This window comes from Bacillus cereus group sp. BfR-BA-01381 (assembly GCF_022663555.1).
Lineage (GTDB): Bacteria > Bacillota > Bacilli > Bacillales > Bacillaceae_G > Bacillus_A > Bacillus_A pacificus.
Genome location: NZ_JAKUFR010000010.1, coordinates 1 through 95,062 on the forward strand (window position 1 = coordinate 1; position 95,062 = coordinate 95,062).

Here is a 95,062-nt window from a genome sequence, read left to right on the forward strand (position 1 = left end):
TGCAGAGATTAAAGATAAGGAAGTTATTCATTCTCTTGAAAACCCTCATAGTGAAGAAGGGGGATTACGTATATTAAAAGGAAACCTTGCGAAAGATGGGGCAGTTATCAAAAGCGGAGCGACCGAAGTAAAACGATTTGAAGGACCTTGCGTTATTTTTAATTCACAAGATGAGGCGCTTGCGGGTATTATGCTTGGGAAAGTGAAGAAAGGAGATGTAGTTGTTATTCGTTATGAAGGACCAAGAGGCGGTCCTGGTATGCCGGAAATGTTAGCACCAACGTCAGCAATTGCTGGCATGGGATTAGGTGCAGATGTTGCGCTATTAACGGATGGTCGTTTCTCTGGTGCTTCACGTGGTATTTCAGTAGGGCATATTTCACCAGAAGCAGCTGCGGGCGGGACGATTGCACTTCTTGAACAAGGGGATATCGTTTGTATCGATGTTGAGGAAAGGTTGTTAGAAGTAAGAGTGAGTGACAAAGAATTAGATAAGCGTAAAAAAGAATGGAGACGACCAGAACCGAAAGTGAAAACGGGCTGGCTTGGGCGTTATGCACAAATGGTAACATCGGCGAATACAGGTGCAGTCTTAAAAGTCCCGAATTTTGATTGAGCTAATTAAAAAGAGATAAGGATGATATGAAATGGTGCAAAAGGTAAAGGAGAGAGTGAAAATTGAAGATATCTTAATGGCTCATAATTGCATGAAAGATATCGTTATTAAAACACCGTTACAACGTGATACAGTTTTATCTGAGAAATATGATTGTGACGTTTATGTAAAAAGAGAAGACTTACAATTGATTCGCTCTTTCAAAATTCGTGGTGCGTATAATTTAATTCAAAGCTTACCGAAAGAAAAGTTACAAAACGGTGTTGTTTGTGCAAGTGCTGGTAATCATGCGCAAGGAGTAGCTTATACGTGTAATTTATTGAAGATTCCGTCAAAAATTTTCATGCCGACGACGACACCTAAACAAAAAGTGTCACAAGTACAATTTTTCGGTGGCGATTTTGCGGAAATTGTATTAGTTGGTGATACATTTGATGGCTCGTTCCAAGAAGCACAGCGCTATTGTGAGGAAAATAGAATGACGTTCGTTCATCCGTTTGATGATCCGTATGTTATTGCTGGTCAAGGAACAGTGGCAGTTGAAATTATGCATGATATGGAGAAATCGGTTGACTTTATTTTTACAGCAATCGGCGGTGGTGGATTAGCATCAGGTGTTGGTACATATGTGAAAGGTGTTAGTCCTGCTACAAAGGTTATTGGGGTAGAGCCAATGGGAGCTGCATCTATGAAAGAGGCTTTTCTTCAAAACGATAATGTGGCATTGGAGAAAATAGATAGTTTTGTTGATGGAGCAGCAGTTAAAAAGGTAGGAAAGTTAACATTTGAAACGTGTAAAGATGTAATTGATGACATCGTTTTAGTACCAGAAGGAAAGGTTTGTACGACGATTTTAGAACTGTATAAGAAAAATGCAATTGTAGCTGAACCGGCTGGTGCGCTATCTATTGCAGCGCTTGATTTATATAGAGATGAAATAAAAGGTAAAACAGTTGTATGTACGCTAAGTGGTGGGAATAATGATATTGATAGAATGCAAGAAATGAAAGAACGTTCTCTCATTTACGAAGGGTTAAAGCATTATTTTATCATTGAATTCCCGCAGCGTTCAGGTGCGCTAAGAGAATTTCTTGATAAAGGATTAGGACCAGAAGATGATATTACGCGCTTTGAGTATATTAAGAAACATAATAAAGAAAATGGTCCAGCATTAGTCGGAGTAGAGTTAAAACATAAAGAAGATTATGAGCAATTAATTACTCGTTTTAAAGAAAATAATATTCAATTTATGGAGCTTAATAAAAATCCTGTTTTGTTTGATTTGCTTATTTAATAGAAGGAAAGGGTTAACATACAGTTGTAATTGAAACAAAAAAGATAGATACAAGCAAGAGAAACGCTGCTTGTTCTATCTTTTTTACAATTAAACTAAATAATTTCCATATTCAAGAAGGATAAAGCTAGCTAACCAAAAAAATATCGCAATACGAATGATTACATACATAGTAAATTCAAAGCTAGTAAGTGCTCGTTCCCGTTTTAGTTTTTTTAGAAGTCTAACAGAGAAAAGTGAACATAAAAGTAGAACGGCTATAGATATTTTATAAATATTTTCTAACAAACTTACATTATCTAATAAGTCTTTCAGCATGTTTATCACCTATCCTGTAAAGTATGTTACAGAGAAATAGATCTTGCGTTGTTTAGTTCCGTTTATTTATTATTTTCCCTGTATCATCAATTTCTACATCAGTTGAAATTGTTTGTAAGTATTGTAGAGATTTTCTCTTTTCTTCCTCATTTACAGGGGAAACTTGATTGTTACGAATGATATAAGGATTGAATGACATTTGGACATCCTTTCCTTTAAAAGTTAAAGTTAATACGCCAGTTTCGGCACTTTTTCCGTTCACATAACTTGGGAATAAAAAGTTTCCTAATGAGTAAGCGACAGGAACGTTATTATAATATTCAAACCCTTGTAACCAATGTGGATGACTGCCGACAATCGCGTCTGCTCCTGCTGTAACCATTTTATTTACATATTGTTTTTGATAATCTACTGGACGATTTGATTTTTCGACACCCCAATGCATATAGACAATTAAATAGTCAGCATCTTTCTTTTGCTCTTTAATTGTTTTTGTTACAAGATTTAAATCATACCCGTTCGCAACGCCAGGTTTATTGTCATCAGCTACCCAAGTAAAATCAGGCATAAATCGGACGAATGAAAGGAATTTGAATTTTTTTCCTTTTACAATCATTTCTCGTGCAGTATATGCATCTTTTGCATTTTTTCCGGCTCCAATGTAAGGGAACTTTAATTTTTCTACGTGAGAGATTGTATCTAGTAATCCCTCTTGCCCGTAATCAAGTGTATGATTATTCCCGATATTTACGATGTCATAACCGGTGTTTTTTATAGCTTGAAGCGTGGATGGATCACTTTTAATCCAAAACAGTTGTCCAGGAGCTTTCTTTTCTCTCGTTGTAAATGCAGACTCTAAATTAACGAAAGAAATATCAGCTTTTGTTATTTCTTCTTTTACATGCTGGAATGGATAATCAGACCCGTTTTTTTCGATTACCGGACGTAATTGCCAATCGAACATTGTATCACCAGAAAAGGTGAGGGTAATTTCCGGGTCTTCTATTTTCTTCTCGCTCGTTGAAGCAGTTTTGCTAGATTTGTTTTGGAAATCGGGTTTGTCTTTCGCTTTTGAAGTAAAAGAGTGGTTAATTAATACAACAATTGGCGTAATGCAAAAGGCTATTAATAAAAATCGTTTTAGTAAAGTTTTCATAAATACCTTCCCTTTTGAGTTTATCCCGCAATTAAATTAGCAATGAGTCTACAAAAAGTAATTGGTTTATGTACAGATATAAAAAATGCGGTTTATGCAGTGGAAAACATTTGTTAATATTCTCAATATTAAGTTAACATATAGATAACCTGTAAATCAATGAATAAACCAAAATATAGAAATGAAGAATTTGAAGGGTGAAGAATGAGAAATGGTTATATTAGGAGCAGTTGTAAATGGGATTTGCATTATATTTGGTACTTTACTAGGTAAATTATTTAGTAGAATTCCAGAAAGTATGAAGGGAACAATTATGCATGCAATCGGTTTAGCGGTTACTGTACTTGGACTTCAAATGGCATTGAAAAGTGAAAATTTTCTTGTTGTCATACTAAGTTTAGTAATTGGTACCGTCATCGGGGAATGGTTACAATTAGAGGAAAAGTTAAAATTGTTAGGGGATTGGCTAGAAAATAAAGTTGGATCGAAGGGGAAAGGAAGCATATCAGAAGGTTTTGTAACAGCTACTTTAATTTTTGCAATTGGTGCGATGGGCATACTTGGTGCACTCGACAGCGGGATTCGCGGAAATCATGATGTTTTATTTACAAAGGCGATTATCGATGGATTTATTTCTATTATATTAACGACAACTCTAGGAATTGGTGTAGTATTTTCGGCGATTCCAGTTATTTTATATGAAGGAGGTATTGCGGTTTTTGCAACACAAATTAATAGTTTTGTCCCGAAAGAATTAATGAATCAATTTATAGTAGAAATGACAGCTACAGGTGGTATTATGATAGCCGCTATCGGATTGAACTTACTTAGTATTATTAAAATTAAAGTGGCAAATTTACTGCCAGGTATATTGATAGTTGGAATCATTGTTTCACTTATTTATGGTTATGGTTTAATAGTAAAGTAGTAGGGGATGGAGATACATATGGAGGGATTTCAATTTACAAAACGTGTTCATAACATATTGCAGATTGCAGCAGAAGAGGCAGAAAATAATATTATTCAACCAGCTCATTTGTTTATAGGGATGTGTAAAGAAGGTACTGGCGTTTGCAGCGAGTTGTATATGTATTTGTTTCGTAACATTGGTGCGGACTTTTTAGAAAAGCTTTCAATACAAAAAGAGTACGATTTAACGGATCAAAGGTATAAAGAAATAGGACAATATAAGTTATCTTATAAGGTGTTAGAAATTTTACAAATAGCGAAGAAACATATGGAACGTTTTCAGCAAGTAATAATGAATGAAGGGCATGTTATGTATGCACTATTTCGCGCGAAGACGTTTATTGAAAATGCACAAATACAAAAAGGTATATTACATATTATAGCTGAACCAAGAGATTTAGCGGTTGATCTAACATGTTTTGTTCCTACTTATAATGATTTAACTTGTACTGTTAGAAAGGCTAACCTTTCTGATTTTAAACAATTAGCAAGTTTTGTTGAAGCAGAATTTGGTGAACGTTGGTTACGCTCAATAGAATATGGATTTCATACATATAAAGAAAATGTACCTATTTATATAGCGGAAAAAGAAGAAGGGATAGTAGGTTTTGCTTGCTATGATGTAGTGAGAGGAAAGAAAGGATTGTTTGGTCCAATGGGTATAGCGAAACAAAATCGTGTGAAAGGTGTAGGGAGGCAATTGTTACATCTTTGTTTACAGAGTATGAAGCAAGAAGGATATGAATATGCAATTATTGGACAAGCAGGTCCGATTGAGTTTTATGAAAGAACTTGTGATGCTCGTTTAATACCGATAGGGAATAAGTAACCAACTCCATATACGGGAGTTGGTTTTATTATGAAAATAATGTAGAGATGTAGTGATTTTTATTAGAAAATAGCGGGTTTTGTAATAAATCTTACATATAAAGCAAATTACTAAACTTTTTACAAGAAAGGGTGTAGAATGGGTATCTAAAGAAAGAAGGTGTGAAAATGGCCAGCTGGAAACGAAATTTAATGATTTGTTGGCTAGGTTGTTTTACCACTGCAGCAGGTATGAGTTTAGTAATTCCTTTTTTATCTTTTTATATTGAGGAATTAGGTGTGACTGGCACTTCTAGTATTGCACAGTGGTCGGGACTTGCATTTGGTGTAACATTTTTAATGGGTGCGATCGTATCACCAATATGGGGAAAGCTTGGTGATATACATGGACGGAAATTGATGCTTATTCGTGCGAGCCTAGGTATGGCGATTATTATGACGCTTATGGGATTTGTAACGGATGTATATCAATTAGTCGCACTAAGATTTTTAATGGGAGCAGTATCCGGTTTCCTTTCAACCGCAATGACATTTATTGCAGCAGAAACTCCGAAAGAACATTCAGGTTGGGCAATTTCTACAATTTCAACTGGTGGCGTGAGCGGTTCTTTACTTGGTCCATTACTTGGAGGATATTTGTCTGAGTTAATTGGAATGCGCCATGTTTTTCTTGTTACAGGAGCTTTTTTATTCCTTTCCTTTCTCATCGTTTTTTTCTTCTTACATGAAGAAAATCACTCTGCTCAAGCAAAAAAAGTACAAACGAAAAAAGTATGGACGATGGTTCCAGCTAAGCATTTAATTGTTAGTTTGTTTGTAACAACATTTATTATTCAACTTGCTAATATGTCTGTTCAGCCAATTGTTACATTATACGTGAAAAATTTAGTAGGTCCTCAAACTGCACATATTGAAACAATAGCGGGTGCTGTTATGTCAGCGACAGGATTAGCCGTTATTTTGGCAGCACCAAGACTCGGACGATTATCAGATCATATCGGTCCCCAAAAAACGTTAGTTGTAGCGTTGTTTGCTGCAGGAATTATTTTTATTCCGCAAGCATTTGTAACCTCAGCTTGGCAACTATTAATTCTTCGATTTTTATTAGGAATCGCACAAGCAGGATTATTACCTTCCGTACAAACTCTACTAAAACAACATACACCAACCCATGTAACGGGAAGAATATTTGGGTATAATCAATCGTTTCAGTTTTTAGGAAATATGATTGGACCAGTACTTGGTGGACAAATTGCAGCACATGCAGGCTTCCAATATGTTTTCTTCTCTACATCATCACTATTATTTATTGCGTGCATTTGGGTTTATTTTCACAATAAGAACGAAGAGGTATCAGAGAAACGACATTTGGAAGTTAGTTAACTAAGTGAATGAAAAAGAAAAAGGATGAAGCAACGATTGCTTCATCCTTTTCTTTAAAATTGAAGACAAAGATAACTTAATGTACCAAGCTCGTAACTGCGATGAATGACTTCACCGCTATTTTCACCACTTCCCATAGCGATAAATAAAGGTACAAAATGCTCTGCTCTTGGTACTGCTAATTGTGCATGAGGGGCATTTTTCTCCCAATTAAATAATGCATCTTTATCAGCAGCCTGCATATGTTTAATAATCCAATCATCAAATTCAATTGCCCATTGTTCGGGCGTAGTTTGATTCCATTTCAGTGCTCGTAAGTTATGAACGGTAACACCACTACCGATTACTAAAATATCTTCCTGTCCAAGTCCTTTTAATGCTTCTCCAATCTTAAATTGTTCTTTTGCAGAAAGGAATGGATTTACTGATATTTGGACGACAGGAATATTTGCTTCTGGATACATGCGATGCAAGAGTGTCCATGAGCCATGATCTAAACCTCTCGTCATATTATGATGGACTGGAATACCTTTGTTTTTAAACTTTGTTTCTAACATGGATGCAATGCTAGAAGAACCTTTTGCACGATATTTAATTTCGTATAACTCTGGAGGAAAACCTCCAAAATCATAAATTGTTTCATATTCATTATCTGATGAGGAAATCGTTAATACTTCACTTTCCCAGTGAGCAGTGAAAATAACAATTGCTTTCGGTTTATACGTTTCTCCAAGTATTTTTAAAAAACTTGTATAATCTGTATCTTGAATAGCGAGCATTGGTGAACCATGTGCTAAAAATAGTGATGGCATCATAGTAGAAACCTCCTAAAAATATAATGATTACTTTATGTAAGTAACTATATAATTTTATGTTGTTTTCGTCAACAGAAATAGTTTGGAAGCTAATCGGAAAAGGAAGGCATTTGTCATAATGAAAGCAATTGCATATAATACATAATAAGAATAATGAATAGATATTCATTTTTGAGATACATAATAGAGTTGGGGGCTGACGAAATGAACGTACAGGAAAGTTTCGTTACGGCAATGGATGAATCAGAAATTTATTTACGCAAGTGGTTACCAGAAGGTGAACCGAAAGGGATTATTCAAATTGCACATGGTATGACAGAACATGCAGGTGTTTATACAGACTTTATTGATGCGTTATTAGAAGCAGGGTATGGTGTTTATGCGCATGATCATAAAGGACATGGGAAAACGGTGAAAAGAGAAGAGGATTATGGTCATTTTGAACCAAATGTAGGTTGGAGTAAGGCTGTATCTGATGTTATCTTTGTATCTGAAACGATAAGAAAAGAGCAGACATGCCCGTTATTTTTACTTGGACATAGTATGGGCTCTTTTTTATCAAGACGTGCTGTACAACTGAAAGGTGAATTATATGATGGATTTCTTATTTCAGGAACTGGTGGGAATCCAGGGTTTTTAGGAGTTATTGGTCATAAAATAGCGACAATTGAGATGAAGTTGCGCGGGGCAAAAACGAAAAGTCCGATGCTAAACTTTTTATCATTCGGAAACTTTAATTCGAACTTTAAGCCTAATCGTACAAATTTTGATTGGCTATCTTCAGATAATGATCAAGTTGATAAATATATTGCGGATCCGTTATGTGGATTCATTTGTACGACTAGTTTTTATCGAGAATTATTTTCTGGTGTGTTAGAAGTAAATAAACTAGACGAGTTTAAGAAAACACCGCAAAACCTTCCAATACATATTTTTTCAGGAGATCGTGATCCTGTTGGAGATATGGGGAAAGGTGTAAAAGAAGTATATGAAAATTATAAAAAATGCGGTGTGAAAGATGTAACACTGCGTTTATATGAAAATGGAAGACATGAAATGTTCCATGAAGTAAATAGAGATGAAGTATTTCAAGATTTGATTTCTTGGTTAGATGGACATATTGTATGAGAAGAAACCTCACTTTTTGAAGTGAGGTTTCTTTAAGGAGATGGAGGAATAGTTATGAGTGAATTTGTAAATAAAGAATATGTAGAAATAGATTTTCAAGATATTTTGATTAAAGAAGAGGAATTGAAGAATTGTACGTTCATAAAATGCCGTTTTAGAGGGATAGATGCATCGGAAATTTCTACTGAAAATTGTAATTTCATAGAATGTGATTTTACCGGTGCTCTTTTTAACGCTTCTATCCATCAAGGAACTACATTTGCAAATTGTAAGCTTGTTGGTGCGAATTTATTTGTATCGAAGTTTGAAGAATGTAAAATGACTGGCTCTGATTTTGAAGAAGCGAATTTAGATGGAATAACTATCATATCGGGTGATTGGTCATACACGAATTTAAGGTTCGCGAACTTAAGTAAACAAATGTTAAAGGGTATACGTTTAGTGGAAGCTGACCTATATGAATGTAATTTAGAAAAAGCAGATTTACGTGAAGCGGATTTAACTGGTGCACAGTTAGGTAAGGCGAAACTTAGCGGTGCAAATTTAAAAGGAGCGATAGTTGATAGAATTGATTTTACAAGTTTCGATTTGAAAAATGTAAAATTAGATATAGCGCAGGCAGTTGCAGTAGCAAGGTGTTATGGGGCTAAGGTGAACTAAATTGTTTGAAAAACCGTTCAAAACGCTGAACGGTTTTTCAAATCATATTAGATTTAAAAATTATTTTCTATATAAGAAGCGATTTCATTAGCAAGAGTCGATGTTAATAGTGTAGATACATTGCTTAAAATGATGATTGTAGCCTCTTTGTCAATTAATCGTAAATAGGAGGACGTAAAGCCGTTAATTCCTCCGTGATGAAATATAAGTTTATTATTTTTTTTAGTTATAGCAATATTCCAACCGTAACCATATCCGTAAGATTCTGCAGTAAGCATACGAGACGTCATCCTACTTGATAAGAAGTGATTTTCTTTTAGCGCCTTATCAAATCTATATAAATCTTCGACTGTAGAAACTAATCCACCGGCTGAATATGAATTAGACATATGAATAAATGATGCTTTCTGCAGGCCGTGCTTTGGATGTAACTCATATCCAGTTGCTTTATGCTTTTGAATAGTGTGATTCAAATCAATACTTGTGTTCATTATGGAGATTGGATAGAAAATTTTCTTTTTAAGAAATTCCTCATAAGACATTCCACTTATAACTTCAATAATTTTTCCTAATATAATATAACCTGAATTCGAATAATTGAATTTTTTACCAGGTCTAGATTCAAAGGGACATGCAATAACCCATTGTATTAGTTCATCTGGTGTTCGAGGTTGACAAGATTGTGATAAAAAATCATGTTGAGCAGTAATATTACCAACTCCAGCAGTATGATTTAGTAAATACTTGATCATAATTTGATTTCCTTTTGGGAAATTAGGAATGAATGTATCTAAGGTATCATGTAGTTGTAATTTTTTCTCTTCTACAAGCATTAAGATTGAAACTGCTGTGAAAATTTTAGTTATTGATCCGATACGAAACTTTGTTGTAGAGGTATTAGGTATATCCCAATTATAATTAGCTTTTCCAAATGATTGCTTATAAAGAGTCTCTTCTTTATGGGCTATTAAAATTGTTCCGTTGAATTTCTCGATATTTTTATATAAAAATGAATTAATGTATGAATTTAGCAAATTTCAGGCACTCCTTTAAATGTTGGATTATTCGTTACCTGAAATGTAATCCAACGGCATAGGCAATTCCCCCTTAAATGAAATGTTTTTTAGAATACTTTTATATTTTATAATGCAAGATATGTAAGAAGCAAGTGGATTTAAAGTCTATGAAAGTAAGAAAATCGATAGTAATTGAAGCAGGTGAACGAAGTAAAGTTCCACTACATTTAAACGCAATTTGGAATTAAAGTGAAGAATCTATCCCAGCATCAACTGTGCATAAAAAATTGATTGGTTTAATTGATAATTAGTTGGGATGGACAAAAACACTGATTAAGGTTTCATTTTATAAAGCAACTGATGCTCGTTCATAATAGTAGTATAATAGTGAATGAGGTGTTCATAGAATGGAAGATAAAACATTAGGTTTACTATTAGATGTTGTTGGGGAATTATTTTCAGATGAAATTTCAATTGCTGTATCGAATACGAAAGAATATATATACTATCGGCCAAGTAAACGAATTGATTTAAAGATTAGCGCCGGGGATCCTATAAAGGAAGGGACGATTGCTCATAAAGCAATGGTGACGAACCAAAAAACCTCTGAGTTTATTAATCGTGATGTTTTTGGTATTCCTTATCATGGTATGGCCGTACCATTCTCAAACAATGGAAAGCTTGAAGGGTGCGTGACAGCCATTTATCCAGCTTTAACGGACGGAAAATCAGTCGTTACTTTAAAAACAACGGACGGCTGGATTCCGGTTCCTTTTTCAAAAGTCATGTATTTAGAGGCGAAAGATAAAAAGACGTATGTAAATGCAGAAGAGTTAACAGGGACACATAAATACTCGTTACAAGAATTCGAATATTTACTTCCGAAAGATTCATTTATTAGATGCCACCGTTCCTTTATTGTAAATGTGAATCATATTAAAGCAATTTATCCTGATACGCATTCAACTTTTTTACTTTCTATGGATAATGGTGAAAGGGTACCAGTGAGTCAGTCATATGCTAGTTATTTTCGTAAGCTTCTAGGATTCTAAATTATTCTGCTTTAGAGGTTAGATTCGCTGTTTTGTCTGAATTTTTGCCATTGTACACTAAAATCCCTATTTAGATACTGTTAAAGTGTAAAATAATTATGAATATTCATAGGGAGAGGGATTACATATGGAGAATAATTTGGATAGAATTAGGGATGAACGTCTGAAAGATCGCGTAGTTACACCTGAAGAAGCAGCTTCATGGATTGAAAGTGGAATGACTTTAGGCTTAAGTGGGTTTACACGTGCAGGTGATGTAAAAGCAGTCCCATTTGCGCTTGTAAACCGAGTTAAGAATGATACATCTTTTAAAGTAAATGTTTATACTGGTGCCTCTTTAGGTTCTGATGTAGATAAATTATTTGCGGAAGCAGGAATTTTAGGAAAAAGATTGCCTTTCCAAGCTGATGCGACTATGCGAAAAGGAATTAATAACGGAGATTTTTTATTTGTAGACCAGCACTTATCTCATACAGCAGAGTTACTTCGCGCTGACGTTATGGATGTAGATTTTGCTATTTTGGAAGCGGTTGCGATTACTGAAGATGGCATGATTATTCCGACAACTTCAATAGGAAATTCTTTAGCGTTTTCTTTAAATGCTAAGTCCATTATTATTGAAATGAATATGGCTCAATCCACGCAGTTAGAAGGACTGCATGATTTATATGAACCAGGTAAGCAAGGAGAAAGACTTCCAATTCCGATTGTGAAAACGGATGATCGAATTGGAACGATTGGCATTCCAATCGATGTTGAAAAGGTGAAAGGGATTGTGTTTACGAACCAATTAGACTCACCATCGACAATTGTTCCTCCGGATGAAGAAACTGTTATTATGGCACAGCATTTAATAGAGTTCCTTCGAAAAGAAGTCGAAGTAGGCCGATTAACAAATCGTTTAGCGCCGCTACAATCGGGAATTGGCTCAGTGGCTAATGCAGTTCTTCATGGAATGTTAGATTCGGAGTTTGAAGATTTAGAAGTGTATTCTGAAGTTTTACAGGATGCGGTCTTTGATCTTATGGATGCTGGAAAAGTCAATTTTGCTTCATGCTGCTCAATTACACTCTCTGAGGAGAAAATGCAAAAAGTATTTTCTAACTTTGAAAAATATCGTGACAAATTAATGATGCGCCCGCAAGAGATTTCTAATCATCCTGAAATCATTCGTCGCCTCGGGTTAATCTCGATTAATACTGCTTTAGAATTAGATATATACGGAAATGTGAACTCTACTCACGTTTTAGGCACAAAAATGATGAATGGTATCGGTGGTTCTGGTGATTTTGCGAGAAATGCTCGCCTAGCTATCTTTGTTACGAAATCGATTGCGAAAGGTGGTAACATTTCAAGTATCGTTCCTTTTGTTTCACATGTGGACCATACGGAACACGATGTAGATGTTATCGTCACTGAACAAGGGTATGTTGATCTAAGAGGACTTGCCCCAAGAGAAAGAGTGGAATTAATTATAGAGAATTGCGCACATCCAATGTATCGTGATCAGCTAAGAGCTTATTACGAAGAAGCTAAAACGAGAGGTGGACAAACTCCTCATGTTTTAGAAAAAGCTTTTTCTTGGCATACGAATTATGCTAAAAGTGGAACAATGCTTGAAGCGGTAGTAGAAACTGTATAGGTGTGTATCGTTAGAAATAGTAAAACGAAAGATTGAGTTTGAAAAAAATTTTAGAAGAAGAAAACGCCAACTTTCAAAGATGGCGTTTTTTTCTTTAAATACATTGTTACAGGCCGTACTGATTATAATAAAGATTTATGAAAATAAGAGGGTTTTTTAATTACTTTTCGAATCATTTTAATAGTTTACATATCGAAGGTGAGGAGAAAGAATCATGAAGATAAGAGAAGCGTTATTAAGTGAAGCAAATGAATTAAGTGAACTCGCACTACAATCAAAAGCGACGTGGGATTATAGTGAAGAATTCATAATTGCCTGTAAGGAAGATTTAACTATTACAGAAGAGTATATAAATAATAATTTTGTATATGTTTTTGAAAACGATAATACGAAGATTGGATTTTTCTCATTTTTACGTAATGATAAAGCTCTCGATTTCCTGTACATTCATCCTCGTTATAAAGGGAAAGGCTACGGGAAAATACTTTGGAAGTATGTAATAGAAAAAGCAAATGAACTAGGCTTAAAAAGTTTTACGATTGATAGTGATCCGAATGCAAAAGGATATTACTTGAAAATGGGCGCACAGTTAATCGGAGAGACACCATCAACGGTCTTTAAGAATCGTTTACTGCCTCTTTTGAAATATGATGTGTAAAACTATTAATAGTAGGGGAAGATTAGAGTGGATGATGTAAAGGAAAAAAGAATATATGAAGCACTAATAAGATCGTGGTCGATTGAAACAAGTTCAAAGTGGACGACTGAGAATCCAGCAAAGGGACAGTGTGGTGTTACAGCTCTAGTCGTTCAAGACATATACGGAGGAGAGATTAAAAAGACAAAAGTAAGAGAGGCGTGGCACTTTTATAACTTTATAGATGGACAGAGGTTTGATTTTACAGAGGCTCAATTTAATGAAAAACTGAATTATATGGATATAGAATCAAATCGAGAAGAAGCATTTGCAGATACAAATGAAAAACAATATAGCATGTTGAAGAAAAAGATAACGAAAGAATTGAAATTATCTTTTGACTCTTAATCTTTAATAAGTTACTATAATGGTGGTAACTTATTAAAGGGAACTTCATAGAGTTGAAAGGGGAAATACTTTTGAAAACAACTTATGTAAACGCTACAATCGTAACGATGAATGAACAAAATGAAGTGATAGAAAATGGATATATCATTGTAGAAAATGATCAAATTATAGATGTGAAGAGCGGAGAATTCGCTAATGATTTTGAAGTAGATGAAGTAATTGACATGAAAGGAAAGTGGGTTTTACCAGGGCTTGTAAATACACATACACACGTTGTAATGAGTCTCTTAAGAGGTATTGGTGATGATATGTTATTACAACCATGGCTTGAGACGAGAATTTGGCCACTTGAAAGTCAGTTTACTCCAGAGCTTGCGGTCGCTAGTACGGAATTAGGATTACTTGAAATGGTGAAAAGTGGTACAACATCATTCTCTGATATGTTTAATCCAATTGGAGTAGATCAAGATGCAATTATGGAAACGGTATCAAAGAGTGGAATGCGAGCTGCTGTTTCAAGAACTTTATTTAGCTTCGGAACGAAAGATGATGAAAAGAAAGCCGTTGAAGAAGCTGAAAAATATGTGAAGCGTTACTATAATGAAAGTGGTATGTTAACTACGATGGTTGCACCGCATAGTCCATATACATGTTCCACAGAACTATTAGAAGAATGCGCACGTATTGCAGTAGAAAATCAAACGATGGTTCATATTCACCTTTCGGAAACAGAGCGTGAAGTACGTGATATTGAAGCACAGTACGGAAAACGTCCAGTAGAATATGCAGCAAGTTGTGGGTTATTTAAACGCCCAACAGTTATTGCACACGGTGTAGTATTAAATGAAAATGAGCGTGCATTTTTAGCAGAACATGATGTTCGAGTAGCACATAACCCGAATAGTAATTTAAAACTAGGTTCTGGTATAGCGAATGTAAAAGCGATGCTAGAAACAGGAGTGAAAGTAGGTATTGCAACAGATAGTGTGGCATCAAACAACAATTTAGATATGTTTGAAGAAATGCGCATCGCAACATTATTACAAAAAGGTATTCATCAAGATGCAACAGCGTTACCGGTTGAAACAGCTCTTACACTTGCAACTAAAGGAGCGGCTGAAGTAATCGGCATGAAACAAACAGGATCACTTGAGGTTGGAAAGTGCGCTGATTTCATTACAATTGATCCGTCTAATAAGCCTCATTTACAACCAGCGGATGAAGTGTTATCACACCTTGTATATGCTGCTAGTGGAAAAGATATAAGCGATGTAATTATTAACGGAAAACTTGTCGTTTGGAATGGCGAATGTAAAACGTTAGATGAAGAGCGTATTATATTTGAAGCGAGTCGATATAAACGAGGTTTGCAAAGATAGGTATTTTCAGGATGTGGAGAAAGACTTCTCCACAGCCTGTTTTTTGTCTGAACTTTTTTTATTAATAAAACAGAAGAGAATGATTTAGATAAAATCACTAGTTTCAAAAATCCTTCACGTAATAATGATTATATGAAGGATTTAAATGTTTCTTATTTTTTTGTCTCGTTGACCCATTTAATAATGTCCTGGATAACGTACTCAGGAACATTAGCAGGGATTTCATATTCACTAGGAAGGCTTAATGCCCCATCACCCTCCGTGAAGAAATGATTCAATTTTGGGTATTCATTGAACTGAACATTCTTGCGGTTTGAAAGCCCTTCCTGCCATTTTGTATATTCATTTTTTACTGTTACTTGATAATCGCGTGTTCCTTGCAGAATCAGTAAAGGCTCTTTTCGTGATTTTGCTTCTTCAACTGGACGCCACCTAGAAACATCATACATAAAATGGGGTGACCCAAAATTGTAGCCAGCTGGAGGGTGGTCAGGATTGAAAGTAGGATCCTGGATAAAAGCGACTTGTCTTTTTAGTTCATCCATTACTTCCTTTGGCGCCCCGAGGTATTGATTCTGATCAATGGCAATGTCAGTTAATGCCCGTGCAGGTGGTGCGAGTAGGATACTGCCTCTAACAAGTGAGGAAGGTGCTTTGCTTAGTATACGTGGCATTGCGCCAGCTCCTAGACTATGTCCAAGAATGAAAATATTATTTGGATCAATGCCTTCCTGCTGCGCTGCTGATTTTGCTGCATATATGGCATCATCTGTAGTATCACGGTCTAACGTAACAGGTTCTGCACTCATCTTTAATGCGTGTTCTAAGGTGCGTTTTTCATAGCGCAACACTGCAATTCCGTTGGACGAAAGGCCTACCGCAAGGTCTCGTAAAATTTTTGTTCCCATATATGTACTATCGCGATCGTGGATGCCAGCACCATGAACAAGAACAACTACGGGTACCTTCTCACCAGCTTTATGTTTCGGAACTGTTAATGTGGCTGGTAACGGATAGGTAGAATTTCCAATGACGATTTCACGTTCTTGATAGAAAGAAGGTTGATCATAGCTAGGATGCGGGATGGTATATGATTCCTTGGGAGGCCTTTCTCCAATTTCATCTACTTTCCCGCCAGGTGTAAATTTAAGGAGTAGCGGTATGGTAGTTCCTTCGATAACTACTGGCATTTCCACCGTCTGATGGACTAAGTTTCGTTCTTTTATCACGGGGGGCCCCATGCTTTTTATCCCGCGCCAGCCACTCTGTGTCCACCAGTTTTGTAATGTGTTTGCTGTAAACTTGGATTGAAAAGCAGCAGACGTCAACTGAAGTGCCTCTACATAATTACCTTGCTGGAGATATTCAAAAAATAATGATGTACGCTCCGTTAAAGAGACTCGTTTTTTTTCTACAGATGGTTCCTCACGTGTATCTGCGTGAATAGCTGTTGTAAGCGGAAAAGATGAAATGCCTAAAGAAAAGAGCAGGGTAAAGGAAAGTACTGATTTTTGTATTTTCTTTTTTTTATTCATGTTTTAACCTCCAATATGTGATGGTAAAAAACAGGTATGATAAATTAAGGTTTTGTTGTAAAAACGTCTAAACCATTGATATGTTCATCTAAAACCAACAGTTCTGGTTTTGTCGTAATCGCTTTGGCAACTTCAACCCTCTCTTTCTTCCTTCACTTTATATTTTGACTATACGAAACAAAGTTCTCGTTTTTCTTACTTGATTCTTACAAAATCCTTAAGTGTATAAGATTTGTAAAATATCATTTTCTACTTAACCTTAATTCCAAAAAACAAAGTGGCATTGCTGAATGGAGATACGAAAATATCCTAACCAAACTGTAACCTATACGTCTATTAAGTTAGTTATGGGAGCATTTACATGAAACAGAGAAAAGTTAAAACAAAAAAGGATGTATGCAATAAGAGTTTTTTATAAACACTTGAGCGAACAGAGCAGATTAAACATTCAATATTTAGCTATCCTTTTTAAAAGAGTAGCTTTTTTTTGAACGAATAAATATTCAAAAGAATGTCGCATCTTTCTGTTCATATTTCTGCTATAATATATAACGCTTTATAATATTTTATACTTAAGGAGAACGATTCATGAAGCGAAAAAAGAGCCATTTAATGGTAATGGCACTTGTTACATCTTTATTATTAACAGCTTGTAATAATAAAGCGAATAAAAGTGACAGAGAGGCAAAAAAACAAGTATTAAATGTAACAGTATCAGAAGAAATTCCTTCACTTGATACAGCGAAAACGATGGATGGTACGTCAGCGCACGTTATGCAGAACATATTTGAAGGGTTGTATGTATTAGATGATCAAGATCAGCCGATTCCAGCAGTAGCAAAATCGTTTAAAAGAAGTGAAGATGGTAAAAAATATACATTTGATTTGCGTAAAGATGCAAAATGGTCAAATGGAGACAGTGTGACAGCAAATGATTTTCTGTTTGCATGGAAACGTGCAATTAACCGTGAAACAGCGTCTCAATATGCGTACATGCTCTTTTACGTGAAAAATGCGAAAGAGATAAATAAGGGAACAATGCCCCTTGATGCACTTGGGGTTAAAGTTATAAATGATTATAAGTTAGAAGTAGAACTAGAACAGCCAATTCCTTACTTTTTACAGCTGTTGGCATTACCTATTTACTTACCACAGCATGAATCATTTTTGAAAGAACAAGGAAAGAATTATGCATTGGAACCTAGTAATCTCATATATAATGGGCCATTTGTATTAGAGAAATGGAAGCATGAACAAGAGTTTCAATTAAAGAAAAATGCTACATATTGGGATGAAAAGAAAGTGAAATTAGACGAGATAAACTTTCAAATTGTAAAGGATACAATGACCGCTGTTAATTTATACGAAGCTGGTAATGTGGACCGGGTGCCTATTAATTCTCAATTTGTAGACAAGTATAAAGGGCATAAGGAGTTACATATGTCGAGCGAACCTGCAATTGCTATGCTACGTTTTAATGAAAAAAATAGTGCGTTAGCAAATAAGAAAGTGCGTCAGGCTATTTCATTCGCATTAAATAAAGAGGATTTCGTTGCTCATTTTATTAATAACGGAGCAAAACCTGCAACTGGGCTAGTACCAGTTGGGCATATCAATGAAGAAACGGGAAAAGATTTTAGGAAAGAAAACGGAAACCTTTCTTTATATGATGTACAAAGTGCGAAAAAGATTTGGGAAGAAGCGAAAAAAGAGCTTGGAGTAGAACAAGTAAACCTCGAGTTTTTAACGTTTGAACAAGATAACGCAAAACGTATGGCAGAATATATAAAAGGTGATTTAGAAAAGAATTTACAAGGATTAACGATACAAATTAAACAACAGCCATTTAAGCAAAAATTACAGTTAGAACAAACAGGTGATTACGATATAACTATGGCAAATTGGGGACCCGACTATAAAGACCCAATTAGTTATTTAGAACTATTTACGACGGGTAATCAAAATAACAAAATGAATTATTCTAACCGTCACTACGATGAATTAATAAAGAAAGCGAAAAGCGATCTAGTATTAGATCAGAAGAAAAGATGGGAAGCATTGCAAGAGGCCGAGCGTATTCTATTAGGGGATGCTGCGGTCGCACCGCTTTATCAAATGGGCTCAGCTTACGTACAAAATGATTATGTAAAAGGAATTGAAAAGCATCAATTTGGTGGTATTTATACTTATAAGAATGCTTATATTGCTAATGAATAAATACAAAAAACCTTACTTTTTAAAAGTAAGGTTTTTTACACATGAATTTTATTAAACCGATTTTAACAAAGAATAAAAATTCGTATCATATGGGATATCGTCTTGATACATATAATTTTTTAGAACTCCTTCTTTTTCAAAACCTAATTTAAATAGCAATTTATTAGAAGCTTCATTTTCAAGAAATACAATTGCCCCGATACGCTTTAAATGAATGGTATGGAAACCGTATGATATAACTTCAGACACAGCTTCAGTTGCATAGCCTTTTCCCCAGTGTTCAGGGAGAAAGGCATAACTTATATTGGCCCGTTTATGCTCAGAAGACCAATCGTGAAAACCAATTGTTCCAATGAGTTCTTTCTTGTTTTTTAATTCGATTCCCCATTTTATACCACTTCTTGCATTGTAACTCAACTTAAAGTTATGAATGATTTGTTTTACTTGATCAATATCCTGTAATGGCTTTTGCCCATAATAGCGCAGTACGTCAGTATTAGAAAAGCATTGTAGTATACCTGGTGCATCTTCTTCAGTAAGTTCTCGTAAAATGAGTCGATCAGTTTTCAATATAGGAAACATGCTTTCACTCCATTTCTTTTGAAACTAGAATGTATTGTTATTATATAATCTAGTCTGAAAATAAAGATTATTCAAGAGGGAAGTATGGTTTTCATTTATGATAAAATGGATTGTGGAATATATTTCAAAAAGAGGTTTGTATATGGAGAAAAATTCAATTTTAATTGTAGATGATGATCAAGATATTATTAGGTTTATGAACGTGAATTTAATGCAAGAAGGCTTTAAAGTTTTTAGTGCTCATAACGGAGAAGAGGCTTTAGAAATAATAAATAAAAATAACATTCAACTTGCTATTTTGGATATTATGATGCCACAAATGGATGGGATAGAATTGTGCAGAAGGATTAGAGAGAAACATAGTTTACCAATTATGTTTTTAAGTGCAAAATCATCGGATGTAGATAAAGTAATTGGATTTAGTACTGGGGCAGATGATTATATTGTGAAGCCGTTCAGTACAATTGAATTTATAGCAAGAGTGAAAGCTCAATTAAGAAGGTATACATATTTCAATCAAAATGCTGTCCAAGTAATAAAAAAGAAAATAAACATTAGAGGTTTAGAAATAGATGAAGTGTCTAGAACAGTAATGTTATATGGAGAAACAATCAATCTTACAAAAACGGAATATGATATTTTGTATTTAATGGCAGCTGCAAAGAATCGTGTATTTACTATTGAAGAAATATATGAGAGCGTTTGGAAAGAAAGAGCCTATGAAAGCAATAATACAGTAATGGTTCATATCGCAAGGTTAAGAAATAAAATTGAAGAGGATCCAAAAGAACCGAAGTTTATTCAAAATGTTTGGGGAGTCGGATATAAAATTGAAGATTAAATCATTACAAGGCATTAGAGCTAAGTTTTTTACCGCATTCATATGTAGCATCTTGTTAGCAACTGTAAGTATAATAGTGTTTCAAATTTTAATTGGAAATATATATAGTCATGTTACTGCATTAGAAGAAAAATATTCATTTTTATATTTTATAGTTTTTTTGATTTTTACTACGACATACTTTGCATGTATGACAAAAACAATGATGAAAAGATTGTCTGAAATTAATAAGAACGTGAAGGAAATAAGTAAGGGTAATTTTGAAGTACATATACCTATTTTAAAAAATGACGAGATTGGTGAATTAGCGACGAATGTAAATAGAATGGCCAAAAGTTTAAAAGAGTCTGTCGAGAATGAAAAAAAATCACAGGAAATGAAAAATGAAATGATTAGCAATATTTCTCATGACTTACGAACACCTGTAACATCTCTAATCGGTTACGCGGACCTGTTAGGAAATCAGCTTCATTCAAATAGAGAAGAATGTGAACAGTATGTAAGTATATTAAAGCGAAAAAGTTATGAATTAAAAAATCAAGTAGATGATTTATTAGATTATTGTCAATTAAATTATAGGGAGATTGAATTACATAAAAGTGTAGTAAATATGAAAGCGTTCATTGAACAAATCATGATTGATTTTGTGCCAAAGCTAGATGAAGCCGATATGAACTTTTGTATTAATAGTGATAAGGAGTTACATGTGGAAATGGATGTAGCGCTTATGGTGAGGTTATTCGAAAATGTAATTAGTAATAGTATTATGTACGGGAAAGACGGAAAGGAGATTTTAATTCAAGTTTCTAAAAGAGACATGAATGTTGAAATAGAAATTAAAAATTTTGGACAATGTATTCCGAATGAGAACCTTCCTTACGTTTTTGAGAAGTTTTATCGTGGTGAAAAATCACGTAGCTCCCATACAGGTGGCAAAGGAATGGGACTTGCAATTGCGAGAAGTATAGCAGAGCTTCATAAAGGGGATATCACTGTGCGCAGTAACGAGAAAGAAACTGTTTTCACTATCGCTTTACCGCAGCATAAAGAATTGTAAGAAAGTCGTAAGTATTTCTTTTATATGTCGTAATTTTCACTTCGTATTATGTAGAACAAAGATATGAGAGTGGGGATACGACATGTGGAAGAAATATGTATTAATAATTTTAGTTGTGTTTTTAATTATAAGTTGGAGTGTAGTTTATTTAGCTAAAGGTGTTATATCAGTCATTGCTTGGTGGAGTATACAAGCCTTTAGCTTCGTATCAAGCTTTATTTTAATAGGGGTAACGTTACTAATTGTGTGGAAAGGAATTTTCAGACAACGAATAGATGGAGCGCTACTCTTCATCGTTATTTTCTCTATCATTGGAGCTTGGCCTTTAGGATGGTTTGCGAACATTGGTAGACTTGCTTACCCGGCAGATGTACATTCTACGAGTCCTAAAGTAGTCGTGCGCTTTCCTTTGAATGAACGAGCATTAATTGGCTGGGGCGGTGATCGTTTAGAAACGAACTATCACGTTATCAAACCGAATGAACGATGGGCATATGATATTCTCATTCCACCTGCTGAAGTGAAAAGTAGTAAGTTAGAGGATTATGGAATATATGGAGCGAAAGTAATGGCACCAGCTACTGGAACAGTTGTATCCATCAATAATGATGAAAAAGATGTAGATCCTGGATCGGATGATTTTCAATCAATGGCGGGTAATCATATTTATTTACGACTAGATGAATCAGGGACATATTTAATTCTTGCCCATTTAAAGCAAGGATCCATTAAAGTTAAAGAAGGACAACATGTAAATGAAGGAGAATTTCTTGCTCAGGTCGGTAACTCAGGAAGTTCAAGTGAGCCACATTTACATATTCATCATCAAAGGCAGGATCCATCCAAGGTAAGCATATTTCTTTCGGAAGGATTACCACTTTACTTTCGAACTGAGAAGGGTGTGATAATGCCGGAAAAAGGAGAATATATAAAAAGACATTAGGGGGAAACGCTGATGTGGGAGAAATATTATATCGAAACTGATAGAGGGAAATTTGAGTATTTTCAAAAGGGAGAAGGAAACCCACTTTGTGTAACACATCTATACAGTGAGTTTAATAGCAATGGTAACTTATTTGCTTCTTCATTTACGAATCATTACACAGTGTCCGCATGAATTTGCAGTGGAAGTAGCGGAGCTTATGCCAAATGCGATAATGTCGACATTTGAATACAGTAATCATTTTCCATTTATTGAGGAGGAAGAAGAGTTTATAAAATTTGTTGAAAGCACGGTCTGTCATGTAAATGGATGATGAAAATCTATAATTTAAAAAGAAGAAGGCTGTCTTCAACACAAATTTGAGACAGCCTTCTTCTTTCATTATCCTACAAACGTTTGATACAGTAAGAAAATATTTAAAATGATAACAAGTATAGCAATGATCCAAGCGATTAAGGTTGTTATACGGTGGTTAACGAGCGCACCCATAATTTTTTTATTGCTTGTAAACATAATAAGTGGTACTAACGCAAAGGCAATACCGAATGATAAGACAACTTGACTCATGACTAGAGCGTAAGTTGGATTTACGCCTAAAGCGATAATAACTAATGGTGGAATCATTGTAATAAATCGGCGTAAGTATAACGGAATATGCATTCGAATGAAACCTTGCATAATAATATCACCTGACATTGTACCGACAGAAGAGCTAGATAGTCCTGCTGATAAGAGACCAATTCCAAATAAAGCAGCTGATACAGGGCCCACTAAAGTACTGAACTGGTTAAAAGCAACATCAAGATCTTCGACATGCAAGCCGTTTTTAAAGAATAGTGCAGCAGCAACAATTAACATACTTGCATTAATTGCTCCAGCGATAACCATTGCAATAATGATATCAATAAACTCGAAGCGGAAAATCTTTTTCTTTTGTTCATCATTTGTTCCGACTACGCGGCGTTGCGTTAAGGCGGAATGTAAATAGATTGCGTGCGGCATAACCGTCGCCCCTAAAATTCCGGCTGCAAGTAATATACTGTCTACACCTTGGAATTTTGGAATAAATAGTCCTGAAAGCAAAGGGCTTAATTCCGGTTTTGCATAAAAGACTTGTACACCGAAAGCGATAACAACGATAAAAATCATTCCTGTTATAATAGCTTCTAATGGACGGAAGCCTCTGCGTTGAAATTCAAGAATAATAAATGATCCAGCAGCTGTAATTAAAGCAGCTGGTAACATTGGAATTCCAAATAATAAATACAATCCGAGTGCTGCCCCGATAAATTCAGCTAAATCAGTAGCCATAATAACGAGTTCACCTTGTATCCATAAGCCGATGGAAACAGGTTTTGGGAAGTTTTCTCGAGCAATTTCAGGAAGGTTTCTACCTGTAGCGATTCCTAATTTAGCTGATAAAGTTTGGATTAATACAGCCATTAAATTAGAAGCGAGAATTACCCAGAGTAATAAATATCCGTATTGTGATCCAGCGGCAATATTTGTCGCGAAATTGCCAGGGTCAATATAAGCGACTGAAGCAATAAAAGCAGGACCTAGGAATGGTAATAGTCTTTTTAATCCTTTCGTTTGTCCGCTTAATGCTAAATGCGCTGATTGAACAGTTGTACTTTGAGAAGGGACATGTTCATCTTTTGATATATCTTTATTCATAGTAGTTTTCCCCTTTAAAATGTTAACATGATGAAATTATTGTAAGTATTCTTATTGTTTATTTCAATACATTTAAATGTATTAGATGATATTTTTATCCCGCTTTAATGGGCAGTAAGACCCCCACCTTAAAATTCAGGGAAAGCAAAGAAGTTAGGAGGGGGATCAACTGCCCATAAAAGTCCGATTGGTTCAACTAATAATCAGTGGGGGATGAAGAAAACCCCCACTGATTAAAGTTTCACTTTATTTGAACACAAATGTTTCCTTAGTGCAAATTATATGCCTTTATACAATGAATGGTGTAGCGTTATTAAAAATTGGGAGTTTATGGTGTGATGACGTGGGGAAACATAATGAATTAAAGGGCTGTTTTTGAAATTTATGTGAACATAAAGCCGATAATACAGCATATTAATTGATGGAATTGCATTTGTATGATATATAATATATTGGGATTACAACATAACCATAGTGTTTTGGTGTGTAATCTTGTTTTTTATTTTTGTTAACTGATAGAAAATAGTATAAAGAGAAGAAAATGGGATTCATTTTCTTATTATATATGTTTTGATATGAACGTTAACTTATACATGATTTTAAAAATTAGATAGGTGGTAGAAATACATTGGCAACTACAAAACCATACAGAGTATTACTATATTACATGTACACAACAATTGAAAACCCAGAAGAATTCGCGGCAGAGCATTTAGAATTTTGTAATTCACTTGAGTTAAAGGGAAGAATCCTTGTAGCTAAAGAAGGTATTAACGGAACTTGTTCTGGTACTGTAGAACAAACAGAGAAATACATGGAAGCAATGAACAACGATCCACGTTTTGACGGTATCGTATTTAAAATAGATGAAGCTGACGGTCATGCATTCAAGAAAATGCACGTACGTCCTCGCCCAGAATTAGTTACACTTCGTCTAGAAGATGACATTAACCCACACGAAATCACTGGTAAGTATTTAGAGCCAAAAGATTTTTATGAAGCAATGAAACAAGAAGATACAGTTATCATTGATGCACGAAATGATTATGAATTTGATTTAGGTCACTTTAAAGGTGCGATTAAACCTGATATCGAATCATTCCGTGAATTACCAGATTGGATTCGTGAAAATAAAGAAGTACTTGAAGGTAAAAAGATTTTAACTTATTGTACAGGTGGAATTCGTTGCGAGAAGTTTTCTGGTTGGTTAGTTCGTGAAGGCTATGAAGATGTAAGTCAGCTTCACGGCGGTATTGTAACGTACGGAAAAGACCCAGAAGTACAAGGTGAGCTTTGGGATGGACAATGTTACGTGTTTGATGAGCGTATTGCTGTACCAGTAAACCAAAAAGAACATGTTATCGTTGGTAAAGACCATTTTACTGGTGAACCTTGTGAGCGCTATGTAAACTGTTCAAATCCAGAATGTAACAAGAAAATTTTATGTTCTGAAGAAAACGAAGCGAAATATTTACGTGCATGTTCTCATGAATGTCGTGTAAGTCCACGTAACCGCTACGTAATACAACATGAATTAACGGAAGAGCAAGTAGCTGCTGCATTAGAGCAAATCGAAGCAGGGAAGTAAGAGGAATTCGTGTAATAAAAAAGGGTACTCCAAACTTTATGTTGGAGTACCCTTTTTATATTGTCCGGTTCAGCCTTTTGTCGGTTTCTGTCGGTAAGTCGATATATCTGGAAAATCGCCGATATATTTTGAGTTGCGCTGATATATCCGAAAAATCGCTGATAAAAATTTCAATTACTGTAGCGTACCACATATTTCAATGTAAAAATAATCTTCTTTATTTCGAATCATCTTTCTCTCTCACAGCAGAAAGTACAGTTTGTTTAACCCATGCTTTTCTTCGTTTATGTTGTAGACCCCATTGGTATAAACTTTGCGCACCTAAAATAAGTGAAATGACGATGCCGCTAATTGCTATTAAAAGCGCGAAAAATTCAAGTGGCGACGATATTTTGTTTGAATCGGTGTTTCTTAACAGGTCAATCATAGTAAACCCTAACATTTGGCCCACAACAGAGTAAAGCGTTAAAATTAATAATAAAAGACTATCCTTTTTAGAAGCGACATTTTCTTGATATTTAAACAAACTATCAAGATTTTGTTTCGCGTTCGAGTATAGAACCTCAATATTAAAAAGTTTTCTTAAACGAAAGAAAATATCTTCACTTTGTGATTGGGATACTAATTCTAAAGAAAAATAATTAGCAGTGAACGAATTGATCGAATAAATTAATTTCTCTATTTCATTAGTATCTTGTTCAATGTTTAGCTCAGCATAGGCGTTAGCCATTTTTAATAAAACAATTTTATGGAATAGGTTTAATAATAAAGCGTAATAAAATTCTCCGTACATTTGACTAGCAAGTTTAGTGATTTCGCGTTCTCCTTCATTTGTTACACATGTAAAAATATGTTCTTCCATAATGAAATAACGATTTGGAGCCCATCTCTGGTAAGCGTGTTTTTTTAAATAGTCATGAATGTAAGGAAGGTTATTTGCACTTACATAAGCCTTACCATCACTTGTTAACCCAGAAAGACTGGAAGTACGATAAACATCCACTTCGGTAAACTCCATATCTGCTTTTATACATAGTAAAGTTTGAACGTACATTCTTTGATCTTCAAAGAAAGGAAAGGTTTGAAAGTAAGAACTTCTTAATCTCTTCTTCTCAAAGAAATCTGTTACGCCATGAAATAAATAACCAAAAATGAATCTTTCCACTTGGGAATATTTTTTTCCATTACATTCAATGCAAATCGTTTCATTTGTATCATTTTTAGTTTCAAGTACACGGAAGCGGGCGGCGAATTCAATTGCTTCTGATAATGTCATGTTTGGAGCGGTCTCTACTTCTGTACGAATTGTTAAGAAACCAAGCTCATAAGGACAAAGTGTTACGTCAATAGAATGAATCTTAAATGGAACGGAAATAAGATTTGTTGTTAAATGTCCAGTTAAATTAAGGTCTTTAGAATAGCGCTGCAACCCTTTTTGATGCTCTGAATGAGGAAATAAAATTTTATTTGTAAATGAAAGATAGTATGCTTCCATATTTTGATGTGAAACTTGAAACTTTCCATAGTATGTATTTTCATTTTCAAGATGATCGAGTCGAAAAGGGCGAAAGTCATTTTTTTGTAAGAAAGGGAACATATTTTGTTCATACCCAGTTTTAAAAGAAAACGGGAATATAAATTGAAATATAGCTGTTGTTACATCTTTTTCTTCAATTGTTTGTATTGCCTCCATTTATATTGTTTCCTTTCCATATATGCTATAAAAACAACATGCCCAAATTTATTTGAAAATAACCACTGTTTTATACTTGATTAAGAATGAAAATTCAGCTTATTTAGTAGGGGACATGTATAATGTTATGTATACTAAAAGTTATAAATTGATATTTTAAAAAGGGGGATGTTGTATGCGGATTTTAGTATTAGGAGCTGGTGGCGTTGGAGGCTTTTTTGGAGGTCGCTTAGTAGAAAAGGGAGAAGAGGTTACGTTTCTTGTTCGCAGTAAAAGGAAAAAACAATTGGAGGAAAGAGGACTTGTAATCCGCAGTGTTAACGGGGATTTTTCCTTCCAACCGAAATTAATAACGAAAGAAGATCGAACCGCTCCATTTGATGTCATTTTATTTTCAACAAAAGCGTATCACTTAAACGAGGCAATTCAAGATTTGAAGCCGTTTGTAGGTGAAAACACTGTAATCATTCCATTGTTAAATGGTATCGCTCATGTATCACTATTACAAAAAGAATTCGGCGAGGAAAAAGTAATTGGTGGTTTATGCTTTATCGAGACGACTTTAAACGATCAAGGAGAAATTGTACAAACTAGCACTGCCAACAGACTAGTGTTTGGAGAAATGAAGTCTCAAGATTCAGAGAGAATAAAGCATATTTCTAAAGCATTTGCAGGTACGAAATCTAGTTTTATTTTAAGTGAAAACATTATGCAAGATATGTGGCAAAAATATTTATTTATTACTGTAATGTCAGGTGTGACAACATTAATGCGGGCACCGATAGGACCGATTCGTGAAAGCGAAGGTGGACGCGATTTTATCCAAAACTTATTTGAAGAATGTATGCAAATTATGAGATGTATAGGAGCGCCAATTAAAGATAATATTGTCCAAGAACATATGAAAACAATTGATAAAATTTCGTATAATATGAAGTCATCGATGCAGCGTGATATGGAAAAAGGTTCGTCTATTGAAGCGAAGCACTTACAAGGATACTTACTAGATGTAGCAGAACAATTTTCTATAGAAGCACCATTATTAGGAGCAGTATATCAAAATTTGAAAGTGTATGAAGAAATGACCTTTAACAAATCAGCAATACAATTGGATGTATGAAAAAATAAAAAAGAAAGCAATATATAAGTGTATTGCTTTCTTTTTTTATGACAAATCATTTATTTCTTTTTGTTCTATCTGTCAAATTTATTTCCTGTTCACGTTTACCGTATAATTGATTAATTTCATTTGCTAATGCATCTAAATAAGAATCGGAAAAAATAGGCTTCTTTTCTTTAGACATATAGGTCTCCTTTATCGATTTTTTAGTATTCATTATGTATATTTACCGGCGGATTATGCGCAATCATTTTAATTTTTTCTTTTTAAAAATTTTTGTTTACATTTTGAAAATAAAGGAGTATTATAATCCACAGTTTCAATTTTCTAAATCGCTGAAACCGCATGGTACGGGGGACCCGTTCTTATGGATTAGTTCTTAATCCAATGGGGTGAATCCTTGAAAAAGGTAGGGCTACTCATAGGCCCGAATCCGACAGCTAACCTCGTAAGCGTTATATTGAGAAGGAAGGTGGAGCTTGTGCGACAAAAAAAATAATGTCTACAAGTCTATTTCGCTATGGCTTGTAGACATTTTTTGTTTTCTGAAGAAATAGTTTACTGGCTGTAACAAGCAGAATCGTTCGTACAAAATTATTGGAGAGTGGACAGCATTGGTTTCATCTATTAAAAGGTTTTTAATTGGAAGGCCCTTAAAATCAACTGAGTTAGGAGAGCAAAAGCTTAATAAAACGAAGGCGCTAGCCATTCTTTCTTCTGACGCATTGTCATCAGTTGCATATGGTCCAGAGCAAATATTAATTGCTTTAGCAGGTGTTGGAGCGATCGCTTATTGGTATTCTATTCCGATAGCCATTGGGGTATTAGTATTATTGACAGCCCTTATTTTATCTTATCGTCAAATTATTTTTGCTTATCCGCATGGCGGAGGCGCGTATGTTGTATCAAAAGAAAATTTAGGGATGAATCCGGGCTTAATTGCTGGAGGATCTTTATTAGTCGATTATATTTTAACTGTTGCAGTAAGTGTGTCTGCAGGTACAGATGCGCTAACATCTGCTTTTCCTAGTTTACATGCACATAATGTAATCATTGCGATTATATTTGTTATATTTATTACCATCTTAAATTTAAGAGGGGTAACGGAATCAGCTTCCGTTTTAGCATATCCTGTTTATTTATTCGTTTTAGCACTATTTATATTAATTGGTGTAGGGATATATAATATTTTAACTGGTCACGTGTCACCGAATTTACACACGCCGATTGGAACACCAGTTGCAGGGATTAGTTTGTTTTTACTGTTACGAGCATTTGCATCAGGAAGTTCTGCTTTAACAGGTGTTGAAGCAATTTCAAACGCAATTCCAAACTTTAAAGATCCTGCACCTAACAATGCAGCGAAAACATTGCTTGCAATGGGTGCATTACTTGCAGTTTTATTTTCAGGAATTGTGTTCTTAGCTTATTATTACGGAATTTCTCCAAGTAAAGAAGTAACAGTTGTTTCACAAATTGCTGAACAAACATTTGGACGTAATTTCATGTACTATTTTATACAAGGTACAACAGCTTTAATATTAATCCTTGCTGCTAATACAGGCTATTCTGCATTTCCACTATTAGCAGTTAACCTTGCAAAAGACAAATTTATACCGAGAATGTTTACGATTAGAGGAGACCGCCTAGGTTACTCAAATGGAATTATTATACTTGGAATCGCATCGATTATTTTAATTGTAGCTTTCCAGGGGCAAACAGAGCATTTAATCCCGTTATATGCAGTAGGCGTATTTATTCCATTTACCCTTTCTCAAAGTGGTATGGTATTAAAATGGCTTCGTGAAAAACCAGAAGGATGGGCTTTACGATTAACAGTCAATTTAATTGGTGCAGTCATTAGTTTTATCGTAATGAGTATGTTCTTTTTAACTAAATTCGCACAAGTTTGGTCAATCCTTATTTTCTTACCTGTTATTATCTTCTTGTTCCACCGAATTAAGAAGCATTATGATGCAGTGGGTGATCAATTAAGCTTAAAAACTTGCGAACCTCTTATTCCAATTGAGGGGAATGTAATTGTCGTTCCAGTAGCTGGTATGACGCATGTAGTAGAAAATTCATTAAACTATGCGAAGTCTCTATCTGCAGATCAAGTTATCGCTGTATATGTTGCTTTTGACAGAGAAGAGGAAAAGAAATTTGAAGAGAAATGGAAGAAGTGGCAACCTGAAGTAAGACTTGTTACATTACATTCTCATTATAGAAGTATTATTCAACCGCTAACGAAGTTTATTGATACAGTACAATATAAAGCGAGTGAATCAAATTACCGAGTTACTGTCGTTATACCACAGTTCATTCCGAAAAAAGGTTGGCATAACATTCTCCATAATCAGTCTAGTTTACTCATTCGTGCGTATTTACTCTATAAAAGAAATGTTGTTATTACGACAGTTCCATATCATTTGAAAAAGTAAGAAGTTTTTTAAAGGATAGCTTTACGAAAGTGGAGCTATCCTTTTTGTGTATACGCTATGCATAATTGCATATGAGTCTAAAAGATATATTGATATAATTTTTGTATCTGTGAGTAAGTAGAGGTTTTTGTTGTGATATATGGATATTTTAATTGAAAAAGTGAAGTGGATTATATTTTGAAATAAAGACATTAAGGCTTGAAAATAAAGGGAATGAAAATACTTCTTTACGTTGTATAAATAGCTGTGTTTAAATGACCTTACAGTACAAAACTTATATGAAAACAAAACGGAATTTCATATTTACGTACGTTATTTAGTTTAAGATGAATAATATTTTTATGTAATATATTCACTGTGTGAATGTGGAAATCGCTATAAAATAGAAATTTTATACAATGTTATTCATACTAATCACATATGAAAAAATAATAAAATGTTTTGTGACGATAAGTAAGTACTGTAGCAATACGAGAGAGGTGGTTCATACATGGATTGCGGTGAGAACGTTCTCTATTTTAACCATCTCAAATTATGGGTAAGAAAATAGAATAATAAAATGCGATAGTAATAGTTGCTAATACATAGGAGGAGTTAAAGTGAAAAAGACTTTAATTACAGGGTTATTGGTTACAGCAGTATCTACGAGTTGCTTCATTCCTGTAAGCGCTTACGCTAAGGAGGGGCAACCAGAAGTGAAAACAGTATATGCACAAAATGTAATTGTTCCAAATACATTATCCAATTCAATTAGAATGTTAGGATCACAGTCACCACTTATACAAGCATATGGACTAGTGATTTTACAACAGCCAGACATTAAGGTGAACGCGATGAGTAGTTTGACGAATCATCAAAAGTTTGCAAAGGCAAATGTAAGAGAGTGGATTGATGAATATAATCCGAAGTTAATCGACTTAAATCAAGAGATGATGAGGTATAGTACTAGATTTAATAGCTATTATAGTAAGCTCTATGAACTAGCAGGGAACGTAAATGAAGATGAACAAGCAAAAGCAGATTTTACAAATGCATATGGAAAATTACAATTGCAAGTAAAAAGCATCCAAGAGAGTATGGAGCAAGATTTATTAGAGTTAAATCGATTTAAAACGGTATTGGACAAAGATAGTAACAACTTATCAATTAAAGCTGATGAAGCAATAAAAACACTGCAAGGATCAAGTGGAGATATTGTGAAATTAAGAGAAGATATTAAAAGAATTCAAGGGGAAATTCAAGCTGAATTAACGACTATTTTGAATAGACCTCAAGAAATTATTAAAGGTTCTATTAATATCGGTAAACAAGTATTTACAATTACAAATCAAACTGCACAAACGAAAACAATTGATTTTGTTTCTATCGGTACTTTAAGTAATGAAATTGTAAATGCTGCCGATAGTCAAACGAGGGAAGCGGCTCTTCGTATTCAGCAAAAGCAAAAAGAGCTATTGCCACTTATTCAAAAATTATCACAAACTGAAGCAGAGGCGACTCAAATTACATTCGTTGAAGATCAAGTAAGTAGCTTTACAGAACTAATCGATCGTCAAATTACAACATTAGAAACGTTGTTAACGGATTGGAAAGTTTTAAACAATAATATGATCCAAATTCAAAAGAATGTTGAAGAAGGCACATATACAGATAGTAGTTTACTACAAAAACATTTCAACCAAATTAAAAAAGTAAGTGATGAAATGAATAAACAAACGAATCAATTTGAAGATTACGTTACAAACGTTGAAGTACATTAAAAATAAGTAACGATATAGGGAGAGAAGAAAAATGACAAAAAAACCTTATAAAGTAATGGCTCTATCAGCACTTATGGCAGTATTTGCAGCAGGAAACATTATGCCAGCTCATACGTATGCAGCTGAAAGTACAGTGAAACAAGCTCCAGTTCATGCGGTAGCAAAAGCTTATAATGACTATGAGGAATACTCATTAGGACCAGAAGGCCTAAAAGATGCAATGGAAAGAACAGGTTCAAACGCTTTAGTAATGGATCTGTACGCTTTAACAATTATTAAACAAGGTAATGTTAACTTTGGAAATGTATCGTCTGTTGATGCTGCTTTAAAAGGAAAAGTGATTCAGCACCAGGATACAGCTAGAGGAAATGCGAAGCAATGGTTAGATGTATTGAAGCCACAGCTTATTTCAACAAATCAAAATATCATTAATTACAATACGAAATTCCAAAACTATTATGATACTTTAGTTGCTGCGGTTGATGCAAAAGATAAAGCGACGCTTACGAAAGGATTAACTAGATTATCAAGTAGTATTAATGAAAATAAAGCGCAAGTAGATCAGTTAGTAGAAGACTTAAAGAAATTCCGAAATAAAATGACGTCGGATACGCAAAACTTTAAGGGTGATGCAAATCAAATTACATCTATTTTAGCTAGTCAAGACGCTGGAATTCCGCTATTGCAAAATCAAATTACAACGTACAATGAAGCAATTAGTAAATATAATGCAATTATTATCGGTTCATCAGTTGCGACAGCTCTAGGGCCAATTGCAATTATTGGTGGTGCAGTAGTTATTGCTACAGGTGCAGGAACGCCGTTAGGAGTGGCGTTAATTGCAGGTGGTACAGCAGCTGTAGGCGGTGGTACAGCTGGAATCGTATTAGCAAAAAAAGAGCTTGATAATGCACAAGCTGAAATTCAAAAAATAACAGGACAAGTTACAACTGCTCAATTAGAGGTAGCAGGATTAACAAACATTAAAACACAAACGGAGTATTTAACAAATACAATTGATACTGCAATTACAGCGTTGCAAAACATTTCAAACCAATGGTACACAATGGGATCAAAATACAATTCTTTACTTCAAAATGTAGATTCAATTAGTCCGAATGACCTTGTTTTCATTAAAGAAGATTTAAACATTGCGAAAGATAGCTGGAAAAACATTAAAGACTATGCAGAAAAGATTTATGCTGAAGATATTAAAGTAGTAGATACGAAAAAAGCTTAATTAAATACGAATCGTTAGAGCGTTACGTATTGATGAAAGATTTGAAGCACCTGTTCAGTTGTGAGCAGGAGCTTTTTATCCCACTTTAATGTGCGGTAAGACCCCCACCTCAAAATGCAGCGAAAGCAAAGAATTTAGGTGGGGATCGGGCTGCCCCTAAAAGTCCGATTGGTGAGGGCTGATAATCAGTGGGGGATGAAGAAAACCCCCACTGATTAAAGTTTCACTTTATACCCTTATAAAGAAAACAGGTGAAAAGTATGCAGAAACAATTTTATAAAAAATGTCTTTTAACGTTAATGATGGCTGGGGTGGCAACGAGTAATGTATTTCCTTTACATCCTTTTGCAGCAGAACAAAACGTAAAAACATTGCAAGAAAGTGCGGGAAATTATTCGTTAGGGCCAGCTGGATTCCAAGATGTAATGGCACAAACGACATCGAGCATATTCGCAATGGATTCATATGCAAGCTTAATTCGAAATCAGCAAGAGACTTATTTGAGTAAAATAAGTTCGATTAATAGTGAGTTTAAAGGAAATATGATTCAGCACCAACGAGATGCAAAAATTAACGCGGCGTATTGGTTAGATCATATGAAGCCGCAAATTATGAAAACGGATCAAAATATTATTGATTACAATAATACTTTTCAAGCGTATTATAGTAGCATGCTAATAGCAATTGATCAAAAAGATAGCGTAAAGTTAAAAGCGGATTTAGAAAAATTGTATGCGGATATTGTAAAGAATCAAAATGAGGTAGATGTATTATTAGGAGATTTGAAAGCCTTTCGTGATAGAATGGCGAAAGATACAAATAGCTTTAAAGCGGATACAAATCAACTAACCTCGATTTTAGCAAGTACGAATGCTGGAATTCCAGCTTTAGAGCAACAAATTAATACATATAATGACTCAATCAAAAAGAGTAATGATATGGTTATCGCTGGTGGTGTACTTTGCGTAGCGTTAATAACATGCCTTGCTGGCGGACCAATGATTGCCGTTGCGAAAAAAGATATTGCAAATGCAGAAAGAGAAATTGCCAATTTAAAGGATAGAATTTCTGGCGCACAAGCAGAGGTCGCAATTTTGACAGATGTAAAAAATAAAACAACAAACATGACTGAAACGATTGATGCAGCAATTACAGCATTGCAAAACATATCAAATCAATGGTATACAGTAGGGGCAAAATATAATAATTTACTACAAAACGTAAAAGGAATTAGTCCAGAAGAGTTTGCGTTTATAAAAGAAGATTTGAATACAGCGAAAGATAGCTGGAAAGACATAAAAGATTATACAGAAAAATTACATGAAGGTGTGGCGAAGTAAACAGTGGGCTAGTTCCGCTGTTTATTTTTTTATCCTGTTTTTGTGAGGGTGGACTTGTAATTTGATATATAAATTTCTGATCAAGTCTTTTATATTTAATGTTTTAATGAAAAAAAGCTATACTGTAAGCAAAACTAAAAATTGGAAAGGAAATACTAGAACATGGAAAATTATCTATTATTTATCCTTACAGCAATGTTAATCATAATGATGCCTGGTCCTGGTTTTGCACTAGTTACAAAAAACACTATCTTGCATGGTAAAAATGGTGGAATAAAGACTGTTTTAGGAACGATATCTGGAATGATGATTCATACAATAATGGCTACGTTAGGACTCTCTGCTATCCTAATGAAATTTGCTATGTTATTTACATTTATAAAATGTGCTGGGGCTTTTTATTTAATTTACTTAGCTGTAAAGTCAATTAAAAGTGCCTTACATAAAAAAGAAGATATGTCAGGTCCAATAGAAATGGACACTAAGAATATTGGGGTAATTAAAAGCTTTAGACAAGGATTTACTACCGCGATTTTAAACCCAAAAACTGCTGTGTTTTTCCTTAGTTTTTTACCCCAATTTATTGTAAGTAATCAAAATCATTTCCCCCAATTTCTTTTATTCGGAGTCACATTTACGACTTTGACAGCAATATGGTATTTACTTTACATCTCACTCATACGTCAATTAAGAACTTTTTTAAGAAAAGAACGAGTGAGCCGTACAATGGAGGGGATTACAGGTGCGGTATTATTAGTATTTGGGGTTAGATTATTTTTCCAAAAATAAATATGTATATGAAAAGAGAAATAATCAATAGTGGTTATTTCTCTTATTTATTCTAAAACTATACTATTTTACAATTAATTTCACACTTACATACTAATTTGAATTTTAAAAATGAGTTTCTCAATAATCCGACCTGTTTGCTTAATAAAAAGATTCTACATTATGGGAGCCGAGTCGCCCGTAAACGCCTAATTTGTGAGGGATGATAATCAGTAGGGGAGGGACATAATCCCCATTGATTAAATTTCATTGCATATACTAAGCGGAGTAGAAGTTCAGGTAGATAAAATTCTGTAGTCGAAATTTATTACATAAAGCTGTATAATGCTTGTAACGAAAAGGAAATACAGGAAAGGATATGTAGTGAGTTACTATGGATAAAGATAAACAACAATTAAGCGTTGAAGTTGCAAGATTATATTATCAATCAGATTATAGTCAGCAAGAAATTGCTAACAAACTAAATATTTCAAGACCGACGATTTCTAGGTTATTAAAGTACGCGAAAGAAAAAGGATTTGTTCAAATTAGTATAGCTGATCCATTTGCTGATTTAGATAACGTTGGAAATTTACTGAAAGAAAAGTACAATTTGTTAGAGGCGCATGTCGTATTTTCTCCAGTGCCAGAATATGCAACGATTACAGAGTATATTAGTAAATATGCAGCTGAGTATATGGAAAAGACGGTTAAAAATGGTGATATCGTTGGTGTAAGCTGGGGAATGACGATGTATGAAATCGCTAGAAAAATTGTACCGCAACATGTAAAAGGTGTAGAAGTCGTTCAGTTAAAAGGCGGTATTAGTCATTCGAGTGTAAATACATTTGCGAATGAAACAATTGCTTTATTTGCAGATGCTTTTCAAACGACGCCAAGAAATCTACCTCTTCCAGTTATATTTGATAATGCAGTGACAAAGGAATTAGTAGAGCAGGATCGACATATTCATCACATTATTGAAATGGGGAAACAAGCAAATATTGCAATTTTCACTGTAGGGACAGTGCGAGACGAAGCGCTATTATTCCGATTAGGTTATTTCGATAAGGATGAAACAAGTTTACTCAAAAAACAATCGGTCGGTGACATTTGTTCACGTTTCTTTGATGGGGATGGAAATATTAGTAGTGAAGAAATTAATAAGCGGACCATTGGAATTGAGTTAGAGGAACTGAAATTAAAGAAACGTTCTATTTTAGTTGCTGGTGGTAATAGAAAAATAAAAGCAATTCATGGTGCGTTACGTGGCGGATATGCAAATGTATTAATTATCGATCAGCATACAGCAAAAGAACTGTTACATTATCAAAAAGATTAGAAATAAAAGGCTTTCTCAAGATATTAAATTTTGAGAAAGCCTTTTATTTTGTTATGTATGAATTATGGGAGTGCTGTTTGAATACAAATTGCTTTTTTTAAAATAATTATGGATATTGAGATACATACTACCATTGTTAATATAAAAGTTTTGATTTTAAATAGAAAGTGTTTCTTAGTTAGAATAAGCTTTACTTACTACAGAAAAATGCCTTTTCAAAAAGAATGAACAAAATTTCAAAAGTGTATTTACATTTGTTCAACTAAGAGTTAGAATGAAGTTGTTAAAAGATATGAGGAGTGAAGATAATGAACATTGCAAAGTTAATTGACCATACAATTTTAAAAGCTAATACTACTAAAGAAGATGTTATGAAAGTAATCGAAGAAGCAAAGGAATATAAATTCGCTTCTGTTTGTATTAATCCTACATGGGTAAAGCTAGCTGCTGAAGAATTAGCTGGACATGATGTAGATGTTTGTACTGTAATCGGTTTCCCATTAGGCGCAAGTACTACTGAAACAAAAGCTTTCGAAACAAAAGATGCTATCGCAAAAGGTGCAACTGAAGTTGACATGGTAATCAACGTAGGCGCTTTAAAAGATGGCGACGACGAACTTGTTGAAAAAGACATTTATGAAGTAGTACAAGCAGCAAAAGGAAAAGCTCTTGTAAAAGTAATCATTGAAACTTGCCTATTAACAGATGAAGAGAAAGTACGCGCTTGTGAATTATCAGTAAAAGCTGGTGCTGATTTCGTAAAAACTTCAACTGGATTCTCAACTGGCGGAGCAACTGCTGAAGATATCGCATTAATGCGTAAAACAGTTGGACCAAACGTTGGTGTAAAAGCATCTGGTGGCGTTCGTACACGTGAAGATGCAGAAAAAATGGTAGCTGCTGGAGCTTCTCGCGTTGGAGCAAGTGCTAGTGTTGCAATCGTATTAAATGATGCAAAAGGTGCTACAGATAACTACTAATCATTAATGATGTCAAAAGCAATAGATACACAAAGTAAAGTGTATCTATTGCTTTAACAATTGAAAAAGATGTAAGCGGATACGAATGGGAGGAGACGGCTTATGAAATACTTAATCGGTGTTTTAGGCCTCGTATTGATTTTAGGTATCGCTTGGCTTGCTAGTAATGATAGAAAAAAAGTCAAATATCGCCCAATCATAACGATGGTTATATTACAATTCATTTTGGGGTTTTTATTATTAAATACAAGTGTAGGGAATATATTAATTAGCGGAATAGCAGATGGTTTTGGAGAGCTATTAAAATATGCCGCTGACGGTGTGAATTTCGTATTTGGTGGATTAGTAAATCAAAAAGAGTTTTCGTTCTTTTTAAGTGTATTAATGCCAATCGTATTTATCTCAGCTTTAATCGGTATTTTGCAACACATTAAAGTGTTACCTATTATCGTGAAATCTATCGGTCTAGCATTAAGTAAAGTAAATGGAATGGGAAAACTAGAATCATATAACGCTGTTGCTTCTGCGATTTTAGGACAATCTGAAGTGTTTATTTCAGTTAAGAAACAACTAGGATTATTGCCAGAGAAAAGAATGTATACATTATGTGCATCTGCAATGTCTACCGTTTCAATGTCTATCGTTGGATCGTATATGGTGTTATTAAAACCGCAATATGTTGTAACCGCTTTAGTGCTTAACTTATTCGGTGGCTTTATTATCGCTTCTATCATTAACCCTTATGAAGTTACTGAAGAAGAAGATATGTTAGAAGTACAAGAGGAAGAGAAAAAGACTTTCTTTGAAGTATTAGGAGAATACATTATAGATGGATTTAAAGTTGCGATTACAGTAGCAGCTATGTTAATTGGTTTCGTTGCTCTTATCGCATTCATTAACGCTGTATTTAAAGGTGTAATCGGTATTTCATTCCAAGAAATTCTTGGTTATGTATTTGCGCCATTTGCATTTATTATGGGTGTACCTTGGCATGAAGCTGTTAATGCTGGAAATATTATGGCAACAAAATTAGTATCAAATGAATTTGTCGCTATGACAGATTTAGCACAAGGAAACTTTAATTTCTCAGATAGAACGACAGCGATTATATCTGTATTCTTAGTTTCATTTGCAAACTTCTCTTCAATTGGAATTATTGCAGGAGCAGTTAAGAGCTTAAATGAAAAGCAAGGGAATGTAGTCGCAAGATTTGGTTTGAAATTACTTTTCGGTGCAACATTAGTAAGTTTCTTATCAGCAACAATCGTAGGCTTATTATTTTAATAGATTCATATCATATAAAAAGGAATGGTGATTGTAATGAGAATGGTAGATATTATTGCGAAAAAACGTGACGGTAAAGAATTAACGACTGAAGAAATCAAATTCTTTATTAATGGATATACAGACGGAAGTATTCCTGATTATCAAGTGAGTGCACTTGCAATGGCAATCTTCTTTAAAGATATGACAGATCGCGAACGTGCAGATTTAACGATGGCAATGGTGGAGTCTGGAGAAACGATCGACTTATCAGCAATTGAAGGAATTAAAGTAGACAAACATTCAACTGGCGGTGTTGGTGATACAACAACATTAGTATTAGGACCATTAGTAGCTGCTTTAGATGTACCAGTAGCAAAAATGTCTGGTCGTGGTTTAGGACATACAGGCGGAACAATTGATAAATTAGAAGCGGTAGAAGGATTCCACGTTGAAATTACAAAAGAGCAATTTATTGATATTGTAAACCGTGACAAAGTAGCTGTTATTGGACAAACAGGAAACTTAACACCTGCAGATAAAAAGATTTATGCATTACGCGATGTAACCGGAACGGTTAACTCAATTCCTTTAATCGCAAGTTCAATTATGAGTAAAAAAATTGCAGCTGGTGCAGATGCAATCGTACTTGATGTAAAAACAGGTGCTGGCGCATTCATGAAAACAGAAGAAGATGCAAAAGAATTAGCACATGCAATGGTACGTATCGGAAATAATGTAGGACGTCAAACTATGGCTGTTATTTCAGATATGTCACAACCACTTGGTTTTGCAATTGGTAACGCTCTAGAAGTGAAAGAAGCGATTGATACGTTAAAAGGTGAAGGACCAGAAGATTTAACAGAATTAGTACTTGTATTAGGAAGTCAGATGGTTGTACTTGCGAAAAAAGCAAATACACTAGAAGAAGCGCGTGAAATGTTAATTGAAGTTATGAAAAACGGAAAAGCAACAGAGAAGTTTAAAGAGTTCTTAAGTAATCAAGGCGGAGATAGCTCAATTGTAGACAATCCAGAAAAAATGCCACAGGCGAAGTATGTAATTGATGTACCTGCAAAAACTTCAGGTGTTATTTCTAACATTGTTGCAGATGAAATTGGTATCGCAGCTATGTTACTTGGTGCTGGCCGTGCGACAAAAGAAGATGAAATCGATTTAGCAGTAGGATTAATGTTACGTAAAAAAGTTGGCGATGCAGTAAAAGAAGGCGAGCCATTCGTAACAATCTACGCAAACCGCGAAAATGTAGAAGATGTAAAAGCAAAAATTTATGAGAACATTTCTATTGCTGAAACAGCAGTGGCTCCTAAATTAGTGCATACAGTTATTACTGACTAATCATCATTACACTTACTTTGAGGAGGAAATAATATGGATAAGAAAAAATATATTGAAGAAGCAAATAAAATGTTAGAAAAAGCATATATTCCGTATTCAAAATTTCCTGTTGGTGCAGCGTTAGTTACGAAAGAAGGTAAAATCTATACTGGTTGTAACATAGAAAATGCTTCTTACGGCTTATGTAACTGCGCAGAAAGAACAGCGATCTTTAAAGCAGTATCAGAAGGTGAGCGCGACTTTAGTTACTTAGTTATTACAGGAGAAACGGACGGACCGATTTCACCGTGTGGTGCTTGTAGACAAGTAATTGCTGAATTCTGTGAACCGAAAATGCCTGTATTACTAACGAATGTAAAAGGCGATGAAAAAGAAGTGACTGTTGAGCAATTACTGCCAGGTGCTTTCTCAATAGAAGATTTAAAATAAGTTGAAAAACCCTTCCACAAATATAAATTGTGGAAGGGTTTTTTATATTTAAATGTTGAATGTAATATTTTGTTCATATTCCGTTCATAAACTTTGCGTAAAATGATTGCAGCGAATAATAGAAAGTTTACAGCAGGAGGAATAGAATGAAGAAATTATATAATGCAGCATTCAGCTACTTAATTATCGGTTTATTATCAGGAGTTTTTGCAAGAGAGTACTCGAAAGCACAAGGAATTAAAGGATCCACAATGTTGCAATTGGTGCATACACATGTGTTAGTACTTGGTTTCGTATTCTTTTTAATTGCTTTGGGTCTATTTAAAGTATTTCATGTACAAGAAGCAAAGAGCTTTTGTGCATGGTTTGTAGTTTATAATGTCGGATTAATTTTTACTATTGCTACAATGCTATGGAGAGGTCTTCTACAAGTAAATGGAACTGACTTTAACGGTTTAAGCCATATGGCTGGATTAGGTCACGTTATTATAAGTATCGGGCTCGTTTGGTTTATGATTTTACTCAAAAAATCTGTTAAATAGATAGGAGTGGAGAGGATGATAGCACTTTTATCAAGTATTGTAGCAGTTTGTATGGCGGTTGGTGTCATGTTTCTTCGCTTTAAAGCAGCGAAAAAGCCGGTAACGAAAAAGAAAATAATATTGCCGCCAATTTTTATGAGTACTGGCGCAATGATGTACTTCTTACCAGAGTTTCGATTAACATCGTTAGAAATAGTAGAAGCGATTAGTATAGGACTTATTTTCTCTATATTCCTTATTAAAACAACGAAGTTTGAAATAAGAAATGAACAAATATATATGAAACCGTCAAAAGCATTTATATTTATTTTAATTGGGCTATTAGCTGTACGAGTAGCGTTGAAATCATATTTAAGTCAATCGATTGATTTAGCGGAGTTAAGTGGAATGTTTTTCTTACTTGCATTTGCCATGATTGTGTCATGGAGAATTGCGATGTATCGTTCGTTTACTAGATTAGAAAAGACAATAAAAAGAGCTGGAATTTCTAAATAGGAAATCCAGCTCTTTTTATGTTTTATTAAAATCCTTTAGCGCGGAACTCATTTGCTTAATTTTAAACGTATTTGAGCATCTTGTAATGCGGCTGGTGTAACGTTAAGACCATTTTGATCAACAATTTTTGTGTTTAATAAAATGGAATCTAGGCTTCCACGAAATGTTTGTGTATAGTTTTGACGCAACATTTGTTGTTCTTGTTTTTCATCAACTGTTAATCCAGATACTTTTTCTTTTTTTGATAATTCGTTAATACGGAATAAAATGTTTTTCATTTGTTTCACCTCTAGTTAAAGTTAATTACATTAGTTACTTACTAATGTATAGTTATTGTAACGTGTAATTTTAATTATGTCAACACCATCAAAAAAAGGTTAAAAATTGACGAAAAATTGTAACAATAATAAAATGAATTGATTAGATCATTAGTTTTTTTATTATACATAGAACGCTAGGGGGATTATTATGAAATCAACATTTTTTGCTCAAAATAGAGAACGATTAGTAAACACATTACCAGATGAATCCATTACTATTTTATTTGCTGGACAAGCACCTCATATGTCAGCCGATGCACATTATAAATTTGTGCCAAATCGAAATTTTTACTATGTAACAGGGATCGATGAACCAAATGTTATTTTCATGTTGAAGAAAGTTGGAGGTAGTGTAGAGGAAACACTTTTCATTGAAAAGTCAGATCCAGTAATGGAAAAGTGGGTCGGTAAAACAGTTTCTAACGAAGAAGCAGAGAAAATTTCAGGTATAAAGAAAGTTGTATATTTAGATAGCTTTGAAAAAACAATGTCAAATGTACTTTTTACAGAAAATGTGAAACATCTATATTTAGATTTAGAACGTCGTGAGTGGAATGGTACGGAGACAAAAACATTAGCATTTGCTAAACATGTAAGAGAACAATATCCACACGTAACAATTGGTAATGTATATCCGAATATTTGTGAATTGCGAGTGTTTAAAACAGAAGAAGAAATTGAAATTGTGAAAGAAGCGATTGCTGTAACGAAAGAGGGCATTTATAACGTACTTAAGCATGCAAAAGCAGACATGATGGAGTATGAATTAGAAGCTCAGTTTGATTTCACATTGAAATCATCTGGCATTAAACATCATGCGTTCAATACAATTTTGGCAAGTGGGAAAAATGCTACAGTTCTTCATTATGAAGACAATGATGCACAAATTCAAAATGGTGATTTAGTATTACTAGATTTAGGCGCTCAAAAAGACTACTATAACGCTGATATTAGTTATACATTCCCGGCAAATGGAACATTCTCTAGTCGCCAAAAACAAATATATAATATCGTATTAAAAGCATTGAAAGAAACAACAGAACTCATTAAGCCAGGAGTAAAGTTTTCTGCATTAAATGAGCATACAAAAAAGGTACTAGCAGAAGAGTGTAAAGCTATTGGTTTAATTCAAGAAGATGAAGAGTTATCAAAATACTATTATCATGGTGTGAGCCATTTCCTTGGCTTAGATACGCATGATGTAGGAACATATAAAGATAGAGTGTTAGAAGAAGGTATGGTTATAACAATTGAACCTGGTCTTTATATTGAAGAAGAATCAATTGGCATTCGTATTGAAGATGATATTCTTGTAACGGAAGACGGACATGAAAACTTGTCAAAAGATATCATTAGAGAAGTGGAAGAGATTGAAGCGTTTATGAGAGAAAATAATGTGAATGTAAAGGAAGATGAGGTTGTTACGAAATAATAAGTAGAAAAGGTGCTCAATTTTGAGCGCCTTTTTATTTTGTTCATTTTAAATCTCCATATTTTCTTGAAAATCATCTTCTACAATGATTTTGACAAAGAAAAAGGAGGGATTTTCCATGAAGCGATTTGTATTAACAGCTCTTACGGTCTCTGTAATATTTTTAATTGCTGCATGTTCTGCGACTACAAATACAACAAATGATCATAAAAATATGAAAGATAAAAAAACATCACAGACTGAAACAGCTACAAAACCATTGAAGGTTGAAAAAGGACCAGAAGTTACTTTAATAGCGAGAGAAGAAAAGCAAAAGTTAGGTAACGGTGTTATTGTTCCAGTCTGGACATTTAATGGCTCATCTCCTGGTCCAGAAATTCGGGTGAAAAAAAGTGAACAAGTGAAAGTGACATTAAAAAATGAATTATCTGCACCGGTATCTGTTCATTGGCATGGATATCCTGTCCCAAATAATATGGATGGAATTCCAGGCGTGACACAAGATGCGGTTGAACCTGGAAAAAGTTTTACCTACGAATTTAAAGCGAACGTACCAGGAACGTACTGGTATCACTCGCATCAAGATTCTGTAAATCAATTAGATAGAGGTTTGTATGGAGCACTCATTGTAGAAGATACAAAGGAAAAGTATGATAAAGATTACACATTAATGTTGGATGAATGGATAACAGATAAAGAAGAGATTAATAAACAGTTAAAAGAAATGACAAAAGGAAAAACAGAAAAAGCAGACAGTAAAAAATCTAGTATGGATAATGACAATACAAAAAAGAATGATGATATGAAGGGTATGGACCATTCTGGTATGGACATGGACAGTGATAAAAAAGATTCTGGCAATATGACAGGAATGGACCATGGAAATATGAAGATGGAAGGTCATAATATGAGTATGTATGATTTATTCACAATCAATGGTAAAAGCGGGGATTTAGTAGAACCATTAAAAGTGAATAAGGGAGATAAAGTTCGTCTGCGACTCGTTAATGCTGGTTATCTATCACATGATATACATGTTCACGGTCATGATATAAAAGTAATTGCGACAGATGGTCAACCAATAAACGATCCAAAAGTTATAAAGGATCAAGTAATTTCAATCGCACCGGGTGAACGTTATGATATTGAATTTACTGCTAATAATCCTGGGAAATGGTATATTGAAGAGCATTCAGCAAATAAAGGTGCAAAAGGAATGAAAGCTGTTATTGAATATGATGGCAGCAAAGAGATGAAAGATAAAGCAAACGAAAAAGAAAAATTACCGAAATTAGATATGACGAAATATGGTGCTAAAAAATTAGGTAGTTTCACGTTAGACCAACAGTATACTGCCACATATAATATGGACTTAAATACGAAAATGAATGGAAATGAAATGGTATATACAATTAACGGAAAGGTATTTCCGGATATTGACCCAATTCAAGTGAAAAAGGATGATTTAGTAAAAGTGAAATTGGTAAATCGTTCTAAAATGGATGATCACCCAATGCATTTACATGGTCACTTCTTCCAGGTGTTGAGTAAAGATGGAAAACCGATAGAAGGTTCTCCAATTGTAAAAGATACATTGAACTTAAAACCGGGAGAAGAATATGAAGTAGCCTTTGTAGCAGATAATCCGGGTGAGTGGATGTTCCATTGTCACGATTTACATCATGCTTCAGCAGGGATGGTAACGGAAGTGAAATATAAAGATTATAAATCTGATTATGTTCCAAACCAAAATATTCCTAATAAGCCAGAATAATATGAAGCAGTTATCCTATGGATAGCTGCTTATTCATTTTCGTTGCAAGAGTCAATGTATATTTTGATCATGCCCGGGTGAAGGTGGGGGAGTATGATCTGGGAATGTCACGAATACGGCAACGATAATTACCACACTAATTGATAGTAATAACAAAAAACGCCTTTGGATAAAAGCAGAAAAAGTTTCTGATAAAAGTTGAATCATACATGACATAGTTATTGTTATCGTAAGTAAAAGACTAATAAACAGTATACTATGAGCTTGTTGAGCATTTAACATTTCTGTAATCATTGCTCCCATCATACTTGCCATTAAGCCAGAGAACATGCCTTCTAAAGCAGTATATAGGTGAAAACGTAGACCGATAAAAAAACCGATACAACCACTAATTAATACGGCAAGCAAAGTGGAATAGAGCAATTCACCTTTAAAAAGAATACCAAAATAAAAACCGATACTTAAACTGATACTCATACTAAAAGACATAATAAATACCATATACTCCATTAGGGTACCCTTGCGTTTAGAAATATATGATGTAATAAGAATTGAGATACAACAAAGTGTTAAGGCCGTTAATGTGTAAGCGAACATTATGATACCTCCCTGTCCTATCGTTCATTTCATCATATGTTTATATGGAGAGTACTTATGCTTATTTATATCTGCACAATTTAATTAATGTAAGTAAGAAGGCTCCTGATTTTTGGGGGCGTCTTTTTACTTATGAGCATGTGAATGTAAGAGTTAAATGAAGAGTTTCTATTGTGAAGCCATAAAGAATAAGCGTATAATATTATAGTTATCCCATTACAGGGAGTAATCCGCGAATGATAAATAAGATTGTTGTTTTTATCATCGCTTCTAAACAGATAGACAATGAAAGTAACACTGGAATACAGATAGGGAGTTATAAAATGAAATTAATTATTGCCGAGAAACCAGATCAAGGTTTGGCTCTTGTTTCACAATTTAAATATCGCCGGAAAGATGGATATTTAGAAGTAGAAGCGAATGAGTTATTTCCAAATGGAGCGTACTGTACATGGGCAATTGGTCATTTGACGCAGTTATGTAATCCAGAACATTATCACGCAGAGTGGAAAAAATGGTCACTTAATACGTTACCGATGATTCCAGAGCGTTTTCAATTTGAAGTAACAAAGTCGAAGTATAAGCAATTTAACGTTGTGAAACAGCTGTTACATAATCCACAGGTAACAGAAATTATTCACGCGGGCGATGCTGGGCGTGAAGGGGAATTGATTGTACGGAATATAATTAATCTTTGCAACGTGCAAAAGCCAATGAAGCGTCTTTGGATTTCCTCTTTAACGAAGCAAGCTATTTACCAAGGATTTAAAAACTTGCTTGATGAATCAGACACGATTAATACGTATTACGAAGCATACACAAGATCTTGTGCTGACTGGGTTGTTGGTATGAATGCATCACGTGTGTTTAGTATTTTGTTAAAGAAAAAAGGAATGAATGATGTATTTTCAGCTGGTCGTGTACAAACACCGACACTCGCGTTAATCGTAAAGCGTGAAAAGGAAATAGAAAACTTTAAGTCAGAGCCGTTCTGGGAAGTGTTCGCAACCTTTAATATAGAAGGAAAGAAGTATGAGGGGAAATGGGAGAAGGATAGTGAATCCCGCTTAAAAGATCCAGATATGGCGAATAAAATTGCGGCGTTTTGCCAAGGTAAACCGGCAGTAGTGAAGGAAATGAAAACGGAGCGTAAAGAGTTTCAACCTCCGCTTTTATTTAACTTATCATCACTACAAGCAACGGCAAATAAAGCATTTAAATTTTCACCGAAAAAGACGCTTGATATAACGCAAGCATTATATCAAAAAGGAATTGTCTCTTACCCTCGTTCGGATTCCAACTATGTTACCCAAGGAGAGGCAGCAACGTTCCCTGATATTTTACAGAAGTTAAGTCAGTTTGATGAATATAAAGGTTTATTACCGGCTCCGGTTGAATCGATTATGAATAATAAGCGTTATGTGAATGAAAAGAAAGTAACAGATCACTACGCGATTATTCCGACAGAGCAAGTTACAAACCCAAGCAGATTATCAGGTGATGAAAAGAAAATTTACGATATGATCGTAAGAAGACTGATTGCCGCTCATTATGAAGTTGCAATCTTTGACTATACAACGATTGTAACGCTTGTAGATGAACGTGCTGAATTCATTTCAAAAGGAAAACAGCAAATTCAAGAAGGATGGCGTAAAGTTATTTTCCAAGACGATAAAGATGACGAAACCATTCTTCCAATTGTAGCTGAAGGTGAAGAAGGAAAAGTTGTAAAGGTGAAAGTGAAAGAAGGAAAAACACAACCACCGAAGCGTTATACAGAAGGACAACTTATTACGTTAATGAAAACGGCAGGTAAGTATTTAGAGAACGAAGAGCTTGAGAAAGTATTAAAGAAAACAGAAGGTTTAGGTACGGAAGCGACTCGCGCTGGAATTATTACGATGCTGAAAGACCGTAAATATATAGATGTGAAGAAAAACCAAGTGTATGCGACCGATAAAGGAAAAGTATTAATTACCGCAATCGGTGATAAAATACTAGCTTCACCAGAAATGACCGCAAAATGGGAGCAGCGCCTTGCGGAAATTGGGGAAGGTACAGCATCACCAGCAACTTTTATGGAACAAACGAAAAAATTATCAGCTAAAATTATTGAAGATGCGGTGGAAATGTCTGAGAAGTGGGATTTCACTGGATTACATGTTGAATCGATTGAGCGAAAAGGATCGAAATTTACAACAGGTAAAAAGGTTGGTAGCTGTAAAAAATGTGATGGCGATGTAATTGATAAGTCAACGTTTTACGGCTGTTCTAATTACAACACGACACAATGTGACTTTACCATTTCGAAGAAGATATTAAGTAAAACAATTTCGCAAAAGAATATGACTAAGCTTTTAAAAGGTGAGAAGACCGATTTAATTAAAGGATTTAAAAAGGGCGAAAAAACATTTGATGCGAAGTTAGAGTGGAAAGATAATAAGATTAATTTTGTGTTTGAGAATTAAGTTGTTTTAACAAATAAAAATATGATAATTAAATTATATCCTATAGAATAGACGCTTAAAAAAGTCTATTCTATAGGATATTTTTTTGAATAAGTAGTACTATATATTTTTGTTTGAAATAAAATATACAATAAAAAAATCTTTATAATTGATAATTATTTATTGTAAAACAATAAATAGTGTATTAAAATCATTATCATAATAAATCAGTGAGATGCTTTTTATAGAAAGGTAACAAAGCTGTTTTTTATTAGAGGAGGTAAAACTATGAACAATCACAATTTGATTATCGAAAATATGGATAACCCTCATGAGTTGGAGAGAATGTATAGAAAAGACCCGAGAGCTTTTAGAAAGTCATTCTCACAAGCGTGGGATGAAAATCTTGATTCGCAGGTTCTAGCTGCTTGGTATGAAAGATTACATTTCAAGGAGACGGCAAATAAAGAAAAAGTATCGCTGTTTCAAAAAGGTTTCTTATTCATGGGCATGTTAGCTATTCTAGCTGGGCTAAGCACAAGAATCATTTTCCACTTTGTAGAGCAGGAAGCAATTGCTCCAATTAACCTAGCTTTTGGTGTAATTCCCTTTATCGCTGCTTATTTTGTTTACAATAATACCCCGAAAAAAAGTATTATTTATTTCCTTACAGCGTTGTTCCTAATTGCTGGGTTGTATCTTAATATGTTGCCATTAAATTATAGAGACAGCAGTATCCTTGCGTATTTACATCTTCCTATATTGTTATGGGTCTTATTGGGGCTTGCGTTTACAGGAAATGAATATTCAAAAGGCAGTACAAGATTAGCTTATATTAAATTTAATTTAGAATATTGCCTTCTCTATGCGAGCATGGCAGTGAGCGGAATGATACTAGCAATATTCACCATGCGATTATTTAGCTTTGTTGACTTGGATATAGGTGAATTCTATTTTAGTAATGTTGTTTTATTTGGAGCTGCCGCTCTCGCTGTAGTGGCTGCATACTTAGTATCATTGAATCTTAAACTTGCTAAAAATATTACGCCATACATATCTAAAATTTTTAGTCCACTTGTCCTGGTCACATTGTTTATTTATCTTATAACGGTAATTTGGGTGGGGAAAAATCCATTCTTGGATCGTAATTTTTTAATGGCCTTTAACGGAATACTCCTTGGTGTATTGGCTGTTACTATATTTTCTATCGTTGAGAGTGATTCAGACGAGAAAAAGAGCATTTCAGATTATATAAATTTTGCCTTAATTGTTCTGGCACTTATTATTGACACTGTCGCATTGTCAGCCATCGTATTCAGACTTTCTTCTTACGGGATTACACCTAATAGACTTGCTGTTTTAGGTGTAAACATACTGATTTGGGCAAATCTCATTTGGATTATGTTTTCCTATATGCGTTTCTTGCAAAACAAATCAGGACCGACAGCTATCCAAGACGCCGTTACGAAGTATTTGCCAATTTACGGACTTTGGGCAGCTTTCGTTATATTTACGTTTCCAATAATTTTTAATTAGGGAGGCTTTGTGAATGTAATGACAAATTTGTTAAAAGAGGATGATAGATGTCATCCTCTTTTAACTGCATCGAAAAATATATTGAAATCATTTTGATGTAATATATAATAAATTCGGATAATGGAATAAAAACTTCTTATTAAGAGAGGTGGAGGGACTGGCCCTTCGAAGCCTCAGCAACCTAATGTTATATAAAGGTGCTAAATCCTGTAGGATCTAAAAGTCCTAAAAGATAAGAAGATGGTTATAAGTAAACCTTCTTCTTATTTTGAAGAAGGTTTTTTGTATTTTAAAGGATGGTGACGAAGAGAAGGAGAAGAAGAATATGTGAGTAGAGGGGAGAGTACAGTGAAAAGTGAAGTTAGTAATATAAAAGAGAATAGCTCTAGTATATGGAGTAATAAAGTTTTTTCTTATTTTTTCTTAGCAAGTTGTATTTCTTTAATAGGTAATTCTATGGTTACACTTGTTTTACCGTTATGGGTAATGAATTTAACAAACTCGCCATTACTCGTTTCGGGGGTAAATATTGCAATTGCAATGGCAGCGATTCTGTTTGCTCCTATTACAGGAACGTTAGCAGATCGAATGTCGAGAAGAAAGCTTATGATAGTTGCGGATGTTATGAGATGTATCGTTATGATTTTAATTGCAGTTATAGCATTTTATAATAAAATGCTATACATTCCGTTACTAATTTTACTTATCATACGTTCAATTGGGAGTGCTTTATTTACTCCAGCTTCAAATGCAGCATTAGTAACATATGTGGAAGAAAAGAATGTTCAACAGGCGATTACGCTGAGGCAAATATCAATACAAATCATATCGGTCGCCATTCCTTTAATGGCTAGCTTTTTAATTAGTATTTTTAATTTTCATGGAGTATTTTTGTTAGATGCAATTACATTTGTTGTATCATTTTTAATTTTAATGAGAATCAAATTTCCACGTGAATTAAAAGTAGAGAAGAAGAAGCCTTTTTATGAAGATTTTAAAGAGGGATTTTCTGTTATTAATAGTAACAAATCGTTGAAGACATTACTAATGAGCGCTGCGGTCATTAATTTACTTGGAGCAGCATGTATACTTTCACTGCAAGTAATAGTTGTTAGAGAAATGGATCTTTCTACGCGATGGTATAGTATAGTTTTTGCGGCATCACCGATAGGGATTTTAATAGGAGCATTTATTACGAAAAAGATTCGTACATATAAAACGATTACGACTGCTTTTATATGTACTGCGATTATGGGGATTTTTAATGCGGCAATGGGTACGACGTTAAATCCGATATTATTTTCAGTTTATTATTTCCTGTCAGGAATTGCATTTGGAGTAAGTAATGTATATTTTGGAGCGTTGTATAGAAAGTTAATTCCAAATGAAGTGCAAGGAAGATTTTTCGGTTTCTTAAATTCGTTATTACTAGTATCAACTCCGATAGGAATTGCAATAACGGGATATTCCCTAGAGTCAGTTTCCGCGTCTATTATATTTATTATTATTGGGATTATTACGTTTGTAGTTTCGGTTATTTCATTTGTATTGATACATAAGAAATAAGTGTTGTATGAAATTTTTCAAAAATAAAAAACGTCCTATTACGGGACGTTTTTTATTATGCGTATTGTCGTTTTTTCTTAATAAGTAACAACACCTGTGAAACACAAGCAAGTACTGGTAGCTCAATCAACGGTCCAATAACGAGTGCAAGTGCAATAAGAGGTTCATCTGGAAAAGCTGTTACAGCAATAGCGAGTGCAACAGGTGAGTTTCTTGCTAAAGTTGTTAAGTTTAGACTTACTGTATCTTTATAAGATAAACGCATCATGCGTCCGATAAATTGCCCGAGTGCAAAATTAATGATGAAGAACAATAGAATAGGAATGAGTAACAGTAAAACGACATTCATATTTTGTAGTAAATATTTACCTTGTGATGCAAACATCGCTACGATTGCTAAACTTAAAAATGCAATTTGGGCAGAGCTGAAAAACGGAATGAGTGTATTCTCGAGCGTTTCAGCTTTTTTCAGTTTATTCATAATGAATTTTGTAGCGTGCGCAAGTAAAAATGGTAAGACAATTACGATAACAATACTTTCTACTAAAACAGAAACCGCTACAGTCTTCATAACACCAGCGAATAAAAATAAATAAATGGGAAGGAGTAGTACTTGTAAAATTAAATTTACAGGTAAAATTGCAGTAGAAAGTGCTACATTTCCTTTCGATATTTCAGTAAAGATTAAGTACCAGTCTGTACACGGAGTAACCATTAACATAATAAATCCAACCCAAAGTGCGGGATGATCTGAAAGAAATAGTGCACCTAATCCCCAAGCGAGTAAAGGTGTCCATAAGAAGTTAATAGTAAGACTTGTTCCAGCAAATTTTAAATTGTGAAATCCGTTTTTTATTTCTTTTAATGGGATGCTGAGGAATAATCCATATAGCATGAAAAATAAGAAGGGAACAATAAATTTGTCAGAATACATATGTATGAAATTAAATTGTCCGAGTACGATGCCGCATGTAACAGCAAAAAGAATAATAAAAGTTTGAATCTTTTCTATAGTGCTCATGAATAAATCCTTTCTAAATATGAATTTTCCTCTCTAATTTTATTATACAAGTAATAAAGTCGTATTTGGTGTTCAATTGTATTTTAGTAAATGTTTTTAATTTGAGATTTATTTTTTTATTAAAAGTTACTTGACTAAAGTAAGTGACTATATTACAATCACTTACATAAGGTAATTAAATAACAAAAAGTTTTAATTAACTTTCCTTAAAGTATCAATTGGAACTTTTTATTAGAATAAGAATTTTTATGATGTTGAATAATGAATATGATAAGAAAGTTTAGGTGAAGAAAATGGGATTATTTAGCTCGTTATTTGGTAAAAAAGAAGAAAATACAAAAGTAGAGGGGAATAAAACAATGTCAAAAGTATTATTTGTAAAAGCAAACGATCGTCCAGCGGAGCAAGCAGTTAGTTCAAAAATGTATGAAACATTTGTAAGTACTTATAAAGAAGCAAATCCGAATACAGAAATTACAGAGTTAGATTTATTTGCATTAGATCTTCCTTATTACGGAAATATTGCTATTTCAGGTGGATACAAACGTAGCCAAAGTATGGAGTTAACAGCTGAAGAAGAGAAGGCAGTTGCTACAGTAGATCAATATTTAAATCAGTTTTTAGAAGCTGATAAAGTTGTATTTGCGTTCCCATTATGGAACTTTACAGTACCAGCACCATTAATCACATATATTTCATACTTATCTCAAGCTGGAAAAACGTTTAAATATACAGCTAATGGCCCAGAAGGTTTAGCTGGTGGTAAGAAAGTAGTTGTGTTAGGTGCTCGTGGTTCAGATTACTCTTCAGAACAAATGGCTCCTATGGAAATGGCAGTTAATTACGTAACAACTGTACTTGGATTCTGGGGCATTACAAATCCAGAGACTGTTGTAATTGAAGGGCACAACCAATATCCAGATCGCTCACAACAAATTGTTGAAGAAGGTCTAGAGAACGTTAAGAAAGTAGCGGCGAAATTTTAATTAATTGATAGTAAAATGGAAAAACCAACATGGATGACCATGTTGGTTTTTTAGTCTATTTTTCATGTTAAAAAATGTATATTTATAAAATAAAAGAAAAGTTTGAAAATAGTATTGCAAAATATTATATAGCAAACTATAATGAGTTCAAGAATAGTTGATACTTAAATTAAATATTCAGAAAATTCAATTAGTTAAAAATGGAAATGACATAGTTTATTTTGAATGGAGGTTATATTATGACGAATAAAGTACCGTTTTCGTTCATTGTTGTTATTGGTTTAATGTTATTTGCACTATTTTTTGGGGCAGGAAATTTAATATTCCCAGCAATGCTTGGTCAATCGGCAGGGGAGAATGTATGGATTGCTAATGCAGGATTTTTAGTAACAGGTGTAGGTTTACCGTTGCTAGGAGTATTGGCATTTGGTATTTCAGGTAAAGAAGATTTACAATCGTTAGCAAGTCGCGTGCATCCAGTATTCGGCATTGTATTTACGACAGTTTTATATTTAGCGATTGGTCCACTATTCGCTATTCCGAGAACAGGAAGCGTTTCTTATGAAATTGGTATGAAGCCTTTTGTACCAGAAGCTATGGATTCTTCAGCACTCATTCTTTTTACAATTATATTTTTTAGTATCACTTGTTTTTTTTCGCTAAATCCCGCGAAAATTGTCGATATTGTAGGAAAAATATTAACGCCAATTAAATTAACATTTATCGGAATTTTAGTAGCATTTGCTTTTATTCATCCAATGGGAGAAATGCAAGCACCTGCAGAGGCGTATACATCACATGCGTTCTTTAAAGGGTTCCAAGAAGGTTACTTAACAATGGATACGTTAGCATCATTCGTATTCGGTATTATCATTATCAATGCGATTAAAGAAAAGGGCGCAAAAACAAAAAAAGACATTATGATTGTTTGTGCAAAAGCAACATTGATTGCTGCATCTATTTTAGCAATGATTTATTCAGCACTTTCATTTATGGGAGCTTCAAGTGTTGCAAAACTTGGTCATTTAGATAATGGTGGTGCAGTATTAGCAAAAGTTTCAAACTATTATTTTGGGTCATACGGTGGAATTATATTAGGGATTATGGTTACAGCAGCATGTTTAACTACTAGTGTAGGACTTGTTTCAGCGTGTTCTTCATTTTTCCATAAGCTATTCCCGAATGTTTCGTATAAAAAGATAGCAATCATCTTATCAGTGTTCAGTGCAGTTGTTGCGAATGTAGGTTTAACGCAATTAATTGCAATTTCTGTTCCTGTATTAAGCGCAATTTATCCACTAGCAATCGTATTAATTTTCCTAACACTTCTTCACCCATTATTTAAAGGACGAGCAGAAGTGTATCAAGGTAGCTTATTAATAACATTTATTGTAAGTATGTTTGATGGATTAAATGCAGCTGGTATGAAATTAACAGTAGTGAACGATCTTCTTACTAATTTACTTCCAATGCATGAAGTAGGATTAGGTTGGATTTTCCCAGCGATTATTGGTGGATTTATCGGATATGGCATTAGTGTTTTAAAAGTGAAAAATAAAGTTCAACCAGCAACTAGTACGAATAAGAAAATAGGGTAAATAAAAAAGTTATAGAACTTGTTTCTATAACTTTTTTTGTTACTATTAATAATGAGAAAAAATAAAGTAGTAGGGGAAATAAAATGAAAAAAACAATTGATCATATCGGCATCGCAGTTCGAGATATAGATAGTACGATACGTTTTTATGAAAAGGTGTTGTCAGGAACATTAATAGATCGTTACGTAAGTGAAGCGCCTGGTGTTGAAAGCGAAGTAGCCATTCTTGAAGTGGATGGAGATAGAATTGAATTACTTGCGCCTACGAATAATACGACATCTCCAATAGCGCGCTTTATTAAACAAAAAGGTAAAGGTGTTCATCACGTGGCATATCGTGTCGATGATTTAAATGTGGCCCTAGAAGAGCTAAAAGAACAAGGTATTCGAACGTTAGAGCATACACTTCGAATTAATAAGCACGGTAGAAGACTAATATATCTTAACCCAGCGGATACAGAGGGAACAATCATTGAGTATTGTGATTATCCGGAAGAGAAGTAGAGAAATTTTATGATGGAAGAAGGGCATTACGTAATAACGTAATGCCTTTTTTATTTATGTATTTCACACTTTCTTCACAAATGATTCACGATTACTTTTCCTCCTCAGGAACTTACATTAATATATTTTATGATATAATAACAATCGACTTTAAAAATGTAAGCTGTATCTATGAAGGTAGTTACTATTGTATTAGAAGTTTAGCGGTGAGAGACAAACAAAGAGTTATACCGTATAGAAGATTATATTTAATCAGGTTAATATTTCGCCGAAGAATGAAACTTGAGAAGTTTAAGTAATAAAAGTATAGCGATGAGGAAGAAAGAAGTGAAATGATTGTGAAAGTAATGAAAAGGTTAGGAGCATGGCTATTCATTGCATGTGTGCTTATCATATTAATACCGAAAAGTGCATCTGCTCACGCGTACATTGTGAAATCAAACCCTGCTGAAAATGAAACATTGAAGAAAGCACCATCTGTTGTGAAAATTGAATTCGATGAGGACATACAAGTTTCAAGTTTTAATACATTGTACGTGAGAGATACATCAGGTAAAAGGGTTGATTTAAAAGATGCACATATTGATACAAAAAATAAAAAGTTATTAGAAGCCGGATTAAAAGAGAATCTCAAAGACGGTCTCTACTCTATTCAGTGGAAAGTGATTTCTGCTGATGGGCATCCCATTCAAGGAGTGATTCCGTTCCGAATTGGATCAGCAGAAGCGGGAGCAGACGATATACAAGTAGAAGAGATGGGGTATGTCCCGCAAATCGATATGATTATGGAGCGTGGAGTTCTATATACAGGTTTCTCCTTATTTATAGGAGTACTATTCTTTAATCTTATTATGTACAATGGGAATGCAATCTCGGTTCGATCAAGAAGTAAAAAAATAATATGGATCTCATTAATTGGCATATTCATTAGTTTACTATTCAATCTACCATTGCAAGCGAAAATAAATGCGGATGTTTCATGTCTAGAAGCATTCAATCCTTTACTATTAAAAGAAACGCTACAGCTTTCTGTTTTTAGTTATGTATGGGTTACTCAAATGACTCTTATTAGTTTGCTTATAATCGTTACGTATTTTGCGATGAGGCGTGAGAAACTATCGTCGTTTAAAGTATGGAGTATTCCAATAGTATTGTTTATCGGGATACTTGTTATGAAAGCATTTAATAGTCATGCATATGGTTTAAAGTTTAAAGACATTGCTGTCGTTATGGATTTTCTACATTTATTAGCAGCTTCATTATGGGTTGGTGGTCTATCGTCCATTATTCTTCTTTTACGTAAAGAGGATGACAAGTGGCATATGTATTGGGATATGATTAAGCGTTTTTCACCGTGGGCAACATGTGCTGTCATTGTGATTTTAATAACAGGTCTTTTTAACAGTACATTTTTTATTCCAACAATCCACTCGTTATTTGATACGAAGTATGGATTAGCTTTACTAGCAAAGATACTTTTATTCGTTTTCATGGGGATATTGGGAATTATTCATTATGTGAAAGGGAAAATGAGAGCGGAGCAAGGATTAGGTGCTACGGTGAAAGTAGAGTTTATCATTGGAATTATCATTTTCGTAATCGTAGCTTTTATGACAAACGTACAAACACCACCTATACCTCCTACTGGACCTTTTACAGAGAGTAAACAATTAGATAATGGATATGAAATGACGCTAAATGTAAGTCCTAATAGAGTAGGACAAAATATATTCCATATTACTTTAAAGGATGAGAACGGACAACCTGTTACTGATATGGAACAAATTATATTAACTACGCAATCGTTAGATATGAATATGGGAAAAGGATCATTTAAAGTTTCGGCAGTTTCACCGGGAGAATATGAAGCAGAAGGTATGTATATTAACATGACAGGCAACTGGAATATACAAGTACATGGATTAACGAAATCGCTTGATAGCTTCGATACGGATTATAAATTTATTGTAGGTGGCAGATAAAGTGAAACTTTAAGCAGCCCTCATCAATTGGGCTACCCGGCGAATAGCGGGATAAAGAGTAGGTATAGATAAAAAGGAGCTAATAGAAAATGAAACGCATAAAAAAATTAGGAACAACAATGATCGTAACAGTAATTGCAATGGGAATTTTTTCGTTACCTGTTAGTGCGCACGTTACTGTAAAGCCAGCAACTTCTGACATTGGTTCTTGGGAGACTTACACGATAAAAGTACCAGTTGAAAAGAATGTAGCAACAACAAAAGTTACACTGAAAATACCGTCTGGTGTGGAATTCCAACAGTATGAACCAGTGCCAGGATGGAAAGTGGAAGAACAAAAAGATAATGATGGAAAAGTTAAAACTGTAGTATGGGAAGCAACAGGAGAAGGGATTTTACCCGGTCAGTTTCAGCGGTTTACTTTCGTCGCTAAAAATCCGGATAAAGAACAAAAAATAGCTTGGGATGCATATCAACAATATAAAGATGGAGAAATTGTTGAATGGACAGGCGATGAAAAAGCTGAAAAACCACATTCACTTACTACAATTGCAAAAGGTACGTCAGTAACAGGAGAACATGGTGAAGTGTCTAATGTAGAAAAGAATAAAGGTACTAGTAATATTCAATTGATAGCCATTGCCCTATCTATTTTGGCGATTGTATCGTCGGTAGGGGCGTGTGTTTTTGTAGTGCGTCGTAAAAAGTAATATATGAAAAAGAGCCTACAAACAGTAGGCTCTTTCCCATATTTATTTCACTTCAACCTGCGGCCTTACAGCAAGTGCTTTTGGCTTTATATTTACGAAACAAATACTCACCACAATAAATAATAGTCCGATGAATAAGCTAATAGTAATGGCCTCATGTAAGAAAATTGAACTTACAATAATAGCGATTAGTGGAATAAGAAATGTATAAGCCCCAACTTTACTTGCTTCACCAGCTCCAACGAGTGTAAAGTAAGCAAGCCACCCCATTGCAATAACAAAGAATGAAATAAAGAGTAGTACACTAACAAATGGCATACTCCAAGCAATACTAGACCAACTTTCAAATTCTGAGCCAAATCCGACTAAACAAAGACCGCCGATAAGCAGCTGAATTGTTACCATCCAAATGGCGTTCACACGGTGACCAGTTTTTTTAATAAATACTGTTCCAAGTGCCCAGCCAATCGCACATCCTAATGCAAGAAGAATTCCAATGACAGAAATATGTCCAGTTAAACTACTAGAGCTAATCACTCCTACACCAATAAATCCAAGTACAAGCCCGAAAATTTTTAAACCGTACATTGATTCTTCAAGCCATATCCACGAGAAAATACCAAGTAAAACAGGTTGTAAAAATACGATAGCGGAAAATAGACCAGCAGGCATATATTGAAGACCTACAGTTTGTAACCCGTAAAATATAATGATGTTAAGTAAAGAAGAAATAACGTATAAATGCCAAGTTTCTTTTAAGTGTAACTCTTTGTATTTCGGTAATGCGAACAGAAGTAAAATGAATCCTCCAATTAAAGTTCGAATGCCTGCAAATAAAACGGGTGGTGTATAATGCAGGGCAAACTTAGATAAAGGCCAATTGATTCCCCACATGAAAACGAGAAAGGTAAGGATTATGGCCGTCTTAGTTCGAGAAAGCTGTGTCACGGTAAGACCTCCTTGTTGTTATTCATTTCACTATGATATGATATCGACTGTAATAAATAAAATGAATCTTTTTTATGAGGAGTATAAGCGATTAGTTATGACCATTACACAACTACAAGTATTAATAAAAACTGTTGAGTTAGGTAGTTTTACGAAGGCTGCTCGGGTGTTAAATATGACGCAGCCAGCTGTAAGTCATGCCATTTCAAGTATTGAGTCAGAGTTAGGAGTTACGATTCTTATACGGGATAAACGAAAAGGGTTACTCGTTACGGATGTAGGAAACAGAATTCTTGTACATATTAGAGAGATTTTGAGCAGTGTAGAGAAGATTGAACAAGAAGTTGCAATGGAGAAAGGGCACGAAGTTGGGACGATTCGAATTGGGAGTTTTCCGAGTGCTTCTGCACATTTTTTACCGAAAATGATAAATCATTTTAAGGAAAAGTATCCGAACTTAGAAGTCGTTCTTTGTGAGGGAACGATTAAGGAAGTTGAAGATTGGTTAGTATCGAGGGTTGTTGATATAGGAATTGTTATTTTGCCTAATAAAGAGATGGAGATTGTCCCATTAACGAAGGGGAAAATGGTTGTTATTTTAAGAGAGGATCATCCTCTTTGCAAGAAGGACGCTATTACAATTCGTGATTTGGAGAATGAACCGATCATATTATGTAAGGGTGGATACGAACCCCCGATTATCGATATGTTTAAACAATCAAACGTACCACTCCGAGCTGAGTATGTAATTTCGACAGTTACGACAGCTTTAAATATGATTCAAGAAGGATTAGGTATTGCAATATTAGCTGAATTATCTTTAACGAATTTACCAAAAAATGTGCAAACGAGAGAATTAGAACCACAAGTATGGAGAGAAATTGCTTTAGCTGTTCCTTCATTAAAGGATTCTTCAATCGCTGTGCAGCTATTTATTGAAGAATTTCAAGCGCTATTTGCAGAATAAAAAGAGGTGTCTCATATATCGTAATGGGACACTTTTTAATTTGCTTATAAAAAATCTATGAAAAGGATTGACTTATTTTTAGGTTGTAACTATAATGGTTACATCGAGGTGGTGATCACGATGAAAATTAGTAGCCGCTTTTCCATAGCTGTTCATATTTTATCTATTTTGAAAAACAATCCATCTTCACTTTGTACTTCAGACTATATGGCTGAAAGTGTAAATACGAATCCGGTAGTCATTCGTAAAATGATGTCGTACTTGAAACAAGCTGGCTTTGTTTACGTCAATCGTGGACCGGGTGGCGCGGGATTACTAAAGGATTTACATGAAATCACATTGTTAGATGTGTATCATGCAGTGAACGTAGTTGAAGAAGATAAGCTATTTCATATTCACGAGAAACCGAATCCAGATTGTCCAATTGGGGCGAACATTCAAGCGGTGTTAGAAATTATTTTAATTCAAGCACAATCTGCGATGGAAGAAGTTTTGAGAAATATTACGATGGGGCAGTTGTTTGAAACTTTGCAAGAAAAAATGAATGTTTAAATAATATTTATATTTTTTTATCATTAATGTAACTGATTTGATTACAACTATAAAGGTAAGGTGTAAAAGTTATGACTGTAAAAATGAAAGTATACTCAGATTTTATATGTCCGTTTTGTTTTTTAGCAAAAGGTCCATTAGATGAGGTAGCGAAAGAGAAAGACGTAGAGATTGAATGGATGCCATTTGAATTACGTCCAAGTCCATATTCAAAAATAGATCCATGGAATGAGCCAGAAAAATTAGGTTCATGGGATGCTTTCATTCTTCCGACAGCGAAGAAGTTAGGAATTGATATGCGCTTGCCACGTGTTTCACCACATCCATATACACATTTAGCTTTCGAAGGATGTCAATTTGCGAAAGAACATGGACTAGGTAATGAGTATCATCACCGCGTATTCACAGCATTTTTCCAAGAAGAGCAAAACATTGAAGATATTGATATTTTAACAAAATTAGCGGTAGAAGTAGGTCTTCCTGAAGCCGAATTTAAAGATGCTTTAGTAACTCGTAAATATAAAGAAAAGCATCAAGAAGCAATTCAGCACGCATATGATGAAGCGAATATTATGGCTGTTCCAACTGTCATGATTGGAGATGAAGTTATTCAAGGGCTTGCTAGTAAAGAAACACTAGAAAGGGTCATTGATAAAGAAATTGAAAAGGATAAAACAAATTCATTTGAAGGTATGCAATGTAATACCGATGGATATTGCTAATTCGCTTGTTATGAAATAACAAAATAAATTATAAAACAAACATTTGGAGGAATTAAAATGTCAGCAACTACAACAAACTTAAAAGAAGCAATCGTGAACCGCCGTTCCATTCGTAAAGTAACAAAAAATGATGCAATTACGAAAGAAAGAATTGAAGAGGTGTTAAAAACAGCTTTACACGCACCAACATCTTTCAATATGCAAAGTGGCCGTATGGTCGTATTAATGGATGGAGAGCATGAAAAGTTTTGGGGTATTGTAAAAGAAACACTAAGAGCCCGCGTACCAGCAGAAAACTTTGAAGCAACTGTAGAAAGACTAAAAGGTTTTCATGCAGGTGTAGGGACTGTACTATTCTTTGAAGATCAAGCAACTGTAGAAAAAATGCAAGAAAATGCACCATTATATAAAGATCAGTTCCCATTCTGGTCTCATCAAGGAAATGCGATGTTACAACATACTGTGTGGATGTTATTATCAGCTGAAGGAATTGGAGCTTCATTACAACATTACAATCCAATCGTAGATGCTGAAGTGAAAGAAACTTGGAACATTCCAGCTGAGTGGAGCTTAGTAGGACAAATGCCATTTGGTGAACCAAACGAACAACCAGCAGAAAGAACGTTCTTGCCTACTGAAGATGTAGTGAAATTTTATTAAGAAATCCAATATATAACGAGAAGGAAGCTGTGCTTAAAAACAGCTTCTTTTTTTGTAGTGATGTTAATTTATATGCATTTAGGGAAGAAATATAAGAAATAATCCGTTGAGAAAGGAATTAGAAAAATGAATGATAAGAAAAAATATACAGTGGTAGGTACTGATGTTGAGGAAGTAAAGCGTTTAAATAAAAATTCAGGGTTAACGTATAATCAAGTAAAAGAAATGTTAGCAAAGCAAATGCAAAAAAAGAAGTAATTAGATTGAAATCTTTCATTTTTTCATTTAGCATTTTGATTGGAGAGAGTTAAGTAAAAGGTAACTCTCTTTTTCTTATAGCTAAGCATCTTATAGAGTGGAGGAAGCAACATGAAGAAATGGGTAAAGGTAACGCTGTCTATCGCTGGAGGCATTGTCTTATTAGCGTGTGCTGGCGGATATTACGTATATAAAAATTATTTTCCAAAGGAACCTGAGCGTATCGTATATGATAAAGATAGAGTGTTAAAACCAATATATAATCAGTTGAAAGGCATTAACATAGAAAATGTAGAGATAAAAGAAAAAGAAATCGTAAATGCGACTGTAGATGAGCTCCAAAAAATGATTGATGATGGGAAATTATCATATGAAGAATTAACGAGTATTTATCTTTTTAGAATACAAGAACATGACCAAAATGGAATATCATTAAATGCTGTTACAGAGATTAATCCAAATGCAATGGAAGAAGCGCGAAAGTTAGATAAAGAAAGGTCTTTCAATAAGAAGTCGAACTTATACGGCATGCCAGTTATCGTAAAAGATAATGTACAAACGGAAAAGGTGATGCCGACAAGTGCGGGCACGTATGTGTTAAAAGATTGGATTGCAGATGAAGATGCGACGGTCGTGAAGAAGTTGAAAGAAGAAGGTGCTTTTGTTTTAGGAAAAGCGAATATGTCTGAGTGGGCAAATTATTTATCCTTCACAATGCCTAGCGGATATAGCGGGAAAAAAGGACAAAATTTGAATCCATACGGTCCGATTACGTTTGATACATCGGGATCAAGTTCAGGATCTGCTACAGTAGTTGCGGCAGATTTTGCACCACTTGCAATCGGGACGGAAACGACTGGATCGATTGTAGCACCAGCGACGCAGCAATCAGTAGTTGGGTTACGTCCATCACTAGGTATGGTGAGTAGATCAGGCATTATTCCATTAGCTGAAACACTTGATACAGCAGGACCGATGGCAAGAACGGTTAAGGATGCAGCAACGTTATTTAACATAATGGTAAGTTATGATGAAAAAGATGCTATGACAGAAAAAATGAAAGATAAAGAAAGAATTGATTATACGAAGGACTTATCGATAGACGGATTGAAAGGGAAAAAAGTAGGAGTTCTTTTTTCAATAGATCGACAAGATGAAAATAGAAAAGAAGTAGCAGAAAAGATTAGAAAAGACCTTCGAGATGCAGGTGCGATCTTGACTGATGATATTCAGTTAAATGCTGAGGGTGTAGATAATCTGCAAACATTAGAATATGAGTTCAAACATAATGTTAACGATTATCTTTCAAAGCAAAAAAATGCACCGGTAAAATCGCTAGAAGAGATTATAACGTTTAATAAAAAGGATAGTAATAGACGAATAAAATATGGACAAACATTAATTGAGGGATCTGAAAAATCTGCTATAACGAAAGATGAGTTTCAAAAAGTAGTGCAAACGAGTCAAGAAAATGCAAGAAAAGAGCTAGATAGGTATTTAGTAGACAAAGGTTTGGATGCTTTAGTTATGATTAACAACGATGAAGTTCTTCTATCAGCTGTAGCTGGCTATCCAGAATTAGCGGTGCCAGCAGGATATGATAACAATGGAGAGCCAGTAGGTGCAGTGTTTGTCGGGAAGCAATTCGGTGAGAAGGAACTGTTCAATATTGGATATGCGTATGAGCAGCAGTCTAGAAATAGAAAATCACCTAAATTGTAAAAGGTTAGACGAAAAAAAGAGCTCAACTGAAGTAAGTAGGTGGGCTAATATAAATAGAATCTAACAATATAAAAAGAAAAAAAGGATTCTTCCTAATTAGTAAGAAAGATTGTCTATAGAAGTTCATAAAATGTAATATATTCAATTTCCATCCATTGAAGGGGGAGGTTAAATTTTAATGAATGAAGTGAAAAATTTCTTTCGAAGTAGAGGGTTTCAACGGTTTCTCGTTTTAATAATATTAGCGTTAGTATTATATGGATTAAAAAGTATGATCAATTTAATATTAATTACGTTTATACTGACATTTTTAATGGATCGATTTCAACGTTTTATTTCAAAGAAATTGAAAGTGAATCGGAAAATTGTTATTGCCTGTTTGTATATCATATTAGTTTCCTTTATTGGCACGACATTGTATAAATATTTACCTGTGTTAACGATACAAATTTCGCAATTGATTTATCAATTTAAATTGTTTTTTCAAAACCCGCCTGATAATGAAATCATTAAATATGCACTTTCGACAATTAATGGAATGGAAGTATCAAAGTATATAGAACAAGGTGTAGATGTCATCTATCAATCGATAGCAAATATAGGGAAGGTAAGTTTACAAATATTATTGTCTCTCATATTAAGCTTATTTTTCTTATTAGAAAAAGAGCGTATTATTACATTTACTTCTAAATTTAAAGAGAGTAAGCTAAAGATTTTTTATGAGGAGATTGCATATTTTGGCGAAAGGTTCGCAAGATCATTCGGTAAAGTAATTGAAGCGCAGTTTTTAATTGCGGTTGTAAATTGTATTCTTACTGTTATTGCATTAATTGTTTTAGGGTTTCCGCAGCTTCTCGTATTAGCTGTTATGATTTTTCTACTAGGGTTAATTCCGGTTGCAGGTGTGATTATTTCTTTATTTCCACTTTGTATCATTGCTTATAACGTAGGAGGAGTTATATATGTAGTCTACATACTCGTGTTCATAACAGTCATCCATGCTCTTGAAAGTTATTTTTTAAATCCGAAGTTTATGTCTGCGAAAACAAATTTACCAATCTTTTATACATTTATGATTCTCATCTTTTCAGAACATTTTCTTGGAATATGGGGGCTTATTATTGGGATACCAATCTTCATCTTCTTATTAGATGTACTTGATGTAAATAATGAGGAATCGATTGAAAAATAGAAAATAAAGTAAAAAGCAATCCAATTTATTTTGGATTGCTTTTTACTTTATATATTAAAGAACTGGAGCCATTGTTTCTTTCAACACTTGAACAGAGTGATCGAATTTTAATTCTTCGTCTTCACTTAATTCTACTTCTAAAATTTCACGAACACCGCCGCGATTTAAAACAGCGGGTACACCGATATACACATCTTTTTGACCATATTGACCTTCTAAGTAAGCCGACACAGTTAATACACTATTTTCATCATTTAAAATCGCTTTAGTAACACGTAGAAGTGACATGCCGATACCATAGTAAGTTGCACCTTTTCGCTCAATAATATGGTAAGCTGCATCACGAACGTTTATGAAAATTTTGTCTAAATCTTCTTGATTATACGTGTTGTCTTTTTCAAGCAGTGTTTGTAGTTTTTGGATACCAACGGAAACGTGGCTCCAAACTGGAAGTTCAGTATCGCCATGTTCGCCGATAATATAGGCGTGAATGTTGTGTGGACCAATATTGAAGTACTCACCTAACATATAGCGGAAACGAGCAGAATCAAGTGTTGTACCAGAACCAATTACGCGCTCTTTCGGTAAACCAGATTCTTTCCAAGTTACGTAAGTTAAAATATCGACAGGGTTAGTTGCGATTAAGAAGATACCATCGAAGCCGCTATCCATAATACTACGAACAATTTGTTTAAAGATTTTTGCGTTTTTCTCAACTAAATCTAAACGTGTTTCGCCTGGTTTTTGTGGTAATCCAGCCGTAATGACTACAAGATCTGCATCTTTACAATCTTCATAGCTACCTTTCCATACTCTAGTTGGAGCTGGTGCGAATGGAACAGCATGACTTAAATCCATTGCTTCCCCTTCAGCTTTTGCTTCATTTACATCAACTAAAACAAATTCTTCAGCCACAGCTTGATTAATCATGCAGTAAGCATAACTACATCCAACCGCTCCTGTTCCTACTAATACAACACGGTTAATCCCTTTTTTCATTTCAAAATTCCTCGCAATTTCATTAATTTTATTATGTAAGATAATACGTCTTACTTCTATAGAGTCATATCTAGTTTATTACATTTTATAAAAGATATTCAAGTAATTGAAAATGTATCCGTGCAATTCTTTGCATGAAACATAGGAAGTAAGTGAACCGAATATAATGCAATAAAATCCTTTATTGAAGGGGATAAGGGCATGATGCAGCCATTAACGATGGAAAGAATGCTTCATATTATTAATGTGGGGCTCGTTAAAACGAAGAATCCAAAGCATATTATTATTGCTGGTGCAGGGATTTCAGGATTAGTTGCAGCATCGTTATTGAAAGAAGCAGGTCATAACATAACCATTTTAGAAGCGAATAAACGAATAGGTGGAAGAATATATACAATCCGTGAACCATTTAGCTCTAGTTTATATTTTAATGCAGGGCCAATGCGAATTCCTGAAACACACGAGTTAACTTTGGCATACATTCGCAAATTTAAATTACCGTTAAATCTGTTTATAAATAAAACCACTGCAGATATTATTTATACGAATAATATTAAAACAAGGCTGAGCATATTCGAAAAAAATCCAAGTATACTTCAATATCCCATTTTAGAGAATGAAAAAGGAAAAACGGCAGAAGAGTTAATGTTAGTAGTATTAGAACCCATATTAAATTTTATAAAGAAGGATTCTAATAAAAACTGGCTTATCGTTGAAAAAAAGTATAAAACGTATTCGCTTGGTTCATTTTTAATGGAGTATTATTCAGATGGTGCAATAGATATGATCGGGGTACTTCTTGATATGGAAGCATATATGGGAATGTCCTTAATTGAAGTATTACGTGAAATGATCTTTTTTACTTCAACGACGAAATATTATGAGATAACAGGCGGAATGGATGCATTACCAAATTCATTTTTACCAGAGTTAAAAGATAATATTTTTATGCCGTATAAAGTAGAAAAAATTATACAGGAAGATAATAAGGTAATGATGCAAGTAACAAATGAACAAACGTTACATTCGTTTATGGTAACAGGCGACATTGCTATTGTCACAATTCCATTTTCAGCGTTACGATTTGTAGAAGTTCAGCCATACCACTTATTCTCTTATTTTAAAAGACGAGCAATTCGTGAATTAAATTATATTGCTGCAACGAAAATTGCGATAGAGTTTAAAAGTAGATTTTGGGAGAAAGCGGGACAGTGTGGCGGTAAATCTATTACTGATTTACCGATACGGTTTACATACTATCCGAGCTATGGTATTCATACTCCAGGACCAGCTATCGTTATAGCAAGTTATACGTGGGCAGATGAGGCGTTAACATGGGATAGTTTACCGGATAGAGAACGCATTCGTTATGCATTAAAAAATTTAGCGGAAATATACGGTGACATCGTCTATAGTGAGTTTGTTACAGGGGCATCTTTTAGCTGGAGTCAAAATCCGTATTCTTGCGGCGCATTTACAGCGTTCGAACCGGGCCAAGAACTCGAGTTATTTCCGTATATTACACCACCATCTGGGAAAGTACATTTTGCAGGAGAGCATACGACATTAACACATGGATGGATGCAAGGAGCAATAGAGTCTGGAGTTAGGGTTGCACATGAAGTAAACGAACAATGAATCTGTTATGTTTACAAATGGTCATTCTTTTAATAAAATGATAAATATAAATCGTAATTATTACGCTTTGAATACGTTTGAAATAAAGAAATGGATGGTCGATCGCATGAATAAAGTGGAGATTCATATATTAGGTGGTTTTTTAGGTAGTGGAAAATCAACATTGCTACAAAATTTATTGTTAGCAGAGAAAAAGAAAAATAGAAAAGTTGCAGTATTAATGAATGAAATTGGTGAATACTCGGTAGATACAGATATTATTGGAAAAGAGAATGTTTTAAGAGAACTTCTGAAAGGATGTATTTGTTGTACGTTAAAAGAAGAGCTTGAAATACAGTTGCATTCGTTATATCAGCAAGAAAGACCAGATGTCATTTATATAGAAACGACAGGTGTTGCGCATCCAATTGAAGTGTTAGATGCATGTGTATCACCAATTTTAGCACCTTTCTTAGAAGTGAAATCCATTGTAGTCGTTTTAGATGCAGTAAGATGGTTAAATCGAAGTGTATTAAGTGCAAACGTTCAGCAATTATTGCATGAGCAACTGAAGTTTGGTAGTCACATTTTAATTAATAAATCAGATTTACTAACAGATGCGGATAAGAACAAAGTAATAGAAGAAGTGAAAGTGATAAATAATCATGCGAAATTGTTTGAAACAAAATATTGTAATATATCTTTAGAAGACATAGAAGAAGCTGAATTTACGAATGATGGGGAACATGAGACACTACATGTAAAACAGCATTTACATATACAAACGATGACGTATCAATTTACGAAATCGATTGATCAAGACAATTTATATGAATGGCTTTCAAATTTACCAGACAGTATTTATCGTGTAAAAGGTTTTGTGAAATTTCATGGGGACAAATATCCTCACTTATTCCAATACTCGTTCGGGGTACCGACTTTACTGGAACAAGACTTCGGGTTCCCAACGAACTTAGTAGTAATAGGGGAAGGGCTAGATAAGAAACAATTGGCTGAAGGGTTAGAGAAAGTAGAAAATAATTCTAACTCACATTAAAGGGAGCTGTCCCATAAGTTGCTGAAAACGACTTATGGGGCAGTCCTTTTATTTTTTATGAATAAGCATATAGATACTTGTATTCATTTTAAATAGTTACTCTTTTAGTATTTTCGTTTTCCAAGAGAAACATTTACACTAGTACTAGAGTCTCTTCTAAATTCAATTTTGCGACCATCTAATTCTGTTGTTCGAGAGCTTGCAGTAGGGTTTTTAATTAGATTGTACAGATTATCCGCTTCAGTTGGTAGTAGTGTATTGAGAATTTTTTTCACTGGCTCGTTTAATACAGGATCATCACTATGAATAGACATTCTATATGCGCTGTCATCATAGGGAGAAAAATTAAAATACATAATGCCATCATATGTTTGACCAGTTTTAGTATATACATAGTTATAATCGGTTTTTAAAAATCCAGAATCAATTAGTATATTCTCAATTTCTTTATACTTATCCTCATCTTTTGCAGGAATAGAATCAGGAATAAAATAAGGGTTTACATTAATTGCTTTATACATAAACGTTGCAAATTGTTCTCTTGTTACATTCATTTCTCCGCCATATTTATAGTCTCCAATTCCTTTTGTAATGCCATTACTATACAATGAACGAACTGAGTTTGTTGCCCAAAAATTATTTGGAACATCATAGAAAAGGTCATTTGTTTTTACAGGTAGATGAAATGCTTTTTGTAAGATAACAGCCATTTCATATCGAGTTAATGTATCATCAGGTCTAAACTTGTCAGTGTTACTGTCCCCTGTCATAAGTCCTTTTTGAGCAACTGCTTTAATATTGTTTTCAAACATATGCCCATGAATATCAGAGAAATGTTTATTTGTAGATCCGGTATTTTCTAATTTTAAGTATCTTGAAATAATCGCAGCTACTTGCCCACGAGTTACATTGTCCCCAAATCCAAATTTTCCGTTACCATAACCACTAATAATCTTTTGCTCAGTTAGATGGTCAATCGAATCTTTAGACCAGTGATTCGTTGGTACATCAATGAAATGTTCAGTTTGTGCATGAGCATTCGTTGCACCAAATAATGTGGCGGTAATTAAGCCTGTTGCGAGTACATGTTTAAAATTCATTATGATTCCTCCTAGGTATATAAAAAATTTTTCTCACTCATATCCGATACTTATAAGTGATAATCATTTATATATTATATTAGTATATTCCGATTTTGTAAAATATGGATTTATTTTCATAATATTTCTTAAATGTATATGGTGTTATGATAGGGTGGGAAGTGTAAAAAATTCAACTGACGGGCGTTTATATATTCTGATTAGGAATGCATTATAAAATGCTCATTAATTAATAGCTAGTCAAAAGAAGCCGATCTTTATTGGGGTATAGAAAGACAGTTGCAGATTTTGTCTAACAATAATAATTGTAAAATTCAGAAATATATTTATAATCAAATCTAAGAGGTGATTCAGGTGTCAGAAAAGATAATAATGGATGTGAAAAATCTAACAACAAAAGGGTTAGAAACGAGAGAGAAGTTATTGTGTGCTGCAGAAGAGGTGTTTGGTAGTAAAGGATATTACGAGGCTTCTATCGTGAATATTACACAAGAAGCAAAGGTAGCGCACGGAACTTTCTATAATTACTTTCCATCTAAAAAAGATATATTTGATGAATTGATTCGCAGATTGAACCGTGAGTTACGCCTAATTATTAAAGAAGAAATGAAGGGAATATCAAGTTATGAAGAGGCACAAAGAAGAGGTTTTCAGGCTTTTTTTCGGTGGGTGAAAGATCGACCTAATCTATATAACATTGTACAACAGGCAGTAGTTGTTGATGATAACTTATATAGATGGTACTATGCAAAGCTCGCAAATGGATTTTTAAAAAGTTTATCGGCTGGTATGGAAGCGGGAGAGTTTAAACAACTTGATAAAGAAACAATTGCGTATTGTCTTATGTCAATTGGGCAATTTTTAGGAATGCGATGGGGTTATTGGGAAGAGAAAGATGTTCCGGAAGATGTATTTGAAGCAGCGATGTCATTAATATTTGAAGGGTTGAGAAAGAGATAAGGGAGTGGAGAGAATATGCAAGGCATTGCTTATTGGATTGAAAAAAGGGCCTATTTACATCCAGATCGCATTGCCATTATTACAGAAGAGGAGGAAATGACATATAAGCAGTTATATGAGTATGTAAGTAAAGTAGCCGCATATTTCATTTGCGACTTACATGTGCAAAAAGGAGAAAGGATAGCTATTTTATCACAAAATAGCTTGGAATATATCGTTCTTTTGTTTGCTATAGCAAAAGTAGAATGTATTGCTGTTCCACTAAATATACGGTTAACAGAAAATGAACTTATCTTTCAGTTGAAAGATAGTGGAACTACATTGTTATTTGTAGAGGAAACATTTCAAAATATGGCATTGTCAATGCAGAAGGTATCGTATGTACAAAGAGTTATTTCGATTACAAGTTTAAAAGAAATAGAAGATAGAAAAATTGATAACTTTGAAGAGATAAATGAAAGCGCATCCTTTATTATATGTTATACCTCAGGGACAACTGGAAAACCGAAAGGAGCTGTACTTACACAAGACAATATGTTTTGGAATGCACTAAATAATACATTTGCGATTGATCTAACTATTCACGATCGCTCCATTGTATTACTGCCTTTATTTCACATTGGTGGGATTGGTTTATTCGCATTTCCAACTTTATTTGCAGGTGGTGTAATTATTGTTCCAAGAAAATTTGAGCCAACTACAGCTCTTTCCATGATAGAAAAACATAAAGTGACTGTAGTGATGGGAGTACCTACAATTCATCAAGCATTAGTGAATTGCGAGAATTTTGAAACTGCAAATTTGCAATCAGTTCGCTGGTTTTATAACGGTGGTGCTCCATGTCCAGAAGAGTTGATGAGAGAATTTATAGATAGAGGATTTTTATTTGGTCAAGGCTTTGGTATGACTGAAACATCACCAACCGTATTTATGCTTTCAGAAGAAGATGCAAGACGTAAAGTAGGTTCAATTGGAAAGCCTGTTCTGTTTTGTGATTATGTACTTATTGATGAAAACAAAAATAAAGTTGAGATTGGTGAAGTTGGAGAGCTACTTATAAGAGGACCAAATGTAATGAAAGAGTATTGGAATCGGCCAGATGCAACAAAAGAAGCGATTCAAGATGGTTGGTTATATACGGGAGATTTAGCTAGAGTTGATGAAGATGGTTTTGTATACATTGTCGGTAGAAAAAAAGAAATGATAATTTCCGGTGGTGAAAATATTTATCCACTTGAAGTAGAGCAAGTCATTAATAAGCTTTCGGACGTATATGAGGTAGCGGTCGTTGGTAGGCAACATGTAAAGTGGGGAGAGACTCCAATCGCCTTTATTGTGAAAAAGAGTAGCAGTGTATTAACTGAAAAGGAAGTCATTGAACATTGTCGTTTATTTCTAGCAAAATATAAAATACCGAAAGAGATTATTTTTCTAAAAGAATTGCCTAAAAATGCAACTGGTAAAATTCAAAAAGCACAGTTAGCAAATCAATTGAAAAGTAGGTGAAGAGATGACGATGTACAGCACGGGTCAAAAGGCGTCATGTAGTAAAACAATAACAGAAACGGATTTTGTATTATTTGCAGGTTTAAGTGGGGATTTTAATCCGATCCATATTGATCATGAGTATGCGAAAAAAACTAGATTTAATCAAAGAATAGCACATGGTTTACTAACTTCTAGTCTATTATCGCAATTGCTTGGTATTCATTTACCTGGAGAAGGATCCGTTTATATGGAGCAAACTATTAAATTTACAGCGCCAGTTTTTATAGGAGATACAATTACAGCAACGGCTACAGTACAAGAATTTATGATGGAAAAGAGAGTTTTGAAATTGTTAACAGAGTGTCATAACCAAAAAGGAGATTTAGTATTAACAGGTGTAGCTACAATGATGGTGCCAAAAGAAGGAGGAGTAGTCTAATGAATATTGGGATTGAAGCGACTGGTGTTTTCTTTCCAAAAGAAGTAGAGACGGCTGCAGACTTATCTAAAAAAACTGGTATCCCTGAGCACATTATTATAGAAAAGTTTGGATTATATGAAAAACATGTCGCAGATGAAACGATGCATGCATCAGATTTAGCTATTGCTGCTGCAAAGCCAATATTATCACAAGTAGATCCTCAATCTATTGATGTAGTCATTTATTTTGGCAGTCCACATAAAGATTACCACGTATGGTCTAGTGCCCCAAAAATTCAGCATGAACTTGGATTGAAAAATGCTTATGCTTTTGAAATTATGAATGTTAGTTCTTGCTTTCCTATTGCTCTCAAAGTCGCAAAAGATATGCTATACTCCGATAACTCAATTGAAAATATATTATTAGTAGGTGGATGTAAAGAATCTCAAATTGTAGATTATGATAATCCACGCTCGCGTTTTATGTTTAATTTCGCTGATGGCGGAAGTGCAGCTTTAGTGAAAAAAGATGCTAGAAACGGTGAAATATTAGGAAGTGCGATTATAACAGATGGTTCATTTCATGAAGATGTTCGTATTCCAGCTGGTGGATCAAAGCAGGTTGCGAGCTGTGATACAGTTGAGAATCGACAGCATTATATTGATGTAATAGATCCTAATAGTATGAAAGAACGTCTAGATCGGGTTTCAATCCCTAATTTTGACAAGGTGATTCGGGAGGCGTTAAGAAAAAGTGGGTTAACTCCTAAAGATATTAAAGTATTGTTACCACTGCATACAAAACGTTCTATGTTAATAGAATTGATACAGGGACTAGGGCTAGCGGAAGAACAAGTTGTATATTTAGATCATTATGGACATATGTCAGCGCTTGATCCTTGCATTGGTCTTCACTTTGCAAACGAACAGGGAAAATTACAGGCCGGAGGTATTGCAGTAGTAGTTAGCGCAGGGACTGGGTATACGTGGGCAGCTACTGTGATTAGGTGGTGAAAAATACTAAATGAATATATGAGAAATGGAGGTATTTGGAAAAAGGTAGCGAATGTAAAGGTACTTCATTAATTTCTTTAATAAATTTGTTTGTATGATTCAAAGAAAAAGTCATAATTACGGATGGGGAATTTTGGCGTGTTTGATTCTATCAGAAAGAAAAGTATGGGGAGGATCACAATGTCGATGAAAAAACGTAAATGGCTAAGAATGATGGCTACTGGTTGTATTTTAGGATCGTTATTCATAACGGCAGCTTGTTCAGGAAAGAAAACGAGTACAGAGGGTGACAAGACGATTAAGGTAGGGGTTCTTGCTTCTTTAACAGGACCGTTAGAATCATATGGAAAACAAACAGTGAACGGATTTGAATTAGGGTTAGACTATGCAACGGGCGGAACTGGGAAAGTGGAAGGGAAGAAGATTAAGTTTGTTGTAGAAGATACGGAAACAAAAGCGGATGTAGCGGTTAAAAAAGCTACGAAGTTATTAGAAGAAGAGAAAGTCGATTTTTTAGTCGGATCGTCTAGTTCAAGCGATACATTAGCGGTTTTACCATTAGCTGAAGAATATGAAAAAATAATGGTTGTAGAACCAGCGGTAGCTGATAGTATTACCGGGAAGAACTGGAATAAATATATTTTTAGAACAGGTAGAAATTCATCTCAAGATGCAGTCGCTGGTGCCGCAGCAATTGCTAAAAAAGATGTGAAAATAGCAACGTTAGCACAAGACAATGCATACGGCCGTGAAGGAATTGCAGCGTTTAAAGCTGGAGCGAAGAAATTAGGTGCGAATATTGTAAACGAGCAATATGCTGATACAAATTCGACTGACTTCACTGCTAATATTCAAAATATCATTAGCTCAAAACCAGATTATTTATTTATCGTTTGGGCAGGGGCGAATTCACCTTGGAAACAGTTGAAAGATATGAATGTGGAAGCGCAAGGTATTAAAATCTCTACCGGTGCACCAGATATACCGGCATTGAAAACGATGGATGCATTAGTAGGAATGCAAGGTTTTTCCGTGTATTATCATACACTCCCGAAAAATAAGGTGAATGATTGGTTAGTGGAAGAACATAAAAAACGATTTAATGGTGCGGTGCCAGATTTATTCACAGCAGGAGGAATGTCAGCGGCAATTTCTATTGTCGAAGCGTTAAAGAAAACAAAAGGTGATACAGATGTAGATACATTGATTAAGAAAATGGAAGGAATGGAATTTGATACACCGAAAGGAAAGATGAAGTTTAGAGAAAAGGATCACCAAGCGATGCAGACACTTTATTCTATCACGTTGAAAAAGCAAGATGGTGTTGACTATCCGGTGCCAGTATTAGAGCGAGAATTAACGATGAAAGAGACAGAACCACCAGTCCAAACTAAATAGACTGAATTTTCTGTTGCTTCTGTATAAAGAGGGGATACCCTCTTTATACGTATTTCTTTCATACTGAAAGCTTTAAAGGGAGGGATTTCGTGACACATTTGCTAGAAACGAAAAATCTTAGTGTATCTTTTGGCGAGCATCATGTTATTAAAGATGTAAATTTAACTGTACAAAAAGGAAAGCTCATTTCTATTATCGGGCCAAATGGTGCGGGTAAGACAACATTATTTAATTTACTAAGTGGACAGATTTCACCCACAACAGGTGAAGTGTATTTTAAAGGGCAAGATATTACAAAACTATCCATTTCAGATCGAACACGCTTAGGAATCGGTCGCTCTTTTCAGCTTACAAACATATTCCCAGAATTAACGGTACTTGAAAATGTCCGTTTAAGTGTTCAATCATTCGTACAAGATTACTATAGTTTTTTCCCGAGTCCAGCAAAATTAAAGCAACAAGTTGGAGAGGCGAGACGTTTCTTAAAAACAGTATTACTTCAGGAGAAAGAGAATGTATTAGCGAAAGATTTGGCACATGGAGAGAAAAGAAAGCTAGAACTTGCGATGTTATTAGCTTTAAAAACGGATGTGTTATTACTTGATGAGCCGACGGCAGGTATTTCGGTTGAGGAAGTCCCAGCTATATTACAAGTGATTGAAAATATTAAGAAACATCCAGAGAGTACAATTGTACTTATTGAACACAAAATGGATATGGTACTAGGTTTGTCAGACCATCTAATCGTTTTATTTCATGGAGAGTTATTGGCTGAAGGTTTACCCGAAGAAATTATGAAAGATGAGCGTGTACAAAGTGCTTATTTAGGGGGATTATATAGTGGCACTATTACAAGTGAATAATATAGAGACGTATTTAGATCAGTTTCATATTTTACAAGGGGTATCGCTTACTGTTGAGAAAGGGACAATTACTGTACTGTTTGGGAGAAATGGGGCAGGAAAGACTACGACGTTACGTTCGGTTATGGGGTTTCACCATATCGCACATGGTGAAATTTATTATGATCATACACAAGTAAATGGACTATCTACGCATTTAATTTCAAGAAAAGGAATAGGGTATGTACCAGAAAATCAAGGTATTTTTCACGATCTGACAGTAGAAGAAACATTCGCTCTTGCTAGAGGAAAGGGCGAAGAAGCAGAAGAGAAAATCGAGTGGATGCTTGAATTATTTCCAGATTTAAAGCAGTTTTGGCATAAAAAAAGCGGGCTCTTAAGCGGAGGACAAAAGCAAATGCTAGCAATTTCAAGAGCGTTTATTAATAGTGATGGTTTATTACTTATTGATGAGCCGAGTAAAGGCTTGTCCCCCATTATGATAGAAAAGTTAATGATAGCCATTTTAAAAATGAAAGAGAAAACAACAGTTTTACTCGTTGAACAAAATTTTATGATGGCTAGTCAAATTGGTGATTACTTTTATATTATGGATAACGGAAAAATTGTTCATAACGGTTTTATGCATGAATTAAAAGAGGATAAGGAAATGTGTCATAAATATTTAGGAATCTCTTAACATGAATCCGAGGTGAGAAGGATGGATGTGTTAATCAATTTATTTGTAAATGGGATTTCAACAGGGATGCTCATTTTTTTATTAGCGTCAGGTCTTTCACTTATTTTTGGTTTAATGAGTGTTCTAAACTTCGCACATGGTGGTTTATTTGCGTGGGGAGCATTTACAGGTGTTTGGCTATTTAATATGACAGGGAGTTATGTGTTAGCTTTAATTGGAGCAATAGCTATGGGAATGTTCCTTGGATTTATTTTAGAAAGATTCCTTATTAGACCGGTATACGGAAATCATGTTCGACAGCTTCTTGTTACACTTGGAGGAATGCTTGTACTTAGTGAATGTATTAAAGTATTTTGGGGACCAAATCCAATTGGGGCAAAGTTACCGTTATGGCTACAAGGAAGTTTTACGTTCGGAGGCGTTATATTAATTAAATATCGTCTATTCGTTATTATAATTGGGGTTATCATATACATTGCCTTATTATTATTGCTCAAAAAAACAAAGATAGGTCTTATGATACGCGCAGGTGTAATAGATAAAGAGATGGTTCAAGCGCTCGGTATTAACGTAAAAGCGATATTTTCTTTCGTCTTTTTATTAGGCGCAGGAATGGCAGCGTTGGGAGGCTTCTTATTAGCACCGTATTCAGGCGTTATTTTCGCCGAGATGGGTATGCAGTATGCAATTTTAGCGTTCATAGTAGTAATCATTGGAGGGTTAGGAAGCGTACAAGGTTCAGCCATCGCTTCTTTAATTGTCGGATTAGCTGGTGCTTTTACAGCGTATTTTATACCGGATTTATCACTTGCAATCAATATGTTAATGCTACTATTTTTCTTAATCGTGAAGCCAAATGGACTTGTTGGTGAAAAGGGGTGAAATGGTGAACAGCACATCAAATCGAATTAAAGTATACTTCGGAGTATGTATGCTCATTTGTTTAAGTGTATTTCCATTCGTAAATGATTCACGGAGCTTGTTAATTTTGTTCACTCAAATCTTCATCTTTGCTATTTTTGCAATGAGTTTTGATGTATTGCTTGGATATACCGGAATTGTATCGTTCGGCCATTGTATGTTCTTTGGAATCGGAGCATATGGCGTAGCGCTTTTATTTGATCGGCAAGGAGTATCTATAACAAACTTTTTAATAGGACTAGTAGCTGCAATCATCATTTCAGCAATTGTTAGTTATATAATTGGCTTGCTTTCTTTACGGCTGAAAAGTCATTTTTATGCAATGTTAACACTTGCTATTTCACAGTTGTTTTTCGTACTTGCTGAAAAATGGCGTGGGCTCACTCACGGAGGGGATGGTTTTACATTTGGCGTACCAGACGTACTCCGTGATCGTTTTACGTTTTATTATGTAACACTTATATGTTTACTTATCATTTTTGTTCTCTTACGTCTTTTCACCAAATCTTCTATTGGAAAAGTATTAAAGGCAATTTCACAAAATGAGCAACGTGTTGAAGCACTAGGATATAAAGTTCTTCATTATAAAATTATTGCTAGCATTGTTGCAGGAGTAGTAGCTGCAATTAGCGGTGGTTTATTTGTTATCACTTTACGTTTTGTTAATACAACTGTATTTTCAATTGAAATGACATTAAATGCATTATTGATGACTATGATTGGAGGCGTTGGAACGTTAATAGGAGCCATTGCAGGAGCTGGAATTATTGAATCCCTAAAATATTATTTATCAGAACTAGCTACAGAGTATCCGATCTTTGAACGATGGACGATTATTCTTGGTGTATTGTACATTATCGTATTGCTAGTTTTCCCGAAAGGATTAGTTGGCACGGTTAAGGGACTGAAGAATATGAAACGGAATAAGAAGGAGAAAAGTGCAGAAGTGGAGCAAAATGTGTGAAAAATCAATTGTATAGAATATGAAAATCCCTCTTTTAGATTCGTAAAGGAGGGATTTTTATTGCTGTATGTAAATTTAGTTCGTTTATAGATATTATATTAATCAAATAGTTCATCGGGGATTTGTTTGAAAGAATTTTGATTCGTAAAGAAATGAACAGCTAATTTCTCAATTGGAACATCTTCAATTGGTACTAATTTATCATTTTTAATCGGTAAAAAGGCTATTCCTTTTCCGTCCTGAATAAACTCTTCTATAAGCGAATAAGAATCTAATTGTTGAAGTTGACGCTGAGATAAATTATTTTCTTTTAGAAATTGTATCGTCTTATTCCTAAAAGGGCACTTTTTGTCATTACTAACGAAGAAGAGTTCCTTTGAAAAGTCAATGGTACACTTTTCTTTCGGTTTTAATAAGCCGATAAAAATTGAAGTGGAAAATACTTTTTTGAACGATATGTCTGGGTAATCCTCATAAGTAATGACCATATCAACTTTTTGTTGCTGCAGTAATTTTTGCAAATGACTACTATTTTCTACATATATTTGATAACTCCTAAAATTTTCTTTAATGCGCTTGCTTACATAATTAGTCAAAATAGATTGTGATGTTGCGATTATATAAGAAGACCCACTCGTTTTGATTTTATCTTTTGCTTCTTCTACTAGCGTTAATATTTGATTTGTATAGTCTAATAAAATGTCACCAGAAGGTAATAAAGAAACGCCTTTGTTATCTCTATGTAGTAAAGGTGTTTCTAACTCTTGTTCTAATTTTTTAATTCGCTCAGTTACGTTCGGTTGAACATACCCTAACTCTTTCGCAGCTTTACTAATAGAACCTTCGCTAGCCACAGTTTTGAATATAATAAGATCATTTATTTCCATTTATCACAGCCCCTTATACGATATCATTATAAATGATACCAAACATAATTTATACCTATTTTACGTTAGTCAATCATCGGTTTATCATTGTGTATATAAGATGGAAAGTGAGTGATAAACATGATTGGAATGCAATATAAGGTCATTTTGCCAAAGGATTATGACATGGATATTATTAGAAAAAGGGTAGAGGATAATGGATATAAAACGGACGGGTTTCAAGAATTGAATTTCAAAGCGTATTTAATTACTGAGGCGGGTAAGGAAGGGAATTTCTATAACTGTTATGCACCTTTATATATTTGGAATGGTCATGAAGGAATGAACAAATTTATCTTTAAAGGGTATTACGATAATATGTTACAATCTTTTGGATGGCAACAAATAAATATAGGTGTTCCATTAGTTGTTAATGTAAAGGGTAATTTTAAGAAATGTAGATATGTTGTTGAATATGAAGGAAGTATTTCTCCAAGTGAATCATTGAGTGGGATTCAATCTATCATTGTGGATGAAAAGGTAGAAAATTGTTTAGGAAATGTAATAGTATATAATCCAGATAAATGGGGATATAGTCAGTTTAATTTTTATGAAGAGAAGCCTGATATTACAGCGAATAAAGGTGTTACATTATATGAGATTTTGCACATTTCACGATGAAAACTTGTTGAAGTTAAATTAAGAAAAAGGAATGACAATGTATGCCTTTTGTGAACGTCTATTATCATGAAAATAAATTAAATAAAGAAGAAATCAAAAAGATAAGTGAATGTATTCATCTTTCATTAATTGAACATTTTAACATTCCTGAAAATGATTTCTTTCAAATGTTTTTACCCTGTCAACAAAATCACTTTTTATATAATCCATATTATTTATTAGAAAGAGGAGAAAAGAGAACAGAGAATATGATGTATGTTTCTATCACATGTGGACCGGGAAGAACAATAAAACAGAAAAGTGATCTATATCAGTCGATATCCTCGAAGGTTTCTGAATGTTCTAGTATAAAAAGTGCAAATATTTTTATTACGGTAAATGAGACATCTGCAGAAAATTGGTCATTTGGTCAAGGAATGGCGCAATTGATAAAAGTGAAGGGGGAGTGAAATGATGAATGAATCCATTGGATATTGTATTCAAGAGAAAATGAGAGAAATGGCACCTGTATTTGCACATTATAGTGAAGAGATACTGTTCGGGGAAGTGTGGCGAGATGACACTTTAACATTACGAGAAAGAAGTTTATGTACTGTGTCAGCACTAATCAGTCTTGGTAATACAGAACAATTACCATTTCATCTGAAGCTAGCTAAACAAAATGCGATTATGGAGAATGAGTTGGTTGCATTAATAACACATATGGCTTTTTATGTTGGTTGGCCCAAAGCAGCGGGAGCTTTACATATAGTAATGAATGAAATGGAAAGTTAAGAATAACGATAAGAAAGAATTCATTTAAACATGAATTCTTTCTTATCGTTATTTATGCAATAATTTAATGAGATATTTTTCACGTTTTCTCTTGCTTTTTTATCACTTGCGTAGTAAAGTGATAGTAAGATTCACGATAGGAAGTGATCAAACATGCGTGATAATACGATAGGATCATTAATATGGTTACGTTTAATACGATTTACGAACCAAAGTAATCAGATGTCAAATGAGTTTTTAAAACGTTTTGATTTAACGACTGCTCAATTTGATGTGCTTTTGCAAATACGTACGTATCAACCACTAACACAAATGGAGTTAGCTGAAAAGGTAACTGTTACACAAGGCGGTATTTCTCGAATGTTAACGCGTCTTGAAAAAGAAGGATATATTGTACGAAAACAAGATTGGAAAACGAAAACAATTAGTCTGACAGAGCAAGGGGAAGCGGCCTTAGAGAAAGCATTGCCAGAGCAACTTGCATTTCAATCATCGTTTTTTGATGATGTATTAAATGAAGAAGAGCAGAAAATGTTATACGAGCTAATGACGAAAGTTCATAAGCATAGTGAAAAAAAAGAATTACCGCAAGAGTAATTTTTTTTACAATATCAATTGACTAATCAAGTGATATTGTAAGCAATAGGGAAAAACATTTGACTTACAAATGTTTTTAAAAGAGAAACTAATAATACCTCATCAAAGGAGAGAGTAATGATGGAAAAATACCGTATGAATACAAGTAAAGGAATGGAGTTTGGATTATATTCAATTGGGGATCATGTTTTAAATCCACATAACGGAGAGAAAATTAGTGCTGAACAAAGAATTCATGAATTAATTAAAACAGCAAAGTTAGCGGATGAAGCTGGACTTGATGTATTTGCTGTCGGTGAAAGTCATCAAACGCACTTTACAACGCAAGCTCATACGGTTATTTTAGGAGCTATTGCGCAAGCTACGAAAAATATAAAAATTGCAAGTTCAGCAACGATAATAAGTACATCTGATCCGGTACGAGTATACGAGGACTTTGCTACACTTGATTTGATTTCTAATGGACGTGCAGAAATTGTGGCTGGTCGTGGATCCCGTATTGGGGGATATAGTTTACTTGGTTATGATGTGAATGATTATGAAGAGTTATTTGAAGAGAAGATGGATCTTTTATTAAAAATTAATAAAGAGGAACATGTAACATGGAATGGACAGTTCAGGGCACCGCTTGCGCATGCATCGGTTATTCCAAGAGCTAAAAATAATAACTTACCAATTTGGCGTGCAGTTGGTGGCCCACCAGCTAGTGCGATTAAAGCAGGACGTGCAGGTGTACCAATGATGATAACAACACTAGGTGGCCCAGCTATTAACTTTAAAGGATCAGTAGATGCTTACCGTGAGGCGGCTGCGCAAAGTGGATTTAATCCAGCGAGTTTGCCAGTTGCAACAACGAGTTTATTTTACACAGCAAAAAATTCACAAGATGCACTTAGTGAATACTATCCTCACATTAATGCTGGTATGCTTACGCTACGCGGTGGCGGGTATCCGAAACAACAATTTACAAATGCAATAGATTACCGTGACGCGTTAATGGTTGGTAGCCCACAACAAATTATCGAAAAAATGCTTTACCAATATGAATTGTTTGGGCAACAACGTTTTATGGCAGAAATTGATTTTGGTGGTGTAACATTTGATAAAATTGAGAAAAACATTGAATTAATTGCTACTGAAATTTTACCGGCTATTAGAAAACATACAGCAAAATAAATTAAAAAATACCGAGAGTCTAATGGATTCTCGGTATTTTTTAATTTATTTTAGTTTGAAAAAATGACAAAAAAGTGAATTTTTAATCTGAAAAGAGGAGGTTATTTCCTATTTTTGAATAACAATATTTCATGTTTGAATTTTAGAAATACATTTTTCTCTTGACAAAAAAATAACGAATTTATCCATTGGTTAATAGGACATTTTTTCGTAGAAAAGTCAAGTGTATAAAGAGAGAAACGATTATTTTATTGATGCAAAGATAAGTCTCATATTAAAAAAACACATTTTATCGATGAGAAAAATCTAATTCAAAAAAATACCAAAAGACATATTTCAGACAAAATGATGTCAATAATACGTCAAAAATCAGCTGAATTTACTATGCAGGTATATTATACAATTCGATTAACGAATAAAACACTACAGAAATAGTGAAAAGGTAAAAAATAGCATTACAATAGTTTGAAAAACTGAAACTTCATATTTTTCGACAATACATACAAAATGTTTTTGTCTTTTCATATTTCTTAATAATTGAGTTTGATAAGATTGCTCAATTAACTTTTATTATAAAAACTATGAAGGAAGTGATTGTAGTATGGAAACGCTCGAATTGGCACGAATACAATTCGCATCAACAACGATTTTCCATTACTTTTTTGTTCCGCTGTCTATTGGTTTAGCTTTTATCATTGCGTTAATGCAAACGTTATATGTGGTAAAGGGACAAGAAATTTATAAGAAGATGACGAAGTTTTGGACGCAAATATTCCTTGTTAACTTTGCAGTAGGTGTAGTAACTGGTATTCTACAAGAATTCCAGTTTGGCATGAACTGGTCAACCTATTCACGTTTCGTAGGTGATGTGTTTGGTCCATCACTTGCGATTGAAGGCTTATTAGCATTTTTCATTGAGTCTACATTTTTAGGTTTATGGGTATTCGGTGAGGATAAATTACCGAAGCGCATTCACCTTTTATGTATTTGGCTCCTTTCAATTGGAACAATGTTATCAGCATTTTGGATTTTAACTGCAAGTGCATTTATGCAATCGCCAGTAGGATATGAAATGGCAGCAGATGGACGTGCACAAATGAATGATTTCTTAGCGATTATCCAAAATCCACAATTATGGGTACAATTCCCGCATACCATTACAGCGGCAATTGCAACTGGTGCATTCTTTATTGCAGGTGTGAGTGCATGGAAAATAACGAAAGCGCAAGAAACTGAAGTGTTTAAAAAATCGTTCCGCATTTCTATCATTGTTGGAACACTTACAACGGCGCTAGTATTATTCTTCGGTCATGCGCAAGCACAACAATTAATTAAGACACACCCAATGAAAATGGCAGCAGCTGAAGCGTTATGGAATACGAGTGAAGATCCAGCGCCATTTACAGTATTTGCGAAAATTGATGCGGAGAAGAAAGAGAATTCGTTTGAAATTCAAATCCCGTATATGCTAAGTCTATTATCATATGATAAATTTAGCGGTCAAGTAGAAGGGATGAATCAAATTCAAAAGCAATATGAAGAAAAATATGGGCCTGGAGATTATATTCCACCGGTACACACGATGTTCTGGAGCTTTAGAGCGATGGTAATGAGTGGAACATTTATGCTTCTTCTAGGAGCGTACGGATGGTTCTTATCAAGAAAAGATCGTTTAGCTGAAAAAACTTGGTATTTAAAATTAATGGTGTATGCAATTTCACTACCGTTTATCGGTAATACAGTAGGATGGATTATGACTGAAATGGGACGTCAACCTTGGGTAGTTTTCGGTGTTATGAAAACTGAAGATGCTGTATCTCCAAATGTTACGTTCGGAGAAGTGCTATTCTCTTTAGTTTCGTTCACATCATTATATTTAATTATAGGTGGAATTACAGTTTACTTATTCGTTCGTATTATTAAAGGACATGAGAATAAGAAAGCGAAACAGGATTCTCAAAGCCATGATCCATTTGATAAGGAGGATGAGTATGTTATCTCTTAATGAGTTGTGGTTTATTATCATTGCAGTTTTATTCGTGGGCTTCTTTGTACTTGAAGGTTTCGATTTTGGTGTAGGTATAGTTTCAAGGTTTTTAGGAGAAAACGATTTAGAGAAAAGAATATATTTAAATACAATTGGTCCATTTTGGCACGCGAATGAAGTATGGCTTGTTTGTGCAGGTGGCGCTATGTTTGCGGCATTCCCGCATTGGTATGCAACTTTATTTAGTGGGTTTTACATTCCATTTGTATTTATGCTTCTTGCTTTAATTATTAGAGGTGTTTCCTTTAAATTCCGTGCAAAAATAGATAATCATAAATGGAAAGGCTTTTGGGATTGGGGTATGTTTTTAGGAAGTTTACTACCGCCTATCCTTTGGGGAGTTGCCATTGCTAACTTTATGGTAGGTATTCCAATTGATGAGACGAAAAATGCTGTAGGTGGATTCTTACAATTACTTCATCCATTTGCATTACTTGGAGGAGTTATGTTCCTTCTGTTATGTATTGTTCACGGATTGCAATTCCTTACTATACGTACAACAGGTAAGTTAAGAGAACGTGCACGTATTGCCGCGTTGAAAATTGCACCACTCGCAATTATAGCACTTCTTATTTTTGCCGGTGTAGGGTTATGGAAAACAGATATTTTCACTGGTCATGGTACAGAGTGGATTATGGTTCCAATCGGAGCTTTTGTAGCGTTATGTGCGTCAACATTATTAAATAAAAGAAGAAGAGATGGTTGGGCTTTCTTTATGACAAGTTTAACAATCATTTTACTAAGTGCGAGTGTGTTTGCTGGCATGTTCCCACGTGTCTTAATTAGCTCGTTAGGGTCAATATACGATTTGACAATTTATAATGCAGCATCAGGAGATTATGCACTAAAACTGATGACGTATTTTTCAATTGCTATATTGCCATTTGTTTTGGGAAGTCAAATATGGAGTTTCTATGTGTTTAGACAACCTGTTAAGTCAGATAAAGATTTGGAGTACTAATGAAAAGAAAAAGAGGACTTCCGTCGTATCCTGGTAGCCGAGTTTTATATGTAGTGTTAACAATCATTAGCATGTTAGAAGCTTTTAGTATTATTGCACAAACAGTGTTTTTAGCGCGAGCTATTACGTTTTTATTTCAGGGAGAAGCAGTGCAATCTGTGTTAAATGAAACAGTTTATTTCGGAATCACGTTTGCAGTACGTCACTTGCTAGTGCGAATATCGCAAATATTAGTGGAACGTTTCGCTGAAAAAACAGGATCGCTACTGCGAAAACAATTAATAGAGGCGTATTTCACATTAGGTCCACGGTATGTTCAAACTGCTGGAACAGGTCATCTGGTTACCTTATCGATAGAAGGTATTGAGAAATTTAAAACATATATTGAATTAACAATTCCTAAAATGATTAGAAGTAGTATCGTACCGGGACTAATTGTACTATATGTTTTTACGTTAGATATTGAGTCTGGAATCATTTTAGTTGTAACGATTCCTATCGTAATTATATTTATGATCCTACTAGGATTAGCAGCGCAGAAAATGGCAGATAGCCAATATGAGTCATATCGAGTACTTTCTAATCATTTTGTAGATACGTTAAAAGGATTAGAAACATTAAAGTATTTAGGAAAAAGTAAACAGCACGAAGGAAAGATTGAAAAAGTAAGTAAAAGGTATAGAAAAGCAACGATGCGTACTTTGCGAGTTGCTTTTCTTTCTTCATTTGCATTAGATTTCTTTACGAGTTTATCCATTGCATTTGTAGCTGTCGGATTAGGGATACGTTTAATAGATGGGACAATTGTACTATTACCAGCCCTTACAATTTTAATTTTAGCTCCAGAATATTTTTTACCTATTAAACAAGTTGGAGCAAATTATCATGCTACGTTAGATGGACAACTTGCAATGGAGCAAATAGAAGAGATTTTACAGCGACAAAAAGAAATAGGTAAGAAAGAATCTAATGTAGATCTAATATGGAATTCCTCTAGTAACTTGAAATTACAAGATGTAAAAGTAAAGAATGATGAATCTGAAAAAGGTATATTAGAGGGAATTGATTTTACTTGGAATGGAAACGGTGCTATAGGTGTAATTGGTGAAAGTGGGGCAGGGAAATCGACGTTAATCGATGTATTAGCTGGATTTTTAACTCCTTCTGGTGGAAAGATGATCGTAAATGGTGTGGAAATTGACGGGTCTACTCGTGAAGAGTGGCAAAAGAATATTGCTTATATTCCGCAGCAACCTTATATTTTCCCGCTTTCATTAAAAGATAACATTTGTTTCTATGAAACAAATACAACTGATGAAGAAGTGGAAAGAGTTATGAATGAAGTCGGTCTTCGTTCACTCGTTACATCGCTTCCAAATGGAATGTATGAAAGAATTGGAGAAGGTGGGCGTATGCTGAGTGGCGGACAAGAACAACGTGTCGCTATGGCGCGTGCACTTTTAAGTAAAAAGCCAATTATTTTATTAGATGAGCCTACGGCACATCTTGATATTGAAACTGAATTTGAAATAAAGAAAGCAATGTTACGTCTGTTTGAAGGTAAGTTAGTATTTCTTGCAACACATCGTCTTCACTGGATGAAACAAATGGATCATATTCTTATTTTAAATAAAGGGAAAATGATAGAAAGTGGAACCTATGAAGAACTTGTAAAGAATGAGGCATTACATGTTCACAGGAAAGAGAGGGGATAGAGATGAGTAACTGGATTAAACCGTATATACAGCAAAACAAAGGTAGAATGACTGTAACTATTTTCCTTGGTCTGCTTGGAGTTAGTTCAGGTGCGATGCTACTTTTCATTTCAGGTTATTTAATCTCTAAATCTGCTCTTAGACCAGAAAATGTAATGGCTGTATATGTTCCTATCGTTGCAACACGTGCGTTTAGTATAGGGCAAGCGGTATTTCATTATGTAGAGCGTTTAGTTGGACACGATGTTGTACTACGCATATTAGAAAAGATGAGAACGAAACTATATGGAATAGTAGAACCACAGGCGTTATTTTTTCGTTCACGATTTCAAACGGGCGATATGTTAGGGATATTATCCGAAGATATAGAGCATTTGCAAAACTTATATTTACGTACAATATTTCCTAGCATATTAGCATTAGTTGTATATAGCATATTCGTACTTGTTATCGGTGCATTTGACGTAGTGTTTGCACTTATTGCAGCATGTATGTTAGCTATTATCGTTTTTCTTCTTCCGTTTGTATCATTACTTTTAATGAAGCAAAATCATGTTGCTTTAAAACAAGGAAGAAACCGTTTGTATCAACAACTAACAGACGCTGTTTTTGGATTATCTGATTGGCAAGCAAGTGGTAGAAAAGATGAATTTATTAATAAGTATGTAGAGCAAAATGCTCAGTTGTTAAAAACGGAAAAAAGAATGAAGCGTTGGAATCATATTCGGGATAGTATTATTCAATTAGTAGTGGGTATTGTAGTTATTTCAATGATTATATGGACTGGAAATGAGGCTGCGAGTGAACAAATTGCTCCTACCGTTATTGCGGCTTTCGTCTTAATGACGTTATCTGTCACAAACGCGTTAATTCCTCTGTCAGATGCTATCGATCGAATTCCATCATATGTAGAATCCGCTCATCGTCTCAATCAAGTAGAAGGTAATGGTGTTTTACAGGATGAAAAGGAATTACATGGAGATAAAGATTATGTTGCACCAAAACGTATAGACATTGAATTAAATCATGTATCGTATAGTTACCCACATAGTAATGAAATGATATTGAAAGACGTATCATTGCAAATAAAAGCAGGAAAGAAAATTGCCATTTTAGGAAGAAGCGGAACCGGAAAATCTACTTTATTAAAATTGTTAACAGGTGCGCTAAGCCCGTTACATGGTGAAGTTTTATTGAATAGTGAACATGCTCACACGAATCTTTTATCAAAATATATTTCTGTATTGAATCAAAAGCCGCATTTATTCGATACGACAATTGGAAATAATGTGCGAATCGGCAAACCAGAGGCAACTGATGAAGAGATATGGAAAGCTTTAGAGAAAGCACAATTAGCTTCTCATATTGCTTCTCTTCCAGATGGATTACAAACAAAAATGCATGAGATGGGAAAAAGATTTTCTGGTGGGGAAAGACAACGGGTTGCTTTTGCAAGAACGCTAATGCAAGAAGCACCAATCATTGTACTAGATGAACCTACAATCGGCTTAGATCCAAAGACAGAATTATCTTTAATTGAAACGATGTTTTCTGCAACGGAAGAAAAGACAGTAATTTGGATTACGCACCATCTTGTAGGAATGGAGCATGTTGATGAAGTAATATTCCTTGATCGTGGTCAAATTGTGATGCAAGGTAGTCATGAACAACTTCTGAAAGAAAACGAAAAGTATCGTATGCTTTATGAGTTAGACAAAGGAATATAATTTTATTAAGTATGTAATGGAAAAATAGCTACGCCTAATGGTGGAGCTATTTTTTTGTTTTGAAATGAATATTCTATTCTTGTTTATGATGGATGGCAAATGTATATGATCGTTACGAATGAAAAATGAATTTCATATTATACATATAATGGAGGGGATATATATGAAGGAGCAGTATAAAATTATTGTTTTAAGTGATGAATTATCAAAGGGGAAGATTCAAAATGCATTAGACAAAAATAAATGTAAAACAATCGTTCATGTTGTAGATGTTTCAGCCATTGTTCAAATAGAAAATTCTTTTCAATATATAATCATTTGGAGAGTGGACGCAGAAAAACTTACAAATGAATTGATAAATAGGGGCGTGCAAAGTACAAAAATTATTAATTTAACAAAATACATGTATGAATGGAGGAATAAATTAATTTCTATCTATCAAATAAATCCGGATCTTATGTCTTTATACATTTCTATGAAAAAAGCAAAGGGTGATCCGACGTATGAATTGTTTGCGACGGGCTTGTCTTATCCGCATTGTGGCATAAGTGCGGAGCTCCTCTCAAAAAAGTCAATAAAACTAACACTTCCATCGCAAGATTTATACTATGATTATTTAATAGCATCACAACTTCTATCAAACAATCACTCCTTTCAATATTGTTTGATAGGAATAGCTTATTTCTCGTTTTACTTTGACATGTCGTTATCATCTGAATCATATAGAATTCACAAAGTATATTATCCATTGTTTCAAGACGGCCATCATACTGTAGTTCATTCTCCTCTATCCACTGATGGATTCTCACATCTAGATACCCCGAAACCACTTTTTTCTATTTTTAATTTGCATTTTGAATATATTTTATTAGACGAACTAACAGATGAATCATTGATATTGCCCTGGATAAATGCTGAATGGAATATCACTCCTCTTCACATTCCTTTTGAAGAACACGGAAAAATAAGAGCAGCTTCACATGCTAAATTGTCATATCCTCATACTTTAGTTGAAAATAAAACAATTTTTAAAACATATTTAGAATTACTTTTAAAACATGATATAAAACCACTAATTGTTGTATTTCCTGTTACTTCACATTATTTCAATTGTAGTAGTAAGAAATTAAAAGAAGATTTTTATAACGTTATAAAAGATTTTCAATCTCAATATTCTTTTCAAATTATAGATTTATTTGATTCGCCATTATTTTGCGATGATGATTTTTATGATAGTGATCATATGAATAAAAAAGGTGCAAATAAAATGTCCGTGTTATTAAATATGTTTATTCAGGAACGAAAAGTATGATATTTCGTTTCATGTCTGCATAAAAGTATATAGGCTCCATTCGGTTAAAGTAATGTGATTTTTGTGTCGCGTATATAAATAATATGCGAAGAGGTGAGAGAGTAAAATGAGAACTCGTATTGAAAGAAATGAAGAGGTGGTAGATCAACTTCCGTTGGTAAGTGTATTAATTCCTACATATAATCGTCCACGCTACTTTGAAGAGGCGTTATGTAGTGTGTTGGAACAAACGTACCCTAATATAGAAATTATAGTTGGAGATGATAGTACGAATGATGAAACAGAAAAGGTGTTACAAAAATACTTATGTGATCATTCAAATATTACTTATATAAAAAACAGGTCAACTCTTGGACAGTTTGAAAATGCTCTAATGTTATTTCATGAAGCGAGCGGTGAGTATATAAATTTTTTAATGGACGATGATATCTTTCATGTGGATAAAATTGAAAAAATGATGAAGTATTTTTTCAATGATTTAGATAATGAAATTAAGCTTGTAACATCCCATCGTCAAGTAATTGATGAAAAAGGGAAAGAACTACGACATATTTATTCAACTGTCCGTTTATTTAAAGAGGATACGATTATAGAGGGAACAGAATTAGCAAATAGGGTAATTGTCGATCAAAAAAATTATATTGGAGAACCGACAACAGTTTTATTTCGTAAAAATGATTTACAAGAACCGTATGGGATTTTTGATAAGAGGAGGTATCTTTGTAACGTAGATATAGCTTCATGGTTATCTTTATTAAGTAAAGGAAAAGCAGTATATATAGCAGAGACACTGAGTTACTTTCGATTACATCCAGATCAACAGTTAAATGAATCTAATAAAATGATGGATGGATTAGAAGATTTTTCACATAGTATTCTAGCAGGAGAAAAATATGGTTTCTTATCTAACGAAAAAGAGTTAGATAAAGCGATAACTAATTTTCTAGATTATGCAAGAAGGATAGTTCCATCATCAATATTATATACATTAGACTATTATCAAAAAATTAAAGAAAAGAAAATAAACATGGAAAAGAAAAAACAACATATAAATAATAATTCTCCTTTACCGAAAGTAAGTATACTTATTCCTGCGTACAATAGGCCGTATTACTTGGAATTGGCGCTTAACAGCGCCCTGAATCAAACATATGAAAATATTGAAATTATTATTTCTGACGACAGTACAAATAATGAAGTCAATGCTATGATTCAACCGTATTTACGTGAATATGAGTGTATTACATATGTTAAAAATGAAACTCCGTTAGTTGCTCAAAACTTTAATAAGTGTATAGAACTTGCGAACGGGGATTATATAAACTTTTTATTAGATGATGACTTATTTCATCATGAAAAGATCGAGAGAATGATGAAATACTTTTTGACGTTAGAAAATATTTCATTTGTGACGTCATATCGTGAACTGATTGATGAGAACGGAGAGATATTACCACCTTCAACATTGAATATGAAAATCGCGAAAGAAACTACACTTTTTGAAGGAAAAGAATTAGGGAATTATATGTTAAAAAACTTAAAAAATATAGTTGGTGAGCCGACAACTGTTCTATTTAATCGAGATATGTTTGAAGGGAAGTTTGGGTATTTTAAAGGGAAGGCTTATTCTGCTATTAATGACATTGCAACTTGGTTAGATATGATGAGGAAAGGGAAAGTAGTTTATATAAAAGAGCCTCTTAGCTATTTTAGACAACATAGTGGACAAAATCAAAAACAAATGCATTTTATTTTAATGACAATTGAAGAGTGGATTGAATTAATTATAGATGCATATAATAGTGGGTTTTTAAGTTCTGAGAGGGATTATAAAGAGAGCCTATCCTATTGTTTAGAAAATACGGGATTTATAGTTAAGGATGCAGTAAGAAATGGAGAACTAGATCAAATTTATAATGAAAAGATTAAAAAAGGATTGAACAAGCTAGTTGCTCATCTGTTTGAGAAAGAATCTTGTTATTGTCAATATTGCAATCAACAATTTGAAAAATTTTTACCTTGGCCAGCAGATTATGATTTTCCGAAATATAAATTTGAGATGTGGAATAAAGATACAGGGATATGTCCAGTTTGTAGTTCAATGGATCGTGAAAGATTGTATCGTGCGTACATTGAAACGGAAACGGACTTGTTAAGTAGAAAATATACTATGCTTCATATTGCACCTGAAGCGAATTTAAGGGATTGGTTTAACGAGTATAAAAATATTACGTATGTATGTGGGGATATAGAACCAAAGGATCCATTAATGAAGGAAATTGATGTTACAAGTATTACATATGATAGTAATACGTTTGATGTAATTTTATGTAGCCATGTATTAGAACACGTTCTTGACGACGATAAAGCAATGCGAGAGTTATATAGGGTTTTAAAACCAAATGGATGGGGAATTATTCAAGTACCAATCGTAATGAATGTAGATTCTATTATAGAGAATAAATTAATTGTAACACCACAATTGAGAAAATTAGCTTTTGGTCAAGAAGATCATGTGAGAATTTATAATCAATCGGGATTCATTCAACGATTAACGAATGCAGGATTTAAGGTGGAATTATATAACATAGCTGAAAGACAAGGAATGAAAGGTGCGAGGAAATTTGGATTATCTGAAACAGATATGCTCTATATTGTCCGAAAATGATAGGAAGGAATAGATAGATATGGAGAATATTCCTTTTTTACGTGCTTCAACTGTACCAGTAATTGAGTATTTAGATGAATTGAAGGAAATTGATGCATCGCACATATATACGAATTATGGACCTATAAATCAACGTTTTGAACAAACAATTATGTCGGGATTTTTTCAGAACAGGGGAGCTGTTACAACAGTAGCAAACGCAACGTTAGGGTTAATGACGGCCATTCAACTTAAGAAAAGAAAAAAAGGAAAGTATGCCCTCATGCCTAGTTTTACATTCCCTGCAACTCCATTAGCGGCTATTTGGTGTGGTTTGGAACCTTATTTTATTGATATTGCAATAGATGATTGGTATATGGATAAAACAGTACTCTGGGATAAGATTGAAGAATTAAAAGAAGAGGTTGCAATTGTTGTCCCGTACGCAACTTTTGGCTCATGGATGAACTTAGAAGAATATGAAGAATTAGAGAAAAAGGGTGTTCCGGTTGTCGTAGATGCGGCACCGGGATTTGGATTAATGAATGGAGGGATGCATTACGGTCAAGATTTTAGTGGAATAATCGTATATAGCTTTCATGCAACAAAGCCTTTCGGAATTGGTGAAGGAGGGCTCATATATAGTAAAAACGAAGAAGATATACAACGTATTAAAAGAATGGGTAATTTCGGATTTGATACAAACCGTGAATGCACGATGATGGGGTTTAATTGTAAAATGTCTGAATATGCAGCCGCGATTGGGATTGCAACTATGAAAAAATGGGATGACAAATTAAAAGAACGCACCCGTATTTCTGAATGGTATAAACAGTTGTTACAAAGTAATGGGTTAATGAAAAAAGGGTGGAAACTCCAAAAGACAGAAGCAGTTATTCAGCAATTTATGCCTATTCTTTGTCCGGAAGAAGTTCGCAACAAACAAGTAATAGAAGACCTGAAAAAACAGAAAATAGAAGCTAGATTATACTTTTCGCCCTCTTGCCACCAACAAGTTCTTTTTAGAAACTATAAGTCTACAGATTTAACAAGAACGAATAAAATAGCAAAAC

87 protein-coding genes, 1 pseudogene and 2 riboswitches are annotated in these 95,062 nt (G+C 34.3%); of the genes and pseudogenes, 72 read left to right on the top strand and 16 right to left on the bottom strand.

From position 1 onward, the window contains the following. Together MR079_RS05290 and ilvA are read left to right on the top strand one after the other, a co-directional pair. Positions 1–616, top strand: a 616-nt coding sequence (locus tag MR079_RS05290) for an IlvD/Edd family dehydratase (RefSeq protein WP_242293677.1), incomplete at its 5' end; no start/stop codon positions are given. 31 nt (positions 617–647) lie between these two features. Continuing rightward, entirely contained in the window at positions 648–1,910 is a 1,263-nt protein-coding gene (ilvA, locus tag MR079_RS05295) for a threonine ammonia-lyase IlvA (RefSeq protein WP_049112642.1), read from the top strand. Between the two features lie 90 nt (positions 1,911–2,000). Here ilvA and MR079_RS05300 read toward each other — a convergent pair whose 3' ends face one another. Further along, the gene (locus tag MR079_RS05300) at positions 2,001–2,228 is read right to left on the bottom strand and encodes a hypothetical protein (protein ID WP_049112640.1); all 228 of its coding nucleotides are present in this window, start codon (positions 2,226–2,228) and stop codon (positions 2,001–2,003) included. 52 nt (positions 2,229–2,280) lie between these two features. Beyond that, a complete protein-coding gene (locus MR079_RS05305; RefSeq protein ID WP_049112639.1) occupies positions 2,281–3,384 on the bottom strand; it encodes a CapA family protein in 1,104 nt (367 codons plus the stop codon). Positions 3,385–3,595: 211 nt separating this feature from the next. Between MR079_RS05305 and MR079_RS05310 the strand changes: the two genes are divergently transcribed. From MR079_RS05310 to MR079_RS05320, 3 genes are all read left to right on the top strand, one after another. After that, a complete protein-coding gene (locus MR079_RS05310; RefSeq protein ID WP_049112638.1) occupies positions 3,596–4,312 on the top strand; it encodes a DUF554 domain-containing protein in 717 nt (238 codons plus the stop codon). A gap of 18 nt (positions 4,313–4,330) precedes the next feature. Beyond that, positions 4,331–5,182 (top strand): GNAT family N-acetyltransferase, encoded by an 852-nt coding sequence (locus MR079_RS05315; RefSeq protein ID WP_049112637.1) that lies wholly within the window; start codon positions 4,331–4,333, stop codon positions 5,180–5,182. Positions 5,183–5,349: 167 nt separating this feature from the next. Next, positions 5,350–6,564 carry a multidrug efflux MFS transporter gene (locus tag MR079_RS05320; RefSeq protein ID WP_049122481.1) on the top strand — a complete coding sequence of 405 codons (1,215 nt, stop codon included), beginning with the start codon at positions 5,350–5,352 and terminating at the stop codon, positions 6,562–6,564. Positions 6,565–6,617: 53 nt separating this feature from the next. Here MR079_RS05320 and MR079_RS05325 read toward each other — a convergent pair whose 3' ends face one another. Further along, positions 6,618–7,379, bottom strand: coding sequence for a DODA-type extradiol aromatic ring-opening family dioxygenase (locus MR079_RS05325; RefSeq protein WP_000982923.1), 762 nt, complete (start codon positions 7,377–7,379; stop codon positions 6,618–6,620). Positions 7,380–7,583: 204 nt separating this feature from the next. Here MR079_RS05325 and MR079_RS05330 point away from each other — a divergent pair, with 204 nt between their 5' ends. Both MR079_RS05330 and MR079_RS05335 read left to right on the top strand, forming a co-directional pair. Further along, positions 7,584–8,507 carry an alpha/beta fold hydrolase gene (locus MR079_RS05330; RefSeq protein WP_049112752.1) on the top strand — a complete coding sequence of 308 codons (924 nt, stop codon included), beginning with the start codon at positions 7,584–7,586 and terminating at the stop codon, positions 8,505–8,507. Positions 8,508–8,561: 54 nt separating this feature from the next. Beyond that, positions 8,562–9,167 (top strand): pentapeptide repeat-containing protein, encoded by a 606-nt coding sequence (locus MR079_RS05335; protein WP_014893850.1) that lies wholly within the window; start codon positions 8,562–8,564, stop codon positions 9,165–9,167. A gap of 53 nt (positions 9,168–9,220) precedes the next feature. Here the strand turns inward: MR079_RS05335 and MR079_RS05340 are convergent, their stop codons facing one another. Beyond that, the gene (locus MR079_RS05340; protein ID WP_242293678.1) at positions 9,221–10,201 is read right to left on the bottom strand and encodes a serine hydrolase domain-containing protein; all 981 of its coding nucleotides are present in this window, start codon (positions 10,199–10,201) and stop codon (positions 9,221–9,223) included. A 389-nt stretch (positions 10,202–10,590) separates the two neighbouring features. Here MR079_RS05340 and MR079_RS05345 point away from each other — a divergent pair, with 389 nt between their 5' ends. From MR079_RS05345 to MR079_RS05365, 5 genes are all read left to right on the top strand, one after another. Next, a complete protein-coding gene (locus tag MR079_RS05345; RefSeq protein WP_098820213.1) occupies positions 10,591–11,235 on the top strand; it encodes a LytTR family DNA-binding domain-containing protein in 645 nt (214 codons plus the stop codon). A 127-nt stretch (positions 11,236–11,362) separates the two neighbouring features. Continuing rightward, entirely contained in the window at positions 11,363–12,877 is a 1,515-nt protein-coding gene (locus MR079_RS05350) for an acetyl-CoA hydrolase/transferase family protein (protein ID WP_016717171.1), read from the top strand. Positions 12,878–13,091: 214 nt separating this feature from the next. After that, a complete protein-coding gene (locus MR079_RS05355) occupies positions 13,092–13,535 on the top strand; it encodes a GNAT family N-acetyltransferase (protein ID WP_049112757.1) in 444 nt (147 codons plus the stop codon). Between the two features lie 27 nt (positions 13,536–13,562). Then, the gene (locus MR079_RS05360; RefSeq protein WP_000342917.1) at positions 13,563–13,922 is read left to right on the top strand and encodes a YunG family protein; all 360 of its coding nucleotides are present in this window, start codon (positions 13,563–13,565) and stop codon (positions 13,920–13,922) included. Between the two features lie 53 nt (positions 13,923–13,975). Further along, entirely contained in the window at positions 13,976–15,301 is a 1,326-nt protein-coding gene (locus MR079_RS05365; protein ID WP_139867755.1) for a bifunctional S-methyl-5'-thioadenosine deaminase/S-adenosylhomocysteine deaminase, read from the top strand. Between the two features lie 152 nt (positions 15,302–15,453). Here MR079_RS05365 and MR079_RS05370 read toward each other — a convergent pair whose 3' ends face one another. Beyond that, positions 15,454–16,836, bottom strand: a complete 1,383-nt coding sequence (locus MR079_RS05370; RefSeq protein WP_049112760.1) for an alpha/beta hydrolase family protein — start codon at positions 16,834–16,836, stop codon at positions 15,454–15,456. Positions 16,837–17,424: 588 nt separating this feature from the next. Between MR079_RS05370 and MR079_RS05375 the strand changes: the two genes are divergently transcribed. Further along, positions 17,425–19,053 carry a peptide ABC transporter substrate-binding protein gene (locus tag MR079_RS05375; protein ID WP_242293679.1) on the top strand — a complete coding sequence of 543 codons (1,629 nt, stop codon included), beginning with the start codon at positions 17,425–17,427 and terminating at the stop codon, positions 19,051–19,053. 51 nt (positions 19,054–19,104) lie between these two features. Here the strand turns inward: MR079_RS05375 and MR079_RS05380 are convergent, their stop codons facing one another. After that, complete coding sequence (locus MR079_RS05380; protein WP_139867748.1) at positions 19,105–19,635, bottom strand: GNAT family N-acetyltransferase; 531 nt, start codon at positions 19,633–19,635, stop codon at positions 19,105–19,107. Between the two features lie 142 nt (positions 19,636–19,777). Between MR079_RS05380 and MR079_RS05385 the strand changes: the two genes are divergently transcribed. The 5 genes and pseudogenes from MR079_RS05385 (at position 19,778) to MR079_RS05405 (ending at position 22,789) form a co-directional block, all read left to right on the top strand. Beyond that, entirely contained in the window at positions 19,778–20,476 is a 699-nt protein-coding gene (locus tag MR079_RS05385) for a response regulator transcription factor (RefSeq protein ID WP_098925409.1), read from the top strand. Next, a complete protein-coding gene (locus MR079_RS05390; protein WP_242293680.1) occupies positions 20,466–21,533 on the top strand; it encodes a sensor histidine kinase in 1,068 nt (355 codons plus the stop codon). Before MR079_RS05385 ends, MR079_RS05390 begins: the two co-directional genes overlap by 11 nt. Positions 21,534–21,615: 82 nt before the next feature. Beyond that, the gene (locus tag MR079_RS05395) at positions 21,616–22,476 is read left to right on the top strand and encodes a M23 family metallopeptidase (RefSeq protein WP_242293681.1); all 861 of its coding nucleotides are present in this window, start codon (positions 21,616–21,618) and stop codon (positions 22,474–22,476) included. Between the two features lie 12 nt (positions 22,477–22,488). Continuing rightward, positions 22,489–22,641, top strand: a pseudogene (locus MR079_RS05400) (alpha/beta fold hydrolase); the annotation flags it as partial. After that, positions 22,598–22,789, top strand: a complete 192-nt coding sequence (locus MR079_RS05405) for a hypothetical protein (protein WP_242293711.1) — start codon at positions 22,598–22,600, stop codon at positions 22,787–22,789. The pseudogene MR079_RS05400 and the gene MR079_RS05405, both read left to right, overlap by 44 nt. Positions 22,790–22,857: 68 nt before the next feature. Here MR079_RS05405 and MR079_RS05410 read toward each other — a convergent pair whose 3' ends face one another. Then, complete coding sequence (locus MR079_RS05410) at positions 22,858–24,153, bottom strand: Nramp family divalent metal transporter (protein WP_001030651.1); 1,296 nt, start codon at positions 24,151–24,153, stop codon at positions 22,858–22,860. Positions 24,154–24,781: 628 nt separating this feature from the next. On the opposite strand from MR079_RS05410, the gene trhO reads away from it, so the two are divergent. After that, positions 24,782–25,741, top strand: a complete 960-nt coding sequence (trhO, locus tag MR079_RS05415; protein ID WP_000246231.1) for an oxygen-dependent tRNA uridine(34) hydroxylase TrhO — start codon at positions 24,782–24,784, stop codon at positions 25,739–25,741. A gap of 217 nt (positions 25,742–25,958) precedes the next feature. Here the strand turns inward: trhO and MR079_RS05420 are convergent, their stop codons facing one another. Further along, positions 25,959–27,434 carry a hypothetical protein gene (locus tag MR079_RS05420; protein ID WP_242293682.1) on the bottom strand — a complete coding sequence of 492 codons (1,476 nt, stop codon included), beginning with the start codon at positions 27,432–27,434 and terminating at the stop codon, positions 25,959–25,961. Positions 27,435–27,609: 175 nt separating this feature from the next. Here MR079_RS05420 and panE point away from each other — a divergent pair, with 175 nt between their 5' ends. Further along, on the top strand, positions 27,610–28,554 hold the full coding sequence (panE, locus tag MR079_RS05425) for a 2-dehydropantoate 2-reductase (protein ID WP_139867738.1): 945 nt from the start codon (positions 27,610–27,612) through the stop codon (positions 28,552–28,554). A gap of 55 nt (positions 28,555–28,609) precedes the next feature. On the opposite strand, the gene MR079_RS29195 is transcribed toward panE, so the two are convergent. Then, complete coding sequence (locus MR079_RS29195; RefSeq protein WP_000031869.1) at positions 28,610–28,738, bottom strand: hypothetical protein; 129 nt, start codon at positions 28,736–28,738, stop codon at positions 28,610–28,612. Positions 28,739–28,877: 139 nt separating this feature from the next. After that, a riboswitch (cyclic di-AMP (ydaO/yuaA leader) is annotated at positions 28,878–29,024 on the top strand. Positions 29,025–29,168: 144 nt separating this feature from the next. Here MR079_RS29195 and MR079_RS05430 point away from each other — a divergent pair. From MR079_RS05430 to MR079_RS05485, 12 genes are all read left to right on the top strand, one after another. Continuing rightward, positions 29,169–30,995, top strand: a complete 1,827-nt coding sequence (locus MR079_RS05430) for an APC family permease (RefSeq protein WP_000254878.1) — start codon at positions 29,169–29,171, stop codon at positions 30,993–30,995. 599 nt (positions 30,996–31,594) lie between these two features. Then, positions 31,595–32,755: a non-hemolytic enterotoxin NHE subunit A gene (nheA, locus tag MR079_RS05435; protein ID WP_242293683.1), complete on the top strand. Its 1,161-nt coding sequence runs from the start codon at positions 31,595–31,597 to the stop codon at positions 32,753–32,755. A gap of 31 nt (positions 32,756–32,786) precedes the next feature. Then, positions 32,787–33,995 (top strand): non-hemolytic enterotoxin NHE subunit B, encoded by a 1,209-nt coding sequence (gene nheB / locus MR079_RS05440; RefSeq protein ID WP_000162970.1) that lies wholly within the window; start codon positions 32,787–32,789, stop codon positions 33,993–33,995. 260 nt (positions 33,996–34,255) lie between these two features. Further along, positions 34,256–35,335, top strand: coding sequence for a non-hemolytic enterotoxin NHE subunit C (gene nheC / locus MR079_RS05445; RefSeq protein ID WP_242293684.1), 1,080 nt, complete (start codon positions 34,256–34,258; stop codon positions 35,333–35,335). 162 nt (positions 35,336–35,497) lie between these two features. Then, on the top strand, positions 35,498–36,124 hold the full coding sequence (locus MR079_RS05450; RefSeq protein WP_242293685.1) for a LysE family translocator: 627 nt from the start codon (positions 35,498–35,500) through the stop codon (positions 36,122–36,124). 373 nt (positions 36,125–36,497) lie between these two features. Continuing rightward, positions 36,498–37,445 (top strand): sugar-binding transcriptional regulator, encoded by a 948-nt coding sequence (locus MR079_RS05455; RefSeq protein ID WP_242293686.1) that lies wholly within the window; start codon positions 36,498–36,500, stop codon positions 37,443–37,445. Positions 37,446–37,753: 308 nt separating this feature from the next. Then, the gene (gene deoC, locus MR079_RS05460) at positions 37,754–38,425 is read left to right on the top strand and encodes a deoxyribose-phosphate aldolase (protein WP_001017443.1); all 672 of its coding nucleotides are present in this window, start codon (positions 37,754–37,756) and stop codon (positions 38,423–38,425) included. 102 nt (positions 38,426–38,527) lie between these two features. Next, complete coding sequence (locus MR079_RS05465; protein WP_000876191.1) at positions 38,528–39,709, top strand: NupC/NupG family nucleoside CNT transporter; 1,182 nt, start codon at positions 38,528–38,530, stop codon at positions 39,707–39,709. Between the two features lie 36 nt (positions 39,710–39,745). Next, on the top strand, positions 39,746–41,047 hold the full coding sequence (locus tag MR079_RS05470; protein WP_001983022.1) for a pyrimidine-nucleoside phosphorylase: 1,302 nt from the start codon (positions 39,746–39,748) through the stop codon (positions 41,045–41,047). A gap of 33 nt (positions 41,048–41,080) precedes the next feature. Then, the gene (locus tag MR079_RS05475) at positions 41,081–41,476 is read left to right on the top strand and encodes a cytidine deaminase (protein WP_000358526.1); all 396 of its coding nucleotides are present in this window, start codon (positions 41,081–41,083) and stop codon (positions 41,474–41,476) included. A 146-nt stretch (positions 41,477–41,622) separates the two neighbouring features. Next, positions 41,623–42,018, top strand: a complete 396-nt coding sequence (locus MR079_RS05480; RefSeq protein ID WP_242293687.1) for a DUF2871 domain-containing protein — start codon at positions 41,623–41,625, stop codon at positions 42,016–42,018. Positions 42,019–42,033: 15 nt separating this feature from the next. Then, on the top strand, positions 42,034–42,513 hold the full coding sequence (locus MR079_RS05485) for a CcdC family protein (protein WP_242293688.1): 480 nt from the start codon (positions 42,034–42,036) through the stop codon (positions 42,511–42,513). A gap of 47 nt (positions 42,514–42,560) precedes the next feature. Here MR079_RS05485 and MR079_RS05490 read toward each other — a convergent pair whose 3' ends face one another. Further along, positions 42,561–42,791: a DUF896 domain-containing protein gene (locus MR079_RS05490; RefSeq protein ID WP_000789788.1), complete on the bottom strand. Its 231-nt coding sequence runs from the start codon at positions 42,789–42,791 to the stop codon at positions 42,561–42,563. 190 nt (positions 42,792–42,981) lie between these two features. On the opposite strand from MR079_RS05490, the gene MR079_RS05495 reads away from it, so the two are divergent. Then, positions 42,982–44,265 (top strand): aminopeptidase P family protein, encoded by a 1,284-nt coding sequence (locus MR079_RS05495; RefSeq protein ID WP_139867724.1) that lies wholly within the window; start codon positions 42,982–42,984, stop codon positions 44,263–44,265. A gap of 118 nt (positions 44,266–44,383) precedes the next feature. Further along, positions 44,384–46,039, top strand: coding sequence for a multicopper oxidase family protein (locus MR079_RS05500; protein ID WP_242293689.1), 1,656 nt, complete (start codon positions 44,384–44,386; stop codon positions 46,037–46,039). Positions 46,040–46,090: 51 nt separating this feature from the next. Here the strand turns inward: MR079_RS05500 and MR079_RS05505 are convergent, their stop codons facing one another. Continuing rightward, positions 46,091–46,636, bottom strand: a complete 546-nt coding sequence (locus MR079_RS05505; RefSeq protein WP_139867720.1) for a hypothetical protein — start codon at positions 46,634–46,636, stop codon at positions 46,091–46,093. A gap of 323 nt (positions 46,637–46,959) precedes the next feature. On the opposite strand from MR079_RS05505, the gene topB reads away from it, so the two are divergent. From topB to MR079_RS05520, 3 genes are all read left to right on the top strand, one after another. After that, on the top strand, positions 46,960–49,104 hold the full coding sequence (gene topB / locus MR079_RS05510) for a DNA topoisomerase III (protein ID WP_087965067.1): 2,145 nt from the start codon (positions 46,960–46,962) through the stop codon (positions 49,102–49,104). A gap of 267 nt (positions 49,105–49,371) precedes the next feature. Then, positions 49,372–50,619, top strand: coding sequence for a DUF4153 domain-containing protein (locus tag MR079_RS05515; RefSeq protein ID WP_242293690.1), 1,248 nt, complete (start codon positions 49,372–49,374; stop codon positions 50,617–50,619). Positions 50,620–50,752: 133 nt separating this feature from the next. Continuing rightward, positions 50,753–50,858: riboswitch (SAM riboswitch) on the top strand. 109 nt (positions 50,859–50,967) lie between these two features. Continuing rightward, on the top strand, positions 50,968–52,185 hold the full coding sequence (locus MR079_RS05520) for an MFS transporter (RefSeq protein WP_242293691.1): 1,218 nt from the start codon (positions 50,968–50,970) through the stop codon (positions 52,183–52,185). 55 nt (positions 52,186–52,240) lie between these two features. Here the strand turns inward: MR079_RS05520 and MR079_RS05525 are convergent, their stop codons facing one another. Next, positions 52,241–53,206, bottom strand: coding sequence for an arsenic resistance protein (locus tag MR079_RS05525; RefSeq protein ID WP_242293692.1), 966 nt, complete (start codon positions 53,204–53,206; stop codon positions 52,241–52,243). 293 nt (positions 53,207–53,499) lie between these two features. On the opposite strand from MR079_RS05525, the gene MR079_RS05530 reads away from it, so the two are divergent. The 5 genes from MR079_RS05530 to MR079_RS05550 all read left to right on the top strand — a co-directional run bounded on the left by MR079_RS05530 (position 53,500) and on the right by MR079_RS05550 (position 58,985). Next, a complete protein-coding gene (locus MR079_RS05530) occupies positions 53,500–54,192 on the top strand; it encodes an FMN-dependent NADH-azoreductase (RefSeq protein ID WP_139867704.1) in 693 nt (230 codons plus the stop codon). Positions 54,193–54,431: 239 nt separating this feature from the next. Continuing rightward, on the top strand, positions 54,432–55,790 hold the full coding sequence (gene brnQ / locus MR079_RS05535; RefSeq protein WP_242293693.1) for a branched-chain amino acid transport system II carrier protein: 1,359 nt from the start codon (positions 54,432–54,434) through the stop codon (positions 55,788–55,790). 83 nt (positions 55,791–55,873) lie between these two features. Further along, a complete protein-coding gene (locus MR079_RS05540) occupies positions 55,874–56,293 on the top strand; it encodes a VOC family protein (protein ID WP_061182693.1) in 420 nt (139 codons plus the stop codon). Between the two features lie 332 nt (positions 56,294–56,625). Further along, positions 56,626–58,275: a copper resistance CopC/CopD family protein gene (locus MR079_RS05545; RefSeq protein ID WP_242293694.1), complete on the top strand. Its 1,650-nt coding sequence runs from the start codon at positions 56,626–56,628 to the stop codon at positions 58,273–58,275. 89 nt (positions 58,276–58,364) lie between these two features. Further along, positions 58,365–58,985: a YcnI family copper-binding membrane protein gene (locus MR079_RS05550; RefSeq protein WP_242293695.1), complete on the top strand. Its 621-nt coding sequence runs from the start codon at positions 58,365–58,367 to the stop codon at positions 58,983–58,985. Positions 58,986–59,027: 42 nt separating this feature from the next. Here MR079_RS05550 and MR079_RS05555 read toward each other — a convergent pair whose 3' ends face one another. Beyond that, positions 59,028–59,933 (bottom strand): DMT family transporter, encoded by a 906-nt coding sequence (locus MR079_RS05555; protein ID WP_139867695.1) that lies wholly within the window; start codon positions 59,931–59,933, stop codon positions 59,028–59,030. A gap of 97 nt (positions 59,934–60,030) precedes the next feature. On the opposite strand from MR079_RS05555, the gene MR079_RS05560 reads away from it, so the two are divergent. From MR079_RS05560 to MR079_RS05585, 7 genes are all read left to right on the top strand, one after another. After that, positions 60,031–60,900, top strand: a complete 870-nt coding sequence (locus MR079_RS05560) for a LysR family transcriptional regulator (protein WP_139867693.1) — start codon at positions 60,031–60,033, stop codon at positions 60,898–60,900. A 120-nt stretch (positions 60,901–61,020) separates the two neighbouring features. Beyond that, positions 61,021–61,452 carry an Rrf2 family transcriptional regulator gene (locus MR079_RS05565; protein ID WP_139867691.1) on the top strand — a complete coding sequence of 144 codons (432 nt, stop codon included), beginning with the start codon at positions 61,021–61,023 and terminating at the stop codon, positions 61,450–61,452. A gap of 71 nt (positions 61,453–61,523) precedes the next feature. After that, positions 61,524–62,174, top strand: coding sequence for a DsbA family oxidoreductase (locus MR079_RS05570; RefSeq protein WP_242293696.1), 651 nt, complete (start codon positions 61,524–61,526; stop codon positions 62,172–62,174). A gap of 57 nt (positions 62,175–62,231) precedes the next feature. Further along, the gene (locus MR079_RS05575; protein WP_242293697.1) at positions 62,232–62,834 is read left to right on the top strand and encodes a nitroreductase family protein; all 603 of its coding nucleotides are present in this window, start codon (positions 62,232–62,234) and stop codon (positions 62,832–62,834) included. Between the two features lie 126 nt (positions 62,835–62,960). Beyond that, entirely contained in the window at positions 62,961–63,092 is a 132-nt protein-coding gene (locus MR079_RS29200; protein ID WP_014893830.1) for a hypothetical protein, read from the top strand. Positions 63,093–63,203: 111 nt separating this feature from the next. Then, positions 63,204–64,814, top strand: a complete 1,611-nt coding sequence (locus MR079_RS05580; RefSeq protein ID WP_139867685.1) for an amidase family protein — start codon at positions 63,204–63,206, stop codon at positions 64,812–64,814. Positions 64,815–64,992: 178 nt separating this feature from the next. Further along, a complete protein-coding gene (locus MR079_RS05585) occupies positions 64,993–66,006 on the top strand; it encodes an AI-2E family transporter (protein ID WP_139867682.1) in 1,014 nt (337 codons plus the stop codon). Positions 66,007–66,060: 54 nt separating this feature from the next. Here MR079_RS05585 and MR079_RS05590 read toward each other — a convergent pair whose 3' ends face one another. After that, positions 66,061–67,005: an L-lactate dehydrogenase gene (locus tag MR079_RS05590; protein WP_000715326.1), complete on the bottom strand. Its 945-nt coding sequence runs from the start codon at positions 67,003–67,005 to the stop codon at positions 66,061–66,063. 201 nt (positions 67,006–67,206) lie between these two features. Here MR079_RS05590 and MR079_RS05595 point away from each other — a divergent pair, with 201 nt between their 5' ends. Further along, positions 67,207–68,643 carry a flavin monoamine oxidase family protein gene (locus MR079_RS05595; protein WP_242293698.1) on the top strand — a complete coding sequence of 479 codons (1,437 nt, stop codon included), beginning with the start codon at positions 67,207–67,209 and terminating at the stop codon, positions 68,641–68,643. A gap of 106 nt (positions 68,644–68,749) precedes the next feature. Continuing rightward, positions 68,750–69,679 (top strand): CobW family GTP-binding protein, encoded by a 930-nt coding sequence (locus MR079_RS05600; RefSeq protein WP_242293699.1) that lies wholly within the window; start codon positions 68,750–68,752, stop codon positions 69,677–69,679. 104 nt (positions 69,680–69,783) lie between these two features. Here the strand turns inward: MR079_RS05600 and MR079_RS05605 are convergent, their stop codons facing one another. Beyond that, entirely contained in the window at positions 69,784–70,779 is a 996-nt protein-coding gene (locus MR079_RS05605) for an S-layer homology domain-containing protein (RefSeq protein ID WP_139867678.1), read from the bottom strand. 354 nt (positions 70,780–71,133) lie between these two features. Between MR079_RS05605 and MR079_RS05610 the strand changes: the two genes are divergently transcribed. The 9 genes from MR079_RS05610 (at position 71,134) to MR079_RS05650 (ending at position 79,486) form a co-directional block, all read left to right on the top strand. After that, a complete protein-coding gene (locus tag MR079_RS05610) occupies positions 71,134–71,739 on the top strand; it encodes a TetR/AcrR family transcriptional regulator (RefSeq protein WP_001290799.1) in 606 nt (201 codons plus the stop codon). 15 nt (positions 71,740–71,754) lie between these two features. Then, positions 71,755–73,245: an o-succinylbenzoate--CoA ligase gene (locus MR079_RS05615; RefSeq protein WP_242293700.1), complete on the top strand. Its 1,491-nt coding sequence runs from the start codon at positions 71,755–71,757 to the stop codon at positions 73,243–73,245. 4 nt (positions 73,246–73,249) lie between these two features. Continuing rightward, positions 73,250–73,666 carry a MaoC family dehydratase gene (locus MR079_RS05620; RefSeq protein ID WP_139867673.1) on the top strand — a complete coding sequence of 139 codons (417 nt, stop codon included), beginning with the start codon at positions 73,250–73,252 and terminating at the stop codon, positions 73,664–73,666. Continuing rightward, positions 73,666–74,661, top strand: a complete 996-nt coding sequence (locus tag MR079_RS05625) for a 3-oxoacyl-ACP synthase (RefSeq protein WP_242293701.1) — start codon at positions 73,666–73,668, stop codon at positions 74,659–74,661. The genes MR079_RS05620 and MR079_RS05625 overlap by 1 nt, the downstream gene beginning before the upstream one ends. Before the next feature lie 180 nt (positions 74,662–74,841). Continuing rightward, entirely contained in the window at positions 74,842–76,059 is a 1,218-nt protein-coding gene (locus MR079_RS05630; protein ID WP_242293702.1) for a substrate-binding domain-containing protein, read from the top strand. An 89-nt stretch (positions 76,060–76,148) separates the two neighbouring features. Continuing rightward, the gene (locus MR079_RS05635) at positions 76,149–76,922 is read left to right on the top strand and encodes an ABC transporter ATP-binding protein (RefSeq protein WP_000149327.1); all 774 of its coding nucleotides are present in this window, start codon (positions 76,149–76,151) and stop codon (positions 76,920–76,922) included. Beyond that, positions 76,900–77,601 carry a branched-chain amino acid ABC transporter ATP-binding protein gene (locus MR079_RS05640; RefSeq protein WP_139867667.1) on the top strand — a complete coding sequence of 234 codons (702 nt, stop codon included), beginning with the start codon at positions 76,900–76,902 and terminating at the stop codon, positions 77,599–77,601. Before MR079_RS05635 ends, MR079_RS05640 begins: the two co-directional genes overlap by 23 nt. A 21-nt stretch (positions 77,602–77,622) precedes the next feature. Next, positions 77,623–78,483 (top strand): branched-chain amino acid ABC transporter permease, encoded by an 861-nt coding sequence (locus MR079_RS05645; protein ID WP_242293703.1) that lies wholly within the window; start codon positions 77,623–77,625, stop codon positions 78,481–78,483. Between the two features lie 49 nt (positions 78,484–78,532). Then, on the top strand, positions 78,533–79,486 hold the full coding sequence (locus MR079_RS05650) for a branched-chain amino acid ABC transporter permease (RefSeq protein WP_139868134.1): 954 nt from the start codon (positions 78,533–78,535) through the stop codon (positions 79,484–79,486). A gap of 98 nt (positions 79,487–79,584) precedes the next feature. Here MR079_RS05650 and MR079_RS05655 read toward each other — a convergent pair whose 3' ends face one another. Further along, positions 79,585–80,373 carry a LysR family transcriptional regulator gene (locus MR079_RS05655; RefSeq protein WP_242293704.1) on the bottom strand — a complete coding sequence of 263 codons (789 nt, stop codon included), beginning with the start codon at positions 80,371–80,373 and terminating at the stop codon, positions 79,585–79,587. Positions 80,374–80,493: 120 nt separating this feature from the next. On the opposite strand from MR079_RS05655, the gene MR079_RS05660 reads away from it, so the two are divergent. From MR079_RS05660 to MR079_RS05715, 12 genes are all read left to right on the top strand, one after another. After that, positions 80,494–81,033, top strand: a complete 540-nt coding sequence (locus MR079_RS05660) for a DUF4865 family protein (protein WP_242293705.1) — start codon at positions 80,494–80,496, stop codon at positions 81,031–81,033. Positions 81,034–81,074: 41 nt separating this feature from the next. Continuing rightward, a complete protein-coding gene (locus MR079_RS05665; RefSeq protein WP_242293706.1) occupies positions 81,075–81,482 on the top strand; it encodes a tautomerase family protein in 408 nt (135 codons plus the stop codon). Position 81,483: 1 nt separating this feature from the next. Continuing rightward, positions 81,484–81,807 carry a carboxymuconolactone decarboxylase family protein gene (locus MR079_RS05670; protein WP_139867657.1) on the top strand — a complete coding sequence of 108 codons (324 nt, stop codon included), beginning with the start codon at positions 81,484–81,486 and terminating at the stop codon, positions 81,805–81,807. A 153-nt stretch (positions 81,808–81,960) separates the two neighbouring features. Further along, a complete protein-coding gene (locus MR079_RS05675) occupies positions 81,961–82,404 on the top strand; it encodes a MarR family winged helix-turn-helix transcriptional regulator (RefSeq protein WP_001205518.1) in 444 nt (147 codons plus the stop codon). A gap of 120 nt (positions 82,405–82,524) precedes the next feature. Then, entirely contained in the window at positions 82,525–83,580 is a 1,056-nt protein-coding gene (locus tag MR079_RS05680; protein ID WP_242293707.1) for an LLM class flavin-dependent oxidoreductase, read from the top strand. Positions 83,581–84,181: 601 nt separating this feature from the next. Beyond that, the gene (cydA, locus tag MR079_RS05685; protein WP_000448882.1) at positions 84,182–85,585 is read left to right on the top strand and encodes a cytochrome ubiquinol oxidase subunit I; all 1,404 of its coding nucleotides are present in this window, start codon (positions 84,182–84,184) and stop codon (positions 85,583–85,585) included. After that, a complete protein-coding gene (gene cydB, locus MR079_RS05690) occupies positions 85,572–86,588 on the top strand; it encodes a cytochrome d ubiquinol oxidase subunit II (RefSeq protein ID WP_000950072.1) in 1,017 nt (338 codons plus the stop codon). Before cydA ends, cydB begins: the two co-directional genes overlap by 14 nt. Beyond that, positions 86,588–88,303 carry a thiol reductant ABC exporter subunit CydD gene (gene cydD, locus MR079_RS05695; RefSeq protein WP_242293708.1) on the top strand — a complete coding sequence of 572 codons (1,716 nt, stop codon included), beginning with the start codon at positions 86,588–86,590 and terminating at the stop codon, positions 88,301–88,303. Before cydB ends, cydD begins: the two co-directional genes overlap by 1 nt. A gap of 2 nt (positions 88,304–88,305) precedes the next feature. Further along, positions 88,306–90,030 (top strand): thiol reductant ABC exporter subunit CydC, encoded by a 1,725-nt coding sequence (gene cydC, locus MR079_RS05700; protein ID WP_139867651.1) that lies wholly within the window; start codon positions 88,306–88,308, stop codon positions 90,028–90,030. 163 nt (positions 90,031–90,193) lie between these two features. Next, complete coding sequence (locus MR079_RS05705) at positions 90,194–91,342, top strand: hypothetical protein (RefSeq protein ID WP_139867650.1); 1,149 nt, start codon at positions 90,194–90,196, stop codon at positions 91,340–91,342. A gap of 106 nt (positions 91,343–91,448) precedes the next feature. Further along, positions 91,449–94,010, top strand: a complete 2,562-nt coding sequence (locus tag MR079_RS05710) for a glycosyltransferase (RefSeq protein WP_242293709.1) — start codon at positions 91,449–91,451, stop codon at positions 94,008–94,010. A 19-nt stretch (positions 94,011–94,029) separates the two neighbouring features. Beyond that, positions 94,030–95,062: aminotransferase class I/II-fold pyridoxal phosphate-dependent enzyme (locus MR079_RS05715; RefSeq protein WP_242293710.1), on the top strand; the 1,033-nt coding region annotated here is incomplete at its 3' end.

What these genes read in the sequence shown, in the direction of transcription:
- ilvA (WP_049112642.1), top strand. Translation starts at nt 648, where the DNA reads ATGGTGCAAAAGGTAAAGGAGAGAGTGAAAATTGAAGATATCTTAATG.
- MR079_RS05300 (WP_049112640.1), bottom strand. Translation starts at nt 2,228, where the DNA reads ATGCTGAAAGACTTATTAGATAATGTAAGTTTGTTAGAAAATATTTAT.
- MR079_RS05305 (WP_049112639.1), bottom strand. Translation starts at nt 3,384, where the DNA reads ATGAAAACTTTACTAAAACGATTTTTATTAATAGCCTTTTGCATTACG.
- MR079_RS05310 (WP_049112638.1), top strand. Translation starts at nt 3,596, where the DNA reads ATGGTTATATTAGGAGCAGTTGTAAATGGGATTTGCATTATATTTGGT.
- MR079_RS05315 (WP_049112637.1), top strand. Translation starts at nt 4,331, where the DNA reads ATGGAGGGATTTCAATTTACAAAACGTGTTCATAACATATTGCAGATT.
- MR079_RS05320 (WP_049122481.1), top strand. Translation starts at nt 5,350, where the DNA reads ATGGCCAGCTGGAAACGAAATTTAATGATTTGTTGGCTAGGTTGTTTT.
- MR079_RS05325 (WP_000982923.1), bottom strand. Translation starts at nt 7,379, where the DNA reads ATGATGCCATCACTATTTTTAGCACATGGTTCACCAATGCTCGCTATT.
- MR079_RS05330 (WP_049112752.1), top strand. Translation starts at nt 7,584, where the DNA reads ATGAACGTACAGGAAAGTTTCGTTACGGCAATGGATGAATCAGAAATT.
- MR079_RS05335 (WP_014893850.1), top strand. Translation starts at nt 8,562, where the DNA reads ATGAGTGAATTTGTAAATAAAGAATATGTAGAAATAGATTTTCAAGAT.
- MR079_RS05345 (WP_098820213.1), top strand. Translation starts at nt 10,591, where the DNA reads ATGGAAGATAAAACATTAGGTTTACTATTAGATGTTGTTGGGGAATTA.
- MR079_RS05350 (WP_016717171.1), top strand. Translation starts at nt 11,363, where the DNA reads ATGGAGAATAATTTGGATAGAATTAGGGATGAACGTCTGAAAGATCGC.
- MR079_RS05355 (WP_049112757.1), top strand. Translation starts at nt 13,092, where the DNA reads ATGAAGATAAGAGAAGCGTTATTAAGTGAAGCAAATGAATTAAGTGAA.
- MR079_RS05370 (WP_049112760.1), bottom strand. Translation starts at nt 16,836, where the DNA reads ATGAATAAAAAAAAGAAAATACAAAAATCAGTACTTTCCTTTACCCTG.
- MR079_RS05375 (WP_242293679.1), top strand. Translation starts at nt 17,425, where the DNA reads ATGAAGCGAAAAAAGAGCCATTTAATGGTAATGGCACTTGTTACATCT.
- MR079_RS05380 (WP_139867748.1), bottom strand. Translation starts at nt 19,635, where the DNA reads ATGTTTCCTATATTGAAAACTGATCGACTCATTTTACGAGAACTTACT.
- MR079_RS05385 (WP_098925409.1), top strand. Translation starts at nt 19,778, where the DNA reads ATGGAGAAAAATTCAATTTTAATTGTAGATGATGATCAAGATATTATT.
- MR079_RS05395 (WP_242293681.1), top strand. Translation starts at nt 21,616, where the DNA reads ATGTGGAAGAAATATGTATTAATAATTTTAGTTGTGTTTTTAATTATA.
- MR079_RS05405 (WP_242293711.1), top strand. Translation starts at nt 22,598, where the DNA reads ATGGTAACTTATTTGCTTCTTCATTTACGAATCATTACACAGTGTCCG.
- MR079_RS05410 (WP_001030651.1), bottom strand. Translation starts at nt 24,153, where the DNA reads ATGAATAAAGATATATCAAAAGATGAACATGTCCCTTCTCAAAGTACA.
- MR079_RS05420 (WP_242293682.1), bottom strand. Translation starts at nt 27,434, where the DNA reads ATGGAGGCAATACAAACAATTGAAGAAAAAGATGTAACAACAGCTATA.
- panE (WP_139867738.1), top strand. Translation starts at nt 27,610, where the DNA reads ATGCGGATTTTAGTATTAGGAGCTGGTGGCGTTGGAGGCTTTTTTGGA.
- MR079_RS29195 (WP_000031869.1), bottom strand. Translation starts at nt 28,738, where the DNA reads ATGTCTAAAGAAAAGAAGCCTATTTTTTCCGATTCTTATTTAGATGCA.
- nheB (WP_000162970.1), top strand. Translation starts at nt 32,787, where the DNA reads ATGACAAAAAAACCTTATAAAGTAATGGCTCTATCAGCACTTATGGCA.
- nheC (WP_242293684.1), top strand. Translation starts at nt 34,256, where the DNA reads ATGCAGAAACAATTTTATAAAAAATGTCTTTTAACGTTAATGATGGCT.
- MR079_RS05450 (WP_242293685.1), top strand. Translation starts at nt 35,498, where the DNA reads ATGGAAAATTATCTATTATTTATCCTTACAGCAATGTTAATCATAATG.
- MR079_RS05455 (WP_242293686.1), top strand. Translation starts at nt 36,498, where the DNA reads ATGGATAAAGATAAACAACAATTAAGCGTTGAAGTTGCAAGATTATAT.
- deoC (WP_001017443.1), top strand. Translation starts at nt 37,754, where the DNA reads ATGAACATTGCAAAGTTAATTGACCATACAATTTTAAAAGCTAATACT.
- MR079_RS05465 (WP_000876191.1), top strand. Translation starts at nt 38,528, where the DNA reads ATGAAATACTTAATCGGTGTTTTAGGCCTCGTATTGATTTTAGGTATC.
- MR079_RS05470 (WP_001983022.1), top strand. Translation starts at nt 39,746, where the DNA reads ATGAGAATGGTAGATATTATTGCGAAAAAACGTGACGGTAAAGAATTA.
- MR079_RS05475 (WP_000358526.1), top strand. Translation starts at nt 41,081, where the DNA reads ATGGATAAGAAAAAATATATTGAAGAAGCAAATAAAATGTTAGAAAAA.
- MR079_RS05480 (WP_242293687.1), top strand. Translation starts at nt 41,623, where the DNA reads ATGAAGAAATTATATAATGCAGCATTCAGCTACTTAATTATCGGTTTA.
- MR079_RS05485 (WP_242293688.1), top strand. Translation starts at nt 42,034, where the DNA reads ATGATAGCACTTTTATCAAGTATTGTAGCAGTTTGTATGGCGGTTGGT.
- MR079_RS05490 (WP_000789788.1), bottom strand. Translation starts at nt 42,791, where the DNA reads ATGAAAAACATTTTATTCCGTATTAACGAATTATCAAAAAAAGAAAAA.
- MR079_RS05495 (WP_139867724.1), top strand. Translation starts at nt 42,982, where the DNA reads ATGAAATCAACATTTTTTGCTCAAAATAGAGAACGATTAGTAAACACA.
- MR079_RS05500 (WP_242293689.1), top strand. Translation starts at nt 44,384, where the DNA reads ATGAAGCGATTTGTATTAACAGCTCTTACGGTCTCTGTAATATTTTTA.
- MR079_RS05505 (WP_139867720.1), bottom strand. Translation starts at nt 46,636, where the DNA reads ATGTTCGCTTACACATTAACGGCCTTAACACTTTGTTGTATCTCAATT.
- topB (WP_087965067.1), top strand. Translation starts at nt 46,960, where the DNA reads ATGAAATTAATTATTGCCGAGAAACCAGATCAAGGTTTGGCTCTTGTT.
- MR079_RS05515 (WP_242293690.1), top strand. Translation starts at nt 49,372, where the DNA reads ATGAACAATCACAATTTGATTATCGAAAATATGGATAACCCTCATGAG.
- MR079_RS05525 (WP_242293692.1), bottom strand. Translation starts at nt 53,206, where the DNA reads ATGAGCACTATAGAAAAGATTCAAACTTTTATTATTCTTTTTGCTGTT.
- MR079_RS05530 (WP_139867704.1), top strand. Translation starts at nt 53,500, where the DNA reads ATGGGATTATTTAGCTCGTTATTTGGTAAAAAAGAAGAAAATACAAAA.
- brnQ (WP_242293693.1), top strand. Translation starts at nt 54,432, where the DNA reads ATGACGAATAAAGTACCGTTTTCGTTCATTGTTGTTATTGGTTTAATG.
- MR079_RS05540 (WP_061182693.1), top strand. Translation starts at nt 55,874, where the DNA reads ATGAAAAAAACAATTGATCATATCGGCATCGCAGTTCGAGATATAGAT.
- MR079_RS05545 (WP_242293694.1), top strand. Translation starts at nt 56,626, where the DNA reads ATGATTGTGAAAGTAATGAAAAGGTTAGGAGCATGGCTATTCATTGCA.
- MR079_RS05550 (WP_242293695.1), top strand. Translation starts at nt 58,365, where the DNA reads ATGAAACGCATAAAAAAATTAGGAACAACAATGATCGTAACAGTAATT.
- MR079_RS05560 (WP_139867693.1), top strand. Translation starts at nt 60,031, where the DNA reads ATGACCATTACACAACTACAAGTATTAATAAAAACTGTTGAGTTAGGT.
- MR079_RS05565 (WP_139867691.1), top strand. Translation starts at nt 61,021, where the DNA reads ATGAAAATTAGTAGCCGCTTTTCCATAGCTGTTCATATTTTATCTATT.
- MR079_RS05570 (WP_242293696.1), top strand. Translation starts at nt 61,524, where the DNA reads ATGACTGTAAAAATGAAAGTATACTCAGATTTTATATGTCCGTTTTGT.
- MR079_RS05575 (WP_242293697.1), top strand. Translation starts at nt 62,232, where the DNA reads ATGTCAGCAACTACAACAAACTTAAAAGAAGCAATCGTGAACCGCCGT.
- MR079_RS29200 (WP_014893830.1), top strand. Translation starts at nt 62,961, where the DNA reads ATGAATGATAAGAAAAAATATACAGTGGTAGGTACTGATGTTGAGGAA.
- MR079_RS05580 (WP_139867685.1), top strand. Translation starts at nt 63,204, where the DNA reads ATGAAGAAATGGGTAAAGGTAACGCTGTCTATCGCTGGAGGCATTGTC.
- MR079_RS05585 (WP_139867682.1), top strand. Translation starts at nt 64,993, where the DNA reads ATGAATGAAGTGAAAAATTTCTTTCGAAGTAGAGGGTTTCAACGGTTT.
- MR079_RS05590 (WP_000715326.1), bottom strand. Translation starts at nt 67,005, where the DNA reads ATGAAAAAAGGGATTAACCGTGTTGTATTAGTAGGAACAGGAGCGGTT.
- MR079_RS05595 (WP_242293698.1), top strand. Translation starts at nt 67,207, where the DNA reads ATGATGCAGCCATTAACGATGGAAAGAATGCTTCATATTATTAATGTG.
- MR079_RS05600 (WP_242293699.1), top strand. Translation starts at nt 68,750, where the DNA reads ATGAATAAAGTGGAGATTCATATATTAGGTGGTTTTTTAGGTAGTGGA.
- MR079_RS05605 (WP_139867678.1), bottom strand. Translation starts at nt 70,779, where the DNA reads ATGAATTTTAAACATGTACTCGCAACAGGCTTAATTACCGCCACATTA.
- MR079_RS05615 (WP_242293700.1), top strand. Translation starts at nt 71,755, where the DNA reads ATGCAAGGCATTGCTTATTGGATTGAAAAAAGGGCCTATTTACATCCA.
- MR079_RS05620 (WP_139867673.1), top strand. Translation starts at nt 73,250, where the DNA reads ATGACGATGTACAGCACGGGTCAAAAGGCGTCATGTAGTAAAACAATA.
- MR079_RS05625 (WP_242293701.1), top strand. Translation starts at nt 73,666, where the DNA reads ATGAATATTGGGATTGAAGCGACTGGTGTTTTCTTTCCAAAAGAAGTA.
- MR079_RS05630 (WP_242293702.1), top strand. Translation starts at nt 74,842, where the DNA reads ATGTCGATGAAAAAACGTAAATGGCTAAGAATGATGGCTACTGGTTGT.
- MR079_RS05645 (WP_242293703.1), top strand. Translation starts at nt 77,623, where the DNA reads ATGGATGTGTTAATCAATTTATTTGTAAATGGGATTTCAACAGGGATG.
- MR079_RS05650 (WP_139868134.1), top strand. Translation starts at nt 78,533, where the DNA reads ATGCTCATTTGTTTAAGTGTATTTCCATTCGTAAATGATTCACGGAGC.
- MR079_RS05655 (WP_242293704.1), bottom strand. Translation starts at nt 80,373, where the DNA reads ATGGAAATAAATGATCTTATTATATTCAAAACTGTGGCTAGCGAAGGT.
- MR079_RS05660 (WP_242293705.1), top strand. Translation starts at nt 80,494, where the DNA reads ATGATTGGAATGCAATATAAGGTCATTTTGCCAAAGGATTATGACATG.
- MR079_RS05665 (WP_242293706.1), top strand. Translation starts at nt 81,075, where the DNA reads ATGCCTTTTGTGAACGTCTATTATCATGAAAATAAATTAAATAAAGAA.
- MR079_RS05670 (WP_139867657.1), top strand. Translation starts at nt 81,484, where the DNA reads ATGATGAATGAATCCATTGGATATTGTATTCAAGAGAAAATGAGAGAA.
- MR079_RS05675 (WP_001205518.1), top strand. Translation starts at nt 81,961, where the DNA reads ATGCGTGATAATACGATAGGATCATTAATATGGTTACGTTTAATACGA.
- MR079_RS05680 (WP_242293707.1), top strand. Translation starts at nt 82,525, where the DNA reads ATGGAAAAATACCGTATGAATACAAGTAAAGGAATGGAGTTTGGATTA.
- cydA (WP_000448882.1), top strand. Translation starts at nt 84,182, where the DNA reads ATGGAAACGCTCGAATTGGCACGAATACAATTCGCATCAACAACGATT.
- cydB (WP_000950072.1), top strand. Translation starts at nt 85,572, where the DNA reads ATGTTATCTCTTAATGAGTTGTGGTTTATTATCATTGCAGTTTTATTC.
- cydD (WP_242293708.1), top strand. Translation starts at nt 86,588, where the DNA reads ATGAAAAGAAAAAGAGGACTTCCGTCGTATCCTGGTAGCCGAGTTTTA.
- cydC (WP_139867651.1), top strand. Translation starts at nt 88,306, where the DNA reads ATGAGTAACTGGATTAAACCGTATATACAGCAAAACAAAGGTAGAATG.
- MR079_RS05705 (WP_139867650.1), top strand. Translation starts at nt 90,194, where the DNA reads ATGAAGGAGCAGTATAAAATTATTGTTTTAAGTGATGAATTATCAAAG.
- MR079_RS05710 (WP_242293709.1), top strand. Translation starts at nt 91,449, where the DNA reads ATGAGAACTCGTATTGAAAGAAATGAAGAGGTGGTAGATCAACTTCCG.